Here is a 115,343-nt window from a genome sequence, read left to right as displayed (position 1 = left end):
TCGCAACGCGCTGCTTTTACGCCATCATTGTTCCATGATGCCTGCGCCCGGCGGAAGTCCGGGCATGGCCCCTGCCATCAATCGGACCATGGCTTGCGCAACCCCGCGCCGGCGCCCGCCGCTGCCGACACCCGGCCCGGCACCCGGCCCGGCACCGCGGCGCGCGGCACAGTCCGGCTGCCCCCTGCCGCGCGAGCCGGCCCACTGTTGCCTCTATTCAATATACCGTCCCCGAATTTTTTAAGCGGGGCGAAAAACGGGGACTAAAAACGGGGACGGTATACTGATTCCTTGGGTAGGTCTTCTGATCAGCGCGTCAGGCTCGCCGCGTCGCTGCGGCGACGGCCAGGCCATCGGCAATCTCGCCGAGCACCGCCCAGGGGTCGGCGCTGCTGCGGCCCTTGATGGCGAGGTCGGCATCGGCGCAGCGGGCGAGCAGATGCCAGAGCCGCCGTACCGGCAGCCGGCGTGCTACCGCCAGTGTGGCGCTGCGGCGGGATTCCGGCACCTTGTGCTCGCGTAGCACCGCGGTGGTATCACCGCGGTTGGCCTGGGCAAAGCCCACTGCGGCGAGCTTGCGCAGCTCCCGTGCCAGCACCCAGAGCACCAGCGGCGCTGCCGTACCCTCGGCCTGTAGGGCGCGCAGCACCCGGTCCACGCGGGCGCGGTCGCCGGCGACGGCGGCGTTGGTGAGGTCGAAGAGGTCGTAGCGGGCGCTGTCGTAGACACTGGCCAGCAGGGCTTCCGCGTCCAGCGCGCCCGGCTCCCGCAGCAGGCCGAGCTTTTCGATCTCCTGGGCGGCAGCCAGGAGATTGCCCTCCACGCGCTCGGCGAGCAGGGCCAGGGCCTCGTCCGTGGGCTGGAAGCCCGCCCGGGTGAGCCGCCCACGCAGCCAGTCGTGAAGGCGCCGCCCCTGGGGCTGGCGCACCTGCACAATGACGCCGGCGGCGTCCAGGGCCTGTGCCCATTTCGACGACAGCGTCTTCCAGTCGAGCCGCGGCGCAACGATGAGCAGCAGCACGTCGTCGGCCCCGCGCTCGCAGTAGCGGCGGATGGCCTTGGCGCCGTCGTTGCCGACGCCTTCCCCGGCGAGCCGGATCTCCACCAGCCGGCGCTCGGCGAACAGCGACAGGGAGGCGGCGGCGTGGTCCAGCGCGGACCAGTCGCTGTTGGCGTCCGCGTCCAGACAGGTTCGCTCGCTGAAGCCGTGCGCCTTTGCCGCAGCGCGCACGGCGTCCGCGGCCTCACCAAGCTGCAGCGGCTCGTCGCCGAACAGCAGGTAGGCCTGCGCCGGTGGGCGCTTCAGCGCGGTGGCGAGCTGGGCGGGGTCGAGTCGCATCGGCGTGGCGGGCCGTCGCGGCGTCAGGCGGTCGGGCTCAGCCGGCGCCGGCGCGCTGCCGCAGCGCCGCACGCAGACGCAGGATCACTTGATCCGCGGCGTCGTCCGCCATGTCGCTGTAGATGATGTCCGTCTCCAGCTCCTTGCCGAGCACGGCCACATCGGGGTTGTCGTCGAAGGTGCGGTCCAGGGTCAGCACCTGCGGCTCGATGAGCGTGCCGCCGGCGCCGTCGGTGGCGGCGAAGCGCACCCGATAGGTCAGCATGTAGGCCAGCGCCTTGCCGTCCTGGTCCACCGCAACGACCCGGGCGTCGCGGTTTTCGCTCAGGAGGTCCAGGATCAGGCCGGCGTCCGCGACCTGGCTGGTGCGGGGCACGCCGCTGCCCGCGAGCCGGCCCTCGACGCTCTGGCGCACCAGCCCGCCGCCGCGCACGTACACGGGGCTCAGCCCGGGCGGAATGTCCACGGCGCCGCGGAGCGCGAAGCCGCAGCCGGTGAGACCGCCCCCCAAGGGCAGTGCGAGCAACAGGAGCGCCAGCGTGGGGAGCAGCTTGGGGCGTGGCCGGGGTTGCGATCCGCTGCGGCTCGCAGGGGCAGTGGACGGAAATTCAGTATACCGTCCCCCTATTCTTGGTCCCCGCGTTCTTGGGTGGGCACTCACTTGGCTACCACGTTCACGAGCTTGTTCGGTACCACGATGACCTTGCGCACGGTGACGCCTTCGGTGAAGCGCTTGACGTTGTCATCGGCGAGCGCGGCGGCCTCGATGGCCGCGCGCGCCGCATCCGCCGGCACCTGCACCTTGCCGCGCACCTTGCCGTTCACCTGCACCACGTACTGGATGCTGTCCTGCGCCAGCGCGTCTGCGTCCACCTCGGGCCAGCCGGCGCTCAGCACGTCCTCGCCGAAGCCGAGCTCCCGCCACAGGTGATGCGTGACATGCGGGGCGATGGGGGCCAGCAGCCGCAGCACGATGCCGAGCCCCTCGCGCAGCACCGCCGCCTGCGCCGGCTGCCCCGCGTCCAGCTTGTAGAGGACGTTGACGATGGTCATGCAGCCGGACACCACGGTGTTGAACTGCTTGCGCTCGTAGTCGAAGGCGGCCTTCCTGAGCGCCGCATGGATGTCCCGGCGGGCGTCGGCCACGGCGGTGTCGCCGGCAGCCGGCGGCGCTGCCGTGCGCACGGCCTCGGCGGTGCCCGCCGCCAGCGACCAGAGCCGGCGCAGGAAGCGCGCGGCGCCCTCCACGCCCTCGTCCGACCACTCCAGCGACTGCTCCGGCGGTGCTGTGAACATGGTGTAGAGCCGCACCGTGTCGGCGCCGTAGCGCTCGATGAGCGCCTCGGGGTCAACGCCGTTGTTCTTGGACTTGGACATCTTCTCGACGCCGCCGAAGGTCACGGGCGCCCCGTCCGCCTTCAGCACGCCGCCGATGAGCTTGCCCTTGTCGTCGCGGCTGACCGCCACGTCCGCCGGGTTGTACCAGGTGCGCCGGCCCTCGGCGTCCTCCCGGTACCAGGTGTCGGCGACCACCATGCCCTGGGTCAGCAGGTTGGCGAAGGGCTCGTCACAGTCCACCAGCCCCTCGTCGCGCATGAGCTTGTGGAAGAAGCGCGCGTAGAGCAGGTGCAGCACGGCGTGCTCGACGCCGCCGACATACTGGTCCACCGGCAGCCAGTAGTCGGCGCGCGCATCCAGCATGGCCGTGTCGCAATCGGCGGAGCAGTAGCGGGCGTAGTACCAGCTGGACTCGAAGAAGGTATCGAAGGTGTCCGTCTCCCGAACCTCGCCGTTGGCCAGTTTCGAGAAGGACTCCATTTTCTTCAACGGCGAGCCGGAGCCGTCCACCACGACATCTTCCGGCAGCTTGACGGGCAACTGGGTCTCGGGCCGAACGCCGCCGTCCGGGGTGTGCACCACCGGGATCGGGCAGCCCCAGTAGCGCTGGCGCGACACGCCCCAGTCGCGCAGCCGGAAATTGACGCGCTTGCCGCCGCGACCGCGCTCGGCGAGCCAGTCGGCAATGGCGTCGAAGGCCTGCTCCGAGGTGAGCCCGTCGAAGGGGCCGGAGCCGGTGAGCACGCCCTTGTCCACATACGCGCCGGCGTCGATGCCGCAGGGGCTGCCGTCGGCACTGACCACCACCTGCTGCTTCGGGATGCCGTAGCGCTCGGCAAACTCCCAGTCGCGCTGGTCGTGCGCGGGTACGGCCATGACGGCCCCGGTGCCATAGCCCATGAGCACGAAGTTGGCGGCGAAGATGGGCACGGGCTCGCCGGTGATGGGATGCAGGGCGTCGAGCCCGAGCCGATGGCCCTTCTTCTCCATGGTCTCGAGCTCTGCTTCGGTGGTGCCGCCGCGGCGACACTCGTCGATGAAGGCGGCGAGGTCCGGGTCCTGCTCGGCGCGGGCGCGGGCCAGCGGATGCTCGGCGGCGACGGCGACATAGGTGACGCCCATGACGGTGTCCGGGCGGGTGGTGTAGATGCCGAGTGTCGCATCGCTGCCCGCGATGCCGAAGTCCATGTACACGCCCTCGGAGCGGCCGATCCAGTTGCGCTGCATGGTGCGCACCTGCTCGGGCCAGCCGTCCAGGGTGTCGATGGCGTCCAGCAGCTCCTGGGCGTAGTCGGTGATGCGCACGGACCACTGCTCGATCTCGCGCTTCTCCACCGGTGCACCCGAGCGCCAGCCCCTGCCGTCGATGACCTGCTCGTTGGCGAGCACGGTCTGATCCACCGGGTCCCAGTTCACCGTGGCCCTGGCGCGGTAGGCGAGGCCCTTCTCCATCAGCCGGGTGAACAGCCACTGCTCCCAGCGGTAATACTCCGGGTCGCAGGTGGCGAGCTCCCGGGACCAGTCGTAGCCGAAGCCCAGGCGCGCGAGCTGGCCCTTCATGGCCTCGATGTTGGCGCGCGTCCACTGCGACGGCGGGATGCCGTGCTTGATGGCGGCGTTCTCGGCGGGCAGGCCGAAGGCGTCCCAGCCCATGGGCTGGAGCACGTTCTTGCCGAGCATGCGCTGGTGACGGGCGATGACATCGCCGATGGTGTAATTGCGCACATGGCCCATGTGCAGCCGCCCGGACGGGTAGGGGAACATGGACAGGCAGTAGAACTTCTCGCGCGTCGGGTCTTCCACGGCGCGGAAGGTCTGGTGCGTCTCCCAATACTGCTGCGCCGCCGCCTCGACGGCGCCTGGGTGGTACTCGCTCTGCATGGGTCTCAAAGGTCTCGTCTGGATACGGCGGTGCAGGCGGGCGCATCGCGGACCGCGTACCGGTCGGCACCCCGTGCCGGGCCTGCTTTCGATGCTGCGCAGCATACCGTATCGCCGGGCGCGGCTGGCAGTCGGCCCAGCTCGGTGGACCCGGCTGGGTAGGCCCGGCTGGGTGGGACGGGCTCGGTGAGCCCTGTTCGGTGGACCGGGCTCAGTCGAGTGCCCGGGCGACGCGAAAACCGGTGTCGCTGTCCCGGCTCCCGGGGCGCGCCCACAGCCGTACCGCCGAGCGCAGATACCCGGGCTCGAAGCGCCAGCCGCCGCCGCGGATGACCCGCTGCTCGCACACGCGCTGCGCGGAGGGTGCGACGTCGGTACCGCGCTTGGGGATGCCGGCGAGGATCGGGTGGCGCGGCTGCCAGCAGTCGCGCACCCACTCCCAGACATTGCCTTGCATGTGATAGAGCCCCCAGGGGTTCGGTGGCAGTGCCGTCGCCGGCAGCGTCTGCCCGCGGTAGATGCCGGTGCGTGCACCGCACCCGGCGTAGTCGAAGACGCCGTTGTAGTTGGCCTGGTCGGTGTGCACGCAGCCGCCGGTGGCGAAGGGTGTTGTCGTGTTGGCCCGGGCGGCGTACTCCCACTGGGCCTCGGTGGGCAGGAAATAGTCTTCCCCGGTCTGCATACTCAGCCAGCGTGCATAGGCGGTGGCATCCTCCCAGGAGACATTGATGACCGGACGGTTGCCCCGACCCCAGCCGGCGTCCGGCGGCAGCGGGCGGCCGGTGGCGCGCGCAAAGCGGTCGTACTCGGCGAAGCTGACCTCGGTGATGCCGATGGCGAAGGGATCAATGCCCACCTCGTGCACAGGGCCTTCGCTCGCCTGGCGCTCGGGCTCGCCGGCATAGGAGCCCATCATGAAGAAGCCCCCGGGCAGTGCCGCCAGCGCCGGGCCGCGACCGCCGCCGGCGAGCGGGTCGCTGAAGATGGCCCCCGCCTCGCGCACGAAGAGCCGTTTGAAGGTCTCCGGCGCCGTCTGGTGCGCCACCTTGGCCACCGCGACCTGCAGGTCGCGGTGGGCGTCTTCCCCCGCCAGAAAGAGCGCGATGGGGCCGAGCAGCGCCAGGCCCGCCAGGCGCACCGGCAGGCGCAGCAGGCCCCGCAGCCGCCCGCGGCGCCGGCGGGGGCGCCGCCGGTTTGGGCGGGAGCCGCGCCGGCCGGCATAGCCCCGGCGCCGAGTCGAGCGGGCGCCGCCTTCGGCTCGTGGGGCCGAGGTGCCGGCGGCGCTGGGCGGCTGGGCGGCCTGCTGCGGCGGCACGCTTGCCGCGCGCATCGGCATCGCCGGCTTGCGAGCGATCACCAAGGCGCCCCGGCTCAAGTGGCCGAGCCAGATGCGGGGCCTGTCGACCGCCTCCTCCGCCGGCGTTTCCCGGCGCAGGCGCTCGTACAGGGCGTTGACCGTCACCAGCCGCGGTGCGTCGGCGTCCGGCGACAACAACAGGTCCGTGAGCCAGGGCGTGAGCAGCCGGCGCCCAACCCGGCTCGGGCCCTGCGTCCGGAAGGGTACGCCGGCGGCGCTCGCCAGCACCGCAGTGTCCGGGATCTTCATGGCCTTCCGGGCCAGCACGTTCCGGGTCGGCGCATCGGCGGGGGCCGTGAAGCCGACATTGAGCAGCACGACGCGGCGGATGCAGGGGCTGAGCCGCAGACTGTTCATCACGGTCGCCAGCGACAGCGAGTGCTCCGGTGCCAAGGCACCGGCGTGGCCCGGCAACAGCAGGTGGGCGCGACCGGCGCCGTCCAGGCGGCCCGCCGCGGCGATGTAGAGCAGCAGCAGATCACCGCGATGGGTGGCCGCGAAGCGCCTTGCCAGTATCTCGGTGAGCTCTGTGCGTCCCGGATTGCGCAGGATCTGCACCTGCCGGAAGCCGCCGAGCGTGCGCGCCTTGAGGGCCTCGCGCAGGGGCTCCAGCGCCTGCACCGGGGTACAGGGCGCCAGCGGGAGTCCGGGGGCGTAGTCGTCCACGCCGACCAGGAGCGCATGCTTGGCCACGGGCGCAGGGGGTCACTCAGGCAGATTCAGCTACCCTTGAGTGTATCGGGCAATCCCCCATTCAACTGTGGCCGTGGGCCGAATTTGGTGAGCGCGGCGCCTGCGGTCACACCGCCATCACCACCGCGCCCGACAGCGCATCACGCCCGGCTGCCACCTCTGACGACGGTCGCGGCCCTTTGCTCCTGTTGCGTCAATCGGTTAACGTCTGCGCACTGCGCTGCGCGCGCCACAGTTCCTGCCGGATCGATCCATGACCCACCGACACACCGCACCGGGCCCGAGCCGCAGCATCGGGCCCAAGCCCCTCCTCGCCCTGCTCGCCGCAGCGCTGCTGATGCTCGGGGGCTGTGCCCAGATGGGCTTTCCCGAGCTGCCCGCCGCGCTGAAGCCGAAGCCTCCGGCGGAGCAGACGGCGGCGGCGCCCGAGGCGGACGCGGACGAGGCAGCGGAGGACGGGGCCGTCGCCGAGACGGTCGAGCCCATGCCCGCGCCGCAGCCCGGCAAACTGTTCGACTGGAGCGGTGACGGCCGCGACGTGACGCGTGTCGTCATCGACACCAATGCCCAGCTCGCCACCTTCTACGCCGGCGGGGAGCGTGTGGGCTGGACCACCATCGCCACCGGCGTGGCGAGCCATCCGACGCCGCGGGGTGAGTTCTCGATCCTCGAGAAGGTGCGCGACAAGCGCTCCAATCTGTACGGCAAGCTCGTCAACCGCAACGGCAAGGTCATCCGCAGCAGCGCGCACGGCAGGGACCCCGTGCCGGCGGGAGCGCGCTTCGTCGGTGCCAGCATGCCGCACTTCATGCGCCTCACCTACGACGGCATCGGCATGCACGCGGGCCCCATTCCCAACCCCGGGCAGCCCGCCTCCCACGGCTGCATCCGCATGCCGCCGCGCATGGCCGAAACCGTCTTCGCACACGTCGGGCCGGCCACGGCCGTCACGGTGGTCGGCGATGGCCCGGACTACGGCAACTACGCCGCGCGCATCGCCCGGCAGCGGGCAGAAGAGCAGGCCCGGCGGGCCGCCGCAGCCGCCGCCGCCGAGGGCACGGCGCTGGACGCGCTGGATGCGGAGATCGAGGCGCTGGAGGAGGCGGGTGTCGAGGTGCCGGACAGCGCCGCCGATGCCGCGGCGCCGGGGTCGAGTGCGGATCGGCCTGCCCGTGATGGCGGCGGCGGCACGCAGGCGAGCGCCTCGGCAGTGCCGGAGGCGGCGGGCGGCGACACCAGTGCTGAGCCTTCCGGCGCCGGCACCTCCGCGGCGCCGTCCGCGGGGGCGCCGCAGGCCGGTGGAGCGCGCGGCGCCGATGGCGAGGCGGGCGCCGCCGCCACGCCCACGCGCCAACCGGATGCGGGTGAGCCGGAGCAGCGGGCGCGGCCCGATGTCGAGCCCTTGCCGGCGCCGGAGGCCCCTCCGGCGGCACCTGAGGACTCGGTGCCCGAGTACTACGGACCGCCGGCTGCACCGCCCACCATCCGCTCCGCCGACGCGGCCGGGGCTGCTCCCCGGGTCTGAGCCGTCTCGACCCGCCCATCAGGTTACGGAGCCTGCGGCGGTGGGGTGCGGTCGTCGGGGGTCGGCTCAGCCCAGCACGTGCTCGTAGGCGAGTCGCAACAACGCCAGCTCCACGGCCGGCAGGCCCCACGCCGCGGTGAGCTCGATGAACGCCGCCCCCACCGATGCAGCGGCATCCACGGGCGGATCGAGGTCGGTGAAGCTCGCGAGCTGCACCGCCGCGCAGCCGTCGGCGGTGTACACGTGGCCGCGGAAGCCGGCGTCGGACTCGATGCCGCCCCGGGGCAGGCCGAGGTCGGCCTCAGCGGCGCGCAGCAGCATGCCGGGGTGCAGGTGCAGGCGGCCGCCGTCGGCGGCGGAGTCGGTGGCACAGGGGTATGTCTGCACCCGAGCATCCGCCGGCAGCGGCCCGGACGTGCAGATACCGCCGTGGGCGTGGCGCAGGAAGCGCAGTCGCGCGCTGGTGCGGTGCTTGTGATAAAGCACCAGATGCAGCGTGTCGGTCATGTCTTGGCTCCCGGCCGCGGCCGGCGGATGGGCGCGGCCCGCTCGCCTTGGGTAAGGATTTCAGGGCGCCGCGAGCAGGCGCACATCGGCGCGCACGGTGCCGGCTGCATCGCCAGTTTGGGACCCGGCGTCGGGCCCGGCGTCAGCCGCGCCGGCCCAGGCCTCGACGGCCTCGACGAACCAGCGCTTGTCCCGCGGATGCATGCGCACGATGTCGTACTCGCCGAAGCAACTGCCGTCGGGATGGAATACGAGCATGCCGATGGGGTGGCCGCGGGCGTCCTGCCATTCGCCGACCAGGCTGTCCGCGCCGGCGGCCGGGTCCCGTTGCAGCCGGTAGACCGCGGTGTCCGGCGTGCAACCGGCGGCGATGTCGGCGCCGAAGAGTCGCTCCGCCTCCCGGCGCAGGGCAGTGCAGAGCGCGTCGGCGCGCGGGCGCAGCGCCTGGGTGTATTGAGCGAGGCTGTTCATGGCGTCAGAGCAACAAGCAGCGGGCGTGCCAGTTGCCCGGTTGCTGGCTGAACGGGGAAGAATCATCGGCAGAATCAGGTGCCTGGATGATCGCCCCACAGCAGGACAGCCATGAGAGCCTTGCGCGGCTTGTGCCAATTTGTCAGGAATGCCACCGGGCGCTCGCCCGACCCACGTCCAACAGCAGCGCTGATGCAAGAGACAACCCAGCCAGCGCCGCCGGCGCCCCTCCCGGCTGGCACCGCGCCGGACGCCGCACCGGCTCTCGCAGTGGTGATCCCCACCCGCCGGCTGGATGCCGGGCTGGCGGCCGGTATCCCTGCGCTCTTCGCGCGGCTGACGCCGCGCGAAGTCATCATCGTGGAGCCGCAGGACACGGCGCCTGCGAGCACCCTCGCGCTGCCCGCCGGCTGCCGGCTGGTGCGGGCACCCCGCGGCCGCGGCACCCAGTGCAACGCCGGTGCCCGGGCGAGCCGCGCTGACCTGCTGCTGTTCCTGCATGACGACACCCGGCTGCCCGCCGACGCCGCAGCGGCCATCGCCGGCGCCTTCGCCGACCCGGCCGTCGGCATGGCCTGCTTTCGGCTGCGCTTCGACCGCCGCCATCCACTGCTTGCGCTCTATGCCTGGTGCTCGCGCTTCGACTCTGTCTGGACGACCTTCGGCGACCAGGGCTACCTGATCCGGCGCTCGCTGTTCGATGCCGTGGGCGGCTTCCCCGACTGGCCGTTGTTCGAAGACGTGGAGCTGGCCCGGCGGGTACGCCGTCAGCGCGGGCCTCTTGGGCGCATCCGCAAGCTCGGCTGCGCGGTCACCACCTCGGCGGTGCGCTTCGAGCGCGGCGGGGTGCTGCGCCAGCAGCTGCGCAATGCGGTGGCCATGCTGCGCTTCTTCGCCGGCGCCTCACCCCGGCGGCTGGCGGCGGCCTACGAGCGGCGGCGGTGAGCGCGTCCCCGACGACCCCGCTGCGCCGGGCCAGCGTGGAAACATCCGGCGTGCGCGCCGGTCCCATGAGTCAATCGCGCATCTCGCGCACGCGTTTTTCGGCAGCACCAACATGAGCATCGACACCATCATCGGCCTCATTGCGCTGGTGGCCCTGTTCGCCGCCGAGGGCTTCCTGCCCGCCTATGCCGGCCGTGAGCAGCGCCTGCGTCATGGCGCGGAGAACCTCGCCCTGGCGGCCATGAGCGCCGCCGTGGCCGCGGTGGCGGCACCGCTGCTGGTGCTGTCGGTGGAATACGCGGCGGCCCGTGACCTCGGGCTGTGCCATGCCCTGGGGCTCGGCTGGCCCGCCTGTGCGGCGCTCACCTTCGTGCTCTTCGACCTGTGGATGTACGCCTGGCACCGGGCCAATCATCAGGTGCCCTTCCTGTGGCGCTTCCACCGGGTGCATCACACGGACCCGGCCATGGACAGCACCACGGCCCTGCGCTTCCACCCCGGCGAGATCCTGCTGTCCACCCTGGCGAATTGTCTGGTGCTCATGGCGCTCGGCATGTCGCTCGGCATGCTCGTGCTGTACAAAACAGTGATGGTGCTGGTGATTCTGTTCCACCACAGCAATCTCGACGTGCCGGCACGGCTGGACGCGCGGCTGCGCCGGATCATCGTGCCGCCGTCCATGCACCGGGTGCACCACTCGGCCGTGCGCGCCGAGACCGATTCCAACTACGGCACTGTCTTCTCGCTGTGGGACCGGCTGTTCCGCTCCTTCCGGCTGCGGGACGACCCGGAGGCCATCCGCTTCGGCATCGGCGCTTATGACGAGGCCGCCTGGCAGCGACCGCTGCGGCTGCTGCGCCTGCCGCTGGAGCCCAACCAGAGCCGGACCGCGACCGGCGCAGACGGACCCGTCGGTGCGCAGTCGTGACGCAGGGGCTGGTCTTCGTCTACAACGCCGACAGCGGCCTCTTCAACAGCATGGCCGATGCGGCGCACAAGGTCTTCTCGCCGGATAGCTACAGCTGCAACCTGTGTAAGGTCACCTACGGCTGGCTCAGCGAGCGTGCGGCCTGGCGTGACTTCATCGCCGGGCTGGATATGCCCTGCACCTTTCTGCACCGGGATGAGTTTCGCGCCCGCTGGCCCGGGCTCGACGTCCCGCTGCCGGCGGTGCTCCAGCTGACGGGGAATGAAGCGCCGAACGTCTGCATCGACGCGGACACGCTGAACGGCTGCGCCGACCTCGATGCGCTGAAGGACGCCGTGCGGCAGCGTTGCGGCGCCGACTGAGGCGGCTCCAAGACGCTTGCTGCGGCAGTTGGTGCCCTCGGCAGGATTCGAACCTGCGACCTACCGCTTAGGAGGCGGTTGCTCTATCCGGCTGAGCTACGAGGGCGAACGGAAAGCGACGGTCCGTGGGGCTCCGGCGGGCAGCCTCGCGGTGGGGCGATCGGGGTCGGCCTGAGCGTGGGGGCGCCGGGTGCGGTTCGGACCGGTACGGCTCAGGATGTCGCCTGAGCCGCGGCTGGCGATGCCGATCCCAGCACCGTCCGGACCACCGCCCGGCGGCCCCTCAACGACTCTGCTTGATGTTCACCAGCCGGCGCCCGACGGCCTTGAGCAGCCGTTTGAAGGTACGCTGCTGGGCAAGCTGATTCAACGTCCTGGGCTCCCCCAGCAGCGTCAGGCGCGCCTGGAAGTACGCCATGTCCGCCTGCGACTTGGCCACGCGCAGACGCCGGCGGTGGCGCTCTTCCGGGGTCTCGATGTGATTGTCGGGATAGGGCATCGGCGGTCTTCGGCTCGCGGCGGCTCCGGCTCACGACTGTCCAGTTGCTTGGCGGCAGGATACGCGAAAAGCGCAATACATGACATTGCCCCGGCGTGGCCGCCGCGGCGACCAGCCGGCCATTGCGGTGCGCTACACTCCGGGGCTGAAGCGCACCGCCAAGCGCGCCGTGACCTGACGGCCGGCGGCCGGGCCGCCGCGGCGCTGCGCCGGACTGCGCAGGCCCAGCCTGTGCGCGGCCGAGAACGGCCGTCGGACCCACTTTCAGAGCGAGCGACACACGACCCATGAGCGCGCTGCTACAGCTGTTCCGAGCCTCCTCGGCCTTCTACGGCGGGAATGCCGCCTTCATCGAAGACCTCTACGAGCGCTATCTCAAGGACCCCGAGAGCATCGATCTCGCCTGGCGGCGGCGCTTTGACGCCATTCACGCCGATGCCGCGAATGAGATCCCGCACGGCCCGGTGCGCGAGAACTTCGAGCGCCTGGCGAGCGAGAGCCGCACCCGCGCCCAGGCCCGCTCCGTGCAGCGCCTGGAGCCGGCGGCGGCGGAGCGCCAGTCGGCCGTGTTGAGGCTCATCAACACCTACCGGTACCGCGGTCACCAGGTGGCGGATCTGGACCCCCTCAAGCTCCGCGCAACGCCCAAGGTGGCGGACCTGGCGCCAAGCTACCACAACCTGGAAGACGGCGACCTGGACCAGGTCTTCCACACGGGCTCCCTCTACGCCCCCGACCGGATGCCGCTCAAGGACATCCTGGCACTGCTGCAGCGCATCTACTGCGGGCCCGTGGGCTCGGAGTACATGCACATCACCACCACCGCCGAGAAGCGCTGGGTCCAGAAACGCCTGGAGGGGTACCAGGCGCGCCCCGAGCTGGAGCCGGCGGACCGCCGCTGGCTGCTCACGCTGTTGACGGCCGCCGAGGGCCTGGAGAAGTACCTGCACACCAAGTACGTGGGCCAGAAGCGCTTCTCGCTGGAGGGGGCCGAGGCACTCATCCCCATGCTGGACGAGCTGATCCAGCGTGCCGGACGCAAGGGCTGCCGCGAGCTTGTCATCGGCATGGCCCACCGCGGCCGGCTGAATGTGCTGGTGAACATCCTCGGCAAGCCGCCGCAGGAGATCTTCGCGGAGTTCGAGGGCAAGGTGCCGCTCAATCCACGCCAGCTCGCGGGCGACGTGAAGTATCACATGGGCTTTGCGAGCGACGTGGAAACGCCCGGCGGCATCGTGCACCTGGCGCTCGGCTTCAATCCGTCGCACCTGGAGATCATCAACCCGGTCATCGAGGGCTCGGTGCGCGCCCGCCAGCGCCGCCGCGGCGACCGCACCGGCGAGCAGGTGCTGCCGGTGCTGATCCACGGCGATGCCGCCTTCGCCGGCCAGGGCGTGGTGGCCGAGACCCTTCAGCTCAGCCAGACCCGCAGCTACGGCACCGGCGGCACGGTGCACATCGTCATCAACAATCAGATCGGCTTCACCACCAGCAATCCGCTGGATACCCGCAGCACCCTCTACTGCACCGATGTGGCTAAGATGGTGCAAGCGCCCGTGTTCCATGTGAACGGCGACGACCCGGAGGCCGTCATCTTCGTCACCCGCATGGCGCTCGACTATCGCAACCAGTTCCGCAAGGACGTGGTCATCGACCTCGTGTGCTACCGCCGGCTCGGCCACAACGAGGCGGACGAGCCGGCGGTGACGCAGCCCATGATGTACAAGAAGATCCGCGAGCGGCCCACCGCCCGGGCCATCTACGCGGACCGGCTCATCGACGATGGCGTGCTGACCCGCGATGATGCGGTGAAGATGATCGAGGAGTACCGCGATGCCATCGAGCACGGCGTAGTGGTGGCCCGCCCCGTGCTTTGCGGGCTGGAGAAGAGCTACCGCGCGGACTGGCACGGCTACCACGGCGATGACTGGCGCGCGCCTGCGGACACCAGGGTGCCCCGGGAGCATCTTGCGGACCTCGCCGAGCGCATGTTGCGGGTGCCGGAGGACTTCCAGCTGCATCCGCGCGTGGCCAAGATCTGGGCCGAGCGCCGCAAGATGGCCCAGGGCGATCAGCTCGGCAACTGGGGCTTCGCCGAGAATCTGGCCTATGCGACCCTGGTGGACGCGGGCTATCCGGTGCGCCTGTCCGGTCAGGACGCCGGTCGCGGCACCTTCTTCCATCGTCACGCCAAGGTGCACTGCCAGCAGACCGGGCAGGAGTACACCCCGCTTCAGCACCTGCGCGGCGAGGGGGAGGTGCCGCAGGGCGCCTTCATCGCCATCGACTCCATCCTGTCGGAAGCAGCCGTGCTCGGCTACGAGTATGGCTTCGCCACCGCCGAGCCCAATGCGCTCACCGCCTGGGAGGCCCAATTCGGCGACTTCGCCAACGGCGCCCAGGTGGTCATCGACCAGTTCATCACCTCCGCCGGCACCAAATGGGGCCTGGACTGCGGGCTCACGATGCTGCTGCCGCACGGCCTGGAGGGCCAGGGCGCCGAGCACTCCTCGGCGCGGCTGGAGCGCTTCCTGCAGCTTTGTGCCGAGCACAACATCCAGGTCTGCGTGCCCACCACGCCGGCACAGATGTTCCACCTGCTGCGCCGGCAGATGCTGCGCGACTTCCGCCGCCCGCTGGTGGTGATGACGCCGAAGAGCCTGCTGCGGCACCGGCTCGCGGTGTCGTCGCTGGAGGAGCTCGCCGACGGCGGCTTTCAGGTGGTCATTCCGGAGACGGACCCCATCGAGCCTGCCGACGTCGAGCGCCTGGTGTTCTGCGCGGGCAAGGTCTACTACGACCTCATCGAAGCGCGCCATGCCCGCGGGCTCAGCAACGTGGCCATCATCCGCATCGAGCAGCTCTACCCCTTCCCGAAAGAGGCCTTCGAGGACGTGCTGGCGCGGTATCCAGACACCACCGAGATCATCTGGTGCCAGGAGGAGCCGCAGAACCAGGGCGCCTGGGACCAGATCAAGCATCGCTTCCACCACCTCATCGAGCAGGGCAAGCAGCCGTATTATGTGGGTCGGGCGGCGTCGGCGGCGCCCGCTGTCGGCCACCGCTCCGTGCACGTGGCGCAGCAGGAGCAACTGGTGGACGAGGCCCTCACCGGCCGCATCAACCCCAAGATGAACCGGCGCATTCCACCGCAGCAGCCCATCGACGAGCCGGCGGCGGAGGTCTGAGGCGCCGGCCACTACCGCCCGCGCCCCCAACGCCTATCCCCAGTCCGACATCAGCCCGAGCGACGACCCACCCGCGCCCAGCCACACCAGCCCGAAGGACCAACCACCCATGAGCACCGAAGTGCGCGTCCCCGCATTGCCCGAATCCGTCGCCGACGCGACGGTCCTGACCTGGTACAAGCAGCCCGGCGACGCCGTGGAAAAGGACGAGAACCTGGTGGACCTGGAAACGGACAAGGTGGTGCTGGAGGTGCCGGCCCCCGCCGCCGGTCGGCTCGCCGAGCACAGGGTCGGCGAAGGCGACGTGGTGGAGGCGGACGCCGTGCTCGCGGTCATCGAGGCGGGCGCGGCGGCCGATGCGGGCGGCGAGGCAGGGGCTGCGGCGCCGGCCGCTCAGGCAGAAGCTGCACCCGCCACCGCTGCCGCGACCACTGCGCCGGCCCCTGACGCCGGCGGCAAGACAGACAAGGAGCCCCAGCTCGCCCCGGCCGCCCGCCGGCTGGTGAAGGAGCTGGGCCTGGATGCCGCCGACATCCCCGGCAGCGGTCGCGATGGTCGCATCCACAAGTCGGACGTCGTCGCCTGGCTGGACCAGCAGGAGGCCGCGGTGCCGGAGCGTGACCCGGACGCGGGCCGGCTCAGCCAGGCCCAGGCGCCGGATGCAGCGGACGACGCCACCCCGGCGCTGGAGCTTGACGCCTCGCTGCCGAGCCTCTCCGGGGATGCCGGCCGCCCCGAGCAGCGGGTCGCGATGACCCGGCTGCGGGCGCGCATTGCCGAGCGACTCGTGGAAGCGCAGCAGAACAGCGCCATGCTCACCACCTTCAACGAGGTGGACATGAGCGCCGTCCTGACGCTGCGCAGGCAGTACAGGGACCGCTTCGAGGCCACCCACGGCGTGCGCTTAGGGCTGATGTCCTTCTTCGTCAAGGCGAGCGTCGAGGCCCTGCAGCGCTTCCCCGTGGTGAATGCCTCCGTGGACGAGGGCGACATCATCTACCACGGCTATTACGACATCGGCATCGCCGTCAGCTCCCCGCGGGGGCTGGTGGTACCCATCCTGCGCAACTGCGACCAGCTCTCCATGGCCGACATCGAGCGCGGCATCGGCGACTTCGGCACCAAGGCCAAAGACGGCACGCTCAGCTTCGAGGAGCTCACCGGCGGCACCTTCTCCATCACCAACGGCGGCATCTTCGGCTCGCTGCTGTCCACGCCCATCCTGAACCCGCCGCAGAGCGCCATCCTCGGCATGCACAAGATCGAAGAGCGCCCTGTGGCCGTGGACGGGCAGGTGGTCATCCGCCCCATGATGTACCTGGCCCTGAGCTATGACCACCGTATCATCGACGGCCGTGAGGCGGTGCAGTTCCTGGTGGCCATCAAAGACACGCTGGAGGACCCGGCGCGCCTGTTGTTGCGGATTTGAGGCGGAACGCGGCACAGCCCAAGGTCGTTCGAAGGCACATCACCGGACAAAACGGGGAATCTTGTGAGCATGAGCCCAGAGCAGGTACCCACATGTACGCCGACCGCGATCTCTACGTAGACGACTACCATGCCTGGATCAGCGCCCAGGCGGCATTGCTGCGCGCAGGGCGGTTGACGGACCTGGATGCCGCGCAGCTCGCCGAAGCGCTCGCAGCCATGGGGTGGGCGCGAGCGCACCCCCGACTAGTTGACCGAGTCGAGGGCTGAGACCTGATCAGGGTGAGTGTGCCGGTGCCGGCCTGGGTCAGGGCGTGCCGGTATCGAACACCACGGCGGTATCGTTTTGGATGGCGCCGTAGACGCTGACCCCGCCGTCCCGTCGCCGATGCGCAGGGTCCCGTCGCTGACGGTGATCGTCGTGGCCTTCAACTGGGTTCCGGTCATGGTCAGGGTGCCGCTGCCCTGTTTGCGCAAAGCTCCGGTCCAGGAGATGGCGCCGGCAAAGCCGGTCGAGGCGTTGTAGCCGCCCGTGGTCAGTATGCTGCTGGAGAGCAGGGTGACCGTGGAGGCCCCGCTGTCGCCGCGTGCGCGATGTCCCCGTTGATGGTGATGGTCTGGTCCGGGTCCTGTGTCGCTGACTCGACCTACAGCTCCCGTATGCGAGCGGCGTCTGCGACACGCGATGCAGGTGATTGCAGACCCCAGGGTCGCGAACGTCCGCATCAAAGAGCTCGCCTACAACCTGGGGTACAGGCATCCCTCGGCCTTTACGCGGGCCTTTCGCAAGCGTTTCGGGGTCTTACCCAGCGAGGTGCGCAAGCGGGAGGCGGGCGCGTTCACCGCTCTTCGGGGAAGCTCGCCAAGCGCTCCCTCGATCTCAGTCCCCAGACCTTCGATCGCCCGACCCTGGCGCTGTCCCTTGACGACCTGGCTGACGATACGTAGCCTCACCGCTGGTTTTTACGTGTCCGCCGCCTCGCCATGAATACCAAGCTCACCGTCAGCATGGATGCCTCGGTCATCGAGCGCGCCAAGCGGGCGGCGCGAGCCCGCAACACCAGTGTCTCCGCGATGCTTGCCGAGCTCGTCTCCGGCCTCGACGTGCTTGATCATCCGCGCGGTCCGGGCTTCATTGGTCCAGTGACGCGGGCCGCGACCGGGTTGCTGGAACTGCCCGCGCAGGGTGCGGACGCCGATCTCCTCAGCGATGCGCTGTGGGCGCGTTATGGCGATCCCGGATGAGGGTCTTTGTCGATACCAACCTGCTGCTTGATGTCCTGGCCAAGCGCGAGCCCTTCTACACCGCTGCCGCCCGAATCTGGACCATGGCCGAGACCGGTACCTGTGAGGCGCTGGTGTCTGCGATCAGCTTCAATAATGTCTTCTATATCGTGCGCAAGGCACGCAGCACCGCCACGGCTCGCAGGGCGCTGGTTCTGCTGCGCGACGTCTTTGCCAGCGTCGCACCGGACCAGCGGATCCTGAACCAGGCGATCGACTCGGAAATCGCCGATTTCGAGGATGCCATCCAGTTCTACAGCGCGTTGCACGCCCGCGTCGACTACCTGCTGACACGCAATGTCCCGGATTTCCCGTCCGGCGTTCTGCCGATCCTTTCCGCCGACGACTTCTTGATGTTGATCGATGCAGCGGCCGACAAAACCTGAAGCGTGCCGCTTGGGTTTCTATCCTCCGGCGTCGGGCAGCCAAGCATCATCGAGTCGGTCAGAGGGTCTCACGCGTACCACTGGTGCCAGCACGAGGGTACGATTTTCGGTTACCGACCAACCGAGGCGCGGTCCTTTTCGCCTCGTCGAATCGAATGACTCGACGGTGCCACCGTGAGCGCGAGACAGGCCGCGGAGACCAATCACGGTGACCACCAAGCCCCTCCACTACTTCGCCTACGGCTCCAACCTGCTCACCGCCCGCTTGCAGGCTCGCACGCCCTCGGCTCAGCCTGTCGGCGTCGCGATCCTGCCCGGCTGGCAGCTGCGCTTTCACAAGGTGGGCAGCGACGGCTCCGGCAAGGGCGACATCGTGCCGGCGGCGGATGATGCCGTGACGGGTGTGCTGTACCGGCTGCGCGCCCGGGAGCTGTGGCGGCTGGACCTCGCCGAGGGCGCCGGCTACCGGCGCCGGCGCATCGCCGTGTGCATCGGGGCGCGCTGGCAGCGCTGCGAGACCTATGTGGCGACGGCCACCGACCCCGAGCTGCTGCCCTACGACTGGTATCGCGCGCTCATCCTCGCCGGGCTGCTGGAGCGCGCCATCGGCGGCCCGATGCTGGAGCGGGTGCTGGAGACGCCGGCGCTGCCGGACCCGCGGCCCTTTCGTCCCGCCCGGCTGCGGGCGCTGCGGGCCCTGCGCAGGTTCCGCAGCCGGTGCCCGGAGCTGGCCGAGCAGCTGCGGGACTGACCCTGCTCGCTCAAGGCCCTGCTTCCGTCAGGTCGCCGGCGAGCTGACGCTGCCGCACGGCCAGCGCGTCACCGACCCCTTCGGCGAGCGCTTCATGGTGCCGGGCGGTGCCCTGCTGGAGCTGCCGGAGGGGGTGGAGATCCGCTCGCCCACGGGGCTTCGCACCGACACCCTCGCCAACGGCGACACCAAGATCGAGGAGGACGTGGAGATCCCGTTGCCGGCGGGCACCCGGCTCACGCTGCCGGCGGACACCAGCATCCGCTTCGCGCGCAACGCTCGCGTGCCGCTCACCGCGGGCGACGCCATCGCCCTGGAGAACGGTCGGACGCCAAGGCTGCCGGCGGCGGCCGAGATCGTGCTGCCGCCCAAGTCGCTCGTGGGCGGGTCCAGCCAGTTCGCGCGCACCCCCTTCATCGCCTCCTTCCAGGCCGGCTGGCTGCGGCTCAACCTCGCCACGGTGCATATCTACTACGGCAGCGAGGCGCCCGCGGCGCTGCGCCGCCGCGCCGAAGAAATCTGCCGCCTCACCGAGCTCCGCGCCGGGCGCGCGGAGAGCGATCAGGACTCGGACGCCGACGCCTTCTTCATCGCCCTCGGTGACTTCAACCTCGCCGCGCCCGGCGACGCCACCATGGCGGCGCTACGCAGCAACGGGTTCGACATCCCGGAGCCGCTTCAGCACATCCCCGGCTCCAATGTGCGCCAGGACAAGTTCTACGACCAGATTGCGCTCTGGACCGGCACCAGCCGCCGGCGCCGGGGCGTGGCCCGCATCCGCCCCTACCGCGCCGGCGTCTTCGACTTCTTCGACGTCGTCTACCGCACGGACGAGGAGGCCGTCTACCGCCCGTACATGGGCAAGCCGGACGCACCCGGCGAGCAGTACGTCAGCTATGACAGGTGGCGGACCTACCAGATGTCCGACCACCTGCCCATGTGGGTGGAGCTGCACATCGACTTTGCCGATGCGTACCTGGAGGACGCCCAGGCGGCGGTGACGGCCCGTTTGGAGGGCTGACTGCCGGCTGCGCGTGCAGCCTCTCCGGCACCTGTCTCTGCGCCGCCGCCGCAGCTGCGCCGGAAGCTCTCTGGTGCGGGCAGCGGATGCGCGACAATGCGTCCGGTCGGCGGGCTCGATCAGGGCCCGATCGGAGCCCAACCGCAACGACAGGACGCCTGCATGGACCATTCCGGACTCATCGCCGCGCTGCTGGTGCTGGCGCATTTTCTGTTGCAGCTGTCGGTGCTGGCGCGGGTGCTGCTGCGCCCGCACCGCGAGCCCGCCTCGCGCATCGCCTGGGTGGTGGTGGTGATTGCTGTGCCGCTGGTGGGCATCGTCGCCTATCTGCTGTTCGGCGAGGTCAACATCGGTGCCCGCCGCGCGGAGCGGCTGCGCCACGCGCAGTCCCTGCTGCCGCCGCTGCGCCTTGACCCGAGCACGGCACCGGCGCCGCTGCGGGCGCTGATCCCGGCGCGCCACCGCCATCTGTTCCGCCTCGGCGAGTCCATCAGCGGCTTCACCCCGATCAGCGGCAACCAGGCCGCCTTGATGGCGGACAGCAACGCGGCCATCGACGCCATGGTGGCGGACATGGACGCGGCGCAGGACCATGTTCATGTGCTGTTCTACATCTGGCTACCCGACAACAACGGCATCCGCGTGGCCGATGCGCTGATCCGGGCGGCCGAGCGGGGCGTCACCTGCCGGGCCATGGCGGACGACCTGGGCTCCCGGGCCATGATCCGCTCCCTGCACTGGCAGCGCATGGCGGCGGCGGGGGTGCATCTGGCCCGGGCGCTGCCCATCGGCAATCCGCTGGTGCGCGCCCTCACCGGGCGCATCGATCTGCGCAACCACCGCAAGATCGTCGTCATCGACGACTGGCTCACCTACTGCGGCAGCCAGAACTGCGCCGACCCGGAGTTCCGCATCAAGGCCAGGTTCGCGCCCTGGGTGGACCTGATGATGCGCTTCGAGGGGCCCATTGCGCGGCAGAATCAGCACCTGTTCGCCGGTGACTGGCTGCCGCACGTGGACGACGGCATCGACGCCCTGCTGCGCCGGCCGCTGCCGCCGCCGCGCGACCCACGGACGGACGCCGGCCTGCCGGCCCAGGTGGTGGGCACCGGCCCCACGGTGCGCTGGTCCGCGATGCCGCAGATGTTCGAGGAGCTCATCTACAGCGCCCGCCGCGAGCTGGTCATTACCACGCCCTACTATGTGCCGGACGAGTCCATGCAGGCGGCGCTCTGCGCCAGTGCGCGGCGGGGCGTGGCCACGACCATCGTGTTTCCGGCCCACAATGACAGCTGGGTCGTCGCCGCCGCCAGTCGCAGCTATTACGCCGAGCTCCTGGAGGCGGGCGTGCGCATCTACGAGTATCCGCACGGCCTGCTGCACGCCAAGTCCCTGACCCTGGACGGCGAGGTCACCCTCATCGGCTCCGCGAACATGGACCGGCGCAGCTTCGAGCTCAACTACGAGAACAACATTCTGTTCTACGACCCGGCGCTCACCGCCGCTATGCGCCGGCGCCAGGACAGCTGGATCAGCGCGTCCTTTCCGGTGCATGCCGAAGATGTGGCCGCCTGGAGCCGGCGCCGGCGGCTCTGGAACAATGTGGTGGCCATGCTCGGGCCGGTGCTGTGACCGACTGTGCGCAGCGCAGCAGAGCGTTGGCGCCGGACCGCGCGCTCTGCACCGGCGGAGCTTCGGTTCACAGGTGTAGCCGCCGCAGCGCGTCCGCCAATGCCTGCTTCTGTCCGGCATCCTGCATGGGATAGGTCTCAAACCAGGTGCGGATTGAGAACTCGGGCGCGAGGGCGCGGACCTCCGCCGTCTCCCAGTCCGCGCCGGCGTCGTCACCCATGTTGCTCAGGGTTGCCGCCAGCAGTACGTGGGCTTCGAGATCGGTGGGGTCGCGGTCGGTGGCCTCGCGCAGATTCCGCGCCGCGCGCTCGAAGTCGCCCAGAAAGAACTGTGCACGCCCGAGCAGCCGGCAGTAGGCAGGCCCGGTAGACGCCTTCCGGCGCCGCAGCTCGTCGAGCAGCGCCAGCGCAGCGCGCGGACGTCCGAGGTCGGTCATGATCGAGGCCTTGAGCGCGAGGGCGTCGGTGAAGTCCGGTGCCATCGCCAGGGCGCGATCCAGGTGCCCGAGGGCCTCGTTATGGCGCCGGGCCAGCGTAACCACCCGGGCCAGGACCCAATGCGATTCCGGGCTGGCTGCATCGATGCGCATGGCGTTGCGCGCCATGGCCTCGGCGCGGGCAAGCACGATGTCCCGGCGCGCAACCCGTCGGTGTCGGTAGTCAGCCGCATGGAGCAGGGCCAGTGCCCGGTAAGTGCGCCCGAATTCGGCATCGAGCCTGCTCGCCTCGCGCTGGCGCTCCGATGCGGTGCCCTTGCCGTGTGCAGCAGGCGGCAGCAGTGCGGCCTTGACCTTCAGAAAGGCGTGGTAGGCGGGCTGCGTGTCATCGCAGTGTTGGACGGCGTGCGCCGATGCGCCGGGCGCGAGCCTGACGGACAGCCTTGCGGCCACGCAGGCCTGGATCTGATCGCGGAACGCGAAGACGTCGCCGATGGGCTGATAGTAGCGCTCCGACCAAAGCTCGCGGCCCGTGCGACGCTCCACGAGACTGACCTCCACGGCCATCTGATCGCCCAGGTGCTGAATCGCGCCGAACAGCTCGAAGACGGCATCGCCTCCGCGCGCCCGTCCCGCAGGAGGCGCAGCGGACGCAGCCTGGATGCGGATGGCCTGCAAGCCCGGTGCGCGCGACAAGTCTGCGGTCAGCGCGGCCGCAAGCCCCTGGGCGAGGTAACGCTGGCCGGGATGGTCGCCGATGACTGCGAACGGCATCAGTACCACCGTCGCTGTGGCATCTGCCGCCGCGGTCGTGCCCGCCCGGACATTGGCCGACGCTGTTGGCCAAGTGGCGACAGGGCGCAGCAGCAGGCTTGCGAGAAGGATCACTGCCAGCAGCGCAGAGGCCAACGCGCCGCGCCGCCACGGTGTACAGGCGCACGGCCGCCGGGCAACGGATCTGCGGGTGCCCGCCTCTGGCCGGCATGGGCTCACGCCGGCGATGAGCCGGTAGCCGCGCTTACGCACGGTCTGGATATACCGCGGCGCCCTGGAGTCGTCACCGAGCGCCTTGCGCAGCTTGATCGCAACCTGGGTCAGCGCATCGTCGCCCACCGTGACGCCCTGCCAGAGGGCGGCCAGCAGATCGTCCCGCGGCACGACCTGCCCCGGCCGCCGGGCCAGGAAGACCAGCAGCTCCATCGCCCGGGGCTCCAGATGCACCTCTTGTCCTGTGCGGTGTAAGAGATTCAGGGCGGGCTCGGCGTCCCAGTCGCCGACGCGCAGGCAGTCGGCGCTGCCGGCGGCGGAGACGCCGCTGTCGGCTTGGCTCGGCTGGCCGTCGCCTTGGGTTGGGCTCATCAACGCGTCCCTCGTGCATTGTTCGTGCAATGTTAGCCCGTCCATCAGGTGAAAACACCTACCCCCTGCTAGGCTGCCGCTCCATGGTGCTGCGCAGGCACGTCGCCGGCGACCGGACGCGGCACCCACCTGCCCCGCTGCCGCGGCTGCCCGCGAGTGACGACGCCAATGCCGGCGCCGACACCGCGTCACGCGGCCGCGCTGCTGGATGCGCCGTTGCCGCCAAGGCGTGCCATCAACGAACTGCATGCAACTACAAGGGTTCAAGTCTCATGAAGACGCTCAAGAGCGTGATCGGACACTGCACTCCGGACAGGCCGCAGCGCCTCGCCGTGCTGTGCCTCCTGGCCAGTATGGGCGCATCCGGCTGCGGCGGGCCGTCGGTCTATTTCGCCGGCTATACCCGCATCGGCGTGGATGCCTCCGTCGACGGTGCCGGGGTCGGCGTTCGCCAAAGTGCGGTGACCCTGTCGCCGCCGCGCGCGGATGGCGGCGCCCACGATCTTGCCGCCGTCACCGACATGGACCTGTCGCTGACGGATCTTGTCATCTCGCAGGATCTCGCCACCGGCGACGCCGCGAACGCCCTCAGCACCGATGGAAACAGTCTTGCCCCGCAGCGCGGGACTGGGCAGTTTGAGGAAGACAGCCGTCTGCTGTTCGGCTCCTTCACGTCCTGGTCGCTGCTGGAGGTGAATGCACCCGACTCGGCATCCCCGGGCATCCTGTTCGGCTTCAAGCGCGCGGTGGCGCTGCGCGTGCCCGTGCGCAAAGACCGCATCGGCGCAACCTACGCCGGCGTCGATATCAACACCACAGGGGACCGCCATCACGGCGTCCCGGCGAGCGCGTTACCTGGCGGCGTGCGCAACAGCTACCGCTTTGCCACCGGCCGTCCGGCTGTTGCGCTGGCGAAACAGTGGCTCGGTAACGAAGGCGCGGGCTTGCGCGACGACGACGCTTATGGCGGTTACTGACCGCGGGCGTGCCGCGCGCGCTGCTATGACGGTGATCCTGCGGCTGGCCGCCGCAGCCCTGGTTCTGCTCGCCGTCACCGGTTGCGCGCTGACGTTGCAGGACGACCAGGGCCGGCGCCATCGCATCGGGCTGGTGTGGGACAGCCACGCCGGGGCGCGTGCCGGCCCCGGCCAGGCCGTGGCCTTCCGCAGCCTGGGCGCCTGGGCCGACCTGACCCGGGCGAGTGGCGGCTTCGGCCTCGGTTACCGCGCAGCCACGGTCGTGGACATCGCCAGCGACAGCTGTGTGGTGATGGGCGAGCCGGGATTGCGGCCCTAAGGCTCGTGCAGTGCAGAATTCCCGCGGCGGGTCAGCGCCGCGGGGTCAGTCGATCGCGGTGCCTCTGCCACCGCGGTCAGTGTGTGCGCGAGCACAGAGAGGAGATATCACATGCAGGACATCATCGACCGGCTCTTGGCCAAACCCTACGACTGGAGCGAGGCGCCGCGGATGGGGGCGGCGGGCTTCCACTCGCGCAACGGCGGTATTGCGTGGCGCTACGATGCCGCCGGGGTTTACACGGAGTCCGGGGGGCCGCTGCGCAGCCCCGGCGAGCCGCGGTCAGTTCTGCGGGCACTCGATCTCTATGGCGACAGCATCTTCGCGTTTGCGTTGCGCCACGGCGTACCCATGGAACTCATCCTGATGACCATCGGTACGGAAACGGCGTTCGCCCGGGACCAGGCCTTCACCGGGCCGCGCACCTTCCGCTGGGAGCCCCATGTGAGAGTCAAGGATGTCGATCCACCGACGCGCGGGGACTACTCGGCGGGCCCCATGCAGACACTCGCGACCACCGCGCGGTGGGTCATCCGTGTGCAGCCGGCACTCAACTACGGCCCCTTCGCGGCGGCCCCCTATTACGCGCAAAGACCGCCGGCGCGACCTGCCCGCAGCACGCTCTACAATCCTGTGATCAACATCGACATCGGCACCGCCGAGATCGTCCAGCGCTGGTCCAAGACCGGTGATGATCCGATCCTCGTGGCCGCCGCGTTCAACGCCGGGGGTCTGTACAGCACCAACGACAACCCTTGGCACCTGCGGACCTATGGTGACCACCTCGACCGCGCCGCTGGCTTCTACGGCGACGCCTGCGCGATCCTGCGCGAGCTGCGCAGCGAGGGCGGGCGCCGGCGCGTCTACCTCTCGGGCACGGACGCTGCGCCTGAGCTCAGCGGGAAGGACGCCGCAGCAGACCAGCCGCATGTCCTGACCGAGGCGCTGCGTCTGCACCCGTCGCGAATCCTCGCAGCGGAGCTTCAGGGCCATGAGCACGGCGAGGAAGCAGTCGCGGATCATGCGCTCGAAGCGGATATCGCCGCGGCGGAGGCGGCCCGTGCGTTGAGCTATGCGGACTTCGTCGCGGCACTCGGTGAGGCTGCGGTGCAGAACGACGAGCTCCCTGCGGGACAAGCCCCGGTGCTTGATCTGCTGAACCTGCGCGGCGGCGATTACTTCGAGGATTTCGAGACCTTTCTCGGCAATCTGGGCATCGAGCACTTCGCGCCGCACGAGTTTCTGGTGATGGGCGTCGGAAATGCGGCGGGACGCTGTGCCGGCAAGAACAGCCTGCCGCCACGGCGTCTGTGGCCGGAGCTGACCAACTCGGCCTTGATGATCGACGAGATCCGCCGCCGGCTCGGCGCCGCCGTCATCATTACCTCCGCCTACAGGTCGAAGCCCTACAACACCTGCATCTACGACGGGCAGGACAACAACAGCCTGCACAAGCGCTTCAACGCGCTCGACTGGGTGTGCAGGGAGGGCGGGGTCAGCGACTGGCATCGGGTTGCCAGGGAAGTCCGCGAGGCGGACCCCAGCTTCATCGGCGGCATCGGCCGTTACCGGAGCTTCATTCACATCGACACGCGGGGCAAGTACGCCAACTGGTAGCGACGCCGGCGCAGTGCGGCGGCTCGCAGCGGCGGAGGCCGTGCGCTGCGTCCTCGGGCTCCGCCGGTGCGGGTAGCGGCGCCCCGCCTGGCCGGGCGGCGCCGCTGTGGCTCGCAGTCAAAGCGTGACCGTCTCCCCCTGCCGCGGCATCAGCACCTCCGTGTCCCGCAGCCGCCCGGCGAAGGCGCGCATGGCCTTCTCTTCGCCATGGACCAGGATGGTGCGCGCCGGGCGGATGGCGGCGTGCCATCCCAGCAGCTCGTCGCGGTCGGCGTGGGCGGAGAAGCCGTTGATGGTGTAGAGCCGTGCGCGCACCGGAATGTCGTCACCGAACAGGCGCACGCGCTCGGCACCATCGATGAGGATGCGGGCGAGCGTGCCCGGGGCGGCGAAGCCGACGAAGATGACGCTCGACTCGGCCCGCCACAGGTTGTGGCGCAGATGGTGGCGCACGCGTCCGCCGGTGCACATGCCGGAGCCGGCCATGATGACGGCACCACCGGTGAGGCGGTTCAGGGCCATGGAGTCCGCGGTCTCGCGGGTGAAGCGCAGGCCCGGCAGCGCGAAGGGGTCGTCGCCGCGCTCGAACAGGGCGCGGGCCTCGGCGTCGTAGCACTCCGGATGGCGGCGGAAGATCTCCGTCGCCGAGATGGCCATCGGCGAATCCAGGTACACGGGCAGGCGCTTCGGCAGCAGGCCCTGCTCCACCCCCTCGCGCAGGTGGTAGAGGACTTCCTGGGCGCGCTCCAGTGCAAAGGTCGGGATGATGGCGTTGCCGCCGCGCTCCAGGGTCTCCGTGATGGCGGTGTAGAGCTCGCGCACGGAAGGCGTCAGCGGCTTGTGGTCGCGGTCGCCGTAGGTGGTCTCCATGACGACGGTGGCGGCGGGCTCGGGCGCGGTGGGATCGCGCAGAATGGGCCGGCCCTTGTTGCCCAGGTCGCCGGAGAAGATCACCGCCTCGTGGCCGTCGCCGTCGCTCACCCTGAGGCGAATGCACGCGGAGCCCAGGATGTGCCCGGCATCCTCGAAGGTGGCGGAGAGACCCTCGGCCAGCGCCAGCGCATGGCCGTACGGCGCGGTGCGCCCGAACAGGTCCATGGCATTCAGCGCATCCAGCTCGCCATAGAGCGGAGCCATGCCGGGCCGGCCGCGCCGGTGGGCCTTGCGCGAGCGCCGCTCGGCTTCCTCCTCCTGCAGGTGGGCGGCGTCCAGCAGCACCACCCGGGCCAGCTCCCGCGTGGCGGCGGTGGCGATGATCTCCCCCTTGAAGCCGCGTCGCACCAGGAGCGGAATACGCCCGCAGTGGTCCAGGTGGGCGTGGGTGAGCAGCAGCATATCGATGGATGCGGGGTCGAAGCCGAAGTCCGCGGCGTTCTCCTCGTCGATCTCGCGCCCGCCCTGGAACAGGCCGCAGTCCACCAGGATCCTGCGCCCCTGTGCCTGCACCAGATGGCAGGAGCCGGTGACGGCGCGGTTCGCGCCATGGAATGAGAGCTTCATGCGTTGCGCTCCTCCGGCCTGTCGGTGTCTGCCGGCGACGGTCCGGTGGTCTCGAACAGCGGGCTGGCGTTATCGCGGTGCCAGGCGCAGATGCCCGCCCAGGCCTCGGCGGCGGTCGCCGCGTACCAGAACTGCGCCAGATCCTCTGCATCGCCGGAACCGCCAACATCCCGCGTCCCGGCAGCCCACGCCCATCGGGGAAGTGCTGAAATCCCCGGCGGCGGCCGTGGTGGAGCGGACCGGCGGGGTCAGGGCGTCAACAAGGGCGCCAGGGCGTCGCGCAGTGCCGCCTCGGTCGCGGCATAGTGCACCGCCGTCACACGGCCCCCGTCCAGCTCGATGAGCGTGAGCGCTTCGGGTCGCCGCGGCAGCGGGGCGGTCGCCGCCGCCTCGCGGGCAAGCAGAATCGGATAGCCGTAATCCCGCATCTTGGGCAGCGCGAACATGCGGGTCACCAGCGCCGGCATGGCGCTGATGTCCGCGACGTAGCGGACGCCCGCTTGGGATAAGGCCTCGCCACCCAAGTCCTCCAGCACCGGGTGGGCCAGGTCACTGCCGGCACGATCCGGCGCAAAGATCAGCAGCCGGGTGTCGGGACCGAGCTGGCCTGGGCGCTCGTGCTGGTCGTCGAGGTCGAGCGCCGGCAGGGTCTGCCCGGGGCCAAGGACGGCTGCCGGCGTCGTCGGCTCGGCCGTCGATGCGCTTGCCCACATGAGCAGCAGCACCAGCACGAGGGTCGTGACGGCAGCCGATGCGGCGCGGTCGGCGGAGGTCCATCTGCGCGCAGTGGGTCGGCCGGAGGTGAGTCGGATGTTGAGCGCTTGTGTCATGGGTCACCGTTCAGTGGCTGGGTTGCAGTGCTGCGGCGCGCACGGGCCGCGCTGCCCGAGCATCGCGCAAGCCGGCCCGCGGCGCGATGCGCTCTCGCAAGCCCGCGCATTGCCGGAACGCCGGCGGGTGAGCCCCGGCGCTCTGGGGCGGTCGCCTCGGCCGGTCGCGCGCTTCCCGCCGGCTGAGCTCCGCATCGTCGCGAAACGGCAGTGCACGCCGATGCAGATGCCGCGCGTCTGAACGTGCCGGCGGACGCGGCGCACGCGGCAATGTGCTAGCCTCGGAACGCATCAGGTAACGGCTGATTGTCGTGTCAGTCAATGCACTCATCATCAGTGCATGAGATCGCGGATGCCGCCGACATTCGGCGCAGCGCCCCACGTCGGTCGCCGGCCCGCGGCTGACCTTGCCTGGTGTCGACTGCGCATGCGCTGGTGCGCGGGATTCTTCTGCATCCTCTGGTGCGCGATTGGGCTGCCGGTGCTCGCCGATCAGCCTGCGCCCGGCGGCCGGACACTCACCGTCGCCTCCACCGACAACTTCGCGCCCATCAATCTGCTGGACGCGCGCGGGCGGCTCACGGGCTTCGGGGTGGAGCTGTCCGATGCGGTCCTGGCAGCCATCGATGTCGAGGTCCGTCGTCTGCACGCGCCCTCCTGGCTGCGCGTGGTGGATTGGCTCGAGACCGGCGCCGCGGACCTGATCCACGACACCGGCTATACGCGCGAGCGCGACGCCTTCATGGATTTCACCCAGCCGATCCTGGAGGTGCCCGAGGTCATTTTTGTCCGCCAGGAGCAGCTCACCATCCGCGATCTGGCGTCCCTGCGCGGTCGCGCTGTGGCCTGTGTGCGCGGCCACATCGGGCATCTGCATCTGCAGTCCATCCCGGGCATGCACTGCGTGCTGGTGGAGACCCCCGTGGCCGGACTCTATGCGTTGGTCTCCGGCGAGGTGGAAGCCTTTGTGTATCCGCAGCAGATCGTGGAGTATTACGCCCAGACCCTGCGCCTCACGGACAAGATCAAGATCGTCGGTGAGCCGCTGCGCACGCTGCGCTACGCCATGACCGTGGCCGAGGGCGACGCCGCGCTGCTCGCCGAGTTGAACCGTGGTATCGACCAGGTCAAGGCCAGCGGCGAATACGCGCGGATCTACGCCAAATGGTTCGGCCGTAAGCTCTTGAGCGGCTACACCCGGCGACAGGTCGTCGTCCTCGTCGTTGCGGCCCTGCTCATGGGCCTGCTGCTGAGCACGGTGCTGGTCCTGTCCGTCGACAACCTGCGGGTGCGCCGCGCGCGGCGGGCGCTGCGGCAAAGCGAGCAGCGGTTCAAGATCGCAGGCGAGCTGGCCTACGACCTGATCTACGAGTGGCGCGTGGACGCAGACAGGATCACCTGGCTCGGCGACCTGGACGCGGCATTGGGGCACGCGCAGGGTGCCATTGCCCCAACCGTGCAGGGTTGGCTTGCGCTGATCCACCCGGATGATGCCGAGGGCGTGGCCCGGATTCTCGCCCGTCGCCGCACAGCCGGCGAGCCGGTGCGCACGGATTACCGCATCAGGCGCCGTGACGGGAGCTACCGTCATTGGACGGACCAGGGGCGCGCGCTGACGGACGAGGCGGGGCGGTTCCAGAAGTGGATCGGCGTCTGTAAGGACGTGACCGCAGAGGTGCAACAGCAGCGCCGCCTGGAGCGGGTCGCGCATTACGACACCCTGACCGACCTTCCCAACCGCGTCCTGCTGGCAGAGCGCCTGACCGGCGCCATGGCCCATGCGCGTCGCCGCGGCCGGCAGGTGGCATTGGTGTATCTCGATCTGGACGGCTTCAAGGCCATCAACGACAGCTTCGGCCACGCCGTGGGCGACCGCTTTCTGGCCGCGCTTGCCAAGGATCTGCGCCAGGCCACGCGCGGCAGCGACACCATCGCCCGCCTCGGCGGCGACGAATTCGTCGCCGTGCTGCGGGATGTGGCTGCCCCCGCGGACTGCGAGCCCCTGCTGCGGCGACTGTTGCGGGCGGCGGCCCAGCCGGTGGCGGTGGACGAGTATCGCCTGCGCGTGACAGCGAGCCTGGGCGTGACCTTCTATCCGCAGCTGGAGGAGGTGGACGCCGACCAACTCTTGCGCCAGGCGGATCAGGCCATGTATGAAGCCAAGCTCGCGGGCAGGAACCGCTTCCACTTCTTCGACACCGCACGCGACCGCAGTCAGCGCGGCTGGCACGCGCAGCTGGAGCGCATCGGCGCGGCCCTGGACACGGGCGAGCTGGTGGTCCACTTCCAGCCCAAGGTCGACATGCGCTCCGGCGCACTCATCGGTGCCGAGGCCCTGGTCCGCTGGCAACATCCGCAACGGGGGCTGTTGCAGCCACGCGATTTCCTGCCCGTCATCGAGCGGCATCCGCTGGTGGTGCGCCTGGGCGAATGGGTCATCGAGACCGTCCTGCGGCAGATGGCAGACTGGCGTGCAGCGGGCCTGGACATTCCCGTGAGCGTCAACGTCGCCGCCCGGCAACTGCTGGACGAGAGCTTCGTCGGCAGCCTCGAGGCGTTGCTGGCGGCGCACCCGGGCGTCGCGCCGGAGCGGCTGGAGCTGGAGCTCTTGGAAACCAGCGCTTTGGAGGATATCGGCCAGGTGTCGCAGGTGATGCGGGACTGCAACCGCATCGGCATCAGCTTTGCGCTCGACGATTTCGGCACGGGCTACTCGTCGCTCACGTACCTGAAGCACCTGCCGGTGGCAACCGTGAAGGTGGACCAGTCCTTCGTGCGCGGGGTGCTGGATGATCCCGCCGACCTGGCGATTCTGGAAGGGGTGCTGCGCATTTCGGCCGGGCTCGGGCGCGATGTCATTGCCGAAGGGGTGGAAACCCTGGCGCATGGAGCGCTGCTGTTGCGGTTGGGCTGCACGCTGGCGCAGGGGTTCGGCATCGCGGCCCCCATGCCCGCCGCGGACCTGCCGGCATGGATCGCGCGTTGGCGACCCGATCCAAGCTGGCGGACGCAGCGCCGGGTGGCGCAGGACGACCTGCCGCTGCTCTATGCGTGTACCGAGCAGCGTGCCTGGGTGCGGGCGCTGCAACAATACCTGCGCTCAGGGGGGGCGGAAACCTTGCCGCCGGTGCCCGGAGAGGGCCGGCTCGGGCATTGGCTGCGGGGTGCAGGCGCAGCGCAGTACGGGGGCAGGCCGGGATTTCCGGCCCTGGTCTCGCGGCACGACGCGCTCAGGCAAACGGGGCGGCGGCTGTGCGGGCTGCGGGCGGATGGCCGCGGCCAGGCGGCGCTCGATGGCCTGCCGGCGCTGTTGGCGATGAGCGATGAGGTCTTGCGGGGCCTGGAGGCGCTGATGGCGGAGGCTGACGCGCTGGTCTGATGCCGGCGCGCTTCGCAGCCTCTGCCCGCCCCGTGAGCTGCGCAGGCGGGCGTGATGCCGACACCGGTTGCGGTCTGGGTATCGAGCGACGACGATACCGGGACTCGTGCATCTGTGCGGACGGCGCAACGCCGTCCCCGGGTACGCCGACTTCAGTCGGCAACCCCGGGCTGGGCGGCCTTCAGTCCGCCGGGGCCGAATAATCGCTCGTCCCGGGTTCTCTGCGGCATCGCATGAGTCGCGCCGCTGACGGGGAGCTGCCCATCGGCTGCGGCCTTCGGCGCCGGCGGCTCAGCCGTCGTGGGCGGGGTAGTGCTCGGCGACGTAGGCGTTGACCATGTCCTTGAAGCGCTCGGCGATGCCGGCACCCTTGAGCGTTGTGACCTTCTGGCCGTCGATGTAGACGGGTGCCGAGGGCTGCTCGCCGGTGCCCGGCAGGCTGATGCCGATGTTGGCCTGCTTGCTCTCGCCGGGGCCGTTCACCACACAGCCCATGACGGCCACCTGCATGGTCTCGACACCGGGATGGGTCTCGCGCCAGACGGGCATCTGCTCGCGCAGATAGCCCTGGATCTCTTCGGCGAGCTCCTGGAACACGGTGCTGGTGGTGCGCCCGCAGCCGGGACAGGCCGTCACCATGGGGGCGAAGGGCCGCAGGCCCATGGTCTGGAGCACCTCCTGGGCGACCACCACCTCCCGCGTGCGCGGCTCGCCGGGTGCGGGTGTGAGCGACACGCGGATGGTGTCGCCGATGCCCTCCTGAAGCAGCACCGCCAGCGCCGCGGTGCTGGCGACGATGCCCTTGGAGCCCATGCCGGCCTCGGTCAGGCCCAAATGCAGGGCATGGTCCGTGCGCTCGGCGAGCATGCGGTACACGGCAATGAGGTCCTGTACGCCGCTCATCTTGCAGGACAGGATGATGTGGTCCCGCGGCAGGCCCAGCGCCTCGGCGCGCTCGGCGCTGCCGACGGCGGACTCCACCATGGCCTCGCGCATGACCACATCGGCCTCTTTCGGCGCCGCGGACCTGGCGTTGGCGTCCATCATGCGCACCACCAGCTCCTGGTCCAGGCTGCCCCAGTTGACGCCGATGCGCACCGGCCGATCATAGCGGCACGCGATCTCGATCATGGTGGCGAACTGGCTGTCGCGCTTCTCGCCCCGGCCGACGTTGCCCGGGTTGATGCGGTACTTGGCCAGTGCCTCGGCACAGGCCGGATAGTCGGACAGCAGGCGGTGGCCGTTGAAATGGAAGTCGCCAATGAGCGGGACGCCCACGCCCATGGCATCCAGGCGCTCGCGGATGCGCGGGACCGCGGCCGCGGCGGTCTCGTTGTTGACGGTGATGCGGACGAATTCCGAGCCCGCCCGGGCCAGCTCGGCGCACTGGGTCACCGTGGAGTCGATGTCCGCGGTGTCCGTGTTGGTCATGGACTGCACGCGGATGGGCGCGTCGCCGCCCACCGCGATGCCGCCGATGGTCACGGGCACCGAGCGCCGGCGCTGGATTGCGTCTGTGGGTCTGCTGCTCATGTCGGTTGCTGACCTTGGGGTTTGGCTGTGGGCCCGGCTGCGGGGGCGCGGACGCCGGGCGGCGCGGGTCGAGATGGTTCCGCGGCTGCGAATGGCAACGCCGCCCGCAGCCCCTGCGCCACCGCGAGGTAGTCCGGGTGATCCGGCGTGAGCAGGCCGTGGCGGATCAGGAAGTCGATGATGACGAGGTTGCAGTTGAGCTTGAAGTCGTCCGTGGTGTCGATGATGCGCATCACCTCGGCGGCGGGCAGCAACTGGAAGGATTCCACCTCGTCGTCGTTGCAGCGGGGCGCGACGCCGTCCGGCAGCTCCAGATCGTAGCAATAGATGGTGTCCGGCTTGAGGCCACGGTCGGAGTCCCGGCAGTAGGTCACGATACCCACGGGCCGGGCCAGGTCGGCGACCTCCGCCGGCAGGCCCGCCTCCTCCCAGCACTCCTTGCGCAGGTTCTCCGCCAGCGAGATGCCCCAGGGCAGGCCGCCGGCCACCATGTGATCGAGCTTGCCGGGCGCTACCCGGCGGCTGCGCGAGCGCCGGCCGACCCACAGGTGCAGCCCGTCCGCGCGGCGCACAAAGCCGTTCAGGTGCTGTCCGAAGGCGCGGATGCCGAAGTAGGGCGCCACCGCGCGGTCGAGCAGAAACCGGGGCTCGCCGGCGGCATTCAGCACCGGATAGCGCTCGCCGTGCCGGTGACTGACGAGCCCGCGGCGGTCCCAGTCCGCCGCGTGGGCGGCGAAGGCGTCCGTACGTGCGTCGAAGCCCGCCGGTGCTGTGCGCCAGTGCAGGCCGTCTTGTGCACGCACGAAGTCGTTGCCGAGCGCCGCGATGGCCTCGGCGAAGCGACGGCGCACCAGGCCAAGTCCTTCCCCGTCCACCACGAAGGGCTCGAAGTCCGCCGGCTGCCAGCGGTTGCAGGCGTGGATGTGGTCGAGAAAGGACATGGCGGGGAAGATCCGGTCTTAAGGAGCTGAGCAGTGCACCCGGGCAGCAGTGCAGATGTTGCAGCGTACTCCGCGCGCGATGGCTGGCGCCGACAGCTGGTCTTCACGCCTGCGCGGCTGGACCACGGCGGCTCGACCGGCGCCGGGCACCGGCAGCATCGCCCGCGGCTCTGCCCACCGCGAAATCAACCGGCAAGCACCGTACAAACCACCCGCCGGTCGCTTCGCGGCCCATCAAACTCGCAGAAGAACAGGTTCTGCCAGGTGGACAAGCCAAGCTGCCCGTCGATGATCGGGATGGTCTCGGATGGCCCCACCAGCCCGGCCTTAAGGTGCGAATCGCCGTTGCCGTCCTGGGCGTCGTGCCGCCAGACGCCGCGCGGGATCAGCTGGCGCAGCAGCTCCACCACATCCGTCTGCACGCTGTCGTCCCAGTTCTCCTGGATCATGATGGCGGCGGTGGCGCCCTGGGCGTAGACGCTGACCAGGCCCTGCCGCACCCCGCTGCGGGCGACGACCTCCCGCACCTGTGGAGTGATGTCCACCAACACCTCACGGGTGCGGGTGACGAGGCGGATGGTTTCCGGCATTGGGCTTGACGCTGCAGTGGTCAGACGATGGTCGAATCAGGACTCCCCCGCTCAGCCGTGTGCACTTCCCTCTGCTTCGGTACGTCGCGACGATAAAATGTAGGTCATGTGGACGATCCGGTGGTTGGGTTGTCCGGACTGCGAGGTCCGCTGTCCGGCGCCTTCGTCGGTTTGCGGGCGCGCTCAGCGCTCCTCGTGCTTCACGCTGTCCCAGAGCCGCTCCATCTCGTCGCGGTGCTCCGGGGCTGGCTGCTTGCCGGCGGCGCCCAGGCACACCTCCACGCGCATGAAGCGGCGCTCGAAGCGGTGGTTGGCGGCGCGCAGGGCCTGCTCGGCGTCCACGCCCAGGTGGCGGGCCAGGTTGACGCAGGAGAACAGCAGGTCGCCCACCTCGTGCACCCGCTCCAGGGGGTCGGCCTGGGCGCTGAAAGTTTCCTCGCACTCGGCGAGCTCCTCGCGGACCTTGTCGGCGACGCCTTCCAGGTCGTCCCAGTCGAAGCCGACGCGGGCGGCGCGCTTTTGCAGCTTCTCCGCGCGCACCAGCGCCGGCAGGGCCTGAGCGACGCCCTCCATGATGCTGGTGCGCAGGCGCTGGCCCTTGGCCTCGCGCTCGGCGGCCTTCATGGCCTCCCAGTTCTCGCGGACCTCTTCTTCGCTTGCGACCTCGGCGTTGCCGAAGACGTGCGGATGGCGGCGGATCATCTTGCCGGTGATGGATGCCACCACATCGCCGAAGTCGAAGGCGTCGTCTTCTTCCGCCATGCGCGAGTAGATGGCCACCTGGAACAGGAGGTCGCCCAGCTCCTCGCAGAGCTCGGCCATGTCGTCGTTCTCGATGGCCTCGGCGACCTCGTAGGCCTCCTCCAGCGTGAAGGGCAGGATGGTGCGCGGGGTCTGTTTGAGGTCCCAGGGGCAGCCGTGCTCAGGGTCGCGCAGCCGCGCCACCACGGCCAGCAGCGCCTCGATGCTGCGCGGGTCCAGCTGCCGGGCGTCCGGCGTGGAGCGGTCGGGCTTGCGGTCGTGCGGGTCGGTCATGGCAGGCAGCGATGGGGGTTCAGGCGCATCAGGGGCGCATCAGGGGCGCATCAGGGGCGCATCAGGGGCGCATCAGGGCCGGACCAGGGCATTGAAGATCACACCCAGCAGCACGGCGGCGATGCTGCCCCACTTCCAGTAGCCGATGGGGATGCCGATGATCTCGTCCGGCTGGGAGCGGCCCGGGTCCTTCAGGATCTGCCACAGGTGCGGTCCGGCGAGGAACCAGGGCAGGAAGCCGAACATCACCGGCAGCCCGATCCACAGCGGCAGCGGCTGGTTGATGTACACCAGCACCAGCAGCGCCGGCCAGGCCACCAGGTAGCCCGCCGTCAGCTTGGCATCGAGCGTCTTGTCGCGGGTGAAGACGAAGGCGATCAGGGCGCCGACGCCCCACAGGGTCGCAAGCGCGATGAGGACGATGCGCATGGCGACCCCTCCTGCCCTCAGGCCGGTCTGCTGCGCCGGGTTGGTGCGGCCGGGTGCGGGCTCATGGCAGTATGACCTCCGGCTCGGGCGGCGGCGGTGTCTGCTTGATCTTGCGCACGGTGATGTGCGGGCTCACCGCGACATCCACGAACTTCGCGCAATCGCCGGGCTGGGCGGTGAAGCGGTTCATGTCCTCGCCGATGGCACAGCGGCCCGGGTCCGTGATGCCGATGTAGTCGATCTCGCTGCACTGGATCTGGTTGAAGACCAGGTCCCGGTACTGCTGCTCGGTGGGCTTCACGTTGGTGAAGTTGCGGGTGATGGACTCGTACTTGACGTTGCCGCGAATATAAGCGGTGAGCCGTATGGACAGGTTGGTGACCTTGATGTCCAGGTTGTTGGTGAGGGTCATGCCGAGCATGCAGGCATCCGGAAACTCCTTCTTCATGTGGATGCTCACCACCACGGCCTTGCGGCCCGTGTTGGTGACGGGCTCGCTGCGGGTGATCTTGGGTGCGTTGGGGTTCTCGGGCGGCTCCGGGTCGAGCCCGACGGCGCGTTGGAAATCGCCGCTGGCACAGCCGCCGGCCGCGAGCACGGCCAGCAGCGCGACGGCTTGGATCGGCTGTTTGAACATAGACAACTCGACTGGGAGAACTCGACTGGATCCGCTTGGGATGTGGAGCCGCTCGGCAAAAGCTGCCGCGGCTGGGTAAGGCCGGGCCGCGGGTGCGGGGCAGCGGTGGCGCTAGAGGCTGCCAAGGATACCGAAAACCCATGTCCCGGCGGCACCTTTGTGCTGCGCGCGACCCTAAGAAACAGCCCGCCATTTTAAGCATTCGTGCCCGCCAGGGTCCACGTCGCGACGGCGACCCCGAAGCCTGACTGCCCGACCGACGGATGGCCGGCGCAACGGGCCTGTGGTGCGGGCCACAGGGCGCAGCACTGCTTGGCGCACGCTGAGCGCTCACATGCCGTTGCTGTGGAGCTCCTCAGGTCAGCATTGCTCCACGCTGGACTGAAGTCCACCTTCCCCGGCGTGCCGACGGTCGTCGGCGTACCCGGGGAGGGCATCGCGACTTCCGCGGTGGTGCACTAGACTGCCCGCCATCGAAGCCGCATCCCGCCGCACCAGCCCATGTCGCCGCCCATCTGCGAGTCCATCTACGCCATCCCCCGCTGGGGCGAGGGCTACTTCCGCATCAATGACGCGGGCCACCTCGCGGTGCGCCCGGACCCCGACGCCGCAACGGAGATCGACCTCGCCTTGCTCGCCCGCCGCCTGCGCGACGAGGGGCTGTCGCTGCCGGTGCTGGTGCGCTTCGACGACATCCTGCGGCATCGGGTGCGCGCCATGCGCGCGGCCTTCGAGGGTGCCATGGCGGGTCTCGACTGGTGCGGCACCTATCGGCCGGTATACCCCATCAAGGTGAACCAGCAGCAGAGTGTGGTGCGGGCCATCCTGAGCGGCGGCGGCATCGGGCTCGAGGCCGGCAGCAAGCCGGAGCTGATGGCCGTGTTGGCGCTGGTGCCGGACGGCGGCACCGTCATCTGCAACGGCTACAAGGACCGCGATTACATTCGCCTCGCCCTTATCGGCCGGCGGCTCGGGCTTGCCGTGCACATCGTCATCGAGAAGCCCTCGGAGCTGGAGCTGGTCATCGACGAGGCCGCGCGCTTAGGCGTCGAGCCGCTGCTCGGCGTGCGCGTGCGCCTGGCCGCGGCCGCCGCCGGCAACTGGCAGAACAGCGGCGGCGAGCGGGCCAAGTTCGGCCTCTCGGCGCAGCAGGTGCTGGCGCTGGTGTCGCGCCTTGGGGCCGTCGGCGGGCTCGGCTGGCTGCGGCTGCTGCATGCCCATCTCGGCTCCCAGATTCCAAGCCTCGCGGACATCCGTGCCGGTGTCACCGAGCTGTGCCGCTTCTATACGGCGCTGACGGTCCAGGGCTGTGGCCTGGACACCCTGGACATCGGCGGCGGGCTCGGCGTGGACTACGAGGGCACCCGCACCCGCGCCTACTGTTCGGTGAACTATGGCCTGGAGGATTATGCCGGCGCCATCCTCGGCACCGCGGCGAGCATCTGTCGCGACGCGGGCGTCCCGGACCCGCACATCGTCACCGAGTCCGGCCGGGCACTGTCCGCGCACCACGCCGTGCTGTTCACGGACGTGGTGGACCGCGAGCGCGCCGGCGGCTGTGCCGTGGTGCCGGCGGCAGCATCGGCACAGGCGGCGGGTGCGAGCCTGGAGCTTGCCGCCCTGGAGCAGGTCCTGGCGGACGTGGCGGAGGGCGCACCGCTGGAGCTGTTCGAGCGCGCCGAGGCCGCCGTGCTGGCCGTGCGGTCGGACTTCGCCGCCGGCCGGCTGGGCCTGCCTGACCGCGCCCGTGCCGACGAGTGCTATGCCGGCATCTGCCGTGCGCTGCGCGCGAGGCTCTCCCACAGCAGCCGCCGGCAGCGGGAGCTGTTGGACCGCCTGAACGGCGAGCTGGCGGACAAGCTCTTCTGCAACTTCTCGCTGTTCCAGTCGCTGCCGGATGTCTGGGCCATCGACCAGATCTTTCCCATCGTGCCGCTCCAGCGCCTGCACGAGACACCGACGGAGCGGGGCATCGTCCACGACCTCACCTGCGATTCCGACGGCTGCGTCAGCCACTACGTAGACGTGGACGGGGTGGAGGCGAGCCTGCCGGTGCATGCCTTCGACCCGCGCGCGGAGACCTATCTGCTCGGCTTCTTCATGGTGGGCGCCTACCAGGAGATCCTGGGCGATATCCACAACCTCTTCGGCGACACCGACGCCGTCAATGTCGCACTCGACCCGCAGCGCCCGGAGGGCTACCGGCTCTCGGAGCCGGAGCGCGGCGACTCCGCCGACGAGCTGCTGAGCTATGTCCACTTCGAGCCACGGGAGCTGCTGGCCCGCTACCGGCGGCGCATCGACGCCACCGGCCTCCCGCGTGGCGAGCGCGAGCGCATGTACCTGGAGCTGAAGGCGGGGCTTTACGGCGACACCTACCTCGGCCATCTCTAGCCGGCGCGATGGCAGTGGTGCGTTGTCCGCAGCTTGCTGTGCTCGCAGTTCAATATACTGTCCCCATACAAAGGGGTCCACAGGCTGGGCGTTGGCGGGTCTTCTGCCTGGACTGTGTCGGTGAATTCAATATACCGTCCCCAACAATCCGAGGCACTCGTGAATCGGTGCCGGCGGCGCCATATGTTGCCGATCAGCCCATGCCAGCATGCCGGAGTCACCGTACCCATGCCCCGGAGTCACGCAAGCCCCTCCCGCCTGATCCTGCCCTGGATGCTGGCCCTCGGCCTCGGCCTCGGGCTCCCGGGGCCTGTCGTCGCGGAGCCGGCGCCGGTCACCCTGGCGGAGGTCCAGCGTGAGTCACTGCGCGAGCAGGCGATGCTGTCGGGCACCACCATCGCCCCCAGGCGTGCGGCCCTGTCGCCGAAGGTGGACGGGCTGGTGACCGAGCTGTTCGTGGACACGGGCAGCCGGGTGGCGGCGGGGGACCCCATTCTGGCGCTGGACGACGGCATCGAGGCGCACAACGTCGAGGCCGCCGCGGCCCGGGTGCAGGAGGCGGCGGCGAGCCACCAGGACGCCATCCGCATCCGCGACGAGCTGCTGCGCCTGAAGCAGGGCCGACACGCGTCGGAGACGGATATCCGCTCCGCCGAGGCCCGGGTGGAGATGACCGCCGCCGCGCTGGCCGCCGAGCGCGCCGCCCTGGCCCGCGCTGAGGAAGTGAAGCGCCGGCACCGCCTCACGGCGCCCTTCGCCGGCATGATCGTCGCCCGCAATCTGGAGGTGGGCGAGTGGGCGCAGCGCGACGAGGCCGCGGTGGAGCTGGTGGCGCTGGACGTGCTGCGCATCCGCGCCACCCTGCCGCAGATCGACTTCCCGCGTGTGAGCCGCGGTGCCGCGGCGGCGGTGCGCTTCGATGCGCTGCCGGAGCGGACCTTCCGTGGCGAGGTCTTCGCCCGTGTCGCAAGCGGCGACCCGCGCTCGCGCACCTTCCCCATCCTCATCGACCTGCCGAACCCGGACGGGCTGCTGGCCCCCGGCATGTCGGCGCGGGTGCGGGTGGATCTCGCCGGCGGCGAGGCGGAAGTGCTCACCGTGCCGCGGGATGCCGTCATCGCAAGGGCGGACGGCACGCGCGAGGTCTGGCGGGTGCAGGAGGAGGACGGCATCCTCAAGGCCTATCCGGTGCAGATCGAGACCGGCCGCGCCGGCGGTGATCGGGTGGAGATCACCGGCGGGGACCTCGCCGACGGCGACCGGGTGGTCCTGCTCGGGAACGAGTCCCTGAAGCCTGGGCAGAGCGTCTCCCCGCAGCCCAGCCGGGCGCGTCCGGATGCGGCGGAGACGGCGGCGTTGGAATAGGGCGGCGCTGCGTAGAGTCTGAGGCCAGGTGAGCCTGTGCTTCCGGCGGACTGAGGTCCGCCTGCCCCTGGGGACCGACTTGGGGGCCGACTGAAGTCGGCGCACCCGGGCGGGGCGTCGGACGTCGCCGGCGCCGCACGCTTGGGTTTGTCTATTGCCAACGGCGGCGCCAACTTGGGGGTCATCCCGCGCAGCGCGCGACCGCCCGTGTCATCTCAGGCCCCCGCACACCGCCATGTTCAAGTTCGCCATCGAGCGCCCGGTGATCCTCACCGTGGCTGTGCTGCTGCTGACCCTGTTCGGCATCCTGTCCATCTTCAACGTCCCGGTGCAGATGATCCCGGACCTGGACGCCCGGGTGGTGACCGTCACCACCAAGTGGCCGGGCGCGGCGCCCCAGGACGTGGAGAAGGAGATCGTCGTCGAGCAGGAGAAGTACCTGGGCCGCATCCCGGGGCTGGAGCGCATGGTGTCCACCGCGAGCACCGGCGAGGCCGACATCGAGCTGGAGTTTCCCTTCTCGGTGCCCATGGAGGAGGCCCTGCTCAACGTCAACAATGCGCTGAGCCAGGTGCCGGGCTATCCGGAGAACGTGGACCAGCCGAGCATCCGCGCCGAGGCCTTCTCCAGCAATTCCTTCATGTACTTCCGGCTGATGCCGGCGTCCGGCGCCTTCACCGACGCCGACATCGTTGCGCTCCGGGACTGGGTGGAAGAGTACGTCATTCAGGCCATGGAGCGGGTGCCCGGCGTCTCCAGCGTGGAGCTGCGCGGCGGTGCCGCACGGCAGCTCAAGGTCTTCGTGGACCCGGTGCGGCTCGCCGAGCGCGGCATCAGCCTGACGGAGCTGCGCCAGGCCATCCGTGCCCGCAATCAGGACGTCTCCGGCGGCGACCTCGACAGCGGCAAACGGCGCTATCTGCTGCGCACCATCGGGCGCTTCGACAGCCCGGAGGAGCTCGAAGAGCTGGTCATCGCCGAGCGTGACGGCGCCTTCATCCGGCTCAAGGACGTGGGCCGCGCCGAGCTCGGCTATGCCGAGGTCCGCAGCTATGCCTACTCCGAGGGCAAGCCCATCCTGGGCTTTGCGGTGAACCGGCAGATCGGCAGCAATGTCATCCAGATCAAGCAGGACATGCTGGCGAAGGTCGCCGAGCTGAACGAGACCCTGCTGAACCCCCGGGGCCTCAAGCTCATCCGCACCGCCGACGACGTGGTCTATGTAACAGATGCCATCCAGGTGGTGGAGCGCAACCTCGCCATCGGCGCGGTGCTGGCGACCCTGGTGCTGTTTTTGTTCCTGCGCTCGCTGCCGGCGACCCTCATCGGCGCCATCGGCATCCCCATCTGCACCCTCGCCGCGTTCCTCGGGCTGATGCTCACCGGGCGCACCATCAACGTCATCTCCCTCGCGGGCGTGGCCTTCGCCATCGGCATGACGCTCGATAACAACATCGTGGTGCTGGAGAACATCTTCCGCCACCTGAGCCAGGGCAAGGCGCGGCTCAGGGCGGCGCTGGAGGGCGTGCGGGAGGTTTGGCCCGCGGTGCTGGCCTCCACCCTCACCACGGTGGCCGTGTTCCTGCCGGTGGTGTTCGTCAGGCAGGAGGCGGGGCAGCTGTACTCCGACATCGCCATCGCCATCTCCTCCAGCATCCTGATGTCCATGCTGCTGGCCATCACCCTGGTGCCGGCTGCGGCCGGGCGCTGGCTGCGCGCGCCCAAGGCCCCCCGGCGCCGCCGGCTGCTGGACCGCGTCGGCGGCGGCTTCTCGGCGCTGGTGTTGGGGCTGGTGCACTGGCTGGCCCAGGGTATCCTGCGGCCGCTCCTGGTCATCGCGCTGGTGCTCGGCGCCGCCGGTGCCATCATCTGGACCCTGACGCCGGACGCCGAGTATCTGCCGGAGGGCGAGGAGTCCAAGATCTTCACCCTGATGTTCGCGCCCCCCGGCTACAACATCGACATGATGCGCCGTGCCTTCCAGGAGGTGGACAAGGACTTCTACCCGGCGGTGGGACAGGACCCGGCGCTGTTCGCCCAGGGCAAGGCGGACGTGCCCGCGCTCAACTTCACCATCGGCTTTGCGAGCCAGAGCCGGGTATTCGTGGTGCGCGAGGCCACCGACCGCCGCCAGACTGCGGAGCTGATGCGCGTGGCGAGCGAGAAGACCAGCGCGCTTCCGGGCCTGCGCAGCTTCTCCAGCCGCGGGTCCATCTTCTCCGGCAACTTCGGCGGCACCCGCGCCATCAACATCGAGATCAGCGGGCCGGACCTGCCGACGCTGTTCGACGCGGCCTCAGAGGTGCAGGCCAAGGCCCGCAGCATTTTCGAGGGTCCGCGGGTGAAGTCCGAGCCCTCGGCGCTGACCCTGGGCCAGCCCATGCTGGAGGTGCGCCCGGACTGGGAGCGGGCGGCGGAGCTCGGCATCTCGCCGGGGGACCTCGGCTACACCGTCTGGGCCTATTCCGACGGCGCCTTCGTGGACGAGTTCTTTTTGGACGACGACGAGATCGACATCTTTCTCTACAGCACCGCCGGCAACATCGAGCGCCCGCAGGACCTGGAGCGGCTGATGCTCTACTCCCCCAGCGGCGGCATCGTGCCCCTGTCCGCCGTCGCGCGCCTGGAGGAGAGCGTCAACACCGAGACCATCCGACGGGTGGACGGCGACCGCACCATCACCATGACCGTCATCCCGCCGGATGACGTGCCCCTGGAGGAGGGCGTGCGCCGGGTGCAGGAGGAGATCATCCAGGGCATGCCGGCCGCGGGGGCGCTGCCGGATGGCATCCGCCTACAGCTGAGCGGCGCGAGTGACCGGCTCCAGGCCACCATGCGGGCGCTGGCGGGCAACTTCGCCGTGGCGCTGCTGATCGCCTATCTGCTCATGGTTGCGGTGTTCAGCCACTGGGGCTGGCCGCTGCTCATCATGACCAGCGTGCCGGTGGGCATCAGCGGCGGCATCGCGGGGCTGGCGCTGCTGAACCTCGGCGGGGCGCACCTGGATAAGATCGGGCTCTATCCCATCCAGCAGCCCTTCGACATGATCACCATGCTGGGCTTTTTGGTGCTCATCGGCACCGTGGTGAACAACCCCATCCTCATCGTGGAGCGGGCCGTGAGCAACGTGCGCGATCAGGGCCTCGCCATCATGGACGCCGTCACCGAGGCGGTGCGGGTGCGCATCCGGCCCATCATGATGTCCATGGTCACCACGGTGGCGGGCCTGTCGCCGCTGGTGTTCAACCCGGGCGCCGGGACGGAGCTCTACCGTGGGCTCGGCGCCATCGTGCTGTTCGGGCTGCTGTTCAGCACCCTGGTGACGCTGACCTTCATGCCGGCGCTGCTGGCGCTGACGCTGAGGTTCGTGCGGCGGCGGGAGCTCACGGCGCCGGCTCCGGTGGGGACTGCGGCAGCCGGTCCATCGATGTGAGGGCGACGTGCCGCGCTGTCGCTGCCGCGGCGGTCAGTTGCGCTCCCAGTTGTCCTCACCGGCTTCGAGGGTGCCGTCCCGGTCCTCGTCCCACCAGCGCTGTCCCAGCTGGTTGATGCGCAAAACGCCGTCGCCTGCCTGCGGGCCGCTGGGCGTCGCCTCGATGACATAGGCATCGGCGGTGACCGTGCCGACAAAGGCCACGCCGTAGTGGTCCGCTGTGGTGGCGATGGTGGGGTTGGCGGCGTCGTCCGTCGTGCTGCAGTCGTTGTCGGGGCCGGGGTTGTAGCAGCCGTTCTCCGTGTAGAGGCGCTCCATGAACTGGGCCAGGCGCATCAGGTCCGCCTGGGCCTCGGAGCGCCGGCCGCTTCGCACCTGCTCCTGGTAGCTGGGGTAAGCGACGGCGGCGAGGATGGCGACGATGGCCACAACCACCAGCAGCTCCACGAGGGAAAAGCCTCGGCCGACGCGCCGGTAGGCAACCTTTGGTGCAGCCTGCCGGCCCAGCCGGCGGGGTATGCCGGGGACCGGGCCGGCGCCCGGCCGGCCGAGCCCGTCAGTCGATTTGCAGCCAGGTACGCCAGCCATAGGCGTTGGACTCCTCCAGCTGAATCAGGTCGCCCTCCGAGTCGGATACGACGCTCATGATGCCTCCCCCGCCGAGCCCGAGCTGCGACGGCGCCGAGTAAATGCCGGTGCCGTTGTCGGTCAGCACCCGGATGCTGCTGCCGGCCTCGCCGCTGGTGCTGTCATCGTCGTCGACGTCGAAGAGGTCCTTGGTGTTGATGTTGCCGTCCAGGTTGAAATCGAACGGTGAGGTTTCGAGCCGGGAGCCGTCGATGGCGTCCAGGGCGTTGATCCAACTGGTGCCGCCGCTGCCGCAGACGCTCTCCGGCATCATGGACACGAACACCACCCGGCCATTGCGCACCTGCGGGTTGACAACCACGCGCTCTGAGCCGCGGCAGCCTGACACGTCCGTTTCCAGGTCGATATACCAGCCGCGTACATCACCCGCGGGTCTGGACACGGGCTCTCTGGTGCTGATGCGGGCCTTGCTGACAATCGCACCGCTGTCGTCCGTCACCGTGACGGTGTCCAAGAACTCGTGCTCCAGCAGGTCGGCGCGGGTGGGAATGTCATCGGCGCCGGCGCCGGTGAGGCTCCCGTCGTGATCCCAGATGCCGTAGAAGGTCTGGGTTTCGACATCTTCCTTGTCGCTGCTGTTGATGAACTTGCCGGTGCCGAACAGCAGCATGTAGCCGCCGTTGGGGTGGCTCATGACGCCGATCCGGGTGGTGATCTGCTGCGGGTTGTTGTTGTCGTCCGCGGCGCTGAAGAGCCGCGTCGGGGCCTCTGAGGTGTCGGTCAGGTCGAATCTCCAGACATTCCCGAACAGGTCCCCGGCGTAGGCCCGCTCGGCGACGAGATCGCCGTCTTCGTCGATGGTGACGACTTCCGCGAGCCCGTTGGTGCGGCCGTTGCCCGCCGGGTCCTCGTCCATACCCCAGCCCGTGTCCATGCGGGCCTTGATGCGGCTTGCGTCCGCGGCGGCGATGTCGAGCACATAGAGCACGGCGTTGCCGCTCTGGCTGATGGTGCAGTTGCCGGCGACATAGCCGTCATCGTCCTCCGGCAGACAGGCGTCCGGCTCCTCGTCGATACGCGTCTCCGTGTTGCCGTAGCCGTTGTTGACCAGCACCACCCAGCTCGGACCGTCGCCGCCGAAGCCGTCCTCGATGCGCACGATGGCGGGCTTGCCGAGGGTGTAGCCCATGTCGCGCCCGTCGAGCGCGCCGTCGTCATCGTCGCTGCCCGAGGCGTCGGTGAACTCCCAGAGCACGATGTCCTCCGCCTCGGCGTCCGGGTCCGTCACGTCCAGCGCATAGACACCCTGGGCACCGAGACCCATGGCGCCGACGAGCACCGAGGCCCAGTCGTCGGCACCATTGCCGCTGTCGCCCATCTGGACGTCGGAGTAGCTGAGCGGGCCGTCCACGAAGGACTTCTTGACGACACCGCCGGCCTCCCCGTAGGCGGGCTCGGTGAGGTCCGCGAGATGCGGGTAGACGGCCTCCGGGACATAGGCGAAGACCTCGTGGAGGACCGGCGCCGTGGCATCCGCGTTGAACGCGTGCAGCATGCCGTCATTGGCGCCGACATAGACGATGGTCTTGCGGTCCTTCGCCAACTTCCTGAATGTTTCGTAATCGCCGTCCGTGAACAGCTGCCGCGGCGGCTCCACCACGACGGGCCCGCTGCCGAGGATGTCCCCGAGGGGTGTCTCGCGCTCGCGGAAGTCGTAGTCGCTGTTGTCCTCCTCGCCGCGGAGCCAGTCGATGCGCGCTTCCGCAAGCAGGCGATTGGGGTTGGTGCTGTCCAGGGCGTTCGGGTCGTTGCAGTCCGGGACGGTGAGCTTGCCATAGGGCGCGCAGCCCATCAGCGCCTGCTGCTGTGCCGCGGACAGCTCCCCCCAGACATCATCGTCGAAGTCCGTGGCGGCACCGTCCGCCATGGTGAAGATGCGGCGGCTGTCCCAGGCCGGGAAGGAGTCCGGCCAGCCGTCGCCGTTCTGGTCGGCGTTGGTGGTCTGGTAGGGGCTGCCCGGGTCCTCGCAGATGGTGCCCCGGGGCTTGTCGGTGCAGGGGCCGGCGTTGAAGCCGAGCGAGACGCGCAGCGCCCGGACCTCGCCGGCCCAGGTGGTCGGATTGGTCACCGCCTGGTAGATGCGGCTGTTGTCGCTCAGGTTGCCGGCGCTGATGGCCACCGGTGCGTTGGCGGCTTCGGTGTCGTCTGCGGTGGAGATGGTATCCAAAATCTCTTCGAAGTAGTCCTTCAGCGCTGCCGGGTCGGAAGCGTCGAAATAGCCGCCGCGGCCATTGAGGCCGGCGTGGTAGAGATCGTCGATCTTGGCTTCGATGGGGATTGCTTTGGCGCGCAAGATCTCGGTTGGCCAACGGAGCCAAATGCCAGGGGCGACCTCAACGTCCTCATACCTGTATGTGTATCCGATGGCGTTACATTCATTGAGGGCATCTCCATCCTGCTCATACGGCGGATCCAAATGGCAGTCCGGGAAACCGTGTTTCTCGAGCGTCTTTTTACCGTCCAACTGATACTGCCCATAAGGCGCTACAACCTCGCCCGTTTCAGGGTCCTCTACACGCTGGACAGCGCCGTCCACGCCAAGACCGACCGCGAAGAAGGTGACGTGCTGCCAGGTGGCCGGATCGTTCTTGGGGTTCCAGAAAATATCCGCTTCGTTGCCTTCACGATCGGGGGTCAACGGCGGCACGAAGTTGTTACTTGAATCCCCATCCAAGTCCCTGCGCCAGTAATAGAATACGGCGTCCGCCAGCATGCCCGTGTTGTTGTCGGCGTAAAGTGTCGTCAACGGGTCGTCCGGAGAATAACGTGTCACCCCGAACCGGTTGGCACTCAAAGACCAGCCGTGCCCATCCTGGTTCGTTTCCAGCCAGCTGATGTCCCCAGACGCCGTGGTCGGCCAGCTGTCGCCATCATAAACATCTTCCCAACCGCCATCGGTCAGCATCAGGTGAAAGTTGTTACGGCATTGAACGGCGCATTGGCTTGAGCTGGCATCATCGGGGTCATCCAGCAGTGCCTTCCCTTGCGACAAGAATTCTCCTGCTCGGATGTGCGCGCCGACGAGATATGTGGGAGGTGATTGCGGCGGGACGAGTCTCTCCAGCCAGTCGTAGAATGCATCGCGTTGACTCATCTCTCCGGCGCTGGCTGCGGGCGCGCCATATTCATCGAAACGCTCTTTCAGCGCTCTGAAAGCCGCGGTGCCGGGCTGAAACTGGTTGAGCGGGCTGACGCCCTGCCAGGTCAGCCGAACGTCTTCGTCCAGCGTCTGCATCACCTGTGACAGCACGGTTTTGACGACGAGCAGGCGTGTGCGATAGTAGGTGTACCAGTTGGCGAAGTTCTCCTTATCGAATGGTGGATCACCGGGCGGTGGAGTCGATTCCGGATCAACGGGGACAAAGCATTCATCCGGCGTTGTGGCGTCGGGCTCGTTGTCCGGCCAGTTGCTTTCTTCTCCTCCGCAAGGTTCGCAGCCGGCGTCGACGTTGCCGTTGCAGGGCAAGTAGGGATCATCGTTCTGCCCACCATTGCCGGCGCCATAGCTAGGATTGTGGCGATACTCGTTGCCTGGAATATACCGGTGGTAGTACGCCGGTCCCCCCGGTGCATCACTCGCAGTCTTGAATTCGCAGGAGTCGCTGCTGTCCCCAAAGACTGGCTGATACGCGTTAACGAGGTCGCGGTTCGGGCAGTTCTCTGGGTTGCTGTATGGGAAAGGCGGAACGCTCTCGAAATCATTAGAGTCTGCGCGCTCGGACCCATCGGCGTTCCGTCCCGGCAGATAAGAGCGCTTCGGATCATAGTAGAGCTTGTTGACGTCTGGTGACGTAAACCAGTTGCGCATACCCGTTTGCTGCGCACTCTTGGGGTCGGGCAGGGAATCGGGTAAGAAAGCGAGGTTCATGGACCTTGAGTCATCAACGCTCAGCACAAGATTCGCCGGCACGCCTTCTGACAGAAACGGCGGAATGGCATCGGGAATGTCTGACGCAGCGCTGAGATGCGGCAACACGGCGAGCGCGCTGCTGAGCAGCCCAAGCATCGCGTGCCGCAACCCCGAGCGGAGCGACCCGGCAGGGCCGGGCTCCCCAACAAGCTGCGAATGAAGACCACTGCGAGCGCTCATTGCTGCACCTGCTTGGCGATGGTGGACTGGAGTACAGCCCGCGCCTGCTCGTTGGCCCCGAAGCCGACGCTGGTGACGGTGTAGTAATAGGTCACGAGCTGGCCGAACGAATTGGCCTGGGTGTCCGGTGAGACCGGCTCCTCGCGTGCCTCGATGTAGATGCGCGGCTGGGCCACCACGCCGGGGATGTCCACATCCGTGCCGCTCGCTGGTGCGTTGTTCAGCGCGTTCACCAGCACGGAGTATTCGATACCTTCGTAGTCCTCGCCGGCGGCCAGCTCGCTCGGTGGGGTGCGCCAGCTCTCCAGCACGGCTTCCAGGCGCGTACAGGGATCGTCGCTCGCGGCGCTGTTGTCGAGGGTTTGCGTATCTGCGACGGAGCAGGATGTCCAGACGTAGTTGGTGCCGCTGTCGGTGGCGGTGATGGGCAGGTTCTGCTCCTCGATGTAGGTCAAGCCCACCTGCAGCCCGGCCTCCGCCGCCTGCAGGGCGATGTTGTTCTGGCGCATGTTGCCGGCGAGGCGTTCCTGAAGCACGGTGCTGCCCTGGCCGCTGATGCCGATCATGGTTACCACCAGCAGGATCACCAGGCCGACGATAAGCACGGCACCCCGCTCGCGCCTGCGCGCCTTAGGTGGATGATTGTGGCGGGTGTCGTGCGAGCGGTCGGTCATGGTGCTCACTCCCAGATGGCCCAGGGCGTTGCCGGGCGCAGCGCCACATCGAAGCGGAAGCGCTGGTAGAGCCGGTTGTCGGCAGGGTAGGCGGCGCCGAGGCGGTCGTCGGCGTCGGCGGACGGGGGCCAATCGGCCTGTGTGGGGGCGCTGGCGTCGGTGGCGGTGTTGTCCGCTTCGGTAGTCAGGAGCAGCTCCACGGACGCCGCGCGGACGCTCGCCCACTTGGCGTCCGTGGAGACGGTGTCGGCGTCCTCATTGCGGAAATCGGTCTCGCCGTCGCCGTCGGTGTCGCCGCTGTAGGTGATGCGCATGTCGGCGACGTTGGGCACGAGGACCTCCGTGTCCCCGTCGCCGTCCTGTCTGTCGTAGACGCACAGCGCCGGGCGATAACCATCGGGGGCGGGGTCGCCGTCCGCGGTGACACGGCAGTTGTCCCGCCCGCTGCCCGTTTGCAGCGAGCCATCCCCCACGCAGCACACGTAGTAGACTCTGAACACCAGCGGATAGAGCATGGCGCGGGGGTCGCCCGCCTCTCGGTTGTAGGGCGCTGGTCCGCCGTACAAGTCTTCTGCCCGCAGATGGCTCACGGCATTGGCATCCCCTGCATGGCCGACGCTGCTGCCGTTGATGCCGTCCACCTCGAAGACGTGGGCGTGCTGGCAGTTGGAAATGAGCGCCAGCTCCGCATCGAGCGTGTCGTCAGGCGTGTCCACCAGCTGGATGTCGTCCGTGCCGTCCGTGCCCAATCCCCCATCCACCGCATGCCCCTCGGGGTCGATGCCCCAGGTGACCAGCACATCGCCGCCCACGTAGCGGTCGGCGATGTTGCCGGCGATGCCCTGCGGCAGATCGCTGAAGGCGCCGGCGCTCGTCAGGCCCTGGGTCTGGTCGTAGCCGAGGGCACGGTCGATATCGAGGTAATGCGTGTTGCCCAGCGCGCAGCCGCCCTCCAGCAGATCGCACGCCTTCACCGTCAGCGTGCCCTGCTCCTGGTGCATGGCGATGCTCTTGCAGTCCGTCGAGCGGCTGGGCCGCATGCCTTTGGCCAGCATCATGGCGGCGATGCGGCCGTTCTCCTGGAGTCTTGCGAAGGCCTCTTCCCGGGAATACGTGGCCTTGGTGCTGGCGAGGATCTCCGCAAGCCCGAGCACCACGATGCCACCCACGGCCAGCGCGACCATCATCTCCACCAGCGACACGCCCCGGAGGCAGCGCATGCCGACACGGCACCATGGCCCTGAGCGCCGGGAATGCGTGCTGCGACGCTGGGGGCTCATTGCGGCACCCGGGCGCAGATCTGGAATTCCAGCGCGTCGGCGTCCCGGCCCTGTTGGGCCAGGTCGGCCGCCTCGGCGCGGCTGTCGTCCCAGCGGATGGTGATGGCGCAGTGGCCGGTGGTGCAGGGATTGCCGGAGGTGCAGTCGAGAGAGCCGAGTGCCCCGCTCGCCGGTGCCGGCAAGGGTGACGCGGCCAGCTCGTCCGCCCACTCCTGGAAGCCGGCGTTGTCGATGGTCGCGTCTGCCGTGGTGATGGCGCTGGCCATACCCGAGAAGTCGGCCGGGTGTGCACGCATGCGGTCCGCCAGCGCGTAGGCGGCGAGCGTGGCATGCGAGCGGAGGTTGGCGCTGTGGTTGCTGCGCATCGCCGCGAGCTGCAGTCCGGCCACGCCCAGCGCGCCGACGGCGATGATGAACAGCGTCACCATCACCTCCACCAGCGAGAAGCCGCGGGCGCTTGCAAATTGGCGAAGACGCGTCATGCTTGACCTCCGTGCGGGCGGCGTGGGTGACTCGGCGGGCGGCGCCGCTGGCGCTTGACCGGAGCGGGCCGCCGTAGAACGCTGCCCCATCTGTCTGTGGGCGTAATCCGCAGTCCGTCTATGGGCGGTGAGCAGGCCGTCGCCCCGATCTGCCGCAGGTCACTTCGCTAAGTAATATGCTTAGGGCAGCATAAGGGCTTACCTGAAGCTTAACGAAGAATGTGAGAATTGCAGCAGGCGCACCGACGGGCATCGGTGTTCACGCGACCAGCGGGGCGCGAGCGAAACGAGGCCGTTGCGTGGCCGGGACAAGCGCTGGCGAAGCTTCTGAAATCCTTGAGGAATCAGGCGTGAGGCAGGGCGCGCGGGCAGCCTGTGACCGGGTGTCGGCGCGCAGGCCCCGCCGCCCAGCGCGCTTTGCCGCCAAATTTCTGCTGCCGGGCTGTGCCGCGGTCCTGGCGCTGACACTCCTGCTGATGCCGCCGCCGGGCGGCGCCGAGATCTATCGCTATCGCGACGAGAACGGCACCTGGGTATTCTCGGATCGCCCGCCGCCGGGTACCCTCGGTGACCGCTCTGGTTCGGCCATGTCGGATGCGCGTGTGCGTGTCCAGCCGCTGCCGGAGGCGGTGCAGCCGACGGCACCCACCACGGGGCCGGACTCGCGATCGCCGCAATCGCCCCCGGCAGTGCAGGCGCTGCCCGGCGGGCGCGTGGCAGCACCCGCGCAGCCGCGTACGCCAGCCGCCGAGGTTGTGCCTGCGGTGCCGCCCGCGGCCAGCCGGGCCACCGTGCCGGCCCCGCAGCCGGAAGCCGCACCACCGCCGGACCTGAGCCGCCACATTGCCGCCCGGCTGCAACAGCAGTTCGAGCCGGTGACGCCGGTGGAGGCCAGCAGCCTGGCGGTGGTGACGGTGCACTCGGCGCTCGGCACCGGCTCCGGGTTCTTCGTGAGCGACGACGGTCTGCTGCTGACCAACCGCCATGTGGTGCGCCCGCCCCCCGACTGGGCGGCGGAGGAGCGCGCTGCGCTGGCCGCCCTCAAGGCCAAGCTGGATGCGCTGGAGCAGCGCCTGTCACTGCCGCGGGACAGGTTCTCGGACCCGAACGACTATGACCGCGGCCAGCGTATTTTCCGGGAGCGCTCCCGGGAGTATCGCGAGGCGAAGCGGGCGCTGGACATGAAGCGCAACGCGGCGCTGCTGCAGCGCGCCTTCGAGGTGCAGCTCAAGGACGGGGAGCGGGTGACGGCCGACCTGTTGGACGTGAGCCCCCGCCACGATTTGGCGCTGCTGCGCGTCTCCGGCTACACCACGCCCTACCTCCAGCCGCTGCTCGACGCCCGGCTGCGCCAGACGCAGCCCGTCTATGCCATCGGCAGCCCGCTCGGCATCAAGGACACGGTGACCGCCGGCACCTACACCGGCCGGCGGGAGGACATGCTGGTGACGGACGCCCGCATCCTGCCGGGCAGCAGCGGCGGTCCCCTGGTGACGGAGGCCGGGCTGGTGGTGGGCATCAACACCTGGAAGGCAACGGCGGAGCCGGATGTGAAGGCGCGTGGGCTCGGCGTCGCCATTCCCATCGACGCCGCCTTCGAAGAGTTTCCCGACCTGGTCGCCTGGCTCGCGCGGGACCCAGCCGACACCGCGACGCGACGCTGACCAAACGGCGTGCAAGGTCGGGTCAGCGGCAGCGTAACCCGACAGTCAAGTGCCGCTACCGCTCATCTGCGGAGCGCCACCCGCTCAGTCCTCCGGATGCGGCTCCTTCAGCGTCACCAGCTCTTCCGCGCTCACCGGATGGATGGCCACGGTGTCGTCGAACTGGGTCTTGGTGGCGCCCAGCTTCACCGCCACCGCGAAGCCCTGGAGCATCTCGTCCACGCCGTCACCCACCATGTGGATGCCCACCACCCGCTCCTCGTCGCCGACGCAGACCAGCTTCATGGCCGTGCGCGGGCCTTTCTCGTTGAGCGCGTAGCGCATGGGCTGGAACTTGGTCTGATAGATGGTCACCTTCTGGCCGGACTCGCGTGCCTGGGCCTCGGTGAGGCCGACGGTGCCGGCCGGTGGATGCGCGAACACCACGGTGGGGATGTTCTCGTAGTCCAGGCGTCGGTTCGGCTGGTCGTTGAAGAGCCGGTCCGCGAGCCGGCGGCCCGCGGCGATGGCCACCGGCGTGAGCGGTGCGCGGCCGGTGATGTCGCCCAGGGCATAGACGCCGGCGACATTGGTGTTCTGGAAGGCGTCCGTCGGAATGACGCCGTTCGGCAGTACCTCGACGCCGGCGGCCTCCAGGTTGAGCGTCTCGGTGTTCGGACGCCGCCCCACGGCCCAGAGCACGGTGTCGAAGCCCGTCAGCGCCTGCTGCTCCCGGCCGATGACGGCGATGCCGTCGTCCCGGCGCTCTAGAGAGCCCACCGCGAAGGGCAGGTGCATGTCGATGCCGTCCTGCGTCATGTTGAACGCCACGGTCTCGCTGACGATGGGGTCGAAGGTCTCCAGCACCCGGCTCTCCAGGGCCACCACGGTCACGTCGGAGCCCAGCGCCCGCATGACACCCGCCAGCTCCACACCGATGTAGCCGCCGCCCACCACACAGACCCGCTTCGGCTGCTCGCGCAGCGCAAAGAAGCCGTCGGACGTGATGCCCAGCTCGTGGCCCGGCACCGGCGGCACGATGGGCCGCCCGCCGGTGGCGATGACGATGTGCTCGGCGGTGTAGCGCGTGCCGTTCACGTCCAGCGTGTGATCATCGACGAAGCGCGCCTCGCCCTGGATGTGCGCGATGCCCTCGCCGGCGACATAGCCGTTCCAGTAGTCCAGGATGCCGCCGATGAAGCCCTCGCGGCCTTCGACGAGCTTGGCCCAGTCGACGCCGTCCAGGCTGGCCTGGATGCCCATGTCCGGCGCGTGGCGGACGTCCTCCGCCAGATTGGCGGCGTACCACATGACCTTTTTCGGCACGCAGCCGACGTTGACGCAGGTGCCGCCGAGCTTGTGGCGCTCGATGACGGCGGCGCGCGCGCCGTGCGCGGCGGCCTTTTCGGCCACGGCAAGTCCGCCGCTGCCGCCGCCGATGGCGATGAGGTCGAAATGGGTCTCCATGGCCGGTCTCCGGGGAGGGGTTGGTCGCGACCGCCGTGGCGGCGGTGCGCGTCATGTTCGTTGGGAATACGTATTGAAGCTGTGCCGCCGCTCCCGCGGCAATGCGTTGCGGCAACGGCGCGCCGCTGCTGCAAGCGTGCGCGTGCGCATCGGCGCGTCCCTGCGCCGGGGCGAGCTGCGCCGGTCAGGCGCTGACGGTCGGCCCACGGCGGTCACCGCGGCCGGACCGTTGCGGCATCCGTCGGCTCAGCGGCTCGCCATCCACTTCTCGAGGTCGTCGGAGCCGCCGATCTTCTGGCCGTTCACGAACACCTGCGGCACGCTGGTGGCGCCGGCGACGGCGCGCAGCGTCTCCTCGGTGTAGTCCTTGTTCAGCACCAGCTCCTCGAACTGCATGCCGGCCTCGCTCAGCATGGTCTTGGCCTTGGCGCAGAACGGGCAGCCGGGGCGCGTGAAGACGGTGACGTCCGCCGGCTTCTGGGCGCTCGGCGCCACATAGGCGAACATCGTGTCGGCATCGGAGACGTGGAAGGGGTCGCCCGGCTCCTCCGGCTCGATGAACATCTTGTCGATGACGCCGTCCTTCACCAGCATGGAGTAGCGCCAGGAGCGCTTGCCGAAGCCGAGGTCGTCTTTGTCCACCAGCAGGCCCATGCCGTCGGTGAACTCGCCGTTGCCGTCCGGGATGAAGGTCAGGTTGTCGGCGTTCTCGTCGTCCTTCCACGCGTTCATGACGAAGGCGTCGTTGACGGACATGCAGATGATGTCGTCCACGCCGTTGGCCTTGAAGGCCGGCGCCAGCTGGTTGAAGCGCGGCACGTGTGTGGAGGAGCAGGTGGGCGTGAAGGCGCCGGGCAGGGAGAAGACGATGACGGTCTTGCCCTTGAACAGCTCATCGGTGGTGACGTCCACCCAGTCTGCGCCCTGGCGGGTGCGGAAGGTGACCTGGGGAACGGGCTGGCCGGTGCGGTCTTGCAACATGGTGAGTGACTCCGGGTTGGGAAATTGTGGCTTTGCGGGTGTGCGGCGCTCGCCGCGCCGACGTGCCCATAGTGCGGGCAGCTCTGCCCACAGCAAAATGGTTTCTGCGGATAATGTTGATCGCGTAAGACGATCAACCAAGCCGCTAGCCATCGTCAATGACAATTGTTGGCGCCAAAAAAAGCGCGCCCCGGCCCATATGGCCGTCAGCGCGCCGGGTTGGGCCGGGGCGCGTCCGCGTGACGCGCACAGCCCTGGCGGCGTCGTCAGTTGGGCATGATGACGCTGTCGATCACATGGATGACGCCGTTGCTCGCGCCGATGTCCGTCTTGACGACCTTGGCACCGTCCACGGTGACGCCGTCGCTGGTGTCGATGGCGATGCGACCGCCCTGCACCGTCTCGGCGCTGTCCAGCTCGACCACGTCGGCCGCCATGACCTTGCCGGGCACCACGTGATAGGTGAGCACCGCCGTCAGCGCATCCTTGTCGGCGAGCAGCGCCTGGAGCTTGTCCGCGGGAATCTTCGCAAAGGCTTCATCCGTCGGCGCGAAGACCGTGAAGGGCCCGTCGCCCTTCAGCGTCTCCACGAGGCCGGCTGCCTTCACGGCCTCCACCAGGGTGGTGAAGCTGCCGGCGCCGACGGCGACATCGACGATGTCACCACCCGCGGGTGCGGTGTCGGCGGTGGACGTCTTCACCATCCGCGGCGGCTGGGCGCCCCAGTACATCGCCGGGCCAGGCGCAGGCGCCATAGGCGTACGCATCATCGGTGCGGGGTAGGGGCCGCGGCGGTAGGCCTGCGGCCCGAGCGTCCGCGGCGCGTCATAGCGGCCGTGGGCTGCAGCGGCCGGCGCATGGGCTGCGCCATAGCCGGCGCGCATGTGGCGGCAGTCATCCCTGGCGAAGGCGTCGCCGATGGCGCTCGCGTTCAGGCCCAGGGCGAGGAGGCCGGCGGTGACAAGGGTGGATTTGCGCAACGACATGGGTGACCTCCCAAGCATGGTCAGGTGGTGCCGGCGAAGGATGTCGCCGACCTGAACAAGGTCTGTGCGTAGCCGCGCATCGCAATGGGCAAAAACTGGACATCTCGCGAGGGTAGGCCGCGTGCCGACGGTGCCCGTGTCTGCACAGACATCCGGCGGGGCAGCCGTCAGAAACAAAAAAACCCCCGCCGACGCCGCCGACGGGGCTTTTTCGCAAGGCGCAGCGATGTGCTGCGCCCCAGGGCTTTGAGTGGCGTACTGAGCGCGCGCCGGACCCGCCGCCCGAATGAGGCTCCGCGCCGGCCTTAGGCCAGCGGCTTGGCCGGGGCGACGATGACGGCGGTGTCGCCGTCCTTCTTCTTGCCGCCGCAGCTCTTGCCGTCACCGGCGACGGCGCCGCCGACGGACAGCATCAGGCCGAAGAAGAGGGCGGTGGCGAGGGTCAGATAGGTCTTGGTCATGGCGGTGCACCTGCTGGGATGTGTTGGCTGGGATGTTTTGGCCTGCGCCTTGGATGTCAGCGAAGGCGTTGGTTGGACAAACGCTGGACGGGCCGCCAGCGCTCACAGGTCAGGACATTACACCGACCAACGCCGATTACAACGCCATAAACTTTAGGTGTTTGCTGCGGATCCCGCCACGGCGCCCTCAGGTGATGACATCCGGCGCGGCGCGACCTGTGCGTGCCTCGATCTGCGCCAGCTCCCGCGCCGTGACGATGAGCGGCGCCAGCGCCTCCTGCACCGGCTGGTCATGCAGCCCCGGGTCCGGCTCGTAGCGCTCGATGTAGACCCTGAGCGTCGCCCCCTGTGTGCCGGTGCCCGAGAGCCGGAAGACGATGCGCGAGCCGCCCTCGAAGCCGACGCGGACGCCCTGCCCCGTGGCGACGCTGCCGTCCACCGGGTCCGTGTAGCTGAAGTCGTCGGCGTAGGCGACGGTGAGCTCGCCGAGCCGCGTGCCGGGCAGGTCCCGCAGCAGGATGCGCAGATGGTCCATGAGCTCGCCCGCGGCGTCCGCGTCCACCGCCTCGTAGTCGTGGCGGGTGTAGAAGTTGCGCCCGAAGCGCCGCCAGTGCTCGCGCACGATGTCCGCCACCGACTGCCGGCGCACCGCGAGCAGGTTCAGCCAGAACAGCACCGCCCACAGACCGTCCTTCTCGCGCACATGGTCGGACCCGGTGCCGAAGCTCTCCTCCCCGCACAGGGTGATGCGCCCGGCGTCCAGCAGGTTGCCGAAGAACTTCCAGCCCGTGGGCGTCTCGTAGCACTCCACGCCGAGCTCCTCGGCCACCCGGTCCGCCGCCTGGCTGGTGGGCATGGAGCGCGCCACACCGGCGATACCCCGCTTGTAGCCGGGCGCGAGGTGCGCATTGGCCGCGAGCACCGCCAGGCTGTCGCTCGGCGTGACGAAGAAATCCTTGCCGAGGATCATGTTGCGGTCGCCGTCGCCATCGGACGCCGCGCCGAAGTCGAGGCCGGTGGCGCCCTGGGTCAGGGCCACCAGATCGTGCGCGTGCACCAGGTTCGGGTCCGGATGGCCGCCGCCGAAGTCCTCCAGGGGCTTGCCGTTCATCACCGTGCCGGGCTCGGCACCCAGGCGGTTCTCGAGGATCTCCACCGCATAGGGGCCGGTGACCGCATGCATGGCATCGAAGCACATCCGGAAGCTGCCGGAATTGAACAGCTGGTGGATGGCGTTGAAGTCGAACAGGCCCTCCATGAGCGCTGCATAGTCGGCCACCGGGTCGATCACCTGCACCTGCATGCCGTCCAGCTGCTGCTCACCGACGGCGTCGAGGTCCACCGGACCGGCGTCACTGATGAGATAACGGTCGATGCTGCCGGTGCGGGCATAGATGGCGTTGGTGACGGTCTCCGGCGCCGGCCCGCCGGCATCGATGTTGAACTTGATGCCGAAGTCCTCGTCCGGGCCGCCCGGATTATGGCTCGCGGACAGGATGATCCCGCCCTGGGCCTGGTATTGGCGGATGACGCAGGACGCCGCCGGCGTGGACAGGATGCCGCCCTGGCCAACCAGTACCTTTGCCACGCCGTTGGCGGCGGCCATGCGCAGGATGGTCTGGATGGCCTCGCGGTTGTAGAAGCGCCCGTCGCCGCCGAGCACCAGGGTGCCGCCGGCGAGGCCGCGCTGGGTGTCGAAGATGGCCTGGACGAAGTTTTCCAGATAGTGCGGCTGCTGGAAGGTCCTGACTTTCTTGCGCAGACCCGATGTGCCCGGCTTCTGCCCCTCGAACGGCTTGGTGCTGACCTGGGTGCTTGCCATCCCGATTCCCCTTGATTTCGCGCAGGTATGCCTACATGGACTGCGGCGCGCGACGCGCCGCATCTGCCTGCAATTCTAAGGTATTGCCGGCCCCGACGCGGGTCCGGTCTCAGGCGCGCGGCCGCTCCATCGAACCACTGACAATACGCACGAGACCCATGACCGTCGAAGCCCACAAGGAAACCCTCGAATTCAAGGCAGAGGTGAGCCAGGTCCTGGACCTGGTCATCAGCTCGCTCTACTCCAACAAAGAGATCTTCCTGCGGGAGCTGATCTCCAACGCCTCCGACGCCGCCGAGAAGCTGCGCTTCGAGTCGCTGACCGACGAGCAGCTGCTGGAAGAGGACCCGAGCCTGCGCGTGCGGGTGCTGGTGGACAAGGACGCCGGCACCATCACCGTGTCCGACAACGGCATCGGCATCAGCCGGCAGGAGATGATCGACACCATCGGCAGCATCGCCAGCTCCGGCACCCGGCAGTTCGCCCAAGCCCTCAAGGCCGCCCAGGGCGCCGCTGCCGAGGGTGACGCGGAGCAGGGAGAGGCCGCCGGCGATGCCCTCATCGGGCAGTTCGGCGTCGGCTTCTACTCCGCCTTCATCGTCGCCGACAAGGTCAGCGTCGTCTCCCGCCGTGCGGGCCTCACCGCCGAGCACGGCGTGCGCTGGACCTCCGACGGCGGCGGCAGCTACACACTCGAGACCGTCGAGAAGCCCGCCCGCGGCACCGACGTCATCCTGCACCTGAAAGACGACGCCAAGGAGTTCCTGGAGCCCTGGCGGCTGCGCACCATCATCGGCAAGTTCTCCGACCACATCGCCATGCCGGTGGAGATGGAGAAGGAGGACTTCGGCGGCGACGAGGAAGAAGGCGAGGACAAGGCCGACAAGGAAGCCAAGGCCCCCGAATTCGAGCAGGTCAACAAGGGCACCGCGCTTTGGATGCGCAGCAAGGCCGACCTGTCGGATGACGACTACAAGGCCTTCTACAAGCACATCTCCCACGACTTCGAGGACCCACTGGCCTGGGCGCACAACCGGGTGGAGGGCACCAACGAGTACACGGCACTCCTGTACCTGCCCAAGCGCGCGCCCTGGGACCTCTGGGACCGCGAGCAGAAGCATGGTGTGAAGCTCTATGTGAAGCGCGTCTTCATCATGGACGAGGCGGACAAGCTGATGCCGCACTGGCTGCGCTTCGTGAAGGGCGTGGTGGACTCCGACGACCTGCCGCTCAACGTCTCCCGCGAGATCCTCCAGCACAACCGCAAGATCGACACCATCCGCGGCGCCAACGTCAAGCGTGTGCTGGGTCTGCTCGAATCCATGGCCAAGGACGAGCCCGAGAAGTACCAGACCTTCTGGGGCGAGTTCGGCCGCGTGCTGAAGGAAGGGCCTGCGGAGGACTTCCAGAACCGCGAGCGCATCGGCGGGCTCCTGCGCTTCGCCAGCACCCACAACGACGACGACGCCCAGAACGTCTCGCTGGATGCCTACATCGAGCGCATGCAGGAGGGCCAGAAGGACATCTACTACATCACCGCCGACAGCCCCGCCGCCGCCCGCCACAGCCCGCACCTGGAGGTGTTCCGCAAGAAGGGCGTGGAAGTGCTGCTGCTCTCCGACCGCGTGGACGAGTGGCTGGTGAGCCATCTGCACGAGTACAAGGGCAAGCACCTGCAGTCCGTCACCAAGGGCAAGCTGGACCTGGGCGAGCTCGCCGACAAGGAGGACCAGGAGAAGGCGGAGCAGGCCGAGAAGGAGCACGAAGACCTGCTCAAGCGCCTGAAGGACAGCCTCGGCGAGCGCGTCAACGAGGTGCGCGTCTCAACGCGGCTCGTGGACAGTCCCGCCTGCATCGTCGTCGGCGAGCACGACATGAGCGCCAACCTCGCCCGGGTGCTCAAGGCCGTGGGCCAAGAGGCGCCGGACATGAAGCCGACCCTGGAGGTGAACCTGGACCACCCGCTGGTGAAGCGCCTGGAGGCCGAGTCGGAGCAGACCAAGTTCGATGACCTTGGCATGATCCTGTTCGACCAGGCCCAGCTCGCCGAGGGCGGCCAGCTCGACGACCCCGCCGCCTTCGTCGGCCGGCTCAACAAGCTTATGATGAACATGTTCATGAGCGGGGGCTGATATCGGGCGCGCCCGACTCGCCCGCACGGTGCGACTCGCCCGTGTGGGCGAGGCCATCAACGACTCAGCCAACGCAGCGGCGGACATCGCCCGCGAGGCTCGCTGAAGAACGACCCTGGTCTGCCGCTGGATTCTTCAGTCCGCAATCGAGGCTCCAACATGCCTACATCGTACGAATCCGATGTCGTCGCCTGGGCGGATGAGCAGGCCGCGCTGTTGCGTGCCGGTCGGCTCTCCGACATCGACATCGTGCATATCGCCGAGGAGATCGAGGACGTGGGGAGAAGCGAGCGACGCGAGCTGGCGAGCCGGATGGTGGTGCTGCTGACGCATCTGCTGAAATGGCAGTTCCAGCCAGGACGGCGCGGATCGAGCTGGCAGCGCACCATCAAGGAGCAGCGCCGGGCCATCGCCGCACACTTGCGGGATGTTCCGAGCCTCAAGGGCGCGCTGTCCAACCCGAATTGGTGGGAGTCGATCTGGGCCGACGCGATCGCCAGGGCGCTTGACGAGACCGGCCTGGAGGGGTTTCCGGAGGACTGCCCGTGGAGTGTCGAGCAGGTTCTGGACCCGACTTTCTATCCTTGACGGCGGCTCGACACCGCGTTCGACTGCAAGCCAGTCCCTCGCTGGGAGACGCACTGTGCCGCGCTCACTCGGACGCGGGCCGCGCGGCGGGGTGGGTGCTTGAAGCCTCAGGCCGGACCGTTCCTGGCCGCAAGCCGATGGCGCCAGTCCCGGTATGCCTGAGCCAGCTCGCCGGCCGCCGTCACCGCCGCCGCCAGCGCGGCGAAGCGCGTCTCCGGGCGTTCCGGATACTCATGCGAGAGCTGGTTGCGGATCTCGCGCCAGTGCAACCAGGCCTCGACGTCCAGAAAGCCAAGCTTCTCCAGCCGGCTCAGTCGGTCGATCATCGCCCAGTCTTCGAAGGGCTCTGACAGGGCCGCGAGCGTCGCCGGTACCAGGCGGGTGCCCATCGCGTCCTGGAGCTTGGTGAAGCGAAACAGGAGCTGGTCCAGCACCCGGAGCTTGTCGGCGTCGGCATCAAGCTCCGCCAAATCGGCGGCCGGCGCCCTTTGCCAATCGCGCAGCGCCTGCTCCAGCACGGAGAGGTGACGGTCCCCTTGCCAGACAGCAGTTTCCAGCGGGTCGCCGTGCGTCATTGCGGCACCTGCGCGAGGAGCTGCCCGTCACGGCGCGCGGCCTGCACAACGGGGCGCGCGTCCGGCTCGCAGGCCGGCACCATCAGCACATCGACGCGCCGCTCTCCCATCAGCCGGTACAGGCGGGCGACGAAACGGGTGCGCTGCGCCACCTGCTCCTCGGCGCCGAGGGTGTAAGGCGGCTCGACGAGGAGATCGATGTCGCCGCCGCGGCGCCTGTCATCGAGGCGGGAGCCGAACAGCCGCACCCGCGTGCCGGGCGGCAGGCACTCGTGCGCGGCCTGCGCGATGGCCTGGCGCTCGCGGTCGTTGAGACGCATGAGGTCGTGAGCCTCCCGCTGGAAGGGTTGGCCGGCGGGAACATTCTGGACCAGCACCGGCACGCCTGCACGCCATCCGGCGGCCGCGCCGACAGGATTGCCAGCGGCTCCGTATCGGCAGCTTCGCCGTCGGCGCCGGCAACAGGCTAGACTTGCGAGTCATCATCGGCAAAGGCCGCCGACGCATCCATGTCCGCACGCAAGAAGCTGCCCATCGGCATCCAGACCTTCCGCGAGATCCGCGAGGGCGGTTACTACTATGGCGACAAGACGGGCTTCGCGCTGCGCCTCGATGACGAGGGCAAGTACTACTGCCTGTCGCGCCCGCGGCGTTTCGGCAAGTCGCTGTTCCTGGATACGCTGGCGGAGCTGTTCGCCGGCAATGAGGCGCTGTTCGAGGGGCTCGAGGCGCACGGGCGCTGGGACTGGTCGCGCCGATATCCGCGACTGGTACAACGGCTACAACTGGGCAGGCGAGGCGGTCTACAACCCCTTCGACGCGCTGTTGCTGTTCGACGCCCGCCAGTTCCGCCCCTGGTGGTTCGAGACCGCGACGCCGACCTTTCTGGTGGACCTGCTGCTCGCGCGCAAGGTCTTCGTGCCCAAGCTGGGGCAGGCCATCGCCAGCGAGGCGCTGCTGTCGAGCAATTCAAGGTGGTGGAGCTCGCGCCCGAGGGCCGCGCCCTGCAGCAGCTCAAGGACAAGGGCTACGCGGATAAGTACCGCGGCGAGGATCGGCCGATCCACCTGATCGGCGTCGAGCTCAGCCGCGAGCAGCGCACCGTGGTGGGCTTCGAGGTGAAGTCGCCGGATTGACGCCGCGCGACAGCGCCGCCAGTGCCCTGCACTTAAGGGGCAGCTAAGGGCAGCTTGACAGGGGGGAGTCTGTATTGTCCTCTCAGGGTGGTGTCGAGAATCGTGTGCGTGGGACGAGGGAGACGTATGAGCCGGTGGCGTTTGTTGCGCTTGAAACAGGCGATGACCTGATCGTGTTCAACTTCACGAAGATGGAGGCGCAGCGGTGGTGGCTCGGAGGATTCGGGGCGGCGTGGGCTGCAAGCGGGTCAACTCGCTCGGTAGACGAGGTGTCGATACGGCAGCCTGAGCGCGGCGGCTGACCGGCGACAGAGAGCCGAAGCGGGGCCTGGACCGCCGGCCGGGAAGGCCGCCCCGCAAGCCCATGGGGCTTGCGGAGGCGCGAGCTGGGGACTACGATCTGGTCAGGCTGACCAGATTTGATTTCTAGCCATGAGCGAAACCCCTTCCGAGATTGCCGAGACGCCGGGCCCCTGGAAGCTCCAGGACGCCAAGGCCCGCTTCAGCGAGCTGGTCCGGCTCGCCGGCGAGGCCGGCCCGCAGCATGTCACCGTCAACGGCAAGGAAAAGGCCGTGGTCCTATCCGCCGAGGACTACCGGCGTCTGCGCGGCGAGCCCATGGGCGACGCCCTGGTCCGGCTGCTCGCCGAGGCCGACCTCGATGACGTCGAATTCGAGCACGCCAAGAGCAGTGGCCCGGTACGCGACATCGCGCTGTGAGCGGCTGGCTGCTGGACACCAACGTCCTGTCGGAGCTGCGGCGCAGGCAGCCAGCGCCCGCGGTGGTGGACTTCATTGCCGCCCAACCGCTGCACCAGCTCCACGTCAGCACCGTCACCTTCGCGGAGATCCGCTACGGCATCGAGCTGCTCGCCGACCCCGGGCGCCGCGCCGCGCTGACCCATTGGCTCGACCATCGCCTGCGGCCCATGTTCGCGGGCCGCATCCTGCCGCTGTGCGAAGACACCCTGCTACACTGGCGGCTCATCATCGAGTCCGGCCGCACCCGCCGCCACCCCTTCAGCCATCCGGACGTGCTGATCGCAGCAGGCGCGGCGCGGCACGGGCTCACCGTCGTCACCAGAGACACGGCCGACTTCGCCGCGGCCGGGGTTGGTGTGTTCGATCCCTGGCGCGAGCCCGCCTGACCCTACCCCTCGCCGCTGCCCAGGATGTAGTCAAGGTCCAGCTCGACCTCCTCGAACGGCGGCATCCGCGCCCTTCGCTCATCGAACAGCATCCGCGCCACGCGATAGGCATCGCCGTCGAGCGTGTAGGCAATGAGCGCCCGATCCTCCGGCCAGATGAGCCAGTAGTGGGGCACGCCGTGCCGCTGCAACAGCGCGAAGAGCTTGAGCGTGTCCTTGCGCTCGTGCCCGGGGGAGACGATTTCGCAGACCCAGTCCGGCGGCAGGTCGATGACCCCGCTGGGGCGCTCCGGCAGCCGCGTCTTGCGCCAGCCCGCGATATCGTGGCTGGGGCACTGGTGCGGCTCGTAGCTGACGCTCACCTCGGTGATGATCCACCAGCCGCCGGGGCCCGTGGTCCTGTCCAGCGGACCCAGCTCGATGGTCGCGCGGCTCTGCACCACACCGTGGTCCGGGCGCGCCATCGGCCGCTTCACGATCTCGCCGTCGATCAGCTCGACGCGCTCTTCCGGCCAGGAGAGTAGATCGTCCAGGGTCTTGAGCTTGAGTGCTTCCATCGGCAGCCCGTCGTTGATGGGTTTGCCTCAAAGCTTAGCGCAGCAGGTCGCGGTACCTCAGATCGCATAGCGGCAACCCCCCAGCGCTGGAAACCCGGCCAATCCGCCCCGGTTGCGTCGGGACCGCGTCGCCATGGCGGCCTTCCGCGGCCCGGGCGCCGAGCTGCTGCTGCCGCCGACCTGCTGCCTGGCGCGCGCCAAGCGCAGCCTCGCGGGTGTCTGCCCGGTGGCGGCGGCACGCCCTTGGCGTTCGGCATCAACCCCGCCGTGGGGCTCGCCGACGGCGTCCAGCGCCGCGGCGGCACACCGGTGGTGGTGCCGCTCATCTTCGAGGCGGCCGGGCTGGACTGAGCCGCGATTGCCCCCACCCCCGGCAAGGCTTGCGGGCAACAGGGCCGAGGGCCAAGGGCCGCGGGAGCCCTCCTCGGCCCTCTGGTTCAGTTGCGGCAACGAGCGAGCTGCGCAGGATGCGGCTCCGTGACCTGGCCGGTCTGAGACTCTGCCTCGCTAGTAGAAGCGCGGGGTATAGACCCAGCACCCACCATCCGCACGCGGGATGCGCCGCGTCCGCGACGAGCCGACGATGACGACGGTGCGCATGTCCACCTGCGCCGGCGCCAGTTCGGCCAGGGTGGTGACGGTGAGGGACTCATCCGCGCGCCCGACGTCGCGGCCCAGCACGACGACGGTGTCCGCCGGCCGCTGTGCCCGGATCACGCGCAGGGCCTGTCCGAACTGATCCGGCCGGGCCTTGGAGCGGGGGTTGTAGAGGGCCAGCACCAGGTCCGCCTCACAGACCAGGGCCAGGCGGCGCTCGATCTCCGCCCAGGGCTTCAGGTTGTCGGATAGGGACAGGGCGCAGAAGTCGTGCCCGAGCGGCGCGCCGGCCAGGGCCGCCGCCGCCTGGGCCGCCGAGACGCCGGGCAGGATGCTGAGCGCCACCTCGTGCCAGGCGGGGTCGCGGGCGTTGTCCAGCGCCTCCACCACGGCGGCGGCCATGGCGAAGACGCCAGGGTCCCCCGAGGACACCAGCACCACCCGGGCGCCGCCTGCGGCGAGCTGGAAGGCATGGCGGGCGCGGTCCAGCTCCTCGCGGTTGTCGGAGGCGTGCACCCGCTGTCCGTCGCTGAAGGGGCCTGCCAGGTCCAGGTAGGTCCGGTAGCCGAGGAGGTCGGTGGCGGCGGCGAGTGCCGCGCTCACCGCCGGGGTGCGATGGGCCGTGTCACCTGGTCCCAAGCCGACGACGGTGAGGCTGCCGGGCCTGCTGCGCGCGTCCGCCGCAGTCACCGGCCCTGCCACGCCTCGCCGGGCAGCAGCAGCATGGAGAAGTAGGGCACCGTGGCCGGGTCGATGTCCGCAAGCGGCAGGATGCGCTCGCCCTGCATGCTGGCGCGCTCCACGTACAGCGCCCGCTCGGCGAGGCCCAGGCGCACCAGCACCCGGCGCACCTTCTCGAAGTTGCTGCCGAGCTTCATGATGGCGGCGGCGTCCGCCTCCCGCAGCCGGCGCGTAAGCTCCGCCTCCGGCAGGGTGCCGGCGAGCACCAGCAGGCTCTGGTCGCGATACACCAGCGGCGTGCCGAGTGCCGCGGCGCTCGCCACCACGGAGCAGACGCCGGGCACCACCTCCGCCCGGAAGCGCCCGGCGAGCCGGTCGTGCAGGTACATGAAGGAGCCGTAGAAGAAGGGGTCCCCCTCGCACAGCGTCGCCACGTCGCGGCCGGCGGCGAGGTGGCCCGCCACCAGCTCCGCGGCGCTGTCGTAGAAGCGGCGCATGGTGCCCTCGTAGTCGAAGGGCGGCGCCGGGATGCGGCCCGTCACCGGGTACACCAGGGGCAGCAGGATCTGGTCCGGGCGCAGATACTCCGCCACCGTGGTGTAGGCGTTGCCGCGCTTCTTCGGGCCGGCGTAGTAGGCCACCACCGCAGATGCCCGCAGCAGCCGCAGCGCCTTCAGGGTGAGCAGCTCCGGGTCGCCGGGACCCACACCGATGCCGAACAGCCGGCCGACGGCCTGCGCGGGCCTGCCGCCCCGGGCATGCCGCCCGGAGGTGGCGCCCGATTGGCGATGGCTCAGGGCGTCGGCTCGGGAATCGAACGGGCTCATGCGACGTGCTGCCCCGTGGTCTGCTCGACGCCCAGGGCATTGACGGCGGCGGCCGCCATGGCGCTGCCGCCGCGGCGCCCGCGCAGGGTGACATAGGGCACCCCGCGGCTGTCCTCGGCGAGCGCAGCTTTGCTCTCGGCGGCGCCGACGAAGCCCACCGGAAAGCCCAGGATCAGCGCCGGCCGCGGCGCGCCGTCGTCGAGCAGCTCCAACAGCCGGAACAGCGCCGTCGGCGCGTTGCCGATGACGACCACCGCCCCCGCCAGATGCTCCCGCCACAGCGCCATGGCCGCCGCCGTGCGGGTGTTACCGAGCGCCTTGGCCAGTGCCGGTACGCGCGCATCGCCCAGGGTGCAGATGACGGGATTCGCCGCCGGCAGCCGTGCGCGGGTGATGCCCTCGGCGGACATGCGCCCGTCGCAGAGGAGCGCGGCGCCGGCGCCGAGGGCGGCACGCCCGGCGCTGCCGGCGCCGGGGGAGAACAACAGGTCGTCGATGACGTCCGGCATGCCGCAGGCGTGGGCCACCCGCACCGCGAGGTGCTCCAGGTCCGGCGGGATGCGCGCCAGGTCCGCCTCGGCGCGGATGATGGCGAAGGACTCGCGGTAGATGGCGTCGGCGTCGCGGTTGTATGGCAGCATCTGTGGCTTCGGAGGTCGCGCAGCGCGGTCAGCGGGCTTGGGCCCGAACCGCGCCGGCGGGCACGGAAACGGCTAACTGTACCGGCTGGTGTCCGCATCCACCAGTACGTCATCCCTCAAGCGCCGGACACATGTCAATGAATGCGCAATCATCCGCAACCGCCGGGCCTCGTCCCGCGCGCCCGCCCTGGCTCAGCATCGTCGGCATCGGCGAGGACGGCCTCGACGGCCTCGGCGACCCCGCGCGCGCCGTCCTCGCCGCCGCCGAGGTCGTCTTCGGTGCCCGCCGCCATCTGGACCTGCTGCCGGCGTGCTTGACCGGGCAGTGCCGGGCGCAGCGGCGCGAGCCCTGGCCGCAGCCCTTCGACCTCGCCTTCGAGCGGGTCATGGCGCTGCGCGGGCGGCCCGTGTGCGTGCTCGCAAGCGGCGACCCCCTCTGGTTCGGCGCCGGCGCCAGGCTCGCCGCGCGGCTCGACGCCGGCGAGTATCTGGTGCTGCCGGCGCTGTCCTCGGCGCAGCTGGCGGCGGCGCGGCTCGGCTGGCCGCTGCAGGACATGACCCTGATCCGGCCCGTCTCCGCCGACCCGCCGCTGGCGCCGGAGGTGGCCCTGGCGCGGGTGCGGCTGCATCTGGCGGACGACGCCAAGCTTCTGATCCTTTCCGCGGATGCGCGCACGCCCGGCCTGCTGGCGAACCTGCTGCGGGGCGACGGCTGGGGCGGGAGCCGGATGACGGTCTTCGAGCGGCTTGGCGGGCCCGCGGAGCGTCGTCTCGAGGCCAGCGCGGATGACTGGGCCGGGCCGGATATCGACCCGCTCAACCTGATCGCCCTGCACTGCCGGGCGCCGGCCGGCTGGGTGCCGCGACCGCGGCGCTGCTCGCTGCCGGACGATGTCTTCCGCCACGACGGGCAGCTCACCAAGCGCGATGTGCGCGCGCTGAGCCTGAGCCGCCTCGCGCCTCAGCCCGGCGCGCTGCTGTGGGACGTGGGCGCCGGCTGCGGCAGCATCGGCATCGAGTGGATGCGTGCGGCGGATGGCTGCCGCGCCCTGGCCCTGGAGCCGGACGGCCACCGCCGGGAGCTGATCCGGCAGAATGCCGCCGCCCTTGGCGTGCCGGAGCTGGTGGTGGTTGCGGCCCGCGCGCCGGAGGCGCTCGCCGACCTGCCGACACCGGATGCGGTGTTCATCGGCGGCGGGCTCACGACGCCCGGCGTCGCCGAGGGCTGCTGGGCCGCGCTGCGCCCCGGTGGCCGGCTGGTGGCCAATGCCGTCACCATGCAGAGCGAGGTGGCGCTCGCCGCGCTGCGGGCGGAGATCGGCGGCGAGCTCACCCGGGTGCAGCTGGCCGATGCCGCCCCCCTGGGGCGCTTCGACGGCTGGCGCCCGGCCATGCCCATCACGATCTTCGCCGCCATCAAGCCCTGGGTGTGATGCCGGGGTCACTGCGGTGCGTGGGTCATGCCGTCGCCGGTTGGCCCGAGGTCCGGCCCAAAGGTGCCGTCGGTGCTGGCGCTTGCTGTCGCGCAGCGCCGTTGCGCAGCCTCTGAGAAGGCACTACGAAAAGCGCAACAAGCGCGAGAACGCCGCAGCAGGCCGCACAATCGCGCCTTTTCGCGTGTTTTGTGCATTTCGTCGGTTCAACATGCCGGTCCCTGCAGGGTCGCCCTGCGGTTCGGTGCTGCATGAACAGGGAGGCGCTCAGTGAGCGTCCGCCGCGGGCATCGAGCCCGCGGCGGACGCGGCCGACTGGAAGTCGGCGCCCCCAGGCGCGGCCGACTGGAAGTCGGCGCCCCCGGGCGCGGCCGACTGGAAGTCGGCGCCCCCAGGTGCGGCTGAATGGAAGTCGGCGCCCCCAGGTGCGGCTGAATGGAAGTCGGCGCCCCCAGGTGCGGCCGACTGGAAGTCGGTGCCCCCAGGTGCGGCCGACTGGAAGTCGGCGCCCCCAGGTGCGGCTGACTGGAAGTCGGCGCCCCAGGTGCGGCCGACTGGAAGTCGGCGCCCCCAGGTGCGGCTGACTGGAAGTCGGCGCCCCCAGGTGCGGTTGCGTGAAACCGCGGTGGCCGTGCAGCGTCACGGTGTTGCCCGCGGGAACTCCCAGACGATGGGGCCGCGCTGCACCAGGTCCCGCTCCTCGGGCGGTCTGTCGTAGCGCAGCAGCTGCATCACGTCGGAGCTCACCTGCGGGTTGGTGGTGAAGTAGGAGTGGCCGAAGGCATCCGTGAGCTTGCCCTCGTAGATGACGAGGTCGATGTTGCCGAGCCTGTCCAGGTAGCGCTGGGCTTCCGGGGTCACGTCTTCGGAGCGCAGGTTGCCCACCCGGCTCTCGCTGCGGAACAGGATGCGCGACACCAGCAGCGCCCGGTCCTTGGGCGATGAGTAGATGGTCAGGCGGCCGCGGATGGCGTCCGGCAGCCGCCCGCTCGGCCAGACGCTGAAGAAGTCGGGGTCGGATGCAAAGGCGGTGATCATCTGCGCCGTCACCTGCACGTCGATATCCGGCGAGAAGAGCACGACGTTGTCCACCTTGAGCACCTCGGCGGGCTCCTTGCCGGCGGCGATGGCCTCGCCCATCAGCTCACGCACCGCCGTCAGCAGCAGCGCGGTGCCGCGGCTGTGGGCCAGCAGCTGCACCTGCTCCACGCCGGGTGTCGTGGCGAGCGTGCGGATGACCTTCTTCAGGTGATTGCGGGCGTAGTCGGCGGATTCCGTGGTGCTGGTGTAGGAGATCAGAAAATTGCCCGTGCTCGACGCGGGCCAGGTGAAGAAGGCGCACACCGGCTCGCGGCCGAGGAAATGGCACAGCTCCGCGGCGGTGAAGGCGGACGTCGCGAAGGTCTCGTTGAAGCCATGGACGTAGAGCATGACCTCCTTGCGCGGGGAGCGGGCGAGTCGCTGCTGGACCTCCTCCTGCAATTGCCGGCGGGCGGTGACATGCTGCGCCAGGGTGGCTTCGTCGCGGTAGCGGGCGCCGCCGGGGCCGATGCGGATGTCATAGGGCTCGTCCGGAAAGGCGCCCAGGCGCTGCACCCGGCCGAGGGAGAGGTCCAGGTCCCGCGTGCGCTGGGCGAGCCGGCTTTCGCGCTCGAGCACGGGCCAGGCCACGTCCGGGCCGATCTCCACCCGGGCGGAGCCGAACTCGATGCGCTTGGCGCGGTCCTGGCCGTAGGGCAGATCGCTCTCCGGGTTGGTCTCTGGGCCGCGGTCGGTGAGGTAGAGCAGGTCCACGTCGGTGCTCGCGCTGCGTGTCTCTGCGGGCAGCGTGATGACGGGCTCCCCGTTCGGCGTCTGGTAGACCACCGGTGTCGGCATCAGCTGGCGCGGCTTGCTGGCGCAGCCGGTGGCGGCCAGCAGTGTAACCATGGCGATGATGGTGAATCGGCTTGCTCGGCGCGGCATCTGCGCTGTCCCCCGGCTGCTGTGTTTCCGGCCGGCACGGCTGCGGTCGGCGGGCGTCACCGGCCTTCGCTCCCGGGACGGCTGGAATTCTACGCTACCAGCGGTTGGCCTTGATCGTAACTTCGACCACCCGGGCGGCTGACTGCGTCGTCAGGCCATCCTGGCCTGACACAATCAGGGCTGGAAGCCCTGATTACGCAGGTGCGCCCACGTTCGGATGGAATTCTGATCAAGGCCCCGCGGTACACCCGTGCGCTGTGAACGCTTCGGGTATCAGCAGCACACCGACACCGGCTGGGTGGGCGCGTGGGCGAGTCGGCGGCGCTGCGAGCGGCGCATGTCCTGGCGACGATCCAACGCCGCCGCAGCCGCAACAGGTGGACGCGGGAACGATCCCGGCGCTGTTTCGGGTTAGCATGCCCGCCGACCCGATCCCAGCTCGTCGAAGGGGAGCCGCACGCGCATGAGCAAGCCCGCCGAGTCCAGCACCGCCAAGGCCGCTGCCGTCCCCGCACAGGGCCCGGCCGCTGCGGGCTCGGGCGCAGCGGCACAGGGCGCAGGCGCGCGCCGCTGGGGCGAGGCGCTCGCCGCCTTCCGCGACCGCCGCGTCCTGACCATGCTGTTCCTCGGCTTCTCGGCGGGCATCCCGCTGCTGCTGATCTTCTCGTCCCTGTCGCTGTGGCTGCGCGAGGCGGGGGTGGAGCGCAACGCCGTCACCTTCTTCAGCTGGGCGGCGCTCGGCTATTCCTTCAAGTTCGTCTGGGCACCGCTGGTGGACCGTCTGCCGCTGCCCTGGCTGACGCGGCGGCTGGGCCGCAGGCGCGGCTGGCTGCTGCTGGCGCAGCTGGCCATTGTCACGGCCATCCTGTTGATGGCGTCCGTGGACCCGGCGCAGGGGCAGGACGCCCTGGTGCGCATGGCGCTGGCAGCGGTGATGCTCGGCTTCTCGGCGGCGACCCAGGACATCTGCATCGACGCCTTCCGCATCGAGTCCGCGCCGCCCGAGCTTCAGGGCATGCTCTCGGCGGCCTACATCGTCGGCTACCGCATCGGCATGGTCACCAGCGGTGCCGGGGCCCTGTTCCTGGCGGCGGCGTTGCTCTCCTCGCCCGAGCATTACTCCTTCGAGGCCTGGAGCCTCACCTACAGCATCATGGCCGGCACCATGCTGGTGGGCATCGTGACGACCCTGGTGGTGCCGGAGCCGGTGCGCAATCGCCAGGTGGACTATCCCTACCCGGCGACGGCCTATGCGCGGCTGGTGCTGGTGTTTCTGTGCGCGGCGGCGGCCTTCGCCGGCACCTTTTTCTTAAGCGGCGGCGCCTTCGCGGCGCTCAAGGAGGCCGTCGGCGGCGGCGCCTTCGTGACCCTGTTGGTGGAAGCGGTGCGCCTCGCGCTCGCCATCGGCCTCGCCGGGCTGGTGGGCTGGGGGCTGGTGAATCTCGGCGCCGTGGACCGCGCCATGGCCGCCGAGACCTGGGTGGCGCCGGTGCTGGACTTCTTCCGCCGCTACGGGCTCGCCACCGCGCTGCTGCTGCTGGCGCTGGTGGGCCTGTACCGGATCTCGGACATTGTGCTCGGCGTCATCGCCAACGTCTTCTACCAGGACCTGGGCTTCACCAAGCCGCAGATCGCCAAGGCCGTGAACACCTTCGGCGTCATCGTCAGCATCGTCGGCGGCTTTCTGGGCGGCCTGCTGGCCACCCGCTTCGGCGTCATGCGCATCCTGATGCTCGGCGCCATCCTCTCCGCCGCCACCAACCTCGCCTTCGTCGGCCTCGCCTACGCCGGGCACAATGTGCCGCTCATGTACGCGACGGTCTTCGCCGACAACCTCGCCGCGGGTCTCGCCAGCGCCGCCTTCGTCGCCTTCCTCTCCAGCCTCACCAACGTCCAGTTCACCGCGGTCCAATACGCCATCTTCAGCTCCCTGATGACCCTGCTGCCCAAGACCCTCGGCGGCTACTCCGGCAGCATCGTCGACGGCATCGGCTACCCCGGCTTCTTCATCTTCACCACCCTCATCGGCGTGCCGGTGCTGATCCTCGTCTGGCTCGCCGGGCGGCGGCTCGCCATCCGGGACGCGGCTTGACCGGAGTGCCGGCAACACGGGGACGCAAAACGGGGACGGTATATTTAACTCCGGTGTCGAGCAGGGTCTCATTGACGTCGAAGACGATGGTGGTGGTCATGGATGGCGCCCTGGGCGTGCGCGATCACATCGGCAAGCGATAAGGGGCTGAGCGGCCGACCGATTCGGGTGCTTTCACTGGTCGATGTTTGACTGCTCGTTGGCTGTCGGGTTACGCCCTGGCGGGCTGCCCCGACCTTCCCGTCGCGGGATTTCGGGGCGGCTTCCCGGGTCGCGGACGCCCGCTCGCCGGAGCCTCGGCTCGCTGAGTTGAGTCTATGCAGGCAGTCGCCTGCCCGCAACGGCCGGGGCGCCGGGCCGAATGCCGGGTCACCTGCAACGCGCTCGGGCCGAGGACGCCCGGGGGTGCACGCCTTCGTTGGGCCTCAGCAGGCGCGGCGCGGGACCGCGGGGCGGGTCAGCCTTGCTGGCCCGCCGCCTCGAAGATCAGCTCCGCCACATAGGCTGGGTCTTCTTCGTGGGCGAGGTGGCCGAAGCCGCCGACGCACTTCATGTGCGCCCGGGGGGCGAGGGCGAGGGTGCGCTCGGCCTCCGCCGGGGGCACGGTCTTGTCGTTGCCGAAGGCCACCAGCAGCAGCTCCGGCGCAAGCTCAGGCAGGTCCCGGGCGAGGGGCTCCAGGTCCCAGTTGGCCATCATGTTCAGCGACGCGGCGAGGTGGCCCGGGCTTGCGATGAGGGTGCGGTAGAAGGCGATGTCGCGGTCGGTGAGCGTGGAGCCGGTGCTGGCGGCGAGGCGCTGCACGCCCTTGGGGTCCTTGCGCGCGCCCCGGGCGAAGAACTTCGGCAGAAAGGAGTTGCGTGCGAAGAATTTGGCGGCCGGCGACATCCATTTGCCGGCGAAGCCCCGCAATGGCAGCAGTGCGCCGGAGAGGCTGATGATGAGCCGCGGCTGGATCAGGCGGTCGAGCGCCATCTGCACCAGCACGGCGGCACCGGCGGAATGGCCGACGCCGATCTCCGGGTCCAGCTCCAGGGTGCGCAGCAGCGCGCCCAGCTGCGCCGCCATGCAGGGGAGGCAGATCTCGGCCGGCGGCGGGGTGGACGAGAAGGCATGCCCCGGCAGGTCCGGCGAGACCACCGTGAAGCGCTCCGCCAGCAGCGGGAAGAGCCCGGCGAAGGAGTGGGTCGAGGCCCCGGTGCCATGGATCAGCAGCAGCGCGGGTCCGCTGCCTGCCACCTGCACGTGCCAGCGCACCCCGCCGGCCTCGACGAAGCGGCTCGCGTCCCGGTTCGGCCAGTCCGCGCCGTCGCGCGCCCAGTCGAGCTTGTCGTCGAGGACCTTGGCAGAAGTCATCGGGGTAGCATCCACAAACGCGAGCGGCTTCGAGCGCGTGCCCGCGGCGCGCGCGCCGATGCCTTCTCTGGGTGGGGCCAAGGGCTGGGGGCTGAGGGCGGGTTACCTGCCATTGCGCTTTTCCTCAGCCCGCAGCCCTGTCGCCTAGGCGACCGCCTGCACCGCCCCGGACAGGGCGGCGGCATCCGCATGCGGCAGGGGGAGGTACACTGCGCCCATTTCGTGGGCGAGCTTCTCGGCGTCCGGGCGCGGGCGCGGGGACATGTCCACCACCAGGGCCTTGAGGTCGGCAACGCGGAAGGCGCGGGCGGAGGCCAGCGCGTCCTCGGTGGCCTGGGCGCGGCCGCCGATGCCCTCGCGGCTCACATTCGCCCGGCCGTCGGTGAGCAGCACCACCACCGGGGTGCCGCCGCGGCGCTGCACGCCGTCGGCGAGCTCCACCGCGGCGTCGATGCCGCATGCCAAGGGCGTGCCGCCGCCGCCGGGCAGGCCGGCGAGGCTGCGCTTGGCGCGCACCAAAGAGCGCGTCGGCGGCAGCAGCAGCTCGGCGCCCGGGCCGCGGAAGGCCACCATGGCGACGCGGTCCCGGCGCACGTAGCAGTCGGCGAGCAAGAGCTCCACGGCGCCCTTGGCCTCGGCAAGCCGATGCAGCGCGGCGGAGCCGGAGGCGTCCACGACGAAGATGGTCGTGGTCTCGGAGCGCTGCTTGTAGCGGGTGATGCGGAAGTCGTCCTGGCGGACCTCAACCAGCACGTCGCTGCCGCCTGATCCCAACCGGGCCTGTTGCTCCCGCTCGGCCCGGCGCAGCCGCTGCCACGGGGCCGCCGCGCGCAGGGTGTCGATGACGGCGAGGCGCGCACCGGCGCCTGGCTCGCCGCGGCGGGTGCCGGCGGGCCGCCCGCGGAGCGACCCGCTCTGGCTGGCGCCGGACTTGCCGCTTGAGTGCGAGCGGCTGCGCAGCGCGCCCATCTTGAGCATGGCCAGCAGGTTGTCCGGGATGGCCGCCTGCGCGGACTCCAGCACCACGTCCTCCAGCGGCTTGTCGATGTCCTGCTCGGGGGTCTGGTCGTCCTGCTGCTCGTCGTCCTGGTTTTCCTCGGGCGGCGGCGGCTCCTCCGGCTGCTGGTCTTCGGGCGGGTCCGGCATGGGGATGCGCGTGGCACGTGGCGCGAACACCAGCCGGGCCGCCGCGCTCACGTCGTCCATTTCGACGACGTCGCGACCGCCCAGCGCCGCGGCGGCGCAGGCGATGCGCTGGGCGAACAGGCTCGCGCGCAGGGACTCGACGCCGAGCGCCAGCGCCGTGCCGCAGATGGCCTCCAGCATGGCCTCCGGCACGCTGACGCCCGGCAGGCGCCGGCGCGCGCGCTGGATGGAGGCCGCGTCCTCATCCGGCGGCATGGCCGCGTTGTAGGGGATGTCGTTCAGGTCCAGCAGGATGGCGAAGCGGTCCTTCAGCGTGGTCGGCACCTGCTCCTCGTCGTTGGCGCCCTCATCGAGCGCGATGACGCCGAAGCGCGTGGGCGTGCGGGCCGTGATGCCGTCGCGCTCCACCAGGACCTCCTGGGTGTCCAGCGCGGCGCTCAGGTGGGCGGCGGTGGAGCGGGCGACGCGCTCGGCCATGGCCAGCAGCACCACGCCGCCGTCGGCCTCCGCCAGCAGGCCGCGCTCGGCCACGGGGCGGCCGGCGTGCAGGGTGGCGGCCAGGTCCAGCCCGCCCAGCAGGCGGCCGTCGGCGATGTGCAGGGGCACCCGGCGGAAGGGCTCGTCCGGCGGCAGCAGCTCGCGCAGGAACTCGAGCCAGAGGTCCCGCACCGGCCCCGGCAGGGCGCGGACGTTGATGCCGCCGGCGGCCACCGGGTCCAGCGCGAAGAGCGCGGCGGCGAGGCAGGCGTCGCTCCAGCGGGCGGCGATCTGCGCCCGCCGCTCGGCCTCGGCCTGCTCTGCGGCGGCCACGACGGCGGCGTCTGCCGGCGGCTGCCCGGGCGGCATCTGCCCCGGCGCCGGGGCGGTGGCGCTCATGCCCCGAACAGCTCCTCGACGGCGCGGTTGACCCGGGTGGTGGAGCCCGCGTCGTCCAGCACATTACGGCGCAGCCGGTGGCGCAGCGCGGGCGGGGCGACGTGCTTCAGGTGCTTGTCTTCCACCGTGGCGTCGCCTTCCAGTGCGGCATAGGCGCGGGCGGCGCGGATCAGCGTCAGCTCGCCGCGCAGGCCGTCGGTGCCGAGCTTCATGCACAGCTGCGAGGCGCGCTCCAGCGTCGCATCCGGCACCTCCACCTGGTCCAGGTGCTCTTTTGCTTTGAGGATCTGGCGGCGGATCTTGCCGTTCTTGCGCTTGTGCTTCTCGATGAAGGCATCCGGGTCGCGCTCGAACTCATCGCGCAGGCGCACCACCTGCATGCGGCTCTTGAGATCCTGGGGCGTGCTCACCTCCACGGACAGGCCGAAGCGGTCCAGCAGCTGCGGGCGCAGCTCGCCTTCCTCCGGGTTGCCGCTGCCCACCAGCACGAAGCGCGCCGGGTGGCGGACGCTCAGGCCCTCGCGCTCCACCACGTTCTCGCCGCTGGCGGCCACGTCCAGCAGTGCGTCCACCAGGTGGTCCTCCAGCAGGTTTGCCTCGTCGATGTACAGAAATCCACGGTGGGCACGGGCCAGCAGGCCGGGCTCGAAGCGCTTCTCGCCGCGGGTGAGGGCGGACTCCAGGTCCAGGGCGCCGATGACGCGGTCCTCGGTGGCGCCGAGGGGCAGGTCCACCACCGGCACCGGCCCCTTGCGCACCTTGAGCTTGCCGCCGTTGGACCTGGTGTCACGGCAGGCGTCGCAGAGGGCGGCGTCGGCGGCATCCGGGTCGCAGTTGTAGGCGCAGCCCTCGACGACGCGCATGGGCGGGAGCAGCGCCGCGAGCGCGCGGATGGCGGTGGACTTGCCGGTGCCGCGGTCGCCGAACACCAGCACACCGCCGATGCTCTGGTCCGTCGCCGCGATCAGGATGGCGAGCTTCATCTCGTCTTGGGCGACGATGGCGGAGAACGGGAAGGCGGCCGGCATAGTGTGGTCCTGGAGGGCTGTTGGCGGCGGTTCGCGCGACGCGTGCCGAACGATGGGCTGCCGAGCGCCGGGGGTTGCCGGGCGGTAGGCAGCGCGCGCGTCTGGCGGCAACGCCGGAACCTATCCCCCAGGGATTTTCCGGTCAAGCAGGCTTGGGGTTTTGGTTGCGTTGGCGCAGTCAGGCCGGCTTGGGCAGGGGCAGGGGCAGCGCGGGCGGGCACACAGGCCGAGGGTGCGCCTGTGCCGGGGTGGCAGGCTCGTGCGGCGACCGCCGCTCAGCCTGCCGCGGGGTCGGCGTCGGGCCGCCAGTTGGCCTTGATCTGCCGGTGGCGCTGCTCGACCTCCCGGCGCAGCTCCCGGCGCAGCTTGGCGCTGTCGTTGCGCCGGCGCTCCAGGGCGGTTTCGATCTTGAGCGGCGGCACCGCCACGGGCTGCCCCTGCTCGTCCACCGCGACCATGGTGAAGTAGCAGGTCATCACGTGGCGGCTCGCCTTCTCGATGATGTCCTCGGCGAGCACCCGGATGCCGATCTCCATGGAGGTGTTGCCGGTGTAGTTCACCGCCGCCAGGAAGCTCACCAGCTCGCCCACGTGGATGGGCTCGCGAAAGAACACCTGGTCCACGGACAGGGTCACCACATAGCGGTTGGCGTAGCGGGCTGCGCAGGCATAGGCCGCCTGGTCCAGCAGCTTCAGCAGCGTACCGCCGTGGACATGGCCGGAGAAATTGGCCATGTCCGGCGTTGCGAGATGGGTCATGCACAGGGTCTTGTGCTGCTGGTCCATGGTCTGGGCCTGGTGCTCGCGCGGGTGCTGCCGACGGATTCCTCCAGGCTCGGGGCGCGCGGGCCGGGTTTCCAGGTCAGCCGGTCGGTTTTCACGGCGGGCCGGCGGGTGACCCGACCCGGCGCGGATCAAGAACCCGTCGCGCCCGGACGCCTTGCCGGGCCGCGCTCGCGGCTTTCATACTGGCCCCTGCAAGCAGTCAGCCTGCGGATTCTGAGCGGCACCATGCCCACCAGCCAACCCAGTCTTCCCAGGGCACGAGCCCCGGGCCGACCCAACCGCCCGGCGTCCCGGCCGCAGGCACAGGCATGCAGCAGGTGACGCTGCAAATCGCCCAGGGCGGGGCTGCGCTGGACCGGCTCGCGGCTGACGCCGCCGTGCTCGACGCCGACGAGCAGGCGCGGGCGGCGCGCTTTCACCGGGACTCGGACCGGGCGCTGTACCGCGCGGCCCATGTGCTGCTGCGCAACGCGCTCTCGCGGCAGGCAGCGCCGCCGCCGGCGGCCTGGCGCTTCGTGCGCGGGGCGCACGGCCGCCCGGAAATTGATACCGATGTTTGCCCGGACACCGGCGGGCTGCGCTTCAACCTGACCCATACGCCGGGCCTGGTGTGCTGCGCGCTGACCCGAAACCTGACGGTGGGCGTGGATGCGGAGTGTCTGCGCCGGGTCCGGGACGCCCGGGCGCTTGCGGAGCGCTTCTTCGCCGCCGACGAGGCCGCGGCCGTGGCCGCCGCAGGTCCGCCCGGCTCCGCGGCGGAGGCCCTGACCTTCCAATCGCTCTGGACGCTGAAGGAGGCCTATGTGAAGGCCGTGGGCCGCGGTCTGTCCCTGGGCCTGGATCGCTTCGCCTTCCGCCTGGCGGGCGACACGCCGGCACGGATTCAGCTCAGGAGCGAGGCCGACGCGGCACATCCCGCCGCGCACTGGCGCTGCGTGCTGCTGCACCTGGACGGCGGTCGCTGCGGCATCGCCGCGGCCGTGCCGGCGGCGGCCGGGGCGCGCTTTCGGGTCCTGCTGCACGGGGGGGAGACCGCGCCTGCGCCGGTGTTGGTCGCGGCCACGCCGGGCGTCGAGGTGCAGCCGCCGGAGGCGGTCGTGGCCATCCGCAGCGCATTCTGAGCCACACCCTGGCGTCGAGGCTGCGCCGGACAACCGGTCCACGGCCGGAGCCCAGGCAAGCGCACCCGGGGCAATGCCCGTGTCCGGCCGGTTTCAGCGAGATCTGAGGGTTCGTGTGCGGAACAAGGTCCCGAGCCGCGCCGCGTGCGCCTCGACCCCCGCCAGCGTCGCCGCGTCCGCATTGCCCGGCAGCAGCAGGCCGGCACAGGTGCCGCTGTGGGCGGTGACGATGCCGAGCACGCCCGGTTGTTGGGCCAGGGCCAGCAGCCGCCTGAGGAAGGGGCTGCCGGTGCGGGCCAGGTGCAGCTCGGTGGCGGCCAGGGCGCAGCGGGCGATGGCGGCGTCGTCGCGGGCGCCGAAGGCCGCGAGCACGCGCTCATAGCGGGCCTGGTCCTGCGCCACACGGGATGGGCTGAAGGTCAGGCGGCGGTTGTAGGCACGGGTGCAGACGGCGCCGCCGGCGTCTACGCCGATGATCCGGAAGTCCGGCACATGGCCGAAGTGTGCCAGCAATCGGCCCGCGCGGTGGTTGTAGGCGACGCAGGTCGGGTAGTGCAGCGCGTCGTGGGGCTCGATGGCGGCGAACAGCCGGCCGATGAAAGCTTCGCTCGCGATGACGTCGAACAGGTTCTCACAGGCCCGCAGCACCGCGAGCATGTCCGCGGTGCTGGAGCTGAGGCCCTTGCCGACGGGCATGTCCCGCCGCAGCGCGACCCGCAGCCCGATGCCGGCCTGCGCGCCGATGGCCCGGAGAAGTGCCTGTGCCACCTGGCCGGACTTGGGCAGCGGCGCACGGACCTGGGACGGGCCGGTCATCGGCTCGCAGACCAAACGGCAGCGGCTCCAGAGGTCCACGGGCAGGGTGACCAGGAAGTCCTCGCCGTCGGCCCGGCGGCCCTGGGCGATCTCGCCGAAGCTGGCGAAGGCCTTGCCCAGACCGACACGGCTGAGCAGCGCGGCCTCTGCGCCGCAGGCGGCTGCGGCCTGCGGGGGTTGGGGCGGGCACCGGGTCGTGCTGGTGGGTCTCGTGTCGAGCATGGGCCGGAAGCGTACAGGATCGGCGCGGGCGCTGAGGCGATCGCCACCGGCTCGATGGCAAGGCGAGCACATCTCTGCCGGTGCGGCGCCTGCTGACGGCCGGTTGGCGGCCGGTTGGCGGCCGGTTGGCGGCAGCGGCGCGGGCGCGGGCTGCCGCCCCGGTCCCTGGCGCGTCCATTCGCTGCCGCGACCCCGGTGCACATGGCACCATTGACGCTTCCCGACCCCAGGACCCGTCGCCGTGTCAGCAGCCCATCCGAGCCCGCCGCCACCAGCGCCGCTTCAGGCAGACACACCGGCGCGGACAGCGCCCGTGCCCGCCCTTGCCGTCGGGGACCGGCGCTGGTCCGTGGACGCCGCTGCTGCGGCTGTGCGCCGCACCGCCTTGCAGCTGTCGGCGCAGGGGCTGGCGCCGGGCGATGTCGTGCTGCGGGCTGCCGACGACCCGCTGCACCTGGTGCTGCTGCAGCATGCGCTGGTGGAGGTCGGCGCCGGGCTGCTGCCCCATCCGCCCGGCCTGACGGCGGCGGAGCGCCATGCGCTGTGCGCGGCGGTGGGCGCCGAGTGGCGGTGGCGACGCGGTGGGCTCGCCCGCACCGGCTGCCGGCGCGAGGCAGGACCATTGGCAGACCGGACTGCGCCGGCGCTCCTGATCCGCACCAGCGGCAGCGGGGGCATGCCGAAGGTGGTGATGCTCACGGCCCCGCAGCTGGCGGCTTCTGCGGCTCGCGTGAATGCCGCACTCGACCTGGGCGCCGGCGACGAATGGCTTTGTGTGCTGCCGCTGCACCACATCGGCGGTCTCGCCATCGGCTGGCGCTGTGCGGCGGCGGGGGCGACGCTGCGGCTGCTGGGGAATGCGGCGGCGCCTGCGCTGCCTGTGGACGACGCCCATGCCGGTGATGGGCAGGCTGCGCTCGACCCATCCGACATCTCCGCCGACCTCTCTGACGGCGGAGGCGTCGCCGCAGTCCAGGGCGGCTTCCAGGCAGAGGCGGTTGCCGCCGCGCTGGCGCGGCATCCCGTCACCCACCTGTCGCTGGTGCCCACCATGCTGGCGCGGCTCCTGGAGGTCATGCCCGCACCCCCGCCGCGGCTCAGGGTGCTGCTGCTGGGCGGTCAGGCGCTGCATCCGGCGCTTGCCCGGCGGGCGCTGCGTGCTGGCTGGCCGCTCCATGTGAGCTACGGCATGTCCGAGACGGGCTCCATGGTCGCCGTCGGCCCCTGGCGGGACGGCGCCGGGCCGGGTGCGCGGGTCGGCCCGCCGCTGCCGGATGTGATGCTGGACTGCGCCGGCCCCGCGGAGCCGCCCCGCCCGCTGCGCCTGCACGGGCCCATGCTCATGGCGGGCTATGCAGACGCTGCGCGGCGGCCGGGCCGGGGGCTCGCCGACGGCTGGCTCACCACCGGCGACCTGTGCCGGCTGGATGCGGATGGCGCCCTGCGGGTGCTCGGCCGCGCCGATGAGCTCGTCGTCATCGGCGGCGAGCAGGTGTCACCGTCTGCCGTGGAAGCGAAGCTCGCCGCCGCCCCGGGGGTGCGCGAAGTCGCCGTGGTGGCCGTCGCCCATCCCCATTGGGGTGCGACACTCGCCGCCTGCTGGAGCGGACCCGCGGCGCCCGCCGTGCTCGATGCCTGGTGCCGTGACAGGCTCCCGTCGCGGCAGCGACCGCGCATCTTCCGCCGCCTCGACGCCCTGCCGCTGCTCGCCTCCGGCAAACCAGACCGGGCCGCGCTGACGCGACTCGCCGCCGCATCGGACGCAGCCACTCCCAATCGTCCGGGGACTCAATGCGTTGATGCGAAAGGAAAAGATGCGCACGAATACGGGGACAAATACGGGGACGGTAACCACATTTGAGCCGGCAGCTCGGGCCTCGCGCGGAGCGATCCGGAGGACTTCATTATTTGTGGGGCAAACTTTGGGACAAATGCGGGGACGGTAAACCTAATTCGCTTTGGCGGTGGCAAAGGAGGATATGCGCCCAAAATACGGTGACGGTAACCGTATTGAGCTTACATCCCTCGTCCTGAAATGGGCGGCATTGATTTCGTATACCGTCACCGTGCTCCGTTGTAACGCAGCCAGGCGCCGCGCGGGGCGTGCCATGGCGGCCGTAGCGGCGTTCACCCGGATGGTGGCGCGAGAAGTACTCCCGAAGTCCGCGAGGCTCAGGCATTTGCATGTGCTTTGAAGCGGTCAACTGCTCTTTCTAGGCTCAGAGGCTCAGCGACTACGCGCGCGGCTGAAACAACTTTCGCGACGTCGAGTAATTAGATATACCGTCCCCATTTTTACGTTATGTGCACCGTCACCAGGATTTCGCTATGACTCTTTGAGATAAGTAGACCGTCACCGCATTCCTGTGGCCGTGATTCTTCGTGAGCGCCCATGCCTGCCGTTGGCGCTAGCCGTTGTTTAGTGGATAGTTTTCGAGGGCCTGGCGGAGCTGGGCGGGGAGGCTGCGGCGGCCGTCGGCGTCGATGGCGGCGTGCACGGTACGGGCGGTGGCGGCGAGGTTGCCGTCGCCGGTGCGGAAGCGGTAGTGCAGCGTGAAGCTGCCCGCGCCGACGGCGGCGGGGGTGATCTGGACGCTGACGGCGGCGCCGTGGTGCAGTGGGCGGCGGTAGTCGGCCTCGGCGTGCACCAGCGGCAGGCGCAGGTCGCCCGCGCGCAGCATGGCATCCAGCGGGAAGCCGAGCTGGGTCATCCAGGCCTCGTAGGCATCGTGGGCATGGCGGAAGAGGTGGGCGAAGAAGAGCACGCCGGCGGCGTCGGTGTCGTGCAGGGCGACGCGGAAGTGGTGCTCGAAGGTGGGGGCGGACATACTCAAGACGCTACGCCGGCAGACGTGGCGGTCAACCCGCCGCCGGGTGATCCTCCGCACCGGCTGCCGCCGCCAGCACCGCAGCCGGCGCCTCCAGCAGCAGATTGTGGCCGGCGTCGGGGACAATGTGGACCTGCGTGCCGGGGCGCTCCCGGGCGACGCGCTCGGCGATGGCGACGAACTTGTCGTCGCGGGCGCCGGCGAGCCAGCTGAGCCGCCCGGGCCAGCGCCGGAGGGCGGCCCAGGTGTCCGGCATCTCGGCGAGGCCGCAACAGGCGAGGCTCGCGGCGAGTCCCTCCGCGCGCTGGGCCAGCCGGCGGCGGCGCTGGGCGGCGAGCACATCCGCCGGCAGTCGGTCCTGGCTCGCGAACAGCGCCTGGCGCTCCCAGGCGTCCACGAAGGCGGCGATGCCCGCCGTGCGCAGCAGCGCGATCCAGCGCTGGTCCACCGCGCGGCGGCCGTCGCGCTGGCCGGCGTTGAAGAGCCCTGGGTGGGCGGAGACGATGGTGGCGGCGGTGAAGCGCTGCGGCGCCGCCGCCAGCAGGCACAGCGCGATGCGCCCGCCGAGCGAGTAGCCCACCAGGCGCTCGACGCCGGCGGGCAGCACCGCCAGCAGGCGCTCGGTCTCTGCTGCGAAGTCGCCGCGCGGGTCGGGGCTGTCGCCGTGGCCGGGCAGGTCCGGCGCCAGGGCCGCCGGGGCGGTGGCGGGCCAGAAGTCCCAGTCGGCGCCGGTGCCGGTGAAGCCGTGCAGCAGCAGCGTCCCGGGCGGATCACCCGGCGCGCCGAAGCGGCGGCAGGCGTAGCCCGGGAGCAGGTCCATAGCCACGCCATCACTCATGTATCCGGCCCCTGCGGCTGGTCATCGAAGGCCATGAAGCCACTGCCCGGCGCCTCCGGCAGCATGATTGAGCCAGCGTCGATCATGGGTGCAGCACCCAGGTCCGCCGCGAGCCAATCCGCCGTCGCGAGCCCATGCGCGAGCGGGCCGCCGGTGGCTGCCGCGAGCTGGGCGGTGGCCCAGAGCCCGGCGGCGGATTCCACCAGGCTCGTCAGCACCACCTCGCGGCCGGCGGCATGGGCCTGTGTGGCGAGCCGCAGGGTGCGGCGCAGGCCGCCCACCACCGCCGGCTTCAGCACCAGCCGCCGCACGGGCAGGCGGGCCGGGTGCAGATCGGGCCGGCCCGCCAGCGACTCGTCGAGCGCCAGGCTGAAGGGCGCGGTGGCCTGGAGGTGCGCGAGCGCAGCATCGTCGGGCGTCGCCAGCGGCTCTTCCAGGCAGTCGATGGGCAGCCCGGCGACCTCGGCAATGCAGGCGGCTGCGCTGGTGGCATCGAAGGCGCCGTTGGCGTCGAGGCGCAGGGCTGCACCTGCGGGCAGCAGCGCCGCCGCTGCCTCCAGGCGGGCGAGCTCCTCTGCCGGGGGTGCGGTGCCGAGCTTGACCTTCAGCACCCTGAAGCCCGCGGCAAGCGCCTGCTCCACTGCGGCCGTGTGCAGCGTGCCGGCGGCGCCGAGCATGGCGTTGACGGCGAGTTGGTCCGGCGCCGCCGCATGCAGCAGCCGCCGCAGCGGTAGGCCCCGTTGGCGCGCGCACAGGTCCAGCAGGGCGGTCTCCACGGCGCAGTCCGCGGCGGGCGTCGCGCTGGGCTCGATGGCCAGCGCCGCCAGCAGCGCGGCGACGCCCTCCCCGGCCCGGGCGCGCCAGTGCGCAAGCCGCTGCGCCGCCTGGGCTGCGGTCTCCGTGCCAGCCGCCGGCAGCGGCGCACAGTCGCCGAAGCCGCTGGCGCCATCCGCTTCGGCGTGCACCAGCCAGCCGGTGCGTTCCGCAAGTGTGTCGCGGGCCGTGCGCCAGGGGCGGCGCAGCGGGAGTCGGTAGGGATGCAGGAGGAGCCGCAGGTCTGTCATGTCGGCCGGCTGACTGTCGACGCCGCAGGCAGCTGCGGCATGCGGCGGCTGGCGACGGCCATCATCGGGCGGCACTCAGTGCCGGAGCCAGCCCAGGAACAGCCCGAGCCCATAGAGCCCCACCAGCAGCATTTGGTACTGCGCCGTGCGCGCCAGCAGCGCATTCAGGGCCTGCCCCCGGCGGGTGTGAAGCTGGCGGATGAGCCAGGCCGCCGCCGGCAGCGCCGCCAGCACGGGCCAGGTCGTGCCGGGCAGTCCGCCCCAGAGCATCAGCGGGACGGGTGCCAGCAGCAGGCCGGCATACACCAGCCTGGCGGTGCGGCGGCCGAGCAGGTGGCAGAGCGTGTGGCGACCGGCGGCGCGGTCGGTGTCGAAGTCCCGGTAGTTGTTCAGCAGCAGCACCGCCGCGGCCGGCAGGCCGAGCGCCAGGCCCAGGCTGATGGCCCCGGCGGAGAGGGTCAGGGTCTGGAGGTAGTAGCTGCCGGCCACCGCGGCGATGCCGAAGAAGCCGAGCACATAGAGCTCTCCATAAGGCCCATAGGCGATGGGCTTGGGGCCGCCGGTGTAGGCATAGCCGGCGGCGATGGCGGCGAGCCCGAGCAGCAGGATGGGCCAGCCGCCGCGCAGCACCAGGAGCAAGCCCAAAATGAAGCTGGTGAGGAACGCGATGTGCGCCGCGCGCTTCACCTGCGCGCTGGTGAACCAGCCCTGGGCGGAGGCGCGCGGCGGGCCGAGCCGCTCGCCGGTGTCCGTACCGCGCTCGTAATCGGCGGCGTCGTTGTGCAGGTTGGTGCCGATCTGGATGCCGGCGGCGGCAAGCAGCGTCGCCAGCGCCGTCAATGGTGCGATGCGCCCGGTGTCCGCCAGCGCGAGCAGCAGGGCGCCGAGCACGGGCGTGACCGCCAGCGGCAGCGTCTTCGGGCGTGCGGCGCTGAGCCAGCGCCCGGCGTGCTGGCGCACCGCGTCCCAGGTGAGGGCGGCGGATTTGCTCATCGGCCCGGCGCCGAGCGGGTGCCGCCTATCGACCCGCTCCTGCGGGCTGACACCGGGGTGGCCCGGCGGCCGGCAGCGGCCGGCGTCATGGTCGCCGCCGGTAGGTGGAGAAGTTCGGCGGGCGCTTCTCCAGAAAGGCGTTGCGGCCCTCCTGCGCCTCCTCGGTCTGGTAGAAGAGCCCGGTGGCGTTGCCGGCGAGCTCCTGGATGCCGGCGAGGCCGTCACTGTCGGCGTTGAAGGCGGCCTTCAGGCAGCGCAGCGCCGTGGGCGAGAGCTGGAGCATGCGCCGGCACCAGTCCACGGTGGTGGCCTCCAGCTCCGCGAGCGGCACCACGGTGTTCACCAGGCCCATGGCCAGGGCCTCCTCAGCGTCGTACTGGCGGCACAGGAACCAGATCTCCTTGGCCTTCTTGAGGCCGACGGTGCGGGCCATGAGGCCGGCGCCGTAGCCGGCGTCGAAGCTGCCCACCCGGGGGCCGGTCTGGCCAAAGCGGGCGTTGTCGGCGGCGATGCTGAGGTCGCACACCAGGTGCAGCACATGGCCGCCGCCGATGGCATAGCCCGCCACCATGGCCACCACGGGCTTGGGCAGGGTGCGGATGCGCCGCTGCAGCTCCAGCACGTTGAGATGCTCGGTGCCGGCGGCGTCCCGGTAGCCGCCGTGGCCGCGCACGCGCTGATCGCCGCCGGAGCAGAAGGCGAGGTCCCCCTGCCCGGTGAGGATGACCACGCCCACCTCCGGGTCCAGGTGGGCGCGATGGAAGGCGTCCAGCAGCTCCATCACCGTCTCCGGGCGGAAGGCGTTGCGCACCTCCGGGCGGTTGATGGTGATGCGCGCGATGCCCTCGGCGCGGTGGTAGCGGATGTCCTCGTAGAACACGTCCTCCGGGGACAGCCAATCCGGCGGGGGCAGATGGGCGGGGGCGTCGGCGTCTGGGCTCATTGGGGTGTCCGGGTCAGCTTCGTTGAGGGGCACAACCTTGGGGTGGCGTGGTTGGGATAGCGTCACGCCGTGGAGGCTCCGGTCGAAGCGGGGATTGTAACCGCGCGGTGGTGTGCCGGGGATGCGTGGCGCAGCCGCCCCGGGTGTCGCGGCCCCGCGGCTGCTCAGCCCGCCGAGACGGCGCGCAGGGCGGCGCGGATGATCTCCTCCGAGGTCTTGCCGTCGGCATCCACGGCGCGGGCCATGCGGTTCGCATCAGCCGGCTTGTAGCCGAGGGCCACCAGGGCGCTCACGGCATCCGCCAGCGGCTCGTCGGCAGCGGCCGGCGTGCCGGTGTCCCGAGTCGGCAGCACGCCGGCTGCACCGCCGCCGAGACCGGCGATCCGGTCCTTCATCTCCATCACCAGCCGTTGCGCGGTCTTCCTGCCGATGCCGGGCAGGCGGCTCAGGGCGGTGATGTCTTCCTGCTCCACGCAGACTGCGAAGCGCTGGGCGTCCATGCCGGAGAGGATCGCCAGCGCCATCTTGGCGCCGACGCCGGTGACCTTGAGCAGGTCGCGGAACAGGGCGCGGTCGCGTGCGTGCAGGAAGCCGTAGAGGACATGGGCGTCCTCGCGCACCGCCAGATGCGTGATGAGTGTCACCGCCTCGCCCACCGCCGGCAGGTCGTAGAAGGTGCTCATGGGCGCCTCGACCTCGTAGCCGACGCCGCCCACGTCGATGAGCACCTGCGGCGGGTGCTTGGCGAGGATGCGGCCGTGCAGGCGTCCGATCATGGCGCGGGTGCGGGGCAGGGCATGGGGGCCGTGGCCGTCAGTAGAGCAGGAAGGGGGAGCGCTGCTCCGCCCACAGTGCCTCGTCGGGGCGCAGCCGCGCCTCGAGGTCGGCGGGCTCGGCGGTGGCGTCGTCCACCCATTCGCGCAGAGCGGTGCCCCCCGTCAGCAGGTCGATGGCGAGGCGCTCGGTCTCGTACTCATAGGGGAAGTCGCGCCAGATGGCGTAGTCCGGGTACTCCAGCCGCAGCGCCTTCAGGAACAGCGCCGTGAGCCGGTAGGGGCGGAAGGCGTCGTGGCGGTAGTGGCTGCAGTCGGTGTGAATCTGAAAGCCGTGGCAGAGCCGGCCCTGGTGCTTGTGGAAGGTGGGCTCGAAGCCGCAGCAGCGCAGCTGGCAGCCCGCCATCCAGTCCGCCTGGAGGCTCTCCATGCGCTTCAGCAACCGGCAGATGTCCAGGTCCGGCGCGCCCATGACCTCCAGCGGCACCGTGGTGCCGCGGCCCTCGGACAGGGTGGTCCCCTCCAACAGCACCGTGCCCGGGAAGCAGCGGGCCATATTCAGGCTGGAGGCGTTCGGGCTCGGGTTGACCCAGGCGAGCTCGTCCCGGGGCCAGCCGAAGCCGGGCGCCGCCGCCGGGTCGTAGCCCTGCATGGCGATGACCTCGCACTCAAGCTCCAGCCCCTTGGCGGCGACGAGCCACTGGGCCAGCTCGCCGAAGGTGAGGCCATGGCGCATCATCAGCGGCGCGGCGCCGACGAAGCTCTCCCAGCCGGGCTCGAGGAGGCTGCCCTCGATGGGCCGCCCGGCGGGGTTCGGGCGGTCCAGCACCCAGACGGCCTTGCCCCTGGCCGCGCAGGCGTCCAGGACATTGGCCAGGGTCGTCACATAGGTGTAGATGCGCGTGCCGATGTCCTGCAGGTCCACCAGCAGCACGTCGAAGCTGTCCAGCATGGCGTCGGTGGGGTAGCGCACATCGCCGTAGAGGCTGAACACCGGGATGCGGTGGATCGGGTCCACGTAGTTCGCGGACTCGATCATGTTGTCCTGCTTGTCGCCGCGCATGCCGTGCTGGGGGCCGAAGGCGGCGGTGATGTGCAGGCCGCCGCCGCTGGCGTGGCCGGCGCCGACCAGGCTCATCAGCGCATCCAGGCTGTGCCGGCCCACGTGGTTCACGGACGCCGGATGCCCCAGCAGGGCGATGCGCCGACCGGCGAGGGGCCGGCGCAGTTCGGGCTCGATGAGCAGACGGTCGATGCCGAGTCGCATGCGCGGGGCCTTCTCCACAGGAATGCAGGGGGCATCGATCCTGCCACAGTCGCCGGGCGCTGGCGAGTCGGCCGGGTGTGCTGCATCCCGCGGGGCCGCGGGCGGCATGGCGGGCGCCCATGCATCAGCACTCAGGAATATACCGATACACTGAGCCGGGTCACGGCACCGGCCCGCATGCCCGCTATCCTTTCCCAGTAGGTCTCCCAGCAGGTCTCCCAGCAGGTCCCCGGACACCCGCCTGCGGGCCTATGCGCTGCCCGCCTTCCACCCTTCGATCTTCACGCTTCAAACTGCCTCATGCCGTCCATCGCCAACCCCCACTTCGTCCTGCGTCGCCTGCACTCGCTGCTGGGCGTGGTGCCGGTGGGGGCCTTCCTGGCCTTCCATCTCTGGGAGAACAGCCAGTCGCGGCTCGGGGCCGAGCATTTCAACACCGAGGTCGTGGGCGCGCTGGCGGGGCTCAACTACCTGCCCTTCATCGAGATCTTCCTCATCGCCCTGCCGCTCGCCTTCCACGCGGTCTACGGGCTCGCCATCATCGGCGGCGGCCGGGCGGAGCCGCTGCGCTACGGCTACCTGCGCAACCGGCTGTACTGGCTTCAGCGCCTTTCCGGCCTCGGGCTTGTGGCGTTCATCCTGCTGCATGTGGGCATGACGCGCATCGCCGGGCTCATGGACCCGGCCATCCACGCGGATCTGTTCGGGCACATGCGTGGGGCGCTGTCGAGCCCCTGGGTCTTCGGGCTCTACCTCGTCGGGCTCTGGCTCGCGGTGCTGCACTTTGCCAACGGGCTGGCCACGGCGGCCATCAGCTGGGGGCTCACCACCAGCGCCGACGCCCAACGGCGCTTCGGCTGGGTCTGCGCGGGCGTCGGGCTCCTGCTCGGGGCCATCGGCACCCATGGCCTCGTGGGCTATCTCGTTGCGCCCAGCGGGGCCGGGGCATGAGCGGGCGGCGGGTCATTGTCGTCGGCGGCGGGCTCGGCGGGCTCTGGGCAACGCTCGCCATCGCCGCCGGCGGGCACCGGGTGCTGCTGTTCTCCCTGTTCGAGGTGATGCGCTCCCATTCAGTGTGTGCTCAGGGCGGCATCAATGCCGTGCTGGACGGCAAGGGCCAGCACGACACCGTCGAGCAGCACATCCGGGATACGCTCAAGGGCGGCAGCTGGCTCGCCAACCAGCCGCCGGTGAAGTCCCTGTGCGAGGCCGCGCCCGGGCTGATCCGCACCTTCGAGCGCATGGGCGTCACCTTCTCGCGCACGCCGGAGGGGCTGCTGGACCAGCGGTTGTTCGGCGGCGTGCAGCACAAGCGCACCTGCTTCGCCGGCGCCAGCACCGGGCAGCAGCTGATGCACGGCGTGGACCAGCAGGTGCGCCGGCTCGAAGCCGATGGCGCGGTGCAGAAGCTGGAGTGGTGGGAGTTTCTGGCGCTGGCGAAGGACGCGGACGGCACCTGCCGCGGCATCGTGGCCATGGATCTGCGCTCGCTCGAAGTCCAGTCCTTTCGCGCCGACGCCGTGGTGCTCGCCACCGGCGGCCTGGGCCAGCTCTACGCGCCCCAGACCACCTGCTCCACGAACTCCACCGGCGCCGCCGCGAGCCGCGCCTACCAGCAGGGCGCGCGCTTCGCCAACGCCGAATTCTTCCAGTTCCACCCCACCGCCATGCTCGGCGAGGACAAGACGCGGCTCATGTCCGAGGCCGCCCGCGGCGAAGGCGGGCGCGTCTGGGTGCCGCGGGACCCCGCTGATCGGCGCGAGCCGGGCCGCATCCCGGAGGCCGAGCGCTGGTACTTCCTGGAGGACTGGTACCCGGCCTACGGCAACACGGTGCCGCGGGACATCGCCTCCCGCGCCATCTGGCGGGTCTGCCGGGAGCTGGGGCAGGGCATCGGCGGCGGCGACCGGGTCTATTTGGATCTGACCCACCTGGACCGCGGCTTCGTGGAGTCCCGCTTGGGCGCCATCCTGTCCATCTACCGCAAATTCGCCGGCACCGATCCGCTGGACGCCCCGATGGAAATCTTCCCCGCCGCGCACTACGCCATGGGCGGGCTCTGGGTGGACTTCGAGCACGACCCGGCCACCGGCGGCGTCGCCCCAGGCAGCCCGCGCAACCATGCCACCAGCATTCCGGGGCTCTACGCCTGCGGCGAGTGCGACTATGGCTACCACGGCGCCAACCGGCTCGGCGCCAATTCGCTCCTGTCGGCGTCCTATTCCGGGCGCGTGGCGGGCGAGGCGGTGCTGAGCCACCTGGCCGGCATCGAGCGCGGCGCCGACAGCCTGGCCGCGGCGCCCTTCGATGCGGAGGTGGCCCGCCAGCAGGCCATCAACCGGGAGCTGATGGCCGCCGAGAGGGGCGAGAATCCCTTTGCGCTGCACGAGGAGCTGGGTGCGCTGATGACGAGCCGCGTCGGCGTGGTGCGCGACAACGCGAGCCTGGATCGGGCCATCGACGCGCTGGCCGAGCTGGAGCGCCGCGCCGCGCACATGGCGCTGGGCGAAGCGAGCCCCTGGGCCAACCAGACGCTGGCCCACGCCCGGCAGGTGCAGGACATGATCCGGCTCGCCCGCGTCATGGCCGTGAGCGCAAGGGCCAGGGACGAGTGCCGCGGTGCCCACTACAAGCCCGAATTCGATCTGCCCCTGCCCGAAGGGCGCCAAGAGGGACCGGACTGGGCGCACTACCGCGAGCGCTGGCGCGCCAACAACGAGCGCTGGCTCAAGACCACCGTCGCCGAGCACACCCTGGACGGCCCGCGCATCGACTTCGAGCCGGTGGACCTGAGCGTGCTGGCGCCGGATCAGCCGCGGGATTACCGATGATGGGGGTGCAGGAGCGCAGGAGTGCGGCGTTCAGCGCGCCACTTTGGAAGGCCCGGGGTCGCCCCTGGGTCCGCCGACGTCAGTCGGCACCCTGGGGAAGGCGGGCTTCGGTCCGCTGGTGCAGAACCCATCGAAGCCTGGCGTTCGGGTTGGCTCCGGGGCCGCGGCGACTGATACCCGGAGGCATGCGATGAACAGCGTCCGTCGTGCGGTTCGGCTGGCATTCGAGGCTGCCGGGAGCAGTGGTGCGGGCACCACGAGCAGTGCGGTTGTCGGGCCGGAGCCCGGCACCAGGGTAGCGCCCTCCAGCACACCGGAGCGCCGCACCGTGGAGCTTCGCATCCGCCGCCAGGATGCCCCGGACACGGCGCCCTATTGGCAGCGCTTCCGTGTCGCGGCCAAGCCCGGTGACAACATCGTCTCTGTGCTGCGGGCGCTGCGGCTCGACCCCGTCACCACCGACGGCGAGCGCGTGGACCCCGTCGCCTTCGAGCACAACTGCATGGAAGAGGTCTGCGGCGCCTGCGCCATGCTCATCGACGGCAGCCCCAGACCGTCATGCTCAACGCTGCTCGCGGAGCTGGGCGATGTCATCCGCCTGGAGCCGCTGCCCAAGTTCCCGGTGGTGCGCGATCTGATGGTGGACCGCGCCCGGCTGTTCGCGGGCCTTCAGCGCGTGCAGGCCTGGGTGCGCCTGGACGGCCCCTGGGTTACCCACGAGCGCGCCCCGCGCATCTCCCAGCGCCAATGGGCGGCGGACTATCGCTACAGCCGCTGCATGAGCTGCGGCATCTGTCTCGCCGCCTGCCCGCAGTTCCCGGACTCCGCCGGCGACGGGCGCGGCTTCATCGGACCCAGCGCGCTCGCCCAGGTGCGCCTGCTGAACGCCCACCCTTTAGGCCGCTACGACAAGACCGCGCGACTGCACGCCATCATGGCCGAGGGCGGCCTGACGGACTGCGGCAACGCCCAGAACTGTGTGCGCGTCTGCCCCAAGGAGATTCCGCTCACCACCGCCATCGGCGAGCTCGGCCGGCAGACGACGCTGCAGGCGCTGAAGGATCTGTTCGGCGGCTGAGCTGGTGCCACTGGTGCCACTGGTGCCACTGGTGCCACTGGTGCCACTGGTGCCACTGGTTCCCAAGCTCCGCTTGGGAACCGGGTCTGGAAGCTCCGCTTCCCGGAGACCCGAAGCAGAGCTTCGCGGCCGCGTTCCCAAGCAGAGCTTGGGAACGAGTGGAAACGAGTGGAAGCAGAGCTTGGGAACGAGTGGACGAGTGAGCAGAGCTTGGGAACGAGTGGAACGGGTGGACGAGTGAGCAGGGCTTTACAGCGCCAGATCGATCCCGCTCACCAGCGCGCCGGGCAGCAGGCTGCTGTCGGTGCTGCGGCCGTCGTAGGTCTCGGCGGAGAGCAGCAGCTCGCGCTCGCGGGTGAGGCCCTCCAGGCGGTCGCCGAGGAGGTGGTAGAGGCTGTCGTCGAAGCGCATCACCGCGAGCGGCGCCACAGGCTCGCCGTGCTCCACCCAGAAGGTGCCGAAGCGGGTCATGCCCGTCATGCGGCAGGCATTACGGTCCGACCAGTTGCAGTACCAGAGGTTGCCGATGAGGATGCCGGTGTCGAGCGCGTGCAGGGCCTCGGCGGTGGCGAGGTCGCCGGGGGCGATGGCGAGTGCCTCCGGGTACTCGGCGGCGGCGTTCACGGCGGCCTCGTACTCCTTGGCGCTGCGGGCGTCGGCGAGGCAGTCCTGATACCAACCCTCCTCGATGAGCTTGACCTGATCGGGCTTGGTGAAGCCCTCGTCGGTGAAGCCGGGCGCGAGGCCGCGCTTGTGCTCCTCCACCACCGTCAGCTGCGGGCTCAGCTGCTGCTCGCCGGTGGCGAGCTTGAGCAGCGGCGTCTGCTGGGTGCGGTGGTCGCGCAGGCCGAAGCCGCCCCAGGCGAGCAGGTCCATCAGCTCCGCTAGTGCCGCCGGCGCCAGATAGGCGCGGTAGCGCCCGGGCTCGATGCTTCGGGTCGGGCGGCCCAGTACGGCCAGGTCCGCACGCTGCTGCTCGAGCTTGTGCCGCAGCTGCTCCGGCTGCCAGTCGAAGCCGGACCAGCTCGCCTTCACGGCCTTGTCGCGGCCCAGGTAGCTGGACCAGTCCAGGTTGAAGCTCCGGCTCTGGTGCCAGTGGCGGTGGCCGATGGAGCTGGCGAGACCTTCCATGACATCGCCGGCGGCCCAGATGCCCACCAGGTCCAGCCCCTCGGCGAGGTCGGTGAGGGTGCCGATGGCCTCGTCGGGCGTGGGCAGCGTGGCGTCGAGGCGCCGCTCGGAGCGGGCGGGCTCGGTGCTGATGTTCAGGTAGGGGTCGTCCGGCACGTGCACGATGCGCTCGCGCAGCCGCGTCAGCAGCGCGCGGGCCTGGGCGAGGTCGGCGTCGGCATCGCCGCTCAGGGGGCAGCCGCCCGCCACCTGGCGGGCGCCGTCGATGAGCGTGAGTCCAAGATCGGCGCTGTGCACGCTGCCCGCCTGGCGCACGCGGTTCTGGTTGAGACGCACGAAGTCAGAGCGCTCGGCGCCCAGGCCGGCGAAGAGCAGCTCGTCACCGCTCAAGCCTGCAGCGAGGGTGTCGAACAGCGCGAAAAAGCGTTCCGGTGTCATAGGCCACCTCCGAACACGTCGATGTCACGGAACAGGCAGGGCGGCGAGGCGTGGCCCACGTAGACGGACTGGTTCGGCTCGCCCTTGCCGCAGTTGCGCACCCCGCGCACCTCCAGCGTCTCGCGACCGCCGACGCCGTCGAGGCTGCGCCAGAAGCGCGCCGAGACGCCGCGATAGCCCGGGTTGCGCACCAGGCCCCTGAGCTCGCCGTCTTCGATGAGCCGGCCCAGCTGGCAGCTGAACTGGAACTTGTTGCGGCTGTCGTCGATGGACCAGGAGCGGTTGGTGTCCATCAGCACGCCGCGCTCCACGCGGGCGATCATGTCGGACAGGGCCTCCTCGTTGGGCTCCAGGTTGATGTTGGCCATGCGGTCGATGGGCGGGCGGTCCCAGCCGCTGGCGCGGGCGCAGGCCACGCCGGCGAGCCGCGCACGGCGCTGCGAGAGCTCGCCGCCGAGGGGGCGCTCCAGGATGCCGTCGCGGATCAGGTGCACCCGCTTCGCCGGCGTGCCGTCGTCATCGGCGGCGCAGCTCGCGAGCTCGCCCGCAACGCCCGGGTCGAAGGTGACGTTGAGCAGCGAGGAGCCATAGCGATAGGTGCCGAACATGTCCGGCGTGACGAAGCTCAGGCCCGCGTAGTTGCGCTCGTCGCCGAGGATGCGGTCCAGCTCCAGCGGGTGGCCGATGGACTCGTGGATCTGCAGCGTCATCTGGCTCGGCAGCAGCAGCAGGTCCATTTGGCCGCTCGGGCACTCCGGTGCCTCGCACAGGGCGATGGCCTCGGTGGCCACGCGCTCGGCGTCGTCGAGCAGCCCCGCGCCGGCGAGGCGCTCCAGCCCGCCCTGACCGGGGCGGTCGTGGCCGCCGCCGGTGCGGGTCTGGGTCTGGCCCGCGATGTGGGCGGTGGCGGCGAGGCCGGAATGCACATAGCTCAGAGTCTGGTCGAGGTGTGCGCCGTCGCTGCTCACCAGCAGCTGGTGCACGCGCCGGTGGCCGAGCCAGGCGGCGCGCTCGACGATGCGCTCGCCGAGGTCCAGCCGTGCGCAGGCGTCGCCGAGCAGACCGAGCTTGTCGGCCAGGGTCATCTGCGCCCAGGGCTGCTTCACTTGAGTCTCATAGCTGTCACGCACGCTGGTGCGCGGGAAGAGCTTGGCGTCGAAGAGGCCGAGCCTCGCGTGCAGCGCGGCGGATGTCGCTGCTTGCCCGGCGGCGGCGGCGAGCCCGGCCGGGGAGAGGTCGGCGGTCGCCGCATAGCCGACGCCGCCGTCGGTCACCAGGGTGACCATGGCGCCGCGGCTCGCGCCGATGCTGCTGGGCTCGGCGACGTCGTCGCGCACGGCAAGGCCCTCGTAGGTCTCGTCCACCAGGCGCAGGGTCCAGTAGTCGCAGGCGGGGGCCGCGTCGGCGAAGCGCCGCGCGATGGCCCGGAGTGCGTCCGCGCCGGGTGTCGGTGATACGGCTGTTGCGGTGCTCATGTCGGCAGTGGTGAGTCCTGGCTTGCTGTGGTCAGGCGCCGGCTCTGGGGTCGGCGTCGGTGGCTCCTTGATTATGGGGGCAAGGACGCTTGTGCGCAGGTGGTCAGGCCGTGCTTTGGGGGCCGCTCGTCGTGCCGGCGCGGGCGCCGGTGCAGGCCCGTCACGGTGGCGGCTCGCCGTGCCCGCCGAGGGCGGTGGACACGGCACCGTCACCGGCGGTCAGCGCACACCGTGCTACCATCCGCGCCCATGCTGACCTACCCCGACATCAACCCGGTCGCCTTCCAGCTGGGCCCGCTCAAGGTCCACTGGTATGGGCTCATGTACCTGATCGGCTTCGCGGCCGCGTGGCTGCTCGGGCGCTGGCGGGCGTCACGGCCCGGCTCGGGTTGGACCGCCGCGATGGTGGACGATGTCGTCTTCTACAGCGTCATCGGCGTCATCGCGGGTGGGCGACTCGGCTACATGTTCTTCTACGGCTACGACCAGATCCTGGCCAACCCGTTCAACGTGCTGAAGGTCTGGGAGGGCGGCATGTCCTTCCACGGCGGGCTCATCGGTGTGCTCATCGCCATCTGGCTCTTCGCGCGCAAGTACCGGCTCGGCTTCTTTCAGGTGGGGGACTTCGTGGCGCCTCTGGTGCCGCTCGGCCTACTCGCCGGGCGCATCGGCAACTTCATCAACGGTGAGCTTTGGGGCCACGCCACCTGGGTGCCCTGGGCGATGCAGCTGCCCTGCGTGCGCTTTCCGGAGTATTGCGTCGGGCTGCCGGCCGGCAGCGAATTCAGTCCACCGCTGCACCCGTCCCAGCTCTACGAGGCGGGACTGGAGGGGCTGGTGCTGTTCGTCGTGCTCTGGTGGTTCTCCAGCCGCCCGCGGCCCACCATGGCCGTCTCCGGGCTGTTCCTGCTGCTCTACGGCCTGTTTCGGTTTGCGGTGGAATTCGTCCGCCAGCCCGATGCACACATCGGCTATCTCGCCTTCGACTGGCTCACCATGGGCCAGCTGCTGACGCTGCCGATGCTGCTCGGCGGCGCCGTCCTGCTGGCATTGGCCTATGGGCTGCGCGGTGCCGGAAGACCGGCGGACAATGCCGCCGGCTGAGACGCGCCGCAGCGCCTGCGGGCGTCGATCATGACAGGATCGACCTGATTCTCCTCCTCAGCCCTCAGCCCTCAGCCCTGGCCTCAGGGACTCGGATTCGGCTGGCGCGTGTGTACCGCCTCGATGTCCGCCAGCACCTCGTCCGACAGCCTGAGGTCCATGCTGCCGAGGTTCTGCTCCAGCTGTGCCATGGTCGTCGCGCCGATGATGTTGGACGTGACGAAGGGCCGGCTGGTGACGAAGGCGAGCGCCATCTGTGCCGGGTCGAGGCCGTGCCTGTGGGCGATGGCCACATACTCGGCCGTGGCGGCGACGGCTTGCTCGTTGGAATAGCGGCTGAAGCGTGAGAACAGCGTGAGCCGGCCGTCCGGCGGGCGCTTGCCGTCCAGGTACTTCCCGCTCAGGGCGCCGAAGGCCATGGGGGAGTAGGCCAGCAGCCCGCACTGCTCGCGGATGGCCACCTCCGCCAGGCCGATCTCGAAGCTGCGGTTCAGCAGGTTGTACGGGTTCTGGATGCTGACCATGCGCGGCAGGCCGTGCTGCTCGGCCAGCTCCAGAAAGCGCATGGTGCCCCAGGGGGTCTCGTTGGAGAGGCCGACATGGCGCACCTTGCCGGACTGCACCAGATCGCCCAGCACCTCCAATGTCTCCAGCAGCGGCACGCTGGTGTCCTCCGCGGGATGCTCGTAGCCGAGCTTGCCGAAGAAGTTGGTCTGGCGGTCCGGCCAGTGCAGCTGGTAGAGGTCGAGGTAGTCGGTGCCGAGCCGGCGCAGGCTGTCCTCCAGCGCCTGAGCGATGTTGGGCCGGTCCAGCCGGTTGGTGCCGCCGCGGATGTAGGGCAGCCAGTCGCCGGGGCCGGCGACCTTGCTTGCGATGACGAGCTTGTCCCGGCCGCCGCGTGCGGCGAGCCAGCGGCCGATGTAGTCCTCGGTGCGGCCCATGGTCTCCGCCTTGGGTGGCACCGGATACATCTCGGCGGTGTCGATGAAGTTGATGCCGGCGGCGACGGCGCGGTCGAGCTGTTCGGCCGCCTGGGCGGCGGTGTTCTGCTCGCCGAAGGTCATGGTGCCGAGGCAGATGGCGCTGACGCTGATGTCGGTGCGGCCGAGGGGTCGGTATTGCATGTGCGGTTCCAGTGGGTTGTTCTGCTGACCTATGGGACGCGGTGCTCGAGCCCGCTGCCTCCATTTGCGCGCGGCGCGGGCGCGGACCAAGGGGCCGACGGTCTCTGGGAGAGGTCTGCATGCGCGTTGGCGTCAAAGCGTCAATTCAATATACCGTCCCCGTTTTTCTGGGATTGCGTGCGGCGGTGGCCGTGTGGCGGTGGCCGTGCGACGGCGGCTTGGTGTTTGTGTTAAGACTTCCGATCCCGATGTTCGATGGCAGGATTGCAAGCCGGCGCCCCGCGCTCTCAGCCCCATGACGCTCGACCCCGCGCTCTTCACGCCCGCCGCCACCTGGGCCGCGCTCGTCCTCTATCTGCTGTGCCTGGCGCTGGCGCTGTGGCTCGCGCCCTGGCGGCGGTTGCTGGCGGCGCGGCTCACGCATGTGTTCTTCGGCGCCACGGTGCTGCTCATGTTTCTGTGGCAGATGGACACGCAGGTGCAGCCGGGGCTCGACTACCATCTGCTCGGGCTGACGGCGGTGACGCTGATCTTCAGCTGGTCCTTCGCGGTCATCGCCGCATCGCTGGCGCTGCTCGGCGTCTACATCAACAGCGGCATGGCCTGGGACGGCTTCGCGCTCAACGCCCTGGTGAGCGGCCTGCTGCCCATCACCCTGACACAGATCGCGCTGGTGCTGATCCGCCACTATCTGCCGAAGCAGTTCTTCGTGTACGTTCTGGTCAACGGCTTCCTCACCGCCGGGCTGGTGGGAGTTGCCATGGGCTACATGGCGGCCTGGCTGCTGGTGGGCAGCGGGGCCTACACCTTCGCCGAGCTGAGCCAGACGGTGCTGCCCTTCTTTCCGCTGATGTTCCTGCCGGAGGCCATGCTGAACGGCTGGATCATGGTGATCCTCGTTGCCTTTCGGCCGGAATGGGTTTACTCCTTCTCGGATGAGCAGTACCTGAAAGGCAAGTGACGTGAGCTGGTTCGGGAAGGTCGTCGGCGGCCTGCTGGGCTTCGCCGCCGGCGGGCCCATCGGCGCCGTTGTCGGCGCCGCACTGGGGCATGGCGCGGATCGCGGCGTGGAGAAGCTCGCCACGGACTATGGCCTGCCCTTCGGTGATCGGCGGCGCATCGAGAGCGCCTTCTTCGCGGCCACCTTCTCGGTGATGGGGCACATCGCCAAGGCCGACGGGCGGGTGTCGGAGCGGGAGATCGCGCTCGCCGAGACGGTGATGTCCCGGCTCCAGCTCGCGGGCGAGCGCCGCAGCGCCGCCATCGCCCTGTTCCGCGAGGGTAAGCAGCCGGGGTTCGACCTCGACGGCGTCATCGGGCGCTTCCGGCGCGAGTGCATGGGCCGGCGGCTGCTGATCCAGCTCTTCCTGGAGGTGCAGCTCAAGGCCGCCTATGCAGACGGCGAGCCCTCCGTCGCCAAGCGCCAGGTGCTGGAGCGCATCCGCGCCGGGCTCGGCGTGTCGCCGATGCTGTTCCGGCAGCTGGAGAACCTGATCCGCATGCAGCAGCGTTTCGCCGCCGGTCGCGCGGGCGCCGGCTGGGAGCAGGGTGCAGGGCGGTCGTCCGGCCCGGGTGGCGCGGGGCGCCGCGCGCCGAGCACGGGCCCGTCGTTGAAGGACGCATATGCGCTGCTGGGCGTGCAGCCCAAGGACCCGGACGAAGTCATCAAGCGGGCCTACCGCAAGCTGCTGAGCCAGCACCATCCGGACAAGCTGGTCTCCAAGGGCCTGCCGGAGGACATGATCCGGCTCGCAAGCCAGAAGACCCACGAGATCCGCCAGGCTTACGAGATGATCCAGGCGTCGCGGGCGGCCTGAGATCCACTGAGCCCAGGTCCCAAAAAAAGAAGGCGCCCTTGCGAGCGCCTGCCGGTGTCAGCGCTGACTGCGGCAGCGCTGCACCTCCAAGAGACTGGTGCGGTATCGGTTTCGCCCCGGGTGGTCGCGCCGACGGGAGGTCGGGTCAGCGGCAGCGTCACCCGACACCCAGGGCTCACAACCTCTCAGGCGATCCGACGGCGCACGCTGCGCAGCCCGAACAGCCCCAGCGCCAGCAGCGCGGTGGTGGCGGGCAACGGCACATACTCCGCGTTGGTCTGGGTGTTGAGCTGGACGCTGACCATGCTCATGCCGCCGGCGGGCACGCTGAGCAGCGCCGAGCCCATATCCTCCACCTTGAGGATGCCCGCACCGGGGTACTCCACTTCGGCGGTGTCCTGGATGAGGAGGCCGGACGAGAAGTCCGAGATCAACACTTCCGCCCGCGCATAGGCGTCCGCGAAGCTGTGGAGGCCGGTCACGGTCTGCGACACGTTCAGGAAGTACTGCCAGTTCAGCGTCACATCGACGGGTGCGCCGGTGGTGTTGGCGAAGAGAATCGTGCCCTCGTTGGACAGGAAGGCCGCGGCGTCGCTGCCCGCATCCTTGGCAGCGGTGTTCTTGTAGGCCATGGCCTCGCTCTGGCTGTCCTGCTCCACGAAGGGGTTCAGCGCCAGGTTCTGGGTCAGATCCGCGCTCGGCGTCTGCAGGGTGGAGGCCACCGCGTTGCCGCCGGCCGTGGTGCTGCTGTTGGTCTGGGCCGCGGCGAACTGGTACTCGGCCGTCACGCCGGTGGGCAGGCCGAAGACGCTGAACAGGGCATTGGCCGTCGCGCTGGTGATGGCGCCGGCGCTGGCGAGGCCGGGCAGCGCCAGCAGCGCGCCGGCGAGGGCCGCCGGTGCAGCCGCGCGCCGGAGGGGCTCGAAGGTGAGGGTCATGGCAGGGGCTCCTGAAATCCAAGGCTCGAAGTGTTCTGGGGCGGTTTACCGCGCAGCGCTCATGCGGGGGCACGCGCGGTGCGGTGTTGAAGTGGGCCGGCTCAGGGCGCCTCCCTGCGCCCGTGCGCCGCTCGCGGCTCAGTCGAGGGCCGGGAACTTGAAGTAGCCGACGTAGCCGTACTTCGCGTCGTCGCCTTCCGGCGCGTTCACCTGCTCGTCCTGGTCGGACTCGCCGTAGGGGTGCTGGACGACGCTCATCAGGTAGCCCCAGCCGTTCAGGTTCGGGTACCAGTAGACCGAGGTGGTCTCGGAGCCGAAGGGCGTGGTCTGGATGCGGGTCAGCTCCTTGCTGCGCAGGTCGTAGGCCCAGACCAGGTCGATCTGGTGCACGCTGTTGCCGGCGTCCTCGCCGATGACCAGCAGGTTGTAGCCCGGCAGGAAGGTGATGTTGTCCGGGTTGCCGATGCCCTCCAGGCTGCACTGGTTGTCGCCGCTGGTGGCGACCTGCTCGCCGGCGAGGATGCCGGTCATCAGACGCGCGACGTAGCCGCTGTTGATCGGGTTGCCGTCGGTGTCCATGCCGCCCGCGAACATGCGCAGCTCATAGATGGCGCCGCACTTGTTGGCGGCCAGGCGCACGTGGTTGTTGCCGCCCGCGTCGTAGGTGGGATGCCCGTTGGTCATACCACTGCCGACATCGCTGATGGCCATGTACATGACGCGCCGGGCCGGGTCGAAGCTCGCACCCTCAACCTTGCGGAACTCCGTGGTGGCACCCTTCAGTGCGGCGTAGCGGCGCGTCTCCAGGCGCGCGAGGATTTCCTCGGTCATGCCGGTGGGCAGGGTGTCCTTAATCTTCAGGCACTCCTGGTAGGGGCCGCCGTGGCCGCTGTTCACGGAGACGAGGCCCGCCGGGGTGGCCGGGCAGCTGCCGTCCTGGTTCGGGTCGGCGTAGTCGAACAGCTCGTCGAACTCGACCTCCCACTTGTTGTTGGTGGTGTCATAGGCGTCGTCGACGAAGGCCTCGACCTCGGCCGCTGTGGCGTGGCCCAGATTGATCCAGCTGAGCCAGGCGCGGCCGCCCTCGGGCGTGTCGGCCATCTGGTTCCAGATGCCGGCGTACAGGGTGCCGGCGCTGAGGTCCCCGGCGGTGTCCGCGACGAACATCACCAGCATGGTGTTGGTGCCGTCGTCGGTGATGTAGACGGTCTTGTTGTCGGGCATCACGATGGACAGCTCGTTGGCGGTGCGGCCCATTGCGAAGTGCTTGGTGACATCCGTGGAGCCGTCGGCATTCACCGCGACTTCCACCGGATAGCCGTAGCGGTACGGGTTCATTTCCGTCTGCGCGACGGCATCGTCCCCGGACGGGTTGTTGTTGTTGAAGGTCCAGCCGGTGCTGTCGTAGTACGCGGCCATGGCGGAGTTGTAGCCGCCGATGCCGACGCCGGCGTCCACCCAGCCGCGTGCGTCCGGCTCGTACTCTTCAGAGCCCAGGTGCGTGCCCCAGGGCGACACGGTGCCGGCGCAGTGCACCCAGCCGCCGTAGACGCCGGAGAAGTCGATGAGGCGCGTGGCCAGCGGGGTCAGCTCGCCGTCGCTCTCCTGCTGGAGCTTGGTGAGGTACATGGCGCCCGGGCGGGTCTCGAAGTGGGAGACCAGATAGATGTCGTCGCCCGCGGTCAGGAAGGAGTTGAAGTCGTTGGAGTTGGAAATGGCGTCGTCGCAGTTGAGGCCGTTCACGTCGCAGCTGGCGGCGTCACAGTGCTCGCCGTCGTTGACGCAGCTGGCGCCGGCCTCGTTCACCAGCGCCGTGCCGTCTTCCATGTAGAGCTTGCCGAAGCGCTCCTCGTCGGTTGCCGACGGCGTGTCGCCCACCAACAGCGGCAGGGTGTCACCGCTGCGCAGCAGCGTGGTGAAGCCGGTCTGCTCGGTGAAGCCCTTGATCAGCGCGGACTGCGAGGACAGCACCTCGTGCTTCTCGGTGGCCGGGTCCGGCGGCGTTGCGACGGACGGGGCCGGGGCCGGCACTTCTTCGGGGTAAAGCGTTCCGGCGGTGGTGGTGCCTGCGCTGAGCGCGAGGGCGCCGGCGATGGCGATCTGCAGACGGTTTTTGACGGGCATGGCTGGCTCCGTTCGATAACGAAAGGGAGTGGCAACAGGCAATCGCGCCACCCCCGCATGGCGGCGGGCGCAAAGGGGGTGGGCATGGCGAGCGCAAGACTACGCGGGCACTATTGCCCTACCGTGTCGATGGGATTGCGGTTCGGTTAAAGGCGGGATGGCGCGGGCGGCACCGGGTGTGCGCATCGGTGTTGCAGGGGCTTTACAGGCCGCGTAAGCCTGATGCGCTGGAGAAGATAGACCTTATGCCGTGGTCAGTGCATTTCTGTGCGCGACAGAGTCTTGAAAAACAAAGCGTTGTGTGATTTGGCGCGGAGCGCGTGCGCCCGCGCGCAGTCCATCAGCGCTGTCAGGATTTTTTACAGGCACGGAAAGTGGCTCGCAGAAGCAGTCGGCAGTGAGCCAATAAAAAGATTTTTATCAGATGGTTATGAGAGCTGGTGCGATGTGTGCCTGACAGAAGCTCGCGTGGCCGACCGCCACGGGTTGGGACCAGCGCCTCGACTCGCGCCCCAGCGCAGGTCAGCAGAGCCCGCAAGACCTTCCACTGCCTTTAAGGAGCACCGACGACGATGAACCCTGATGGATCTGCATGGAGCAAAGCCGGCGGCTGCATGGCGGCTGGGTTGCTGTGGCTGCTGGCGGGGCCCGCACACGCGGTCTTCAGCACGGATTTCACGCTCGATCGGCTGTACCCCGATCTGTTCGTGAACAATCTTCAGCTGACTTACGACACCGACGACGGCGGCAGCACCTTCGGGATGTCGGTGCTCGACACGGGGACGACCACAGGTACCCTGCGCGCCACGGGGCCAAGCGACACCACGGATTTGTTTACCTCCCTGGACTTGTCGCTGACAGCGACCTTTGCCGACGACGGCTCCACGCTCCTCGGCGGTCAGGTACAGATCATCAACAACACCACCTCAGCGATTTTGGGCATCCCGGGGAGCACGCTGCTGCTCGGTGGCGAGATCTTCGACTTCGCGGGGGACCCGACGCCGGGCTCTTCGTCCTTTTACTTTCGGCTCGGCAACACGGCGAGCGACGTCGCCGAAGAGCTCGGCTGGAATGTCGGCAGGAGCGGCCAGATCGTCATGCCCGTCAGTGGCTTCAGCGACACCGCCTGGGCCGACGGCGACAGCTTTTTCGACGCGAGCGCGAATCTGGATGCCTACGCCCCGTCGCCGGCGACCATCGCGCTCCTGGGGCTCGGTCTCATCGGCTTGCAGTGGCTGCACTCGCGTGGGCGGCTCGCCCGGTCGCGCCCTCGTGGCGCCTTGCCCTCCTCGCGTGACGGTGATGCTGACCAGCGCTGAGGTCGCTGCTCGCCCACTGGCGTCAGGCCCCGGCCCGGACTGACTGGCGGCCCTGCATCCCCGCCGCAGCCGGTCGGTGGCGCCGGACGCTGCCGAGCCGGCTCGGGTCTGCTCCCTAGCGACGCGGCGGCCTGCCGCTCAGCGGGCGCCGCCTCCAACCGCCGTCGGCGGCCTTCCCCTCCCCCTCGCCACGCACACGACATCACTCCGCAGGGTGGCGTGTGGCTCGCGCTTCTGCGTGGCACGCGTTTGGGGCCAACCTCCAGCTCACGGCGGTGCGCCGACTCCTGTCGTCGCCTCCACCGCACCGCAGCCCGGCGCTCACTGTCACGCCTCGACCCGCAGCCGGTTAAGTCGCTGGCATACTCTGCGTTTGCAATCTGCGAGGTACATCGCATTTTGCGACACCGCGAGGCCGCGTGGACCGTTGTGGCGCTGTCGCGTGCCGGTTGGGCCCGCCGTGAGCCGACGCAGACGTCGGACGCGGATTTCCCCGAGCCTTAGACACCACCAATAAGGATGCCTAGGACTTTCCCTTTAGATCTCGCTGGGAAAGCACCTTATTGCAGGCACCCGGTTGCGGCGGCGCTCTCCGCCGGGCTTGCCATAACCCATTCTTTCAAAAGAATTTCTGATCTGTTGCATGAGTGTGTGTGCCGTGCGCTGGGTGGGCTGCGTGCCGGCATGGCCGGGCTTTAGGCGTCCGTCCTAGCGGCATGAGGGCTGCATCGGGATGAGTCAGTACGGCTGCGCCCGGAGCGCGGCCCAGGGCCGTCTCAACAAACATCGCTACGCACAGCACGCACATGAACATGCAAAGGACGTTTCCGAGGGTCGCACTGCTGGCGGCCCTTTTCGTTGCGGCACTGCCGCAGGCTCAGGGTGAAGCGCTGGGTATCTCGCCGTTGCGGCAACTCCCGGTGATCGACACCGACGCCAGTGGCACCGTCACTTACAACGCCGCATCGCAGCGTTTCGCCGTCAACACCGCCAGCTTTGCCACCCAGTTCGAGGAGGGCGTCAACACCTTCTGGGACTTCGCGTCACCGCGGTCCATCGAGATCGATTTCGTCGTGGACACCGCTGGGTGTGCGCCGAATGCCGGGGCGCCCACCAGCTGCGCTGTGCTGCCGGGCGCCGGGCTCTCACCGACGGGCGCGAGTCTGCGTGTGATCGGCACCATCCCGACGAAGGGCTAAGCGGGCGTGCTGCTGGAAGGCGAGATCGTCGCCATGGGCTTTGTGGATGCAACGCAGGATGCGTTCGATTTCCGGTTCCGCGTCACCGGCGGGGAGCTGCTGTCGCTGTTCAGCGGCAAGGACATCGGCATGCGGTTTACGATCGAAGGGTCCAGCTTCCGCGGCTCCTTCACCGAGAATTTCGCCGGCGACAGCATCAAGGGCAGCCTGTTCGCCATCCCCGGCGACGGCTTGTCGACGCCGGATGCCATCGGCAGCCTGGGTGACCGTGTCTGGGAGGACCTGGACGGCGATGGTGTGCAGGACTGCATGGACGCCAACTTCAACGGCATCGTGGGCGATGCGGGTGACACGGGCAGCGAATGCGCCGCCGGCATCGGCAACGTCGAGGTGGCGCTGTTCGACGCCGTCGATGGCGTCTGCGGCAACGGTGACGATGCGAGCCTCGGCACCACGCTCACGGACGCCGCGGGCTTCTACCAGTTCAGCCAGCTCTCGGCCGGCGACTACTGCGTTCGGGTCGCGCGCCCGGATGCCGTCTGCGACTTCGGTGATGCGGCCTTCACCGGCCAGGACGAGGCCGGCGACGACCTGCTCGACAGCGACGTGGACGCGGACGGCCGCACCGGCCCCATCGCGCTCGTGGACGGGCAGCAGGACATGGGCTGGGACGCCGGTGTCGTGTGCTCAGCCCGCGTCGGCGATCTGTTGTTCGAAGACACCGACGGCGACGGCAGCCAGACCGGCGAGCCCGCCGTCGATGGCACCGCAGACCCGAGCTACCCCGCCGGTCTGCCGGTGGAGCTCTATGCCTGCGACGCCGACGGCAACCGCGGCACCCTGGTGGGCACCACCACCATCGACGCCGACGGCAGCTATTTCTTCGATGTCCTGCCCGGCCGCTATGAGGTGGTCTTCACGGCACCCGTCGACAGCAGCTTCACGGTGGCCAACGTCAGCGCTGCCGGTGATGCCGCCGACAGCGACGCCAGCCTCACCGGCGCCACCGGCTGCATCATCGATGTCGCCTCCAACGAGCAGGATCTGAGCATCGACGCGGGCATCGTCTTCCCCGAGCCGGAGCCGCTCTTCTCACGCTTCGGCAACCTGCTCTTCCACGATGTGAACCGCAACGGCATCCAGGACGGCGGTGAGGACGGCATCGACGGCACCCTGTATCCGGCGCCGGTGGAGGTCTATCAGAACTGCGGCGCCGTTGATGAGCAGCTCGTGGGCACCTATGACATCGACGCCGCCGGCGAATACCTCACCGGGGATCTGCTCGCCGGCGACTACTGTGCCAGGTTCACACCGCCCGCCGGCTTCTGCGTGGACCCGGCCACCGGTATCGACCACGGCACGGCCCGGTTCACGCTGCGCGATGCCGACGACGGCGCACCGGATGCCGAGGCCCGCGACAGCGACGTGGACCCGGACACGGGCATCACCGGCACCATCGCACTGCCCGAGGACACCACGGACCTGCGCTGGGATGCCGGCGTCTACTGCGATGCGCGCATCGGCGACCGGCTCTGGGACGACACCGCCGGCATCGACGGTCTGCAGGACGCGGATACTGCCGCCGAGCCCGGCGTGCCCGGCGCCGAGGTGACCCTGTACGCGTGCGTCGCAGGCACCCCGGACACGAGCACCGGCGTGACGCTCCAGACCGATGCCGACGGCTTCTACGAATTCTTCGCGGCGCCCGGCAGCTACGCGGTGGGGTTCAGTATTCCTGCCGCGCTGGCGGACCTGGGCTATGTCTTCACCCTCGCCGACCGCGGCACGGACGACGGCTTCGACAGCGACGCCGACCGCAACACGGGCATCACCGGCTGCTTCACGGTGGCCTCGCGGGAATCCGATCTCAGCCTGGATGCGGGTATCTTCGAGCCCAACGCCTCCCTCGGCGACACCTGCTTCCATGACCTGAACGCCAACGGCCTCCAGGATCAGGACGAGCCCGGCATCGACGGCTGCAGCGTGGCGCTGTACGAGAATGCCGACGGCGGCGCCTGCGAGGCCACGGAGGCCGACTTCCTGTCCGACGTGGACACCGCCGGCGGCCTGTATCTGTTCGAGAACATGCTGGGCGGCGACTATTGCCTGAAGGTGACCCCGCCGGCGGACTTCTGCGCCGCGGGCGAGCCGCGCTTCAGCCCGCAGGACGCCGGCGACGACGCGCTCGACAGCGACGTGGACGCCGCCGGCCTCACCGGCAACATCGCGCTCGGCTGGAACGAGACGGACCTCGGCTGGGATGCCGGCCTCTACTGCGCCGCCCGGCTCGGGGATCGGGTCTTCGAGGACACCAACCGCGACGACCGCCAGAACTGCGCCGACGCCGACCAGGACGGCATCCTCGGCGAGACCAACGGCGACGATACCGGCGCCGAGTGCGGCACCGGCGTGGACGACGTGCTGGTGAAGCTGCTCACGCCCGGCGCCGACGGTCTCTGCAACACCGCGGACGACGGCGACACCGGCGCCGCCCAGCTCACCAGCGGCGGCGGGCTCTATCTGTTCGACACCGACCCCGGCACCTACTGCATCGAGATCGAGCCGCCCCAGGGCTATGTCTGCACCGGTGCCAACGTCGGCGCCGACGCGGGCGACAGCGACGTGGAGCCCGCGGTGACCGGCAGCGGCGCCTGCCGCAGCAGCCAGACCATCGTGCTGCCCTCCAACACCGAGGACCGTACCTGGGATGCCGGGATCGTGATCCCGGCCGCCCCGGCCATCGACCTGGAGAAGGCCACCAACGGCTTCGATGCGGACCTGCCCGGCACCGGCCCGACGCTGCTCATCGGCGACGCCGTGACCTGGACCTATGTCATCACCAACACGGGCAACGTGGACCTGGTCAACGTTGTCGTGAGCGACGACATCGAGGGCCCCGTCTGCACCATCGACGCCCTGGCGGTGGACGAGATCCGCACCTGCGAGCTGAGCGGCACCGCCGACACCACGCTGTACGCCAACACCGGCAGCGTCGTTGCCCGCCCGGCCTACGACCCGGTGGACGGCCCGGAGGTGACCGACACGGACCCGAGCCGCTATACGGCGAGCCAGCCCGACCCCATTCCGGCGAGCCTCGGCAACCTGGCCTTCGAGGACCTGAACCGCGACGGTATCCAGGACAGCGGCGAGCCAGGCATCGCCGGGGTGGAGATCACCCTCACGGACCCGGATGGCAACAGCCTCACCATCGCCACCGACGCCAATGGCGAATACTGGTTCCGCGACCTGCTGCCGGGCATCCCGTACCAGGTCAGCTGCACCGCGCCGGTCGGTTATGACTACACGCCGGTCTTCGGGCAAGCGCGCGCCGATGACACCGACAGCAATGCCGACCCCGCCACAGGCGAGATGGGCAGCTACAACCTCGGCGACGGCGAGATCCTGCCCACCGTGGACTGCGGCCTGGTGCGGAGCGAGCCCGAGCCCGAGCCCGAGCCCGAGCCGGAAGTGTGCCCGGTGCCGAGCATCGACGGTGACAGCGGCGACTGGGACCTCAGCGGTGACTTCTTCGCCAAGCTCTACGAGGCCGGCAATCCGGGCAAGGACCACCTCGCGAATGCCTATCTGCGCTGGAGCGAGGGCACCCTCAACGTGCTGGTGCTGGCCACACCCGGCAATGCGGTGAGCCGGTCCGCGCAGGACGCCTGGGTCAAGGTCTACGACCTCTCCAACAGCACCCTGGTGGACGGCAGCTCGGCGAGCTTCGCGTGGGTGTACGAGAACGGCGCGCTGCGCGGCTACGAGGCGTCCTTCGACCTCGCCGCGGGCAGCTACGACAAGATCGAGATCCACCTCAACGTCAACGGTGGCGACACCGCCTCCACCGGCAAGAAGAAGCAGGGCTATATCGCGTACACCACCGAGGACAGCTGCTCGACGCAATGCCCGGTGGACAGCGGCCCCTGCGCCGACGGCATCGACTTCTCCGTGGACGGCACCGGTAACCCGCTGGCGAAGGGCGCTGACGTGAGCGCCGCCTTCGCCGCACTCGGGCTGCGCATCCGCGCGGAGGACCGCAGAGGCAACCCCCGGGTGCCGATGATCTTCGACAGCAGCGACCCCAGCGGCGGCGACTGGGATCTGGGTACGCCGAACGAGCAGTACGGCGGCCCCGGCCGCGGCAGCGCCGGGATGACCAACGACAAGGCCCTGGGCAATGTCGTGATCGTCTCCGAAGACGGCGACGCCAGCGACCCTGACGACATCGTGCGCGGCACGCTGTACTTCGAGTTCGACCAGCCGGTTCGGGTCGGGGCGCTCGAGATCCTGGATGTGGAGGCATCGGAGATCCCGGGCTGGGCCAGGGCGTACGACGCCGACGGCAACCTGCTCGCGGAGGTGATCTTCGCCGGGCTCGGCGACAACAGCTATCAGCAAGTGCCGCTGGATGTGGAGAATGTCCGGGTGCTGGAAGTCTACTTCCGCGGCAGTGGCGCGGTGGGCTCCCTGGACTTCTGTCCGCAGCCCCCGCAGGACTGCCCGGCGCCGGAGCCGACGCCCGAGCCCGATCCGCAGGTCTGCATCCCGCGCATCGACTTCGATGTGGACGCCACGGGCAATGTGCTCGGTGCCGGCGCCGATGCGAGCACAGCCTATGCCGCCAGCGGCGTGACCATCAGCGCCACCGACAAGCGCGGACGGACACGTGTCCCGATGATCTTCGACACCGCGGACCCCACCGGCGGCGACTGGGACCTCGGCACGCCCAACGAGCGGTTCGGCGGCCCAGGCCGTGGCGACGGCGGGGCCAGCAACACCCGGGCGCTCGGCAAGGTACTGATCGTCTCCGAGGACGGTGATGCCAGCGACCCGGACGACCTGCGCGGCGGTGTCATCACCTTCGACTTCGACGCGCCGGTGCGCCTGAGCGCCGTGGAGATCCTGGATGTGGACCGCGGCGAGACGGACGGCTTCGTGCTGGCCCTGGACGCCGCCGGCAACGAGATCGCCCGCGCACCCATTGCCGATGCCGGCAACAACAGCTTCCAGGTGGTGAGCCTGGATGCGGCGAACGTGCGGCGCCTGGTGGTGCGGTTCGAGGGCAGCGGCTCGGTGGCGGGTCTGACCTTCTGCCCGGACCAGGACGACGCCGCGCTCGCGGGTGCCGGCGCCGTGGTCTCGGGCGACATCCTGCTGGAGGCGGAGGCCGGCGAGCTGGGCCGCCGCTGGGAGGTCCACCACGACGGTGCCGCCTCTGACGGCGCCTATCTGACGGTGGAGCGCGGTCGCAACAAGTACCGCAAGCAGGACCACAAGGGCATCGCCCGCTACCACTTCGACGTGACCGCGCCCGGCACCTATCGGCTCTGGGGCCGCGTCATCACCCCCGGCGACCGCGACGACTCGTTCTGGGTGCGGGTCAACGGCGGCGACTGGGTGAAGTGGAACGGCATCGACTGGGCCGACACCTGGCACTGGGACAGCCTGCACGACAACGATGACGGCAACCGCGGGGTGCTGCTCTCGCTGCCGGCGGGCGCCAACACCCTGGAGATCGCCTACCGCGAGGACGGCGCCAAGCTGGACCAGATCCTGCTGACCGCAGATCTTGGCCTGGACCCGAACGTCCAGCCCCCGGCAGCGGCGGCAGCGGCGGCAGCGGACGCCGGCTCAGCGCCCGCCGGCCCCTTCGCGCTGACGCTGGAGGCCGAGGACGGCGAGCTCGGTCGTTGGTGGCGCACGCATGCCGATCCTGATGCCGCCGGTGGCCGCTACCTGGAGATCAAGGGCGGCAAGACCAGCACCCGCAGGCCGCACCGGAGCCACAAGGGCCGGGCCAGCTATGCCTTCGAGGTGGATCGGGCCGGGGTCTACACCGTCTTCGGACGGGTCATTGCCCCCAGCGGCGGTGACGACTCCTTCTGGGTGCGCATCGACGGCGGCGACTGGGTGCGCTGGAACGGCATCGAGCGCGGCCGGAACTGGACTTGGGACCAGGTGCACGACGCCGACGCCGGCGACGCGCCGCTGGAGACCTATCTGGAAGCCGGCCAGCACACGCTGGAAGTCGCCTACCGCGAGGACGGCACCAAGCTGGACCGGTGGCTGATCACGGACGATCTGACCGCGAATCCGAGTCTTGGTCTCTGACGGCGCCTGACCCCGAGCGCCCTGCCGCGCCGGGGAAACCCGGCCGCATGATGCAGCGGGCGGACGACGCAAGTCGTTCGCCCTTTTTTTTTCCCTGCTCGCCGCGCGAGAATAGGGGGCTGGGTCGGGTGCTTCGGTGCGGAGGGTGCCGCAGCTCAACCCATAGACATCATCACATGCCTCGGATTGAAACAATCGATTTCGCTCTAACGACCCTTCGGCGTATCTTTCCGGGCCGGAATTTCCACAGCTTCGACAGGCGAAGCAGACGCAGAACAAACCACGGGAGCTGAGCATGAGCGCGAAGAAATACGACGCCGGTGTCAAAGAATACCGGGACATGTACTGGACGCCGGACTACGTCCCGCTGGACACCGACCTGCTGGCCTGCTTCAAAGTGACGGGCCAGCCGGGCGTCCCGCGCGAAGAGGTCGCCGCTGCCGTGGCCGCCGAGTCCTCCACCGGCACCTGGTCCACCGTCTGGTCCGAGCTGCTGACCGACCTGGAGTATTACAAGGGCCGCGCCTACCGCATCGAAGACGTACCCGGCGACAACGAGTCCTTCTACGCCTTCGTCGCCTACCCCATCGACCTGTTCGAGGAAGGCTCCGTGGTCAACGTGCTGACCTCCCTGGTCGGCAACGTGTTCGGCTTCAAGGCCCTGCGGCACCTGCGTCTGGAAGACATCCGCTTCCCCATCGCCTACATCAAGACCTGCGGCGGCCCGCCCGCCGGCATCCAGCTGGAGCGCGACCGCCTGAACAAGTACGGTCGCCCGATGCTCGGCGCCACCATCAAGCCGAAGCTCGGCCTGTCCGCCAAGAACTATGGCCGCGCCGTCTACGAGTGCCTGCGCGGCGGCCTGGACATGACCAAGGACGACGAGAACGTCAACTCCCAGCCCTTCATGCGCTGGCGTGACCGCTTCGAGTTCGTCGGCGAGGCCATCCAGAAGGCCCAGGCCGAGACCGGGGAGCGCAAGGGCCACTACCTGAACGTCACCGCCTCCACGCCGGAAGAGATGTACAAGCGCGCCGAGTTCGCCAAGGAAGTCGGCTCGCCCATCATGATGCACGACTTCCTTACCGGCGGCTTCACCGCTAACACCGGCCTGGCCAACTGGTGCCGCGAGAACGGCATGCTGCTGCACATCCACCGTGCCATGCACGCCGTCATCGACCGCCATCCCAAGCACGGCATCCACTTCCGCGTGCTGGCCAAGTGCCTGCGCCTGTCCGGCGGCGACCACCTGCACACCGGCACCGTCGTCGGCAAGCTGGAGGGCGACCGCGCCTCCACGCTGGGCTTCGTGGACCAGCTGCGCGAGTCCTTCGTGCCGGAAGACCGCTCCCGCGGCGTCTTCTTCGACCAGGACTGGGGCTCCATGCCCGGCGTCTTCGCCGTCGCCTCCGGTGGTATCCACGTCTGGCACATGCCGGCGCTGGTGACGATTTTCGGCGACGACTCCATGCTCCAGTTCGGTGGCGGCACCCAGGGCCACCCCTGGGGCAACGCCGCCGGCGCCGCCGCCAACCGCGTCGCGCTGGAGGCCTCGGTCAAGGCCCGCAACGAGGGTCGCGAGATCGAGAAGGAGGCCCGCGACATCCTGAGCGAGGCGGCACGGCACAGCCCCGAGCTGGCCATCGCGATGGAGACCTGGAAGGAGATCAAGTTCGAGTTCGAGACCGTCGACAAGCTCGACGTCAAGTAACCCGACCCCGACGATCTCCGGCGCCGCCCGACCCCCGCCGGGCCGGCCGCGGTGCCGCCAACCGAACGCCAGATCCAACGAATACGCAGGAGCTACGCCATGCCTCTTCAAGACACCATGGGTGATTACCAGACCAAGCGGACCCTGGAGACCTTCGGTTTCCTTCCGCCCATGAGCCAGGACGAGATCTACACCCAGATCGCCTACATCCTGGCCCAGGGCTGGACGCCGGCCATCGAGCACACCCACCCCAGCCAGGCCATGGACGACTACTGGACCATGTGGAAGCTGCCCTTCTTCGGCGCCCAGGAGCTGGGCGACGTGGTGGCCGAGCTGGAGGCCTGCCATCGCGCCTACCCGGACCATCACGTGAAGCTGACCGGCTACGACAACTACACGCAGAGCCAGGGCTCCGCATTCGTGGTCTTCCACGGCCGCGGCTGAGGCCGGCACCGACCGCCGCGGCCAACCCGGGCAGCCATCCGGCCATCAGGCCGCGCCCGAGGTACCCGGCGGTCGAGCGCACCGCGACCCGCCGCCGATGCCGATGACCGCGTTCTCGGTCTTCGTGCATCTGGCCGGCGCCGCCGGCGAGCCGGCGCAGCATGGGCACTACCCGGTGCTGCCCGCTCGACCCCCGCGCTGCGAGCAGGAACCAGCGCGCCGCGAGCAGGAGCCAGCGCGCCGCGAGCAGGAGCCGAGCCCGCGCGAGCAGCAGCCGGGCTGCCGCGAGCAGGATGCAAGGCACCGCGCGCCGCAGCCAGCCCGGCACGAGGCCACCAAGGCCCGCGCGCGCCTTTCGACACAGCAACCGACACCGCCCACGGCACCAGGCACCGGGAACAGTTACATGGCAAGCAAAGCGAACCTGAAATCGAGCGGCCGCGAGGCGGCCCTGGCCCGCCGCAAGGCCATGTCGACCCAGGGCAAGCAGGGCGTGCGCCCCAGCACCCCGGAGCGCACCCGCGGCGCCGCGACGGCGGCCCGCCCGGCAGCGGCTGCGCCGGCGGCGCCTGCCCCCCGCGCTGCCGCAGCGCCGGCCGCCCCGGCGCCGAAGCCGGCTGCCTGGTCAGCGCCGCAGGCGCCCCAGCCCAGCGCCGCGCCGCGGGCCCGCCTGCAAGGTGCACCGCAGTCGCCGAGCGCCGCCAGCCGCGCGCTGGCGCGCAAGCGCCGTGCCGCGCTGGCGCAGGACGGCCGGCGTGCGCAGCGCAGCCACGACCGTGTGCGCACCGCCGACGACGGCATCAAGGGCGGCTCCGCAAAGCCCGCCGGGACGGCCGCCAAGCCAGACGGCTGCGGTTGCGGCTGCAAGGGCGAGCGCAAGGACGCCGGACAGGCCGCTGCTCGCCCGGCGACGGATCTGAGCCGGTTCGCCCATCAGCCGGGCGCGCCGGCCAAGCCCGGCGGCTTCGGCAACGGCAAGAACGGCGGCCTGCGCAACAAGCGCGCCGATGCCGCCCTCGGCGCTAAGAACCCGGCCCGCATGCATGCCCTGGCGCGCCGCGCCGCGCAATCCACCCGCGGCAAGGGCGCCGCGGTGGGCGCGCAGTCGACGGCGAGCCTTGCGCGGCAGGCCAACCCCAAGCTCACCAGCCGCGAGCTGGCACAGCGCGTGCGTGCCGCCCGCAGCACCAACGGCGGTGCCGGCGAGCGCAAGTCGCCGCCCGTCGGCCG

Annotated in this window: 92 protein-coding genes, 1 tRNA gene and 2 pseudogenes (1 of these 95 only partly in view); 44 read left to right on the top strand and 51 right to left on the bottom strand. The window is 69.9% G+C overall.

Translation table 11 applies throughout. The features are described from left to right. Positions 1-316: 316 nt before the first annotated feature. The 4 genes from holA to QZ607_RS04205 all read right to left on the bottom strand — a co-directional run bounded on the left by holA (position 317) and on the right by QZ607_RS04205 (position 6,608). A complete protein-coding gene (gene holA / locus QZ607_RS04220) occupies positions 317-1,339 on the bottom strand; it encodes a DNA polymerase III subunit delta (protein ID WP_295879996.1) in 1,023 nt (340 codons plus the stop codon). 37 nt (positions 1,340-1,376) lie between these two features. Then, positions 1,377-1,865: an LPS assembly lipoprotein LptE gene (lptE, locus tag QZ607_RS04215; RefSeq protein WP_295879993.1), complete on the bottom strand. Its 489-nt coding sequence runs from the start codon at positions 1,863-1,865 to the stop codon at positions 1,377-1,379. A gap of 131 nt (positions 1,866-1,996) precedes the next feature. Beyond that, positions 1,997-4,558 (bottom strand): leucine--tRNA ligase, encoded by a 2,562-nt coding sequence (leuS, locus tag QZ607_RS04210; RefSeq protein WP_295879992.1) that lies wholly within the window; start codon positions 4,556-4,558, stop codon positions 1,997-1,999. Positions 4,559-4,769: 211 nt separating this feature from the next. Further along, positions 4,770-6,608 carry a formylglycine-generating enzyme family protein gene (locus QZ607_RS04205; RefSeq protein WP_295879989.1) on the bottom strand — a complete coding sequence of 613 codons (1,839 nt, stop codon included), beginning with the start codon at positions 6,606-6,608 and terminating at the stop codon, positions 4,770-4,772. Positions 6,609-6,861: 253 nt separating this feature from the next. On the opposite strand from QZ607_RS04205, the gene QZ607_RS04200 reads away from it, so the two are divergent. After that, positions 6,862-8,133 (top strand): L,D-transpeptidase family protein, encoded by a 1,272-nt coding sequence (locus QZ607_RS04200; protein ID WP_295879988.1) that lies wholly within the window; start codon positions 6,862-6,864, stop codon positions 8,131-8,133. A gap of 66 nt (positions 8,134-8,199) precedes the next feature. Here the strand turns inward: QZ607_RS04200 and QZ607_RS04195 are convergent, their stop codons facing one another. Beyond that, complete coding sequence (locus QZ607_RS04195) at positions 8,200-8,640, bottom strand: hypothetical protein (protein WP_295879987.1); 441 nt, start codon at positions 8,638-8,640, stop codon at positions 8,200-8,202. A gap of 60 nt (positions 8,641-8,700) precedes the next feature. Further along, positions 8,701-9,111, bottom strand: coding sequence for a hypothetical protein (locus QZ607_RS04190; protein WP_295879986.1), 411 nt, complete (start codon positions 9,109-9,111; stop codon positions 8,701-8,703). A gap of 192 nt (positions 9,112-9,303) precedes the next feature. On the opposite strand from QZ607_RS04190, the gene QZ607_RS04185 reads away from it, so the two are divergent. From QZ607_RS04185 to QZ607_RS04175, 3 genes are all read left to right on the top strand, one after another. Further along, entirely contained in the window at positions 9,304-10,056 is a 753-nt protein-coding gene (locus QZ607_RS04185; protein ID WP_295879984.1) for a glycosyltransferase family 2 protein, read from the top strand. A gap of 112 nt (positions 10,057-10,168) precedes the next feature. Continuing rightward, entirely contained in the window at positions 10,169-10,984 is an 816-nt protein-coding gene (locus QZ607_RS04180) for a sterol desaturase family protein (protein ID WP_295879981.1), read from the top strand. Then, positions 10,981-11,346 (top strand): hypothetical protein, encoded by a 366-nt coding sequence (locus tag QZ607_RS04175; protein WP_295879979.1) that lies wholly within the window; start codon positions 10,981-10,983, stop codon positions 11,344-11,346. Before QZ607_RS04180 ends, QZ607_RS04175 begins: the two co-directional genes overlap by 4 nt. Before the next feature lie 29 nt (positions 11,347-11,375). On the opposite strand, the gene QZ607_RS04170 is transcribed toward QZ607_RS04175, so the two are convergent. Next, positions 11,376-11,452 (bottom strand) — tRNA-Arg (locus QZ607_RS04170). 177 nt (positions 11,453-11,629) lie between these two features. Continuing rightward, positions 11,630-11,845 carry a hypothetical protein gene (locus QZ607_RS04165; protein WP_295879976.1) on the bottom strand — a complete coding sequence of 72 codons (216 nt, stop codon included), beginning with the start codon at positions 11,843-11,845 and terminating at the stop codon, positions 11,630-11,632. Between the two features lie 287 nt (positions 11,846-12,132). Here QZ607_RS04165 and QZ607_RS04160 point away from each other — a divergent pair, with 287 nt between their 5' ends. From QZ607_RS04160 to cls, 9 genes are all read left to right on the top strand, one after another. Next, on the top strand, positions 12,133-15,033 hold the full coding sequence (locus tag QZ607_RS04160) for a 2-oxoglutarate dehydrogenase E1 component (RefSeq protein ID WP_295879975.1): 2,901 nt from the start codon (positions 12,133-12,135) through the stop codon (positions 15,031-15,033). A gap of 109 nt (positions 15,034-15,142) precedes the next feature. Beyond that, positions 15,143-16,462, top strand: a complete 1,320-nt coding sequence (odhB, locus tag QZ607_RS04155; RefSeq protein WP_295879972.1) for a 2-oxoglutarate dehydrogenase complex dihydrolipoyllysine-residue succinyltransferase — start codon at positions 15,143-15,145, stop codon at positions 16,460-16,462. Between the two features lie 92 nt (positions 16,463-16,554). Beyond that, positions 16,555-16,731 (top strand): DUF29 family protein, encoded by a 177-nt coding sequence (locus QZ607_RS04150; RefSeq protein ID WP_295879970.1) that lies wholly within the window; start codon positions 16,555-16,557, stop codon positions 16,729-16,731. A 361-nt stretch (positions 16,732-17,092) separates the two neighbouring features. Beyond that, on the top strand, positions 17,093-17,449 hold the full coding sequence (locus QZ607_RS25810) for a helix-turn-helix domain-containing protein (RefSeq protein ID WP_367268150.1): 357 nt from the start codon (positions 17,093-17,095) through the stop codon (positions 17,447-17,449). Next, the gene (locus tag QZ607_RS04145) at positions 17,446-17,706 is read left to right on the top strand and encodes a DUF6364 family protein (protein ID WP_295879968.1); all 261 of its coding nucleotides are present in this window, start codon (positions 17,446-17,448) and stop codon (positions 17,704-17,706) included. The genes QZ607_RS25810 and QZ607_RS04145 overlap by 4 nt, the downstream gene beginning before the upstream one ends. Beyond that, the gene (locus QZ607_RS04140) at positions 17,703-18,131 is read left to right on the top strand and encodes a PIN domain-containing protein (protein WP_295879967.1); all 429 of its coding nucleotides are present in this window, start codon (positions 17,703-17,705) and stop codon (positions 18,129-18,131) included. Before QZ607_RS04145 ends, QZ607_RS04140 begins: the two co-directional genes overlap by 4 nt. A 208-nt stretch (positions 18,132-18,339) precedes the next feature. Continuing rightward, on the top strand, positions 18,340-18,882 hold the full coding sequence (locus tag QZ607_RS04135; protein WP_295879964.1) for a gamma-glutamylcyclotransferase family protein: 543 nt from the start codon (positions 18,340-18,342) through the stop codon (positions 18,880-18,882). A 94-nt stretch (positions 18,883-18,976) separates the two neighbouring features. Further along, the gene (locus QZ607_RS04130) at positions 18,977-19,903 is read left to right on the top strand and encodes a hypothetical protein (RefSeq protein WP_295879963.1); all 927 of its coding nucleotides are present in this window, start codon (positions 18,977-18,979) and stop codon (positions 19,901-19,903) included. Positions 19,904-20,065: 162 nt separating this feature from the next. Next, positions 20,066-21,535, top strand: coding sequence for a cardiolipin synthase (gene cls, locus QZ607_RS04125; RefSeq protein WP_295879961.1), 1,470 nt, complete (start codon positions 20,066-20,068; stop codon positions 21,533-21,535). 67 nt (positions 21,536-21,602) lie between these two features. Here cls and QZ607_RS04120 read toward each other — a convergent pair whose 3' ends face one another. After that, a complete protein-coding gene (locus QZ607_RS04120; RefSeq protein WP_295879959.1) occupies positions 21,603-23,330 on the bottom strand; it encodes a winged helix-turn-helix domain-containing protein in 1,728 nt (575 codons plus the stop codon). Positions 23,331-23,602: 272 nt separating this feature from the next. Here QZ607_RS04120 and QZ607_RS04115 point away from each other — a divergent pair, with 272 nt between their 5' ends. The 3 genes from QZ607_RS04115 to QZ607_RS04105 all read left to right on the top strand — a co-directional run bounded on the left by QZ607_RS04115 (position 23,603) and on the right by QZ607_RS04105 (position 26,243). Continuing rightward, positions 23,603-24,307, top strand: a complete 705-nt coding sequence (locus QZ607_RS04115; protein ID WP_295879957.1) for a hypothetical protein — start codon at positions 23,603-23,605, stop codon at positions 24,305-24,307. Positions 24,308-24,332: 25 nt separating this feature from the next. After that, the gene (locus tag QZ607_RS04110; RefSeq protein ID WP_295879955.1) at positions 24,333-24,626 is read left to right on the top strand and encodes a hypothetical protein; all 294 of its coding nucleotides are present in this window, start codon (positions 24,333-24,335) and stop codon (positions 24,624-24,626) included. A 111-nt stretch (positions 24,627-24,737) separates the two neighbouring features. Continuing rightward, positions 24,738-26,243, top strand: a complete 1,506-nt coding sequence (locus QZ607_RS04105) for a D-Ala-D-Ala carboxypeptidase family metallohydrolase (protein ID WP_295879953.1) — start codon at positions 24,738-24,740, stop codon at positions 26,241-26,243. Between the two features lie 117 nt (positions 26,244-26,360). Here the strand turns inward: QZ607_RS04105 and QZ607_RS04100 are convergent, their stop codons facing one another. Together QZ607_RS04100 and QZ607_RS04095 are read right to left on the bottom strand one after the other, a co-directional pair. Beyond that, on the bottom strand, positions 26,361-27,743 hold the full coding sequence (locus tag QZ607_RS04100) for an MBL fold metallo-hydrolase RNA specificity domain-containing protein (protein ID WP_295879952.1): 1,383 nt from the start codon (positions 27,741-27,743) through the stop codon (positions 26,361-26,363). A gap of 248 nt (positions 27,744-27,991) precedes the next feature. After that, positions 27,992-28,573, bottom strand: coding sequence for a hypothetical protein (locus tag QZ607_RS04095; RefSeq protein WP_295879950.1), 582 nt, complete (start codon positions 28,571-28,573; stop codon positions 27,992-27,994). Positions 28,574-28,925: 352 nt separating this feature from the next. On the opposite strand from QZ607_RS04095, the gene QZ607_RS04090 reads away from it, so the two are divergent. Continuing rightward, positions 28,926-31,952 carry an EAL domain-containing protein gene (locus tag QZ607_RS04090; RefSeq protein WP_295879947.1) on the top strand — a complete coding sequence of 1,009 codons (3,027 nt, stop codon included), beginning with the start codon at positions 28,926-28,928 and terminating at the stop codon, positions 31,950-31,952. Positions 31,953-32,243: 291 nt separating this feature from the next. Here the strand turns inward: QZ607_RS04090 and ispG are convergent, their stop codons facing one another. From ispG to QZ607_RS04060, 6 genes are all read right to left on the bottom strand, one after another. Continuing rightward, positions 32,244-33,485 (bottom strand): flavodoxin-dependent (E)-4-hydroxy-3-methylbut-2-enyl-diphosphate synthase, encoded by a 1,242-nt coding sequence (gene ispG, locus QZ607_RS04085; protein WP_295879945.1) that lies wholly within the window; start codon positions 33,483-33,485, stop codon positions 32,244-32,246. After that, positions 33,482-34,426, bottom strand: coding sequence for a DUF4743 domain-containing protein (locus QZ607_RS04080; RefSeq protein WP_295879944.1), 945 nt, complete (start codon positions 34,424-34,426; stop codon positions 33,482-33,484). Before QZ607_RS04080 ends, ispG begins: the two co-directional genes overlap by 4 nt. A 185-nt stretch (positions 34,427-34,611) precedes the next feature. After that, positions 34,612-35,016, bottom strand: coding sequence for a secondary thiamine-phosphate synthase enzyme YjbQ (locus QZ607_RS04075; protein ID WP_295879942.1), 405 nt, complete (start codon positions 35,014-35,016; stop codon positions 34,612-34,614). 183 nt (positions 35,017-35,199) lie between these two features. Then, positions 35,200-36,051, bottom strand: coding sequence for a nucleoside triphosphate pyrophosphohydrolase (mazG, locus tag QZ607_RS04070; protein ID WP_295879941.1), 852 nt, complete (start codon positions 36,049-36,051; stop codon positions 35,200-35,202). A gap of 72 nt (positions 36,052-36,123) precedes the next feature. Then, positions 36,124-36,480 carry a hypothetical protein gene (locus QZ607_RS04065; protein ID WP_295879939.1) on the bottom strand — a complete coding sequence of 119 codons (357 nt, stop codon included), beginning with the start codon at positions 36,478-36,480 and terminating at the stop codon, positions 36,124-36,126. A 61-nt stretch (positions 36,481-36,541) separates the two neighbouring features. Next, on the bottom strand, positions 36,542-37,117 hold the full coding sequence (locus QZ607_RS04060; protein WP_295879937.1) for a hypothetical protein: 576 nt from the start codon (positions 37,115-37,117) through the stop codon (positions 36,542-36,544). A 501-nt stretch (positions 37,118-37,618) separates the two neighbouring features. Here QZ607_RS04060 and speA point away from each other — a divergent pair. The 3 genes from speA to QZ607_RS04045 all read left to right on the top strand — a co-directional run bounded on the left by speA (position 37,619) and on the right by QZ607_RS04045 (position 44,309). Further along, positions 37,619-39,511, top strand: coding sequence for a biosynthetic arginine decarboxylase (gene speA / locus QZ607_RS04055; RefSeq protein WP_295879935.1), 1,893 nt, complete (start codon positions 37,619-37,621; stop codon positions 39,509-39,511). Between the two features lie 228 nt (positions 39,512-39,739). Then, a complete protein-coding gene (locus tag QZ607_RS04050; RefSeq protein ID WP_295879932.1) occupies positions 39,740-40,876 on the top strand; it encodes an efflux RND transporter periplasmic adaptor subunit in 1,137 nt (378 codons plus the stop codon). 235 nt (positions 40,877-41,111) lie between these two features. Further along, the gene (locus tag QZ607_RS04045) at positions 41,112-44,309 is read left to right on the top strand and encodes an efflux RND transporter permease subunit (RefSeq protein WP_295879931.1); all 3,198 of its coding nucleotides are present in this window, start codon (positions 41,112-41,114) and stop codon (positions 44,307-44,309) included. Positions 44,310-44,342: 33 nt separating this feature from the next. On the opposite strand, the gene QZ607_RS04040 is transcribed toward QZ607_RS04045, so the two are convergent. Both QZ607_RS04040 and QZ607_RS04035 read right to left on the bottom strand, forming a co-directional pair. Then, the gene (locus QZ607_RS04040; protein WP_295880026.1) at positions 44,343-44,816 is read right to left on the bottom strand and encodes a type IV pilin protein; all 474 of its coding nucleotides are present in this window, start codon (positions 44,814-44,816) and stop codon (positions 44,343-44,345) included. A 49-nt stretch (positions 44,817-44,865) separates the two neighbouring features. Next, complete coding sequence (locus tag QZ607_RS04035; protein ID WP_295879929.1) at positions 44,866-47,250, bottom strand: PilC/PilY family type IV pilus protein; 2,385 nt, start codon at positions 47,248-47,250, stop codon at positions 44,866-44,868. On the opposite strand from QZ607_RS04035, the gene QZ607_RS04030 reads away from it, so the two are divergent. After that, on the top strand, positions 47,200-47,619 hold the full coding sequence (locus tag QZ607_RS04030; RefSeq protein WP_295879927.1) for a hypothetical protein: 420 nt from the start codon (positions 47,200-47,202) through the stop codon (positions 47,617-47,619). The two genes, QZ607_RS04035 and QZ607_RS04030, sit on opposite strands and share 51 nt — an antisense overlap. A gap of 1,424 nt (positions 47,620-49,043) precedes the next feature. On the opposite strand, the gene QZ607_RS04025 is transcribed toward QZ607_RS04030, so the two are convergent. The 3 genes from QZ607_RS04025 to pilV are packed head-to-tail and all read right to left on the bottom strand — an operon-like array spanning position 49,044 to position 51,483. Continuing rightward, complete coding sequence (locus QZ607_RS04025; protein WP_295879925.1) at positions 49,044-49,721, bottom strand: PilX N-terminal domain-containing pilus assembly protein; 678 nt, start codon at positions 49,719-49,721, stop codon at positions 49,044-49,046. A 5-nt stretch (positions 49,722-49,726) separates the two neighbouring features. Beyond that, the gene (locus QZ607_RS04020) at positions 49,727-50,941 is read right to left on the bottom strand and encodes a PilW family protein (RefSeq protein ID WP_295879924.1); all 1,215 of its coding nucleotides are present in this window, start codon (positions 50,939-50,941) and stop codon (positions 49,727-49,729) included. A 56-nt stretch (positions 50,942-50,997) separates the two neighbouring features. Further along, the gene (gene pilV / locus QZ607_RS04015; protein ID WP_295879923.1) at positions 50,998-51,483 is read right to left on the bottom strand and encodes a type IV pilus modification protein PilV; all 486 of its coding nucleotides are present in this window, start codon (positions 51,481-51,483) and stop codon (positions 50,998-51,000) included. A gap of 221 nt (positions 51,484-51,704) precedes the next feature. Here pilV and QZ607_RS04010 point away from each other — a divergent pair, with 221 nt between their 5' ends. After that, entirely contained in the window at positions 51,705-53,147 is a 1,443-nt protein-coding gene (locus tag QZ607_RS04010) for a trypsin-like peptidase domain-containing protein (RefSeq protein WP_367268149.1), read from the top strand. Positions 53,148-53,231: 84 nt separating this feature from the next. Here the strand turns inward: QZ607_RS04010 and gorA are convergent, their stop codons facing one another. The 5 genes from gorA to QZ607_RS03985 all read right to left on the bottom strand — a co-directional run bounded on the left by gorA (position 53,232) and on the right by QZ607_RS03985 (position 58,843). Beyond that, positions 53,232-54,593 carry a glutathione-disulfide reductase gene (gorA, locus tag QZ607_RS04005; RefSeq protein ID WP_295879919.1) on the bottom strand — a complete coding sequence of 454 codons (1,362 nt, stop codon included), beginning with the start codon at positions 54,591-54,593 and terminating at the stop codon, positions 53,232-53,234. 246 nt (positions 54,594-54,839) lie between these two features. Next, positions 54,840-55,574, bottom strand: a complete 735-nt coding sequence (locus tag QZ607_RS04000; protein ID WP_295879917.1) for a glutathione peroxidase — start codon at positions 55,572-55,574, stop codon at positions 54,840-54,842. Positions 55,575-55,840: 266 nt separating this feature from the next. Then, positions 55,841-56,560 carry a fasciclin domain-containing protein gene (locus QZ607_RS03995; RefSeq protein ID WP_295879914.1) on the bottom strand — a complete coding sequence of 240 codons (720 nt, stop codon included), beginning with the start codon at positions 56,558-56,560 and terminating at the stop codon, positions 55,841-55,843. A gap of 305 nt (positions 56,561-56,865) precedes the next feature. Further along, positions 56,866-57,021: a hypothetical protein gene (locus tag QZ607_RS03990; protein ID WP_295879911.1), complete on the bottom strand. Its 156-nt coding sequence runs from the start codon at positions 57,019-57,021 to the stop codon at positions 56,866-56,868. A gap of 187 nt (positions 57,022-57,208) precedes the next feature. Continuing rightward, positions 57,209-58,843, bottom strand: a complete 1,635-nt coding sequence (locus tag QZ607_RS03985; protein WP_295879910.1) for an alpha-D-glucose phosphate-specific phosphoglucomutase — start codon at positions 58,841-58,843, stop codon at positions 57,209-57,211. A gap of 158 nt (positions 58,844-59,001) precedes the next feature. On the opposite strand from QZ607_RS03985, the gene htpG reads away from it, so the two are divergent. Together htpG and QZ607_RS03975 are read left to right on the top strand one after the other, a co-directional pair. Further along, positions 59,002-60,975, top strand: coding sequence for a molecular chaperone HtpG (gene htpG / locus QZ607_RS03980; RefSeq protein WP_295879907.1), 1,974 nt, complete (start codon positions 59,002-59,004; stop codon positions 60,973-60,975). A gap of 159 nt (positions 60,976-61,134) precedes the next feature. After that, complete coding sequence (locus QZ607_RS03975; protein ID WP_295879906.1) at positions 61,135-61,563, top strand: DUF29 domain-containing protein; 429 nt, start codon at positions 61,135-61,137, stop codon at positions 61,561-61,563. Positions 61,564-61,670: 107 nt separating this feature from the next. Here QZ607_RS03975 and QZ607_RS03970 read toward each other — a convergent pair whose 3' ends face one another. Both QZ607_RS03970 and QZ607_RS03965 read right to left on the bottom strand, forming a co-directional pair. Next, the gene (locus QZ607_RS03970; RefSeq protein ID WP_295879903.1) at positions 61,671-62,138 is read right to left on the bottom strand and encodes a hypothetical protein; all 468 of its coding nucleotides are present in this window, start codon (positions 62,136-62,138) and stop codon (positions 61,671-61,673) included. Further along, positions 62,135-62,521, bottom strand: a complete 387-nt coding sequence (locus QZ607_RS03965; RefSeq protein ID WP_295879901.1) for a nucleotidyltransferase domain-containing protein — start codon at positions 62,519-62,521, stop codon at positions 62,135-62,137. The genes QZ607_RS03970 and QZ607_RS03965 overlap by 4 nt, the downstream gene beginning before the upstream one ends. A gap of 126 nt (positions 62,522-62,647) precedes the next feature. Here QZ607_RS03965 and QZ607_RS03960 point away from each other — a divergent pair. The 3 genes and pseudogenes from QZ607_RS03960 (at position 62,648) to QZ607_RS03950 (ending at position 64,422) form a co-directional block, all read left to right on the top strand. Beyond that, positions 62,648-63,274: pseudogene (locus QZ607_RS03960) on the top strand (AAA family ATPase). A 432-nt stretch (positions 63,275-63,706) separates the two neighbouring features. Then, a complete protein-coding gene (locus QZ607_RS03955; protein WP_295879898.1) occupies positions 63,707-63,994 on the top strand; it encodes a type II toxin-antitoxin system Phd/YefM family antitoxin in 288 nt (95 codons plus the stop codon). Beyond that, entirely contained in the window at positions 63,991-64,422 is a 432-nt protein-coding gene (locus QZ607_RS03950) for a type II toxin-antitoxin system VapC family toxin (protein ID WP_295879896.1), read from the top strand. Before QZ607_RS03955 ends, QZ607_RS03950 begins: the two co-directional genes overlap by 4 nt. 2 nt (positions 64,423-64,424) lie before the next feature. Here QZ607_RS03950 and QZ607_RS03945 read toward each other — a convergent pair whose 3' ends face one another. Continuing rightward, complete coding sequence (locus tag QZ607_RS03945) at positions 64,425-64,979, bottom strand: Uma2 family endonuclease (protein ID WP_295879895.1); 555 nt, start codon at positions 64,977-64,979, stop codon at positions 64,425-64,427. Between the two features lie 115 nt (positions 64,980-65,094). Here QZ607_RS03945 and bchD point away from each other — a divergent pair. Further along, positions 65,095-65,303, top strand: a pseudogene (gene bchD / locus QZ607_RS03940) (magnesium chelatase ATPase subunit D); the annotation flags it as partial. Between the two features lie 183 nt (positions 65,304-65,486). Here the strand turns inward: bchD and cobJ are convergent. The 3 genes from cobJ to QZ607_RS03925 are packed head-to-tail and all read right to left on the bottom strand — an operon-like array spanning position 65,487 to position 67,725. Continuing rightward, positions 65,487-66,266: a precorrin-3B C(17)-methyltransferase gene (cobJ, locus tag QZ607_RS03935; RefSeq protein ID WP_295879893.1), complete on the bottom strand. Its 780-nt coding sequence runs from the start codon at positions 66,264-66,266 to the stop codon at positions 65,487-65,489. Continuing rightward, positions 66,263-67,084, bottom strand: a complete 822-nt coding sequence (locus QZ607_RS03930; protein ID WP_295879892.1) for a precorrin-2 C(20)-methyltransferase — start codon at positions 67,082-67,084, stop codon at positions 66,263-66,265. Before QZ607_RS03930 ends, cobJ begins: the two co-directional genes overlap by 4 nt. Next, on the bottom strand, positions 67,081-67,725 hold the full coding sequence (locus QZ607_RS03925) for a precorrin-8X methylmutase (protein ID WP_295879891.1): 645 nt from the start codon (positions 67,723-67,725) through the stop codon (positions 67,081-67,083). Before QZ607_RS03925 ends, QZ607_RS03930 begins: the two co-directional genes overlap by 4 nt. A gap of 137 nt (positions 67,726-67,862) precedes the next feature. Here QZ607_RS03925 and cbiE point away from each other — a divergent pair, with 137 nt between their 5' ends. After that, positions 67,863-69,158 (top strand): precorrin-6y C5,15-methyltransferase (decarboxylating) subunit CbiE, encoded by a 1,296-nt coding sequence (gene cbiE, locus QZ607_RS03920; RefSeq protein WP_295879888.1) that lies wholly within the window; start codon positions 67,863-67,865, stop codon positions 69,156-69,158. 639 nt (positions 69,159-69,797) lie between these two features. Here cbiE and QZ607_RS03915 read toward each other — a convergent pair. Continuing rightward, on the bottom strand, positions 69,798-71,123 hold the full coding sequence (locus QZ607_RS03915) for an alpha/beta hydrolase (RefSeq protein ID WP_295879886.1): 1,326 nt from the start codon (positions 71,121-71,123) through the stop codon (positions 69,798-69,800). A gap of 463 nt (positions 71,124-71,586) precedes the next feature. On the opposite strand from QZ607_RS03915, the gene QZ607_RS03910 reads away from it, so the two are divergent. After that, the gene (locus tag QZ607_RS03910; protein WP_295879884.1) at positions 71,587-73,215 is read left to right on the top strand and encodes an MFS transporter; all 1,629 of its coding nucleotides are present in this window, start codon (positions 71,587-71,589) and stop codon (positions 73,213-73,215) included. A gap of 457 nt (positions 73,216-73,672) precedes the next feature. Here QZ607_RS03910 and bchO read toward each other — a convergent pair whose 3' ends face one another. The 4 genes from bchO to QZ607_RS03890 all read right to left on the bottom strand — a co-directional run bounded on the left by bchO (position 73,673) and on the right by QZ607_RS03890 (position 78,404). After that, a complete protein-coding gene (gene bchO, locus QZ607_RS03905) occupies positions 73,673-74,569 on the bottom strand; it encodes an alpha/beta fold hydrolase BchO (RefSeq protein ID WP_295879882.1) in 897 nt (298 codons plus the stop codon). Between the two features lie 144 nt (positions 74,570-74,713). Next, positions 74,714-76,591: a magnesium chelatase subunit D gene (locus QZ607_RS03900; protein ID WP_295879880.1), complete on the bottom strand. Its 1,878-nt coding sequence runs from the start codon at positions 76,589-76,591 to the stop codon at positions 74,714-74,716. Next, positions 76,588-77,619, bottom strand: a complete 1,032-nt coding sequence (gene bchI / locus QZ607_RS03895) for a magnesium chelatase ATPase subunit I (protein WP_295879876.1) — start codon at positions 77,617-77,619, stop codon at positions 76,588-76,590. Before bchI ends, QZ607_RS03900 begins: the two co-directional genes overlap by 4 nt. Before the next feature lie 275 nt (positions 77,620-77,894). Beyond that, positions 77,895-78,404, bottom strand: a complete 510-nt coding sequence (locus tag QZ607_RS03890; protein ID WP_295879874.1) for an acyl-CoA thioesterase — start codon at positions 78,402-78,404, stop codon at positions 77,895-77,897. A 308-nt stretch (positions 78,405-78,712) separates the two neighbouring features. Between QZ607_RS03890 and QZ607_RS03885 the strand changes: the two genes are divergently transcribed. Beyond that, entirely contained in the window at positions 78,713-79,525 is an 813-nt protein-coding gene (locus tag QZ607_RS03885; protein WP_295879872.1) for a 4'-phosphopantetheinyl transferase superfamily protein, read from the top strand. A gap of 93 nt (positions 79,526-79,618) precedes the next feature. Here QZ607_RS03885 and QZ607_RS03880 read toward each other — a convergent pair whose 3' ends face one another. Next, positions 79,619-80,563 (bottom strand): hypothetical protein, encoded by a 945-nt coding sequence (locus QZ607_RS03880; protein WP_295879869.1) that lies wholly within the window; start codon positions 80,561-80,563, stop codon positions 79,619-79,621. A gap of 313 nt (positions 80,564-80,876) precedes the next feature. Between QZ607_RS03880 and QZ607_RS03875 the strand changes: the two genes are divergently transcribed. Beyond that, positions 80,877-82,424: a class I adenylate-forming enzyme family protein gene (locus QZ607_RS03875; protein WP_295879866.1), complete on the top strand. Its 1,548-nt coding sequence runs from the start codon at positions 80,877-80,879 to the stop codon at positions 82,422-82,424. 547 nt (positions 82,425-82,971) lie between these two features. Here QZ607_RS03875 and QZ607_RS03870 read toward each other — a convergent pair. The 7 genes from QZ607_RS03870 to QZ607_RS03840 all read right to left on the bottom strand — a co-directional run bounded on the left by QZ607_RS03870 (position 82,972) and on the right by QZ607_RS03840 (position 89,269). Then, positions 82,972-83,391, bottom strand: a complete 420-nt coding sequence (locus tag QZ607_RS03870) for a thioesterase family protein (protein WP_295880024.1) — start codon at positions 83,389-83,391, stop codon at positions 82,972-82,974. 31 nt (positions 83,392-83,422) lie between these two features. Next, entirely contained in the window at positions 83,423-84,229 is an 807-nt protein-coding gene (locus QZ607_RS03865; RefSeq protein WP_295879864.1) for an alpha/beta fold hydrolase, read from the bottom strand. Next, complete coding sequence (menC, locus tag QZ607_RS03860) at positions 84,226-85,293, bottom strand: o-succinylbenzoate synthase (protein ID WP_295879861.1); 1,068 nt, start codon at positions 85,291-85,293, stop codon at positions 84,226-84,228. Before menC ends, QZ607_RS03865 begins: the two co-directional genes overlap by 4 nt. 75 nt (positions 85,294-85,368) lie before the next feature. Further along, positions 85,369-86,286 carry a 1,4-dihydroxy-2-naphthoate octaprenyltransferase gene (menA, locus tag QZ607_RS03855; RefSeq protein WP_295879860.1) on the bottom strand — a complete coding sequence of 306 codons (918 nt, stop codon included), beginning with the start codon at positions 86,284-86,286 and terminating at the stop codon, positions 85,369-85,371. An 85-nt stretch (positions 86,287-86,371) separates the two neighbouring features. After that, complete coding sequence (menB, locus tag QZ607_RS03850; RefSeq protein ID WP_295879858.1) at positions 86,372-87,229, bottom strand: 1,4-dihydroxy-2-naphthoyl-CoA synthase; 858 nt, start codon at positions 87,227-87,229, stop codon at positions 86,372-86,374. A 164-nt stretch (positions 87,230-87,393) separates the two neighbouring features. Further along, complete coding sequence (gene ruvA / locus QZ607_RS03845; protein WP_295879855.1) at positions 87,394-88,005, bottom strand: Holliday junction branch migration protein RuvA; 612 nt, start codon at positions 88,003-88,005, stop codon at positions 87,394-87,396. Positions 88,006-88,042: 37 nt separating this feature from the next. Then, positions 88,043-89,269 (bottom strand): DUF1343 domain-containing protein, encoded by a 1,227-nt coding sequence (locus QZ607_RS03840; protein WP_295879852.1) that lies wholly within the window; start codon positions 89,267-89,269, stop codon positions 88,043-88,045. A 300-nt stretch (positions 89,270-89,569) separates the two neighbouring features. Here QZ607_RS03840 and QZ607_RS03835 point away from each other — a divergent pair, with 300 nt between their 5' ends. From QZ607_RS03835 to sdhB, 3 genes are all read left to right on the top strand, one after another. Next, positions 89,570-90,220, top strand: coding sequence for a succinate dehydrogenase (locus QZ607_RS03835; protein ID WP_295879850.1), 651 nt, complete (start codon positions 89,570-89,572; stop codon positions 90,218-90,220). Beyond that, positions 90,217-92,100, top strand: a complete 1,884-nt coding sequence (sdhA, locus tag QZ607_RS03830; protein WP_295879848.1) for a succinate dehydrogenase (quinone) flavoprotein subunit — start codon at positions 90,217-90,219, stop codon at positions 92,098-92,100. The genes QZ607_RS03835 and sdhA overlap by 4 nt, the downstream gene beginning before the upstream one ends. Before the next feature lie 328 nt (positions 92,101-92,428). Further along, positions 92,429-93,178 carry a succinate dehydrogenase iron-sulfur subunit gene (gene sdhB / locus QZ607_RS03825; protein ID WP_295879847.1) on the top strand — a complete coding sequence of 250 codons (750 nt, stop codon included), beginning with the start codon at positions 92,429-92,431 and terminating at the stop codon, positions 93,176-93,178. A gap of 249 nt (positions 93,179-93,427) precedes the next feature. Here sdhB and QZ607_RS03820 read toward each other — a convergent pair whose 3' ends face one another. Continuing rightward, on the bottom strand, positions 93,428-94,747 hold the full coding sequence (locus QZ607_RS03820) for a metallopeptidase TldD-related protein (RefSeq protein WP_295879845.1): 1,320 nt from the start codon (positions 94,745-94,747) through the stop codon (positions 93,428-93,430). After that, positions 94,744-96,222, bottom strand: a complete 1,479-nt coding sequence (locus QZ607_RS03815; protein ID WP_295879844.1) for a TldD/PmbA family protein — start codon at positions 96,220-96,222, stop codon at positions 94,744-94,746. Before QZ607_RS03815 ends, QZ607_RS03820 begins: the two co-directional genes overlap by 4 nt. A 249-nt stretch (positions 96,223-96,471) precedes the next feature. Between QZ607_RS03815 and lgt the strand changes: the two genes are divergently transcribed. Next, complete coding sequence (lgt, locus tag QZ607_RS03810) at positions 96,472-97,326, top strand: prolipoprotein diacylglyceryl transferase (protein WP_295879841.1); 855 nt, start codon at positions 96,472-96,474, stop codon at positions 97,324-97,326. Between the two features lie 83 nt (positions 97,327-97,409). On the opposite strand, the gene QZ607_RS03805 is transcribed toward lgt, so the two are convergent. Next, positions 97,410-98,450: an NADP(H)-dependent aldo-keto reductase gene (locus tag QZ607_RS03805; RefSeq protein WP_295879838.1), complete on the bottom strand. Its 1,041-nt coding sequence runs from the start codon at positions 98,448-98,450 to the stop codon at positions 97,410-97,412. A 295-nt stretch (positions 98,451-98,745) separates the two neighbouring features. Between QZ607_RS03805 and QZ607_RS03800 the strand changes: the two genes are divergently transcribed. Together QZ607_RS03800 and djlA are read left to right on the top strand one after the other, a co-directional pair. After that, the gene (locus QZ607_RS03800) at positions 98,746-99,411 is read left to right on the top strand and encodes an energy-coupling factor ABC transporter permease (protein ID WP_295879836.1); all 666 of its coding nucleotides are present in this window, start codon (positions 98,746-98,748) and stop codon (positions 99,409-99,411) included. A gap of 1 nt (position 99,412) precedes the next feature. After that, positions 99,413-100,267, top strand: coding sequence for a co-chaperone DjlA (gene djlA, locus QZ607_RS03795; RefSeq protein WP_295879833.1), 855 nt, complete (start codon positions 99,413-99,415; stop codon positions 100,265-100,267). Between the two features lie 185 nt (positions 100,268-100,452). Here djlA and QZ607_RS03790 read toward each other — a convergent pair whose 3' ends face one another. Beyond that, positions 100,453-101,205, bottom strand: coding sequence for a hypothetical protein (locus QZ607_RS03790; protein WP_295879831.1), 753 nt, complete (start codon positions 101,203-101,205; stop codon positions 100,453-100,455). A 138-nt stretch (positions 101,206-101,343) separates the two neighbouring features. Then, on the bottom strand, positions 101,344-103,329 hold the full coding sequence (locus QZ607_RS03785) for an alkaline phosphatase PhoX (protein WP_295879829.1): 1,986 nt from the start codon (positions 103,327-103,329) through the stop codon (positions 101,344-101,346). Between the two features lie 572 nt (positions 103,330-103,901). Between QZ607_RS03785 and QZ607_RS03780 the strand changes: the two genes are divergently transcribed. The 6 genes from QZ607_RS03780 to QZ607_RS03755 form a co-directional block, all read left to right on the top strand. Continuing rightward, on the top strand, positions 103,902-104,648 hold the full coding sequence (locus QZ607_RS03780; RefSeq protein ID WP_295879827.1) for a hypothetical protein: 747 nt from the start codon (positions 103,902-103,904) through the stop codon (positions 104,646-104,648). A gap of 806 nt (positions 104,649-105,454) precedes the next feature. Continuing rightward, positions 105,455-105,847, top strand: coding sequence for a hypothetical protein (locus tag QZ607_RS03775; protein WP_295879825.1), 393 nt, complete (start codon positions 105,455-105,457; stop codon positions 105,845-105,847). A 6-nt stretch (positions 105,848-105,853) separates the two neighbouring features. Then, positions 105,854-111,958, top strand: coding sequence for an SdrD B-like domain-containing protein (locus QZ607_RS03770; RefSeq protein WP_295879822.1), 6,105 nt, complete (start codon positions 105,854-105,856; stop codon positions 111,956-111,958). Between the two features lie 295 nt (positions 111,959-112,253). Beyond that, positions 112,254-113,669, top strand: a complete 1,416-nt coding sequence (locus QZ607_RS03765; protein WP_295879820.1) for a form I ribulose bisphosphate carboxylase large subunit — start codon at positions 112,254-112,256, stop codon at positions 113,667-113,669. A gap of 99 nt (positions 113,670-113,768) precedes the next feature. After that, positions 113,769-114,113 (top strand): ribulose bisphosphate carboxylase small subunit, encoded by a 345-nt coding sequence (locus QZ607_RS03760; protein ID WP_295879817.1) that lies wholly within the window; start codon positions 113,769-113,771, stop codon positions 114,111-114,113. Between the two features lie 97 nt (positions 114,114-114,210). Then, positions 114,211-115,343 carry the beginning of a CsoS2 family carboxysome shell protein gene (locus tag QZ607_RS03755; protein WP_295879813.1) on the top strand. The gene runs 1,714 nt beyond the window's last position, so the window shows 1,133 of its 2,847 coding nt (coding positions 1-1,133); it begins with the start codon at positions 114,211-114,213; the stop codon falls past the right edge of the window.

Source organism: uncultured Thiohalocapsa sp. (genome assembly GCF_913063425.1).
GTDB lineage: Bacteria > Pseudomonadota > Gammaproteobacteria > Chromatiales > Chromatiaceae > Thiohalocapsa.
This window is presented reverse-complemented; position numbering and strand designations above follow the sequence as displayed.

Bases quoted from the DNA above. Each gene is read 5' to 3' on its own strand.
- holA (WP_295879996.1), bottom strand. From the start codon at position 1,339: ATGCGACTCGACCCCGCCCAGCTCGCCACCGCGCTGAAGCGCCCACCG.
- leuS (WP_295879992.1), bottom strand. From the start codon at position 4,558: ATGCAGAGCGAGTACCACCCAGGCGCCGTCGAGGCGGCGGCGCAGCAG.
- QZ607_RS04200 (WP_295879988.1), top strand. From the start codon at position 6,862: ATGACCCACCGACACACCGCACCGGGCCCGAGCCGCAGCATCGGGCCC.
- QZ607_RS04195 (WP_295879987.1), bottom strand. From the start codon at position 8,640: ATGACCGACACGCTGCATCTGGTGCTTTATCACAAGCACCGCACCAGC.
- QZ607_RS04190 (WP_295879986.1), bottom strand. From the start codon at position 9,111: ATGAACAGCCTCGCTCAATACACCCAGGCGCTGCGCCCGCGCGCCGAC.
- QZ607_RS04185 (WP_295879984.1), top strand. From the start codon at position 9,304: ATGCAAGAGACAACCCAGCCAGCGCCGCCGGCGCCCCTCCCGGCTGGC.
- QZ607_RS04180 (WP_295879981.1), top strand. From the start codon at position 10,169: ATGAGCATCGACACCATCATCGGCCTCATTGCGCTGGTGGCCCTGTTC.
- QZ607_RS04165 (WP_295879976.1), bottom strand. From the start codon at position 11,845: ATGCCCTATCCCGACAATCACATCGAGACCCCGGAAGAGCGCCACCGC.
- QZ607_RS04160 (WP_295879975.1), top strand. From the start codon at position 12,133: ATGAGCGCGCTGCTACAGCTGTTCCGAGCCTCCTCGGCCTTCTACGGC.
- odhB (WP_295879972.1), top strand. From the start codon at position 15,143: ATGAGCACCGAAGTGCGCGTCCCCGCATTGCCCGAATCCGTCGCCGAC.
- QZ607_RS04150 (WP_295879970.1), top strand. From the start codon at position 16,555: ATGTACGCCGACCGCGATCTCTACGTAGACGACTACCATGCCTGGATC.
- QZ607_RS04145 (WP_295879968.1), top strand. From the start codon at position 17,446: ATGAATACCAAGCTCACCGTCAGCATGGATGCCTCGGTCATCGAGCGC.
- QZ607_RS04140 (WP_295879967.1), top strand. From the start codon at position 17,703: ATGAGGGTCTTTGTCGATACCAACCTGCTGCTTGATGTCCTGGCCAAG.
- QZ607_RS04130 (WP_295879963.1), top strand. From the start codon at position 18,977: ATGGTGCCGGGCGGTGCCCTGCTGGAGCTGCCGGAGGGGGTGGAGATC.
- cls (WP_295879961.1), top strand. From the start codon at position 20,066: ATGGACCATTCCGGACTCATCGCCGCGCTGCTGGTGCTGGCGCATTTT.
- QZ607_RS04120 (WP_295879959.1), bottom strand. From the start codon at position 23,330: ATGAGCCCAACCCAAGGCGACGGCCAGCCGAGCCAAGCCGACAGCGGC.
- QZ607_RS04115 (WP_295879957.1), top strand. From the start codon at position 23,603: ATGAAGACGCTCAAGAGCGTGATCGGACACTGCACTCCGGACAGGCCG.
- QZ607_RS04110 (WP_295879955.1), top strand. From the start codon at position 24,333: ATGACGGTGATCCTGCGGCTGGCCGCCGCAGCCCTGGTTCTGCTCGCC.
- QZ607_RS04105 (WP_295879953.1), top strand. From the start codon at position 24,738: ATGCAGGACATCATCGACCGGCTCTTGGCCAAACCCTACGACTGGAGC.
- QZ607_RS04100 (WP_295879952.1), bottom strand. From the start codon at position 27,743: ATGAAGCTCTCATTCCATGGCGCGAACCGCGCCGTCACCGGCTCCTGC.
- QZ607_RS04095 (WP_295879950.1), bottom strand. From the start codon at position 28,573: ATGACACAAGCGCTCAACATCCGACTCACCTCCGGCCGACCCACTGCG.
- QZ607_RS04090 (WP_295879947.1), top strand. From the start codon at position 28,926: ATGCCGCCGACATTCGGCGCAGCGCCCCACGTCGGTCGCCGGCCCGCG.
- ispG (WP_295879945.1), bottom strand. From the start codon at position 33,485: ATGAGCAGCAGACCCACAGACGCAATCCAGCGCCGGCGCTCGGTGCCC.
- QZ607_RS04080 (WP_295879944.1), bottom strand. From the start codon at position 34,426: ATGTCCTTTCTCGACCACATCCACGCCTGCAACCGCTGGCAGCCGGCG.
- QZ607_RS04075 (WP_295879942.1), bottom strand. From the start codon at position 35,016: ATGCCGGAAACCATCCGCCTCGTCACCCGCACCCGTGAGGTGTTGGTG.
- mazG (WP_295879941.1), bottom strand. From the start codon at position 36,051: ATGACCGACCCGCACGACCGCAAGCCCGACCGCTCCACGCCGGACGCC.
- QZ607_RS04065 (WP_295879939.1), bottom strand. From the start codon at position 36,480: ATGCGCATCGTCCTCATCGCGCTTGCGACCCTGTGGGGCGTCGGCGCC.
- QZ607_RS04060 (WP_295879937.1), bottom strand. From the start codon at position 37,117: ATGTTCAAACAGCCGATCCAAGCCGTCGCGCTGCTGGCCGTGCTCGCG.
- speA (WP_295879935.1), top strand. From the start codon at position 37,619: ATGTCGCCGCCCATCTGCGAGTCCATCTACGCCATCCCCCGCTGGGGC.
- QZ607_RS04050 (WP_295879932.1), top strand. From the start codon at position 39,740: ATGCCCCGGAGTCACGCAAGCCCCTCCCGCCTGATCCTGCCCTGGATG.
- QZ607_RS04045 (WP_295879931.1), top strand. From the start codon at position 41,112: ATGTTCAAGTTCGCCATCGAGCGCCCGGTGATCCTCACCGTGGCTGTG.
- QZ607_RS04025 (WP_295879925.1), bottom strand. From the start codon at position 49,721: ATGACCGACCGCTCGCACGACACCCGCCACAATCATCCACCTAAGGCG.
- QZ607_RS04020 (WP_295879924.1), bottom strand. From the start codon at position 50,941: ATGCGCTGCCTCCGGGGCGTGTCGCTGGTGGAGATGATGGTCGCGCTG.
- pilV (WP_295879923.1), bottom strand. From the start codon at position 51,483: ATGACGCGTCTTCGCCAATTTGCAAGCGCCCGCGGCTTCTCGCTGGTG.
- gorA (WP_295879919.1), bottom strand. From the start codon at position 54,593: ATGGAGACCCATTTCGACCTCATCGCCATCGGCGGCGGCAGCGGCGGA.
- QZ607_RS04000 (WP_295879917.1), bottom strand. From the start codon at position 55,574: ATGTTGCAAGACCGCACCGGCCAGCCCGTTCCCCAGGTCACCTTCCGC.
- QZ607_RS03995 (WP_295879914.1), bottom strand. From the start codon at position 56,560: ATGTCGTTGCGCAAATCCACCCTTGTCACCGCCGGCCTCCTCGCCCTG.
- QZ607_RS03990 (WP_295879911.1), bottom strand. From the start codon at position 57,021: ATGACCAAGACCTATCTGACCCTCGCCACCGCCCTCTTCTTCGGCCTG.
- QZ607_RS03985 (WP_295879910.1), bottom strand. From the start codon at position 58,843: ATGGCAAGCACCCAGGTCAGCACCAAGCCGTTCGAGGGGCAGAAGCCG.
- htpG (WP_295879907.1), top strand. From the start codon at position 59,002: ATGACCGTCGAAGCCCACAAGGAAACCCTCGAATTCAAGGCAGAGGTG.
- QZ607_RS03975 (WP_295879906.1), top strand. From the start codon at position 61,135: ATGCCTACATCGTACGAATCCGATGTCGTCGCCTGGGCGGATGAGCAG.
- QZ607_RS03970 (WP_295879903.1), bottom strand. From the start codon at position 62,138: ATGACGCACGGCGACCCGCTGGAAACTGCTGTCTGGCAAGGGGACCGT.
- QZ607_RS03955 (WP_295879898.1), top strand. From the start codon at position 63,707: ATGAGCGAAACCCCTTCCGAGATTGCCGAGACGCCGGGCCCCTGGAAG.
- QZ607_RS03945 (WP_295879895.1), bottom strand. From the start codon at position 64,979: ATGGAAGCACTCAAGCTCAAGACCCTGGACGATCTACTCTCCTGGCCG.
- QZ607_RS03930 (WP_295879892.1), bottom strand. From the start codon at position 67,084: ATGAGCCCGTTCGATTCCCGAGCCGACGCCCTGAGCCATCGCCAATCG.
- QZ607_RS03925 (WP_295879891.1), bottom strand. From the start codon at position 67,725: ATGCTGCCATACAACCGCGACGCCGACGCCATCTACCGCGAGTCCTTC.
- cbiE (WP_295879888.1), top strand. From the start codon at position 67,863: ATGAATGCGCAATCATCCGCAACCGCCGGGCCTCGTCCCGCGCGCCCG.
- QZ607_RS03915 (WP_295879886.1), bottom strand. From the start codon at position 71,123: ATGCCGCGCCGAGCAAGCCGATTCACCATCATCGCCATGGTTACACTG.
- QZ607_RS03910 (WP_295879884.1), top strand. From the start codon at position 71,587: ATGAGCAAGCCCGCCGAGTCCAGCACCGCCAAGGCCGCTGCCGTCCCC.
- bchO (WP_295879882.1), bottom strand. From the start codon at position 74,569: ATGACTTCTGCCAAGGTCCTCGACGACAAGCTCGACTGGGCGCGCGAC.
- QZ607_RS03900 (WP_295879880.1), bottom strand. From the start codon at position 76,591: ATGAGCGCCACCGCCCCGGCGCCGGGGCAGATGCCGCCCGGGCAGCCG.
- bchI (WP_295879876.1), bottom strand. From the start codon at position 77,619: ATGCCGGCCGCCTTCCCGTTCTCCGCCATCGTCGCCCAAGACGAGATG.
- QZ607_RS03890 (WP_295879874.1), bottom strand. From the start codon at position 78,404: ATGGACCAGCAGCACAAGACCCTGTGCATGACCCATCTCGCAACGCCG.
- QZ607_RS03885 (WP_295879872.1), top strand. From the start codon at position 78,713: ATGCAGCAGGTGACGCTGCAAATCGCCCAGGGCGGGGCTGCGCTGGAC.
- QZ607_RS03880 (WP_295879869.1), bottom strand. From the start codon at position 80,563: ATGCTCGACACGAGACCCACCAGCACGACCCGGTGCCCGCCCCAACCC.
- QZ607_RS03870 (WP_295880024.1), bottom strand. From the start codon at position 83,391: ATGTCCGCCCCCACCTTCGAGCACCACTTCCGCGTCGCCCTGCACGAC.
- QZ607_RS03865 (WP_295879864.1), bottom strand. From the start codon at position 84,229: ATGAGTGATGGCGTGGCTATGGACCTGCTCCCGGGCTACGCCTGCCGC.
- menC (WP_295879861.1), bottom strand. From the start codon at position 85,293: ATGACAGACCTGCGGCTCCTCCTGCATCCCTACCGACTCCCGCTGCGC.
- menA (WP_295879860.1), bottom strand. From the start codon at position 86,286: ATGAGCAAATCCGCCGCCCTCACCTGGGACGCGGTGCGCCAGCACGCC.
- menB (WP_295879858.1), bottom strand. From the start codon at position 87,229: ATGAGCCCAGACGCCGACGCCCCCGCCCATCTGCCCCCGCCGGATTGG.
- ruvA (WP_295879855.1), bottom strand. From the start codon at position 88,005: ATGATCGGACGCCTGCACGGCCGCATCCTCGCCAAGCACCCGCCGCAG.
- QZ607_RS03840 (WP_295879852.1), bottom strand. From the start codon at position 89,269: ATGCGACTCGGCATCGACCGTCTGCTCATCGAGCCCGAACTGCGCCGG.
- QZ607_RS03835 (WP_295879850.1), top strand. From the start codon at position 89,570: ATGCCGTCCATCGCCAACCCCCACTTCGTCCTGCGTCGCCTGCACTCG.
- sdhA (WP_295879848.1), top strand. From the start codon at position 90,217: ATGAGCGGGCGGCGGGTCATTGTCGTCGGCGGCGGGCTCGGCGGGCTC.
- QZ607_RS03820 (WP_295879845.1), bottom strand. From the start codon at position 94,747: ATGACACCGGAACGCTTTTTCGCGCTGTTCGACACCCTCGCTGCAGGC.
- QZ607_RS03815 (WP_295879844.1), bottom strand. From the start codon at position 96,222: ATGAGCACCGCAACAGCCGTATCACCGACACCCGGCGCGGACGCACTC.
- lgt (WP_295879841.1), top strand. From the start codon at position 96,472: ATGCTGACCTACCCCGACATCAACCCGGTCGCCTTCCAGCTGGGCCCG.
- QZ607_RS03805 (WP_295879838.1), bottom strand. From the start codon at position 98,450: ATGCAATACCGACCCCTCGGCCGCACCGACATCAGCGTCAGCGCCATC.
- QZ607_RS03800 (WP_295879836.1), top strand. From the start codon at position 98,746: ATGACGCTCGACCCCGCGCTCTTCACGCCCGCCGCCACCTGGGCCGCG.
- QZ607_RS03790 (WP_295879831.1), bottom strand. From the start codon at position 101,205: ATGACCCTCACCTTCGAGCCCCTCCGGCGCGCGGCTGCACCGGCGGCC.
- QZ607_RS03785 (WP_295879829.1), bottom strand. From the start codon at position 103,329: ATGCCCGTCAAAAACCGTCTGCAGATCGCCATCGCCGGCGCCCTCGCG.
- QZ607_RS03780 (WP_295879827.1), top strand. From the start codon at position 103,902: ATGAACCCTGATGGATCTGCATGGAGCAAAGCCGGCGGCTGCATGGCG.
- QZ607_RS03775 (WP_295879825.1), top strand. From the start codon at position 105,455: ATGAACATGCAAAGGACGTTTCCGAGGGTCGCACTGCTGGCGGCCCTT.
- QZ607_RS03765 (WP_295879820.1), top strand. From the start codon at position 112,254: ATGAGCGCGAAGAAATACGACGCCGGTGTCAAAGAATACCGGGACATG.
- QZ607_RS03760 (WP_295879817.1), top strand. From the start codon at position 113,769: ATGCCTCTTCAAGACACCATGGGTGATTACCAGACCAAGCGGACCCTG.